The organism is Akkermansiaceae bacterium, assembly GCA_017798145.1.
In the GTDB taxonomy this organism is placed as follows: Bacteria; Verrucomicrobiota; Verrucomicrobiia; order Verrucomicrobiales; family Akkermansiaceae; genus Luteolibacter.
Map to the genome: position 1 here is coordinate 1843482 of CP059069.1, position 115343 is coordinate 1958824.

Below are 115343 nucleotides of genomic sequence, written 5' to 3' on the forward strand. Positions count from 1 at the left end.
GGGATGGGATGCCGATCGCCAGCATAGGCCAGCCCCGAGCCATCACCAGCGGAGTCCCGAATGCCACCGCGCCCGCGAGGAACACCGCGCCCAACGCCATCACCTGCCCGAAAGCCATCTCGCCGGTCCCCGTCAGCCGCTTCGGCCCGGTGCGGCGCTCGCCGTCGGCGCCCTTTTTCCCGTCCACCGCGTCGTTGAAGAAATTCGTCGCGATCTGGATGCACAGTGCGCCGAGCAGGGTGCAGGCCAGCAGCCACCAGTCGATGCTGCCGGAAAGCTTCCAGGCAAGCACGCCGCCGACCCATACCGGGACGACGCCCGCCGCGAGGGTTTTCGGTCTCGCGCCGGAGAGCACGGCTTTGAAAAGTGTTCCTGGATACATCGTTCGGAGGGAGTGAAGGAGGGAATGAGGGATAGGGCGAATGGAAAATCCGGCGCTCATGCCATAGAAGAACGCGGAAACCACCTCTCCCACTGATCACTGCTCACTCGGCACTGACCACTTCCTACGGCACCCTCGGGAACTTCGAGAAATCCGGTTTGCGTTTCTCGAGGAACGCTTCTTTCCCCTCACGTCCTTCTTCGGACATGTAATAGAGCAGGGTGGCGTTCCCGGCGAGGTCGAGCAGGCCCATCTGTCCGTCGCAATCGGCGTTGAGGGCGGATTTCAGGCAGCGCAGGGCAAGCGGCGAGTGGGCGAGCATTTCCCGGCACCACTGGAGCGTTTCCTTTTCGAGATCCGCGAGGGGGACGACAGTGTTCACCAGGCCCATGGCTAGCGCCTGCTGCGCATCATACTGGCGGCAGAGATACCAGATCTCCCGTGCCTTTTTCTGGCCGACGATACGTGCAAGATAACTGGAGCCGAGGCCGCCGTCAAAACTGCCGACCTTCGGGCCGGTCTGGCCGAAGCGGGCGTTGTCCGCCGCGATGGTGAGATCGCAGACGATGTGCAGAACGTGCCCGCCGCCGATCGCGTAGCCCGCGACCATCGCCACGACCGGTTTCGGAAGCGTGCGGATCTTTTTCTGCAGATCGAGAACATTGAGGCGCGGCACCCCGTCGCCGCCGATGTAGCCCGCGTGGCCGCGCACCTTCTGGTCGCCGCCGGAGCAGAAGGCGAGATCGCCCTCGCCCGTTAGTATGATCACCCCGACCTGTGGATCCTCGTGCGCCATGTCGAAGGCCTTGAGCATTTCAGCGACCGTCAGCGGGCGGAAGGCGTTGCGCACCTCGGGGCGGTTGATTGTCACCTTGGCGATGGCGCCGTCTTCGGTCGTTTCGTACCGGATATCCTCGAAGTCATGTTTTGAAACCCACATCATGCTGGGAAGCTGCCCCGCCCCGCCGCCGTTATCAACCGCGAAAAGCGCCCGGACATTCCCGGCTAGATCTTTCCAACGGATCACCTATGCTTGCCGGAGATGAAACCGGAAAACGAAGGATCCGACATCCTCGGCGAGGAGATCCACGACCTTGCCGACCATGAGGGGATACTCGGTGTCAGAGCGGATCCGGCGCATGGACGTTTGGAAATCGAGTTTGATCCGAGCCGCCTCAGCGAAGACGAACTGAGGGATGTTGCATCGGAGCACGCCTCCGGGCTTGCGATGGAACTGAAGAAGCTCAGCTTCCGGCTCGAAAGCTCCGGCTGCGAGGCGGGTGCGCTGAAGCTGGAGAAAAAGGTCGGCAAGATCCACGGAGTCCGCCGCGCCACCGCCACTTACCTCGGCAAGGTGCTCTGCCTCACTTTCGATTCATCGGTTGCCCCGGAGAAGGATGTCATAGCCGGACTGAAGGAGACGGGAGCAAACATCGGGCCGCTTGAGCTCGGGAAAAAGGAGGAGAAACCGCTCGCCGCAAAGATCCGCTCCGGCGAGCTGAACGAGGAGATTTCCTGCGGGCTCGGCCTGCTGTTCCTCATAGCTGCTTTCACGGTGGAGAAAATTTCCGGGGTGAACTGGTGGACGCATGGCCTCTACCTCGGAGCCTACGTTTTCGCCGGGCAGGAGGGGGTGAAATCCGCCATCGCATCGCTAAAGGAGAAAGTACTCGATGTGGACGTGCTGATGGTGCTCGCGGCCATTGGCGCCGCCATCGTGGGTGCGCCTTTCGAGGGTGCGTTGCTGCTGTTCCTCTTCGGCTTTTCCAACGTCCTCCAGCGCTACGCCATGGAGCGCACCCACCGCGCCATCGAGTCCCTGCTGACGCTGCGGCCGGACAATGCGTTTGTGAAACGCAATGGGACTGTCGTCCAGGTGCCGGTCGAGGAACTGGAGATCGGCGAGACGGTGGTGGTGAAACCCGGCGAGCAAATCCCGGTGGACGGCACGCTCTCGGAAGGCAGTACCCACGTCGATGAGTCCTCGCTCACCGGCGAGTCCATGCCGGTGACGAAGAACCCCGGCAGCACTCTTTTCGCGGGAACAATCAACCAAAGCGGCGGCATCGAGCTGACCGTCACGAAGCGCTCGGATGACTCAGCCTTGGCGCGGATGGTGAAGCTCGTCGCCGAGGCGCAGGCGGAAAAATCCCGCACCCAGCGCTTCCTGGAAAAGGCGGAGCAGTGGTATGCGATGGGGGTCATCCTTTTCACGATCGGCGTGTTCCTCGTGCCATGGCTGTTTTGGGGAGAAACCTTTGGTCCCGCGTTCTACCGGGCGATGACCATCATGGTGGTCGCCTCGCCGTGCGCGCTGATCATCAGCACCCCGGCCACCGTCCTTTCCGCCATCGGCGGCGCGGCGCGGCGCGGAATCCTGATCAAGGGCGGATCCCACCTGGAGCGCGCAGCTACGATAGACATCGTAGCAGTGGACAAGACAGGCACGCTCACCGTCGGCAAGCCCTCGCTCACAGAAATCGTTTCGCCAAAGGGGCGGCATGAGTTCGGCGACGACCTTCCGCCGGAGGCCATGGAAATCCTGCGCATCGCCGCCGGGCTGGAAGAGAGATCGGAGCACCCGCTCGCCCATGCCGTTGTTGTCGCGGCGAAGAAACTGAAAATCACCTCCCCACCTGCCACCGCCTTCCAATCCACCACCGGCAAGGGCGCCGAAGCCACAATCGAAGACAAGCGCTACGCCATCGGCAGCGAACGCTGGTTCCGTGAGATCAAGGCCGTGGGCTTCGATTCTTTCGCCGAGCTCTCCAAACCCCTCCAGGAAAAAGGCCGCACCTGCATCTGGCTCGGCCTGCGGGAAGGCGACAAGGTCACCGCCCTCGCCGTCCTCGCCATGGCCGATACGATACGCCCCGAAGCACGGGAGCTCACCGCACAGCTGCACAAGCTCGGGGTGAAAAAAGTCGTCATGCTCACCGGCGACCACAGGCTCGTGGCGAAGACCATCGCCGAGGAGGCGGGAGTCGATGAGATCCAGGCGGAGCTGCTGCCGGAGGACAAACTGAAGGTCATCGTCGAGCTCAAGAAGGAGGGCCGCGTGATGATGGTCGGCGACGGTGTGAACGACGCCCCCGCCCTCGCCACATCCGATCTCAGCGTAGCAATGGGAGCCGCAGGCACCGATGTCGCCATGGAAACCGCCGACGTGGTGCTGATGGGCGACCGCCTGGAAAACATCCCCCTCCTCCTCAGCCACTCGCGCCGCGCAAGGCGCGTCCTCGTCCAGAATCTCGTGTTTTCAGCCGCCGTGATCATCACACTGGTCATCGCCGCGCTCGGCTTCGCCCTGCCGCTGCCCATCGGCGTCGTCGGCCACGAGGGCAGCACCGTCATCGTCTGCCTCAACGGCCTGCGCCTGCTGATGATAGGGAGATCTGCAATCTGATCAGCGGCGCCCCAGGCCCTGCGATGGGAAAAACAGCCTCGCGATCCCATTGACCAGGCCAACGAACATCCGGAAGGCGACGAAGAGCACCACGGCAACCATCCCGACAGCCACGATGAGCACCAGCGCGATGGATCCCAGGACGATCCAGAGCGGCCACCACCTCGCGTCCAGCCTCTTCACCTGCCCCTGCCAGTTACCCCAGCGCGCCCAGGGGGCGCCCTTTGCGGATTCCTCCCGAACGGGTTTCGGCTCCACGGCGATTCCGTCGATCTCGACGACCTCCGCCTCGATGGTTGGTTCATTGCCGCTCATTCCGTGCCGAAGCTAACCCATCCAGCGGAAAATCAAACCTTGAAACCCGGGCACGGAAAAGCGGCCCGACGGATCAGCCACAGGGAAAACCCAATAACCCGAGGCGTCTCAGTCGGACCGCCAACGATAAGGAAAGCATGCATCGTGCCAAGATTCACGGCGCATCTCCGGAGTTCCAGCCGCCATGCACGGCGGGGATTGACAAAGGCACCGGCGGAACGTGGCATGTGCGGGTGCGTGTTACGAAAGTGCCGGAGGGCGGAGCCAAGAAAAAGTTGCTGGACGCTGCGGAAATCCTTGTGGCCGCGAAAGGCTTCGATTTCGTCTCGGTGAGAGATGTTACGGGTGCCGCCGGGGCGAACGTGGCAGCGGTGAACTACCACTTCGGCAGCCGCGAGGGGCTGATGGATATGGTCATCGCAAAACTCCTCGATCCCCTTTGCTCGGCACGCAGGAAAGCGCTGGAGAGCGCCGACAAACGCACCGCCACCGAATCCCTGGTGCGTTCCTACGTGACCGCCATTGCGGAAACCGCAGCCTCCCTCGGCATGCAGGCCCCGCTTTTCCCTCGTCTCGCGGGGCGCATCCTGGCGCTGCCTGATGAGGCGCTGCCTGGCGCGCTCGCGATGGAACGGCGGGACACAAGTGCCTTGTATCTCAGCGCGATGCCGCAAGTCCGGCCAGCCGACTGGGCGTTCTTCGAGGCGGGGTTGGCACAGTCCCTCATCGCCTGCGCGGACTCCTCGGATCTCTCCGCGTTGCAGGAGCATTGGATCGCCTTCGGGCTGCGCGGGCTTTGCGTGGCGGGAAATGCGAAAAAGCCGGAGGCCGAGCCCCAGCTGAAAGAGGCCAAAGAGGACGAGGCCCAGGGGATGCTCTTCGATTTCTAGGCAGGGGCAGGCAAGCCTTCTTTCGGGATGAGTGCGTAGATCACCGTGCCTTCGGGGGCTTTTGTCAGCTGGTTGGGAGCGGGGCGCAGGCCCTTGGAATCGCCGAGAAACATTACGATGGCAGCGGGGTAGGTTTCCCGGAATTTCGCGAAATCGAATTTCTCCGTCATCTGGGATTTTTTCATCTGCCCGCCTTCCGCGACGATCTTGGAGAGCAGGGCGTGATCCGGCCTGTCCATGAAAAGGTTCTGGCTGCGGATCTCGTCGGATATGGATTTCCTGTGGTGCCCCTCGCGGTCCAGCGGCGCGAGCTGCCACACACCGCCGCGCCCGAACTGGTGGATGAAACGCTGCGCGGCCATCGAGTTCACCTCGTCGTTGGTCGTCACCGCCGCGAGGGTGGCGATGCCATTGAGATCCAGCTCCTCCTCGGCGAACTCGGAGAGGATGTTCGCCCGCTGCGCCTCCAGGCCCATCATTTTTGCGGCGGATACGTTGGGGAAATTCGTATCCAGGAGGAGCACGCGGTGGCCATCGTCGTGGAGGGCCTTGGCGGCCATGCGCACCCATGGATCCGCCCCGGCGAAGAGGATCCCGCTGGCGTTCCTCGCCGCGAGTCCGAGGTGGCGGGCGAGCGGCGAGGCGGCCAAGCCATAGATCAGCACGGTGCCGACGATGATGAGGAACACCAGCGCCACGAGCTCATGGGATTGCCTGAGGATCACCGGCGAAAGCTCCCCGAAGCTTCCCGCCAGCGCGGCCTCCTCGAACTCCAGCGCGAAGATCGAGGTGACGGCGGCGGCAACGATGCCGCGCGGTGCCAGGAAGGCCAGGAAGGTGCGCTCCTTGGGGCTGGTCCTCTTCGAGAAAACCAGCGATGCGAAGACCGAGAGCGGCCTGCCGATGAGGACGAGGAAGCCGAGCAGGCAAACCCCCTTGAGCCACACGCCGCCGAGCTCCGCGGCCGAGATGCGCCCGGAGAGGACGATGAAAAGCGCGGAGATGATCAGGATGCGGAGGTTTTCCTTGAACTCCAGGATATGCCGCACGGAAACGGAGCGCTGGTTCGCGAGGGCGATGCCAAGGACAGTCACCGTCAGCAGACCCGCCTCCTTTTCAAGCATGTTCGATCCGGTGAAGGCCAGCGCCACCACGGCGAGCAGGAACACCGGCTGGAGGTAATCCGGGACCAGGTGACGGCGCAGCATCAGCTCCACCCCTTTCGCAAGCACCAGCGCACCGGCCACGCCGACGGCAAGCATGATGCCGAGCGATTTCAGGACGTCCGCCTGCGCGATCGCCATGTTCCCCGCGATGGCGATCTTGAAAACCAGCACGGCGAGGATGGCCCCGATGGGATCGACGACGATGCCCTCCCATTTCACGATCGCGGCCATCTTGCGGGTGGGGTTCACATGGCGCAGCAGCGGCGCGATCACCGTGGGCCCGGTGACGGTGAGGATGCTGCCGACGAGGGCGGCGAGGCGGATGTCATAGCCGAGCGCGAATACCATGAAGGCGGTGGTCAGCGACATGGAAAAGATCACTGCGAGCGTGCAGAGCCGCAGGATGGGCAGGCCGGAGACCCTGAGTTCGGAAAATTTCAGGGTCAGCCCACCCTCGAAGAGGATGATGGCCACGAACAGCCCGACGGCCGAAAGCAGCGGGCTGGTATGGCCGTCTCCGGGCGCGAGGAAATCATCGATGCGGACGCCGGAAAACTGCCCGAGAGCGAAGCCGAAGCCGAGCAGCAGGAGGATGGAGGGCAGCTTGAATTTCCATGCGATCCACTGCGCTGCAACGCCTAGGATCAGGATCAGGGTGAGGTATGCTAGGGGTGACATAATAAGAAAATCTACCACTCGATGCCGACACCTTCCTCGGGGATGAGGACGCGGTCGCTGATGCCGAGGCGGTCGGCCTCGGTGAGCAGGCGTTCGACGGGTTCCTGCAAGGCTTCATTTCCGAGCGGGAAGGTGCCGTAGTGCATGGGGATGAGGACTTTCGCGCCGAGATCCGCGAAGGCGCGCACTGCCTGCTCCGGGTTCATGTGCACATCGCGGCCGCTGGGCGAATCGTAGGCGCCGATGGGCATGAGCGCGACATCGATCCTGTGCCTTTTGCCGATTTCCGCGAAGCCATCGAAATAGGTGCTGTCGCCGCAGTGGAAGACGCTCTTGCCGCCGGCGTTGACGATGTAGCCTCCGTAATCGCGGTGGGTGTCATGCACATAGCGCGCGCCCCAATGGTGGCTGGGTGTGTGGACGACGCTCATCCCGGCGATCTCCAGCTCGTCCCAGACCTTGACCTCATGGATCGCGGGGAAACCGAGTTTTTTCACGAGCGATGCGCTGCCCATGGGGACGACGATCCCTTCCGTGGCACGCAGGATCTTCAGGCTGGGCTTGTGCAGGTGGTCGAAGTGGGCGTGGGTGACGAGCACCAGATCCACCTCCGGCACGCCATGCAGCGGAAGTCCCGGATGCCGCTGCCTCTTCACCGGGCCGTGCCATTTCGCCCAATTCGGATCGACGACGACCGAGTGCCCGGCGAACTGCAGGAAAAACGATGCATGCCCGATCCATGTGATGCGGACGCGGTCGGCATCCGGCGGGGTGAGCACCGGTTCAAGCACTCCGCCACCCATTTTACGGAACATGCCGGGAACGATGTGGTGCCGGAGGAACTTCGCGTTGCGCCCGGGCCAGCCCTTCTGAGGGGCGAGGCCGGAGTAGCGGTTTTCCGGGGAGCGTTTCATTTCTGCAGGCGCTCAGGCACCCGGGTAACCGAGCGCGATTTTTTCCACCCACTCCTCCGCCCGTGCACGGAAGCCTTTCTCGTCCTGTGCGTAGAGGATTCCGCGGGAGACATTGATGACATCCGGGGCGCTGCGTTTCGCGGCGGCGAGAGCGGCGAGATCCCCACCCTGCGCACCGAGGCCGGGGACGAGGAGCGGTGCGTCCGGCATTTTCGGGAGGACTGCCTCCGCATTCGTGAGCCCGACAACGTAGCCGACATCCGTAGCGCGGCCTTCGGATTTCGCGCGCTCGCCCAGGGCGGTGACGAGTTCGAACACCTGCCGCCCATCGGCGAGTCGCTGCTGCTGGAAATCGGCCGAGCCGGCGTTCGAGGTGACGGCGAGGAGATAGACCGCCTTGCCGGGGTGATCGAGGAAAGGCTCGATGGAATCATATCCGAGGAATGGGTTCAGTGTCACGGCATCGACGTTCCAGCCGTTGAAATATCCCTGTGCGTAGTATTTCTGGGTCTCGCCGATGTCGCTGCGCTTCGCGTCCAGGATCACGGGGATTTCCTCCGGGACTTCGGCAAGGATTTCCTCAAGCACCCGGATGCCATCGATCCCCATCGCCTCGAAGTAGGCCATGTTCGGCTTGAAGGCGGCGGCCCAGACGGAGGTTTCCCCGATCACGCGGATGAGGAAATCCTTGGCATAATCCGCGCCGTGTTCGCCGGGACGCGGGTCAAGGCCGACGCAGAGCCTCGATCCGGAGGACTTGATCCGTTGCTGCAGTTTTTCGGTGAAACGCATGGCCTATCCTTGGCCCGCATTTCCGGTTACGCAAAGCAAACTCCTACGGGGCGGGAAGAGTTTTTCGCCCCCGCGATCCGACCCATGCGATGAATGCGAGGGAGGAATAATACGCAAGGAACTCCACCGCCTTGGCCCAGTAGGTGATTTTTTCCTCCCCGCCGGTGCAGCCGCAGCGAATGTCCAGCCCGCGCCACCATGCGGAGCCGACGGCAAGGGCGAAGACCGTGACGAAGCCGAACATAGCCAGCCAGGAGCCCTTGCGCAGCACCCCGAGCATGAAGCAGATCCCCGCCACGATCTCCGCCCATGGCAGGATGTAGGCGACGGCCACCGACATACCCTCTCCGACAAGCTTGTAGTTCGCGATGTCCACCGCGAAGCGATCCAGCCCGCTGACGAAAAGTTTCTCGCCACCCGCGTAGGTGAAATACGCGCCCATCGCCACCCGCAGCGCCAGCGCGAGCATTTCGTCCTTCCGCATTTCCATGGCCGCAATATCTCGCACAAGGGTGGCGCTTGTCACGGATTTCCCAACATCGGCGGCATGTGCCATTCGCCGATCACACATCTTCACGGAATCCGGCTGCCAGGGCGGTTTCACATGTGGTTTGACAAACGGTACGGCGAGAACAGAATGGGTATGTGAACTTAAACCGGATCTTTTTGTTGGCGGTCGCATTTGTAACTTCCGCATCCGGTGCCGGAGCACCCCGCGGGTCCTTCACTGCCGGGGAATATGAAGCAGCAAAGGCGACGGCCAAGGAATCCGGCAAGCCCATCGCGATTGTCATCACGAACATCGTGTCCAGCTGCCCGAAATGCCTTGCGGGCAACGAGATGGTCTTCAAGCGGATGAAATCGGACTACGTTCTGGTCATCGACGATGACGCGGCCAAGCAGGGTGGGACGCTGCCCAAGAACATCAAGCAACTCACCTATCCGATCTACAAATCGAAGGGCAACATCATCCCCATCGTCGCCGTGCTCTCCCCGGAGAACGAAAAGCTGCTAGGTGGCCTGTGCTACAAACAGATCTCCGGGGATGGCGGCAAGGCCTTCAAGACCCTTGATGCGGAGGTGGCAAACGAAATCGCCAATCTCCCGCCCGCCGAGGAAACCAGCCCGGCACCAGGGACACATGTGGCGAACCATGGCATGCAGGATTGGACAAACTCCGAAGGGAAGACGATCCGTGCGGAGGCCGTTTCCCGCACAGGATCATCCGTGAAGCTCAGGCTGCAAAACGGGAAGACGGTCGATTACCCCTTGGACAAGCTATCGGAAGATAGCCGCAAGCTGGTTTCCGACACCCTGGGCGACAACTAGCGGCATTCAGTCCCCGCTCTTGAGCACCTTGATGAAGGCGTCCTGCGGGATGTTCACCTTGCCGAACATCTTCATCTTCTTCTTCCCCTCCTTCTGCTTCTCGAGCAGCTTGCGCTTCCGGGAAATGTCTCCGCCGTAGCACTTCGCGGTGACGTTTTTCCGCATCGCGGAGATCGATTCGCGGGCGACGATCTTGCCGCCGACGGCCGCCTGGATGGCGACGACGAAAAGGTGGGACGGGATCACCTCCTTCAGGCGCTCGGCGAGCTTGCGGCCGTATCCCTCCGCCTTGTCGCGGTGGACGATGGTCGAGAAGGCCTCCACCGGATCGCCGGCGATGAGCATGTCCATCTTCACCATCTTCGCGGCGCGGTAGCCCGCATGCTCGTAGTCCATGGAGCCGTAGCCCTTGGTCTGGGACTTCAGGCGGTCGTTGAAATCGACGAGGATTTCAGAAAGCGGCAGCACGCAGGAAAGCATGACGCGCATGTCGTCGATGGTCTCCGTGTTGGTGACCTCGCCGCGTTTCTCGAGGACGAGCTGCATCATGTCGCCGATGTATTCGCCGGGCACCATGATGTAGACGTTGACGATGGGCTCGCGGATTTCCTGGATCACCTGGGTCTCGGGGAAGAGCGTCGGGTTATCCACCACCACTTCCGTCCCATCGGTGAGATCGACGTGATAGATCACGGAGGGGTAGGTGGATATGACATCCATGTCGAACTCCCGCCGCAGCCTTTCCTGGATGATCTCCATGTGGAGCAGGCCGAGGAAGCCGCAGCGGAAACCGAAGCCCAGCGCGGTGGAGCTCTCCTGGGAGAATGTGAAGGCGGGGTCGTTGATCTGGAGCTTGCCCATCGCCGTTTTCAGCGCCTCGTAGTCCGAGGAATCGACCGGATAGATCCCGGAGAAAACCATGGGCTGGATCTCCTTGTAGCCGGGCAGCGCCTCGGCGCAGGGATGTGTGGAATCGGTCATCGTGTCGCCGATCTTCACCTCGGCGGCGGATTTCATGTTGGCGATGACGTAGCCAACATCCCCCGCGCCGAGAATGTCGCGGGCGCTCATTTTCGGGGTGAAGACGCCGACCTCCTTGATCTCGTAGGTCTTGTCGGTGGCGAAAAGTTTGACCCGCTGGCCGCGCTTGATCGTGCCGGAAAACACCCGGACGTAGGAGACCACGCCGCGGTAGGTGTCGTAGAGGGAGTCGAAAACGGTGGCGCGGAGCAGCTTGTCCGGGTTCTCAACCGGGGCGGGCACACGGGCGATGATGGCCTCCAGGATTTCCTCGATGCCGATGCCGGCCTTCGCCGAGGCGGGGATGCAGTCCTCCGCCGGGATGCAGAGGATGTCCTCAAGCTGCTTCTTGCACTTCGGCACGTCTGCGGCAGGCAGGTCAATCTTGTTGAGGACGGGGATGATCTTGAGGTTCTGCTGCTCGGCGAGGTGGAGGTTCGCGACGGTCTGCGCCTCGACCCCCTGCGCCGCATCAACCATCAGGATCGCGCCCTCGCAGGCGGCAAGCGCGCGCGAAACCTCATACGAGAAATCCACATGACCCGGCGTATCGAGCAGGTTGAGCTTGTAGGTTTTCCCGTCCTTCGCCTTGTATTCCATCGCGACGGGGTGGGACTTGATCGTGATCCCTTTCTCCCGCTCCAGATCCATCGAGTCGAGCTGCTGCGCGGAAGTCTCCCGCATCGTCACAGTGCTCGTCATCTCCATGAGCCGGTCGGAGAGCGTGGTTTTCCCGTGATCGATGTGGGCGATGATCGAGAAATTTCTGGTCAGTTCTGTGGACATGGGCGAAGCGGGCGCATGGATTGCACGAAATCGCCGGAATTGCAGCAAAAAATCGATTCTGCACAAGTCCTTGCTGAGCGGCTCGTTTCCTCAAAAATTGAGGCACGCCCCGAAGGGTCACACCGCCCTTAGGGGACTGCTATCTCCTTGATGCGCCAGAAGCGCGGCGAGGCATCCACAGTGAAGGGAAAAGTGACCGATGTTTCCGTAGTTGTGGCCGGTATCGCGCTACCGACATCCTCCCATGCCTCGGAATTGGTCAGGTCGGTGGTGGTCTGGAGCTGGTACGAGGTTCCGTCGGTGGAAGCCCAGGTGAGTGTTTTCTCTCCCGGCCCCGCATCAACAAATGCCACCAAAGGGATTTCGCGGGCCGGCTCACGGACGGCGAAGCGGTAATCCGTGCCCGAAGCACTCGTTATCGTGTAGGATGCGACGGGTTGGGAGGCGTTATCCAAGACGGAGGAAATCCCCTCCCAAGTCACCGTGTTCCCAAAGTCCACGGTCGCCGATCCGGTGCCTGCCCCCCCCGGCGGGCTGATGGAATTCCCGTTGGTGCCAAACGGGCTGCCGTCCGTTGTCGCGGAGCCGTCCACCCGCACGCCTATGTGGAAAGGCGTGCCGTAGGTGAAATTCACCGTGAAGGGGAGGATCTCCCCGGAGTACGAGGTGGTGGAACTTCCCGCGGCCGCCCCCAGCGAAGCAACGGAACGCCCGCCGCTCGCCCTGCCCGTATCCGTGGTCAGCGGGGTTTCGCTTTCAAAGCCATAAAACACACTGACCGCAGCGTTGGCCCCGTTGTAGAATCCCACGACGTTGTTTGTCACAATCGTACCCCCCCACCCTCACGGATCCGGTGAACGTCCCGGATTGCCCGGTGCGCCCCGGGGCATTGATCGTGACAAGATCCTGCCAGATGCTGAGTCCCGATACACTGGCATAAGAGCTTTCCTGGGGGCTGATCGTCCGGAAAGACTCCGCTTTTACGAACACCCGGCTGATGCCTGAGGAAGCCTTGAGCCGGATGATTGAAAAGTCGCTGAACCCGTTGAAACTGCGCTCTGACGGCCCGCCCGGTGTCACGGTGGCGGGAGGGGTGTTCCGGGAGATGCCATTGGGGTGCGTGATGTAGGAGGAATGATAAACCAGCGTTTCAGACCCGGCATATAACATCCGGGGAAGAACCAACATGGCGAGAACAACGCGGGACATCGGGAGATCGGAGGGAGTCATATACTTATGCAGCCTTCTATCAGGACGCATATATCATAAACGGCTTTCCCGCAAATAGTCAATTTGAAATCAAAGGGAGCCTCCCGGAAACCGATCTCAAAGCCGGCGCATGAACCATCCGGCGCGGAAAATCACCCCGCCCCCACCTCCGCAATTGCGTAGCTGAAATATACGGATTCGCGTAATTCATGCGGCAGCCCGGCTTTGGTAGAAATGTGGCATCCCCAGAGGGAATCCCCCGACAAACAACACCCCCGAAAATGAAAACGAACAACCGCACCCGCACCACATCCCGCGCCGGGATGACACTCCTCGAGCTCACCGTCGTGATCCTCGTCCTACTGTCCCTGATCTCCATCCTTTTCATAGGCGCCCGCGCCTGGAAAAAAGGCAGCGACCGGGCCGCCTGCATCCTCAACATCCGCAACTGCCAACAGGCGCTCCGCGGATATGCCAACAGCTATGGCATCACAGCCGGGAACAACATCCCGGGTGGGAGAACCCGCGAAGATGTGATCATCGGCCCCGGCCTTTTCATGGACAACCCTCCGGTGTGCCCATCCGGTTCCAGCTACACCGGCCTGGGCGTCACCACCATACCCCTCCACGGCGAGCTGCTCATGGAATGCGGCTTCATCGACGGCAGCCTGCACATCCCGGAAAACTACGGCGGCTGGTAAACAACCGGCTCACGCATTCAGCGGCGGGATGCCGAGCTGCTCGGGAAGTGCGAGGCGCGGCCGGTCGGTGAGGATCTCGGGATCGCCGTGGGTGATTAGGACGGTATGCTCGAAATGGGCGGAGGGCTTCCTGTCCTCCGTGATGACCGTCCAGCCATCATCCAGGATGCGAACACCGGGGACGCCGGCGTTGATCATCGGCTCGATAGCAAGCGTCATGCCGGGCATGAGTGTGGGAGATTTCCCGCGCGGACGGTAGTTCGGCACCTGCGGTTCCTCATGGAGCTTCCTGCCGACCCCGTGGCCGACGAACTCCCGGACGATGGTGAAGCCGAAGGGCTCGGCGTATTCGGCGACGGCACCGCAGAGATCCGCGAGCTTGCGGCCCGCGCGAGCCTTGGAAATGGCTTCGTAGAGGGATTGCTCGGTGACAGCGAGAAGGCGCTTCGTTTCCAATGGGATCTCGCCGCAGGCGACGGTCGTCGCGTTGTCCCCGATGAAGCCCCCCTTGGTGATGCCGACATCGATTTTCACGATATCCCCCGGCTGTATGCGGCGCGGGCCGCCTATGCCGTGGACGACCTCCTCGTTGACGGAAATGCAGATCTGGCCTGAGAAACCGCGGTAATTCAGGAACGCGCTCTTGCAGCCGTTTTTCTCCATGAGATCCGCAGCTAGGGAATCGATCTCCTTGGTGGTGACACCGGGGGCGACGGTGGCCGCGAGCTCCTGGAGTATGGAAGAGGCGATGCGCCCGGACTCGCGCATGCGTTCGATTTCCTTCGGGGACTTGATGGGGATACGGGTGCGCATTTGGATAAACTCTGAATGATAGCTGCCAAACCCTAAGCGAAGGAGCTGAGGATGGTGGCGGCGGTTTCGTCTTTTGTACCGGTGGCCGGGACGGGGACAAGCCTGCCTGTTTCACGGTAGAAGTCGATGACAGGGACGGTGAGGGAAAGGAACTCCGCGTGCCGATTGCGGAAATTGGCCTCGCTGTCGTCAGCGCGGGGCGCGGCGTCACCCCCGCATTTGGGGCATTTCCCGGGTTCCGGGAGATCGGCACCTTGGCCGGACCAGCGGCAATCGGGGCACTCCACCCGATCCTGGATGCGGCGGAGCAATTCAGCGAACGGAACCTCCAGGGCGACGGCGGCACCGAGCGTCACACCCTTTTCCAAGAGCCATGCATCAAGGAATTCCGCCTGGCGCAGGCTGCGGGGAAATCCGTCGAGCACCCAGCCGGAAACCGCGTCGTTCGCTACGAGCCAGTCCGCGACGATGGGACATATCAACCCATCCGGGAGGTATCCGCCGCGCGCGAGGATGGGTTCCGCAGCAAGCCCCAGTGCGGTGCCGTTCTCGATGTTCTCCCTCAGGAGCGCCCCGGTGCTCAGGTAACCGAGCCCGAGGCTTGCGGCGAGGCGGCGCCCCTGGGTGCCTTTACCTGAAGCGGGCGGGCCGAGGAGGACGATTCGCATCGGAGGGATTACCCGCAGGAAGGGATCAGGAATGGGTGCTGTTGTAGATGTAAGCCGTGATGCCGAGTATGATCAGCACGGCGATGACCAGCCATAGATACACGATGGCATTGCGGGGCGCGGCGTTGCTCTGGTTACCCAGGCGGTCGTAGCGACCCTTGAGCTTCCCTTTCCGCAGGAAGCCATCGTAGTGCTTCTGGAGGAGGTGGGTCTCCACCTGTTTCATGACGTCGAGCACAACCCCGACCATGATCAGCAAGGAAGTGCCGCCGAAGAAATGCAGGACGAGCGATCCCGGCGGCAAGCCGACGAGTTTCCCGATGAGAGCCGGGAGGAAAAACAGCGCCGCAAGGAAGATCGCACCGGCGAAAGTGAGGCGGGTCATCGTGAAATCGAGGAATTCCGCAGTGGGCTTGCCGGGGCGCTGGCCGGGTATGTAGCCGCCGTTGCGCTTGAGGTCTTCCGCGATCTGCGAGGGCTGGAACATCATGGCCACCCAGAAATAGGAGAACAGGAAGATGCCCACACCACCGAGGATGTAGTACCACATCCCGCCGCCGACGAGCTCGCCGTAAAGCTTGGTCGCCCAGGGGGTGCCAGCAGCACCGGGGATGTATTGGAGCATGATGGGAGGCAGGGAAAGGACGGCGGTCGCGAAAATGATGGGCATCACGCCCGCATAGTTGACCTTGAGCGGCAGGTATTGGGTCTGCCCGCCGAACTGCTTGCGGCCGACAACTCGCTTGGCATATTGCACCGCGATCTTACGCTGCGCCTGGGTGATGGCGATCGTGCCGGCGATGACGATGAGCAAGAGCGCGATCATCACGACCATCATGATGGCCTTGAAGGGGTCGCCGTCGGTGAAGTAGCCCCATGCCTGGATCAGTGCACCGGGAAGTGCGGAAATGATGTTCACCGTGATGATGATGGAAATCCCGTTGCCGATGCCCTTTTCCGTGATCTGGTCACCCAGCCACATGAGCAGGATGGTTCCGGCAACGATGGTGAGGACGGTAAGGGCAAACCACGACGCGGATGGGTCTGGCACGAGCTTGCCGAATTTTTCGACACCCGCCATATAGGGGATGTTGTCCGGCGTTATCAGTGATTTCGCGACGAAGAAACCCTGCACGAGCGCGATCACGATGGTGATGTAACGGGTGTATTGGGTGATCTTCTGGCGGCCGCCGTCCTCGCGGGCGAGCCGGGAGAACTTCGGCACGATGGCCGTCATCAGCTGCACCATGATGGATGCCGAGATGTAGGGCATGATGCCCAGCGCGAAGACCCCGCATTGGGTGAGGCCGCCGCCGGAGAAAACGGTGAGGAGCGCCGTGACTCCGCCGGTCTCGGTGGCGTCCTTCGAGACACTGTCCAGCCATGCCTTGATCACCGTCGCATCAACACCGGGGAGCGTGATGTGCACACCAAGGCGGACGATGACGATGAGGGCGAGGGTAAAGAGGATCCTGTCCCGCAACTCGGGGATTTTCCAGGTGTTCGCAAAGGCTGAGATCATGTTCGGGAAATGTGGAAGCGTGGTTTGAATGCACGGAGAGGAAGCATGCAAGTGCTTCCTCCCCTAAATCGGATGCTGTCTCGGCGGCTCCGCCGATCAAGCTTCTTCGGAGGGAGCGGCGTTGGGGGCGGGTTCGGTCACGGTGCCGCCCGCCTTCTCGATCTTGGCCTTGGCCGTTGCGCTGACCTTGTCGAAGGCAACCGTGAAGGACTTCTCGACCTCCCCGTCGCCGAGGAGCTTGATCTTGTCACAGGGCCCGTTGACCAGGCCGACCCTGCGGAGGGAGGCCTCGTCGATGGTCGCGCCAGCATCGAAGCGGTCGTCGAGATCGCCGACGTTGACGACGATGAACTTGTCGCGGAAGTCGTAGTTGTTGAAGCCGCGCTTCGGAAGGCGGCGGTGAAGGGGCATCTGGCCGCCTTCGAAACCGACGCGGGTTCCGGATCCGGAGCGTGCTTTCTGGCCCTTGTTGCCCTTGCCAGAGGTTTTGCCAAGGCCGGAGCTTTCACCTGCGCCGAGGCGCTTGGTGCGGTGCTTGGCGCCGGGGTTTGGCTTGAGATTGTGGAGTTCCATGGTTGTGTTAATGGGGATTAGATATTGGGAGATTAGATATTAGGTTTTTTGATTAATATCTAATATCAAATTTCAAATGGCCTTTTCCTTTTTCTTCTTGCCGCGGGATCCGAGGATCTGGTCGCGGGTGCGGACGGAGGAAAGCGCCTTGAGTGTCGCCTTGACGACGTTGGCGTGGTTGGAGGAGCCCATGGACTTGGCCAGGACATCGCGGATGCCCACGGCTTCGCAAACGGCGCGGACACCGCCACCGGCGATGATCCCCGTTCCGGGCGAAGCGGGCTTGAGGAGAACCTTGCCGCCGCCGTATTCCGCGTAGATCTCGTGGGGAATGGTCCCGTCCACGATGCTCATCGGCTTGAGGACCTTGCGGGCAGCCTCGCTGGCTTTCTTGATGCAGTCTGCAACCTCGTTGGCCTTGCCGAAGCCGAGGCCGACCTTGCCCTGTTTGTTTCCACAAACCACAAGGGCGGAGAAGCTGAAACGGCGTCCGCCTTTGACGACCTTGGCGCACCGGTTGATGAAAACGACCTTTTCGGATAGTTCGTTGCCCTCCTCATCGGTCGGCGCGGCGCGCTCTTCGCGGCGCGGGCCTCCACGGCCGCGGCCGCCGCCGAATCCGCCGCCTCCACCGCCACCACCAAAACCGCCGCGGCCTTGGCCGCCGCCACCTTGGTAGCCGCCGCTTTGCGGGGCTTGGGATTGTTCGCTTGCAGCGGGTGCCGCCGGGGAAACGTCTGGTGCGGTGGAAGGAGCCGGAGTCTCGGATGCTGCCGGAGCCGCCGCAGCGGTTTCATTTTCAGGAGTAGTAGCCATGTGATAGGGGAATTAGAATTTGAGTCCGGCTTCGCGGGCTGCGTCGGCAAGGGCTTTCACCTTGCCATGGTAGAGGTGGCCGCCGCGGTCGAAGACCACGTCGGAAATGTTGGCCGCCTTGGCGCGCTCGGCCATCAACTGGCCGACTTTCTGGGCGGATGCGATGTTCGAGGCGTTGCCCTCGAAGCTTTTGTCCATGGTGGAAGCGGATGCGAGCGTGCGTCCTGCGGTATCGTCGATCAGCTGCGCGTAAACGTGCTGGTTCGAGAAATAGACGGCGAGGCGCGGGCGCTCCGTGGTGCCGCGCACCTTGCGGCGGATGCGGCTGTGGATCCGCTGGCGGATGGATTTGCGTTGGATTGTGCTCATGTAACAGAGATGGATTGAGGTTATTTGCCGACGCTCTTGCCTTCCTTGCGGCGGACTTTCTCGCCGACATAGCGGACACCCTTGCCCTTGTAGGGCTCCGGTTTGTAGAAAGCGCGGACTTCGGCGGCGAACTGGCCGACGAGCTGCTTGTCGATGCCCTCGACCTTGATCTTGGTGTTGTCGTTCACCGTGACGGTAAGGCCGGACGGGATGGGGTGGAGCAAGGGGTGGGAGCGGCCGAGGGAGAGGTCGAGATCCGATCCCTTGACGGCTGCGCGGAGACCGACGCCGTGGATTTCAAGATCCTTGGCAAAGCCTGCGGAGACGCCGATGATCATGTTGTTGACGATGCTGCGGACCGTGCCGTGGAGGGCGCGGTGCTGGCGTTGCTCGGTCTCGCGGGATACGATGACGCTTCCGTCCTCGCTCTTGAGGGAGATCCCGGAAGGGACGGTGAAGTCGAGTTTCCCTTTCGGGCCTTCGACATTGACCGTATTGCCATCTACCTTGATGGCGACCTTTTCGGGAAGGGTGATTGGTTTGAGTCCTACTCGTGACATAATATCTGTGTGTTCGAGTTTCGGGGTTACCAGATGTTGGCGAGGATTTCGCCGCCAAGTTTCTGGCGCTTTGCGGATGCACCGGACATCACGCCCTTCGAGGTCGAAAGGATGGAAATGCCAAGGCCTGAGAGGACGCGCGGGATGTCATCGGAGCCGACGTAGTGGCGGCGGCCGGGTTTGGAGACGCGCTTGAGATCGGTGAGGACGGGGCGCCCATCAACGAACTTCGGGCTGACTTTCAGCTCGGTGCGCTCGCCGGTGACGACTTCGTATTTCCAGAGATATCCCTCTTGCTTGAGGATCTCGGCGATGTCCGCCTTGATCTTGGAGTAGGGAGCGGTGAATTCCTCGTTGCCGGCGCGTGCCGCGTTCTTGAAACGGGTGAGGAAGTCGGAGATCGGGTCTGTGAGAACTGCCATGGTGGTGGTTTCCTTGAATTTCTATGGGGTTATGCGTTGGCTGGTTCTGCAACCTCGGCCTTCTTGATGTCGCGGAAAGGCATCCCGAGCTCGATGAGGAGCTCGCGGCCTTCGTTGTCGGTCGGTGCGGAGGTGACGAAGATGAGGTCGAATCCGATCTGGCGTTTCACCTGGTCGAGCTCGATTTCCGGGAAGATCGTCTGGTCTGCGAAACCGCAGGCGTAATTGCCGCGTCCGTCGAAGGACTTGGCAGAAATGCCCCGGAAGTCGCGGATGTTCGGGGCTGTGACGTTGATGAAACGATGGAGGAACTCCCACATCCGGTCGCCGCGGAGGGTCACGCGGGCACCGAGGGGTTCACCTTCGCGGAGCTTGAAATTCGCGACGGCCTTCTTCGAGAAGGTGATGGAAGGTTTCTGGCCGGTGATCTTGGAGATCTCGACGACGGCGTCATCGACGGCTACCTTGCGGTCGGGGGCCTTGCCCATGCACGAGGTGACGACGATTTTCTCCAGGCGCGGGACCTGGTGCGGGTTGGTGTAGCCGAGCTTCTTGGTCAAAGCCGGCACGACCTTGTCTTTGTAGTGTTGCAGTAGTGCTGGTGTACTCATTTGTTTTAGCGGGTCAGCGCGGTTGGTTGTTAACGCTTAAGCGCGGGCGGCCTGGTGAGAGGCTTAGCCCAGTTTCTTCACATTGGAGATATGGACGGGGGCGTCTACGGTCTTGATGCCGCCGTCGGGATCGGCTTCGGAACGGCGGACGGCCTTCTGGACGGTGCGGCCGCCTTCGACGACAACCTGACCCTTGGCGGCGTTGACAGAGAGGACGGTGCCCTTCTTGCCCTTGTGGTTGCCGGCGATGATTTCGACCTGGTCGCCTTTCTTGACGTGTGTCTTGATGGTGCTCATTGGAAAATTATGGTTAGAGAACCTCGGGGGCGAGGGAAACGATTTTCATGAACTGCTTTTCGCGGAGTTCACGGGCGACAGGGCCGAAGATGCGGGTGCCGCGTGGGTTGTTGTCCTTGTCGATGATGACGATCGCGTTGGAATCGAAACGCAGGACAGAGCCGTCGGCGCGGCGGACGGGGAAGGAAGTGCGGACGACGACGGCCTTCACCACGCTGCCCTTCTTGACGGAGGCGGTGGGGATGGAGTCGCGGATGTGGGCGGTGATCACGTCGCCGATGCGGGCGGAGCGAGTGCGTTTTCCGAGAACGCCGATCATTTTTGCGGTGCGGGCGCCCGTGTTGTCTGCAACAGCGAGCTTGGTTTCCATTTGAATCATGACTTGTGGTGGTAAAGGCTGAAAAACTGAGATTCTTAGAAGCTGAAACCGGGTGGCGGATGAGAGGCAATCTTATTTCAGCATCTCAGCGTTTCGGAATATCAGCTTTTTTATTCGTTAGTGGGATAGGATCTCGGCGAGCGCCCAGCGCTTGAGCTTGGAAACGGGCTTGGTTTCGACAATGCGGACGCGGTCGCCGATGGCGGCCTCGCCCTGCTCGTCGTGCACGTAGTATTTCTTGGATCGCTTGACGATCTTGTTGAACTTGGGGTGCGGGACGCGGGCGACGTGCTCGACGACGATGGTCTTCTCCATCTTGTTGGAGACGACGACGCCGACGCGGCTCTTGCGCTTGTGGACTGCCTCTGTGGGGGCTTCCTGGGATGATTCGCTCATGGTGATGGTCTTTCGGGGCTTACGCCTGTTCGTTGGAAATGGTGAGGATTTGCGCGATCTCGCGACGCACCTGCTTGAAGCGAGCCGGGTTTTCGAGGGTTCCGGCCGAGCGCTGGAGGCGCAGGTTCATGGATTCCTGTTTGAGGTCGCGAAGGCGGCGGAGGCGCTCGTCTGCGGAGAGTTCGCGTATGTCTTTGGCTTTGGTAAGTGCCATGGTCGTGTCTTGGTGAATGTTATTGGTGCGGGTTGCGTGTCACGAGGCGGGTGCGGAAGCCGAGCTTGTAGGAGGCGAGGCGCATCGCTTCCTTGGCGGCGGATTCGGGAACTCCGGCGACTTCGAAAAGCATGTTGCCGGGGCGGATTACGGCCACCCAGGTGTCCACGGCGCCCTTGCCCTTGCCCATCCGGGTTTCCGGGGGGCGGCGGGTGATGGACTTGTGTGGGAAGATCCGGATGAAGACCTTGCCTTTCCGTTTGAGGGAGCGGTTGATCGCAACCCGGCAGGCTTCGATCTGGCGCGTGGTCATCCAGGCGCGCTCGAGGGTCTGGAGTCCGAAGTCACCGAAGGCGACGGTGGTTCCGCGCTGGGCGTTCCCGGAGCGGGATCCGCGGTGGCTCTTGCGGAACTTGGTTCGTTTGGGCATCAAAGGCATGGCAGTATTCTCCTTTTAAGGTGTTAGGTATTGGGCGTTTTAAGCTGTTGGGGCTGGTGCGGGTGCACCGCCACCTTGCGGGCGGTTGTCAGGACGGCGGTCTCCACCACCTTGGCGGCGATCGCCACCTCCGCGGTTGCCACGGTCTCCGCGATCTCCGCGATCTCCGCGGTTGCCGCGGTCTCCGCCAGGGCCGGGCTTGCCGTCGTCCTCTTTCTTGTTGATCCAGCACTTGACGCCGATGATGCCGTAAACTGTGCGGGCTTCCGCAAAGCCGTAGTCGAGAGGGACGCGGAGGGTCTGGAGAGGCACCTTGCCTTCGCGGTAGCTTTCGGCGCGGGCGATGTCCGCACCGCCGAGGCGGCCGCCGCAACGGACTCGGATGCCTTCGGCACCGAATTCCATGGCGGTCTGGATGGAGCGCTTCATGGCGCGGCGGAAGGCGATACGGCGCTCCAGCTGGATGGCGATCTGCTCGGCGACGAGCTGTGCGTCGAGCTCAGGCTTGCGGATCTCGAGGATATCGAGTTTCACCTGGGAGTCCTTGCAGATCTTCTGGACGTCTGCGGTCATGATCTCGATTTCCTTGCCCTGGCGGCCGATGATGAGGCCGGGACGGGAGGAGTGTAGGGTGACGCGGACGCTGTTCCATGCGCGCTCGATGACAACCCTGGCGAGGCCAGCGTTGACGAGCTTGTTCTTGAAGTAGGCGCGGATGGCGAGGTCTTCGTGAAGCTTGGTCGTGTAGTCCTTGCCGCTGGCATACCATTTGGAGCGCCAGTCTTTGTTTACGGCGAGGCGGAAGGCGATCGGATTTACTTTTTGTCCCATGGTGTTAGGTGGAGAATGTTCTGGATGGGGTTATGCGGTGGTTTCCTCTACGGCAGGCGCTTCGGCTTCCGGCGCCTTGCCCGCTTTCTTAGCTGCGGCTTTTTTCGGGGCGCGCTTTTTCGTTTCGGGGGCGGCTCCGACGAGGGTGATGGAGATGTGGGAGGTGCGCTTGATGATGGCACCTGCGGAGCCCTTTGCACGAGGCATGAAGCGGCGCATGGTCGGGCCGGCACCGATGACGGCCTCCTTGATGACGAGCGAGTTGGTGTCGAGCGAGAAGTTGTTCTCGGCATCCGCGATGGCGGTCTTGAGGGTCTTGCCGATGAGGAATGCGGCCTTCTTCGGGGTGAAGGTGAGGATATCGAGGGCGTTGGAAACAGGGAGACCCTGGATTTCGCGGGCTACGTCACGCGCTTTCTTGGGCGAGAGACGGACAAATTTCGTGGTGCTGGTGACTTCCATGGTCGTCGTTGGTTTGGGATATTCGGGAAACTTAGTTTTGTGTGAGTATCACGGCGGTGTCGCCGAGGCGGGGTGTCTGGTCTTTGGAGTCGATCTGTTCTACGAAGGCGCCGGAGACCGAGCGGCGGACATCTGCGAGGATTGCTTTTCCGTAAGGCTGCTTTCCGTGGAGGAGATGGAAGGTCATTCCGATCTTCGCTCCCTGTGTTTCGCCGAGGTTGAGGACAAGCATTCCGGTTGCCTGATCCATGCTGACGATTTTCGCCTGCTGGAGTGTGCCCGTCCGGACATCGGGGAGGGGTTTGTCGCGGAGACCGCTCACAGAGTCAAGCTCTCTCATGGCGGATTCCACGCGGAGCCGTGCATCGGGATCGGAAACAACCGCCTGGCGGAGGTAATCCTGGACTGTGGCGGAAAACTTCATCGCGGCGGCCTCGAGCTGTGCGTTGCGCTCGTTGGCGAGTTCGAGGTCGGCGGCAGCCTGGATCAGGCGGTCGTCGCCGCCATCAAGAAGGTTTTTGCCGAGGGCTTCGAGTCGCTCGCGCACTTGGTCGAGCTGCTCGGTGGATTTTCTCTCGGCCTTGTTTGCCTCGACCAGCGCCTGCCGGAGGTTGCGGTTCTGTTCCTGGAGGTCTGAGATCATTTCCTGCAACTTCTCGTTGGAGACCGCTTGCCCGTGGCACGGCACGGCCATGGCCAGCAGCCCGAGGGCGGCGGCGAATGATCGTGTGTGAATGAAAACGGACATTTGAGTATTGCGGGATGGTTTCACCAAAGAGGCAGGGAGGGAACAGAGCTTGGCTTGAAGGGAAATTCTTCCTCGGAGTTTGAAATTTGAGAGCTGAATCCTTACTTCTTGCCGATGCCGCCGTGGGCACGGAAGATGCGTGTCGGTGCGAATTCGCCGAGCTTGTGGCCGACCATGTTCTCGGTGACATAGACGGGGACGAAGGTCTTGCCGTTGTGGACGGAGAAGTTGTGGCCGACGAAGTCCGGTGTGATCATGGACTTGCGGGACCATGTCTTGATCGGCTTGCGGTCGGAGCCTGCTTCGGCGACAGCGTCGATCTTGGCGAGAAGCTTCTGATCGACGAACGGGCCTTTCTTGAGGGAGCGTGGCATAAGTAGTTGGAGTGAGGTTTCGGGAAAGGGTTACTTCTTGTTGTCGTGGCGCGACTCGACGATGAAAACACTGGTGGTCTTCTTCTTCTTGCGGGTCTTCTGTCCCTTGGCGTGGCCCCATGGGGAAAGGAGGTGCTGGCGACCACCGCCGGACTTGGATTTGCCTTCGCCACCGCCGTTCGGGTGGTCGACGGGGTTCATGCACATGCCGCGGACGGTGGGGCGGATGCCCTGCCAACGGGAGCGGCCGGCCTTGCCGGAGACTTCGTTCATGTGGTCGCGGTTCCCGACAACGCCGATGGTGCAGTAGCAGGCCTCGTGGAAGCGGCGGATCTCTCCGGAGCGCATCTTGACGAGTGCCCAGCCGCCGTCGCGGTTTGAAAGGACGGCGCTCTGGCCTGCCGAGCGGGCGACCTTGCCGCCGCCGCCGGGAAGCAGCTCGATGTTGTGGATCTCGGTTCCGAGGGGCACTTTGCCGAGCGGCATTGCGTTGCCGACCTTGGGTGCGACGTTTTCCCCGGAAACCACCTTGGCGCCATCGGTGAGTCCGGCGGGTGCGAGGATGTAGGATTTCACGCCGTCCTTGTATTGGAGGAGGGCGATGCGGCAGGTGCGGTTCGGATCGTATTCGATGCCGACCACGGTTGCCTCCACGTCACGCTTGTTGCGCTTGAAATCGACCAGGCGGTAGTGGCGTTTGTGGCCACCACCGATGTGGCGCGTGGTGATGCGTCCGGTGTTGTTCCGGCCACCCGAGCGCTTGAGCGGGGTGAGCAGGGATTTCTCCGGCTTGCTCTTGGTGATCTCGTCGAAGGACGGGAGCTCCTTATAGCGCTGGGATGGTGTGAGTGGCTTGAAAGTTTTAAGTGGCATGACTCGCGTTTCGTTAAAGGGTTCTTGCTTATAGCTGTGGGCTATCCGCTGGGTGCGGGCTTAGATGAGGTCGATGGATTCGCCGTCCGCAAGGCGGACGATGGCTTTCTTGTAGCTCGCGGTGCGGCCTTGGTCGGCGCGGCGCTTGCGGCGGAGTTTCCCGTCGTAGTTCGCGGTGCGGACCTTGACGACCTTCTTGTCGAAGATGGTTTCGACGGCTTGCTTGATCTCGATCTTGTTGGCGAAGCGGTCGACCTCGAGGACGACCTCGTTGTTCTGCTCCTGGAGCAGTGAGGCTTTTTCGCTGAGGCGGACGTTCTTGATGACCTGGTAGATGTCTTTCATGGTCGTGGTTTCTGGGAAATTATGCGGTGCGTTGGGCGAGGGTCCCGACGGCGTCGCCGACGAGGATGATGACCTTGGCGAGGAGCAGTTGCTCGACGTTGAGTTCCGATGGGGTGACGAGCTGTGTCCAGGCGACGTTGCGCGCGGCGAGCTTGGTGGAGTCGTCGAAGTTTCCGACGAGGAGCACCTTGCGGTCGGCTTCGGTGACGTTCTTGAGTTCTGCGAGGAAGGATTTGGTCTTGCCGTCGGAGATGGCGAAGGAGGGAACGGTGAAGAGTTTCTCTGCGCGGGTGAGGTCACCGAGGACGCGGCGCAGGGCGAGCTTGCGGACGGACTTGGGGACGCTTTTTGCGTAGGAACGCGGGCGGGGGCCGAAGACGACACCGCCACCGACGAAGATCGGGGCGCGCTTGTCGCCGTGGCGGGCGTTGCCGGTTCCCTTCTGTTTGTAGATCTTCTTGTTGTTGCCGCTGACTTCGCCGCGGGTCTTGGTGTTGGCGGTGCCGGAACGGCGGTTCGCACGGTATGCGGTGACAAGGTCGTGGACGGCTTGGCGGCCTTTTTCCTCACCTACGAGGACAAGGTTGGCGGCTTCGGCATCTGCTGCTGTGAAGGCTTTTGCGGACATGGCGGAAAATTGTTTAGGATTGGGGAAGGGGCGGGGCGCTGCTTATTTCTTCTTCGCGGCGCGTATCGTGAGGTAGGAGCCTTTGGCACCCGGTACGGAGCCGGAGACGAGGATGACACCATCGTCTTCGCGGACGGCGATGACCTTGAGGTTCTGCATTGTGGACTTGGTGGTGCCCATGTGGCCTGGCATCTTCTGGTTTTTCCAGACGCGGCCGGGGGTGGAGCCAGCGGCGATGGCGCCGGTCCGGCGGTGCATCATGTGGCCGTGTGCCATGGGTTGTCCGCCGAACTTGTGGCGCTTGACGGCACCCTGGAAGCCGCGGCCGATCGTATTGCCGATGACATCGACGTATTGACCCGCTTCGAAGAGGGCGAGGCCGGGATGTTCGGTAGGGAGTTCGGCGCCGTTTTCGAAGCGGAACTCAAGGACGTGGCGTTTTGGAGCGGAGCCGGCCTTTTTGAAGCGGGCGAGGTCAGGCTTGTTGACGCGGAATTCCTTCTGGTCGTCGAAGCCAACCTGGACGGCGGTGTAGCCGTCGGATTCGACGGTTTTCGATTGCAGGAGTGTGTTGCCCGATACGTCGATGACAGTGACGGGGATGCTGGAGCCCGCTTCCTTGTCGAAGATGCGGGTCATGCCGAGTTTTTTGCCGAGTAGTCCGAGTGACATAGCGAATTGGAGATTGAGGATTGGAAATTGGAAATTGGGGAAGGCACCTGTCAGATCTTGATGGTGATGTCGACACCGGCTGGGAGGTTGAGCTTCTTGAGCTCATCGACGGTGCGGGCGGTTGGATCGACGATGTCGAGGAGGCGCTTGTGGGTGCGGATCTCGAATTGCTCGGCGGACTTCTTGTTGACGTGGACGGAACGGTTGACGCTGAATTTCTCGATGCGGGTCGGAAGCGGGATCGGACCAGCAACACGTGCGCCAGTGCGCTTTGCGGTCTCCACAATTTCGAGGGCCGAGCGGTCGATGGCGCGGTGATCGAAGGCACGCAGGCGGATGCGGATTTTCTGTGACATGGGATGAGGTGGTTGTTGGTTCTGAGATTTGGTGGAAGACTTAGGCGACGCGGTCGATGGCGATGGCCTCGACGATGTTGTTGGGGACTTGTTCGAAATGGGAAGGAGTCATCGAGTAGGATGCGCGGCCGGAGGAGAGGGTGCGGACGGCGGTGGAGTAGCCGAACATTTCCTTGAGCGGAACCTTGGCGGAGACGACGGAGAAGGTGCCTTTGGACTCCATGTGCTGGATTTGGCCGCGGCGGCGGTTGAGATCGCCCATGACATCGCCCTGGTAATCGTCCGGGGTGGTGACCTCGACGGCCATGATGGGCTCAAGCAGGATGGGGCCGGCGTTCTTGAAGGCGTCGCGCATCGCGAAGATGGCGGCCATGGTGAAGGCGTTTTCGTTGGAATCGACGTCGTGATAGGAGCCGTCGAGGATATCGACGTGGGTGTCGATCACGGGGTAGCCTGCGATGACGCCGTTGGAGGTGGCCTCGCGGCAGCCCTTGATGACGGCGTTGATGTATTCCTTGGGGATCGAGCCGCCGATCGTCTTGTTCTCGACGGTGATTCCCTTGCCCGCCTCGTTGGGTGCGACGGAGAGGATGACGTGGCCGTATTGGCCGCGTCCGCCGGACTGCTTGATGAGCTTGCCTTCGCCCTTGGCGGCTTTGGTGATCGTCTCGCGGTAAGTGATCTGTGGTGCGCCGGTGTTGGCATCCACCTTGAACTCGCGCTTGATGCGGTCGACGATGATCTCGAGGTGGAGTTCGCCCATTCCGGAAATGATGGTCTGGCCGGTTTCCTCGTCGGTCTTGACCATGAAGGTCGGGTCTTCATCGGAAAGGCGCGCGAGGGCAAGGGCGAGTTTTTCCTGGTCGGCGACGGTGCGGGGCTCGACGGCCATGGAAATGACCGGCTCCGGGAAAGTGGGGGGTTCGAGGACCACATCATGGCCTTCTGCGGCGAGGGTGTCACCGGTGGTCGCGTTTTTCAGACCGACCATGGCGGCGATGTCGCCGGCGAAACAGGCATCGATGTCCTTGTGTTCGTCCGCCTGGATGCGGATGAGGCGGCCGACGCGCTCGGACTTGCGGGTGCGGGGGTTGTAGACCGTGTCGCCCTTGCGGATGACGCCGGAATAAACGCGGAAGAAAACGAGTTTCCCGACGAACTTGTCGGCCCAAAGCTTGAAGGCGAGGGCGGTGAACTTGGCGTTGTCGGTGGTGGGGATCTCGATTTTCACCTCTTCGTTTTCCGGATCCATGCCGGTGGTGAAGGGGATGTCGAGGGGGGAGGGAAGGTAGTCGATGACGGCGTCGAGGAGATATTGGACGCCCTTGTTCTTGAAAGCGGAGCCGCCTGCGATCGGGACGAGCTTGTTGGCGATGGTGGCGCGGCGGATGGCCTGCTTGAGATCGGTGAGGGTGATTTCCTCCTCCATGAGGAATTTCTCGCCGAGGATCTCGTCGCAATCGGCGGTGGTGGAAACCAGCTCGGCGTAAGCGGCCTTGGCGATCGCCTTCTGGTCTTCGTCAAGCTCGGTGACGGTGTAGGTGGAGCCGAATTTGTCGTCGTCGGAGTAGTAAACCGCTTTTTGGTTCACCACGTCGATCTGGCCCTTGAGGTTTTCCTCGGCACCGATGGGGATGAGGATGCGGACGGCGTTGGCTCCGAGCTTCTCCTTGATTCCGGAAACGACGTTTTCGAAGTCGGCTCCGGTGCGATCCATCTTGTTAACGAAGACGATGCGCGGGACCTTGTATTTGGTGGCCTGGCGCCAGACGGTCTCGGTCTGCGGCTGGACGCCGGCGACCCCGCAGAAGACGACGATGGCGCCGTCAAGCACGCGCAGGGAGCGCTCCACCTCAGCGGTGAAATCGACGTGTCCGGGGGTGTCGATGATGTTGATGCGCTGTTTCTCGTCGCTGAAGAGCTTGGTGACGCCTTCCTCGACATGCTGCCACCAGTCGGTGGTGACGGCGGCGGAGGTGATGGTGATTCCGCGTTCGCGCTCCTGCTCCATCCAGTCGGTGGTGGCCGCACCGTCGTGCACCTCGCCGATCTTGTGGATCATCCCGGTGTAGAAAAGGATCCGCTCGGTGAGAGTGGTCTTCCCTGCGTCGATATGCGCAGCGATCCCGATATTGCGGGTCCGCTCAAGCGTATAAGGACGGTCTGGATGGTTGTGGCTCAAATTTTGAATCTAGCGATTGATTAGAAGCGGAAGTGGGCGAAGGCGCGGTTGGCTTGGGCCATTTTGTGGACGTCGTCGCGCTTGCGGACGGTTGCGCCCTGGTTGTTGGCGGCGTCCTTGATCTCGTTGGCGAGGGCGACGTGCATCGGGGTGCCCTTGCGGTTGCGGGCGTATCCGACGAGCCAGCGCATGGCGAGGGACTCGGAGCGGTCGGGATCGACCTCAAGCGGCACTTGGTAAGTGGCACCACCGACGCGGCGGGACTTGACCTCGACGCGCGGTTTGGAGTTTTCCACCGCGCGGGTGATGACTTCCAATGGATCGACGGTGTCGGTGCCTTCGTTGGCGCGCTCGATGGCGGCGTAAACGATGCGCTGGGCGAGCGAGCGCTTGCCGTCCTGCATGACCTTGGTGATGAGGTGACCGACGACGGGGCTGTCGTAACGAGGGTCGCGACGGTCGGGCTTGGTGAAGATTCTCTTGCGGCGTGGCATGATTCTTTGGGGTAAAGGTTTCGGGAAAAATTACTTCTTCTTCGCAGGGGCGGCGGCTTGGCCGGGCTTCGGCTTCTTCGCACCATACTTGGAGCGAGCCTGGCGGCGCTTGTCGACCCCGAGGGTATCGAGCGAACCGCGGACGATGTGGTAACGGACACCCGGAAGGTCTTTCACCCGGCCGCCGCGAACGAGGACGATGGAGTGCTCCTGGAGGTTGTGGCCTTCACCACCGATGTAGGCGATGACTTCGAATCCGTTGGTGAGGCGAACCTTGGCGACCTTACGGAGCGCGGAGTTCGGCTTCTTGGGCGTCCGGGTCATAACCTGGAGGCAGACACCGCGGCGCTGCGGGCAGTTGACGAGAGCGGGCGATTTCGACTTCTCGACCGGGACCTGGCGTCCCTTGCGAACTAGCTGATTAATGGTCGGCATGATTTCCTTCGTGTTACTGGATTTGTCTTGAAAAGTTCTTGGGACAAACCGGCACGAAGACGGGGCTTTCAAAACCCGTGATCGCTTTTTTCCGGAGCTGCACCCGATAATTTCCCCTGTTTTGTGGGGGCCACCGTTGTTTTTCGGGGTGACCCAGCCTCGCTGTGGGGGGCGGGACTTTATCCATCGCCCCCGTCCTGACAAGACCTTTTTGGGCTTTTTTGAAAAAAGTTTCCTTTCCCTGTCAAGGCACCGGCTTTCCCCCATATTCCGGGCATTCCTGCCTTGTCCTGCCGGAAAATGGGTTCGTTTGGCAAAAATCCGTTTCATGGTGATTTCGTGTTTCTTAGAATTGTATGGCCAGCGGTGCGGGAACCGCTTCCCCGTTGCGTATGCGCTGCACCCGTTCGAGCTGCGCCATGGCGCGGTAGAGCTGCCGCTCCAGCTTCGTCTCGTAGCGCAGGATCTTGTCGAGCACCTCGGCGGAGCGCACCTCCCCCAGAAAATCCTCCAGGAAGGCACACCCCACAACGGATGCCTGCATGGCCCGGGTGCCTCACTGAACCCATGGCGCGGGAAACACGGTTGGTGCAGGGACGAAGACGCCGAGGGATTCTACATTTGCCATCGCCTCGCCGTTAGGACTACAAGCTGTCATGCGTATTTTGGTATTTTTCCTCGTCGCCTTCTCTTCCGCATCCGCACAGACGGATGCCGGCAAGCTTCTTGCGGATGGTTTGAAACAGGCCGTGGCTGGACTCGCCCCCGTCCCCGTAAAGGACAAGGCCGCCGTTCTCGCCGCCACCACCGAACTGCTTGCGAAACACATCACCTTGCGGGCCGATGGCAGCGCCTCGGCCTATTACACCATGTCTTCCACACGCCGCCCGATGGAGTGGCGGAAGTTCGTCGTCACCCGGATCGTCATCCAGCCTGTCAGCGAGGCCGACCGCCTCAACGGCATCACCCAACGCTACCTTGTCGCCTTCGGAAGCGAAGCCCACCGGACTTGGGACTTGAAAACCAACACCTGGGGAGAATGGCGGCCCAACGGATCGGTGCTTTTTCCGGCGGGGATCTCCTTCGAATGGAAGGGCGGCGCTTGGGTCGCCCGCGAATCCACCCAACTGAAATACTTCGTCCCCGGCCCCGGTGAATCCGTCATCCGCCCGGAACGCACCGGCAACGACGCGGGACTGCCGCCGGGGATGTCGCGCGGGAAGTGAAACGGCTGCATTTCATAAATTAAAAACAATACCTTTCCTAAAAATCCAAATATGGCATCTGAAAAGCAATTTCGTGGAGAGGCAATGGTTTACGCAACTATGAGCAAACTGCTCTTGAGAGGATACAACGCGGCAAAGCCAATTTTTGACGAAGGAGATGGAGATGACTTCTGGGTTGCCTTGAAGGGTTCATCAGACCGGATCAGAAAAATACAGGTGAAATCGGCTCGCCTAACCAAGTGGGATAAACGCATAAGCATGTCTGTAAAGATACAGATGCCCCAATCGATTTTGGACGGCACAGTAAATGTGGTTGTAGTCGCATTGTGGGATGAACAACAATCATTCATCGGATTATTCGATGCTAGTGACGTCAGAATGCTTCACGATAGCGGAATTGGAGGCTCGATTAATCGGAAAAAACTCACCCACACACCACACTTTGGTTTCCGTTTCAAAGTCGATCTGTCGCAGGCCTCTCCGAGGGTTACCTGCGGGACTGAAAGCCGAGATGTTACCCGTCACTTCAATTGGCGCGGAGGAAGATGGGACGAACTATTTCCTTTGGAGCGTTGGGCGAACCTCTGATTGCATGAAGTATCCTAGAATAGACATCGAAGAAACATTTGCAGAACTCGTTCGGGATTCCGGAGGAGTCGTCTTGGAAGACAAGTTGCCGAAGTCACCTTCGTTTGAGAACGCGGATTACGTGTTTCATCATGAGCGGCTGGTTGCTGAGCTCAAGTGCCTGACGGAAGACAATGTGAATAGCCCAAACATTGAGTCCAAAATCGATGCGTTGATTGCCGATTGGCACGATCAAGGAAAAATTCAAACCAAACAGCGCGATAAAGAAAGTTGGCGCAAGATGCCGCAGGAGCTCCAAACGAAAATCTATGAAATCAGCACGAAGTCCATCAAGCGGCGGATTCAGAAAGCCAACGCCCAAATTCGCGAGACGAAACGCGAGCTAGGTTTGGACAATTACCTAGGCATGGTGATTTTGGCAAACGACGGAATTTATTCGCACGGCCCTGCAGCCTTCATCAATGCAGCCATGGTAGCCCTCAAAAGGGATTTCAGCGAGATCGACTACGTTATCTTTTTCACTGCCAATCTTTTCACACGTCTCAAGGAAACTCCGGAGCCTGCGCTAATCTGGATAGGAATTGACCTGCAACGCGGTGCCAAAATCGATGGTCAATTCATCGATCGCCTAGGGCGCGATTGGCGGTTGCTCGTATGTAAAAAAACCGGACTTCCTGGTTTCGATCAGGAGTTGAACGATATGGAGGGGTTTTGGCATTCCACTCATATGCCACGGGAGTAGCTGGGATGATTTCCTATTATTCAAAACCGGATGCAATCCTCCGTCACAAACTCCCCATCCTCCTGCTCCTGATATCCGATCACACAGTATCCGGGCGGTCATCCAATGCCGCACCGCCCACATCGCATTATGCCGGTTTCGACATCAGCAGTTATGAGCTTAACGATCATGTCACTGCGATTCGGGAGGCGAACCAGCATGATACTTCAGTGGTATATCCGGGGCGTCTGCGGCCACCCTTCTGGTCACAAGGAATGATCTTAGTGGATCAGTGGGATGCGGCACATTTTCGACCTTCATACGTGTGGCGGGTGCCGCTCGGTCAATATTGCTCTTTCGGACGATGCTGCGCACCAGTGCTTCATCCCGCCCAATCAAGAAGCGTTCGGTCTCCCGAGCGACCGTGAGATTAAAATCACGAACCTGCGTGCGATTAAACCTAAAGTGACCGAAGCCCCCACCATATTTTCCGATCAGGAGTGCAACTTTCTGCGTCAGAGGGAAAAGTTTTGTGATCTTTTCTGATCCCAGTCCAATAACCGGCTCCCCGCTACGTATGAATTTCTCAGGAACTACATAGCCTATCGGTGAATCTGTTGTGATAAATGAACATCCTCTTGCCGCGTGTACTACGACCCAATCCATCAGGGCGATGTCCTTTGATGCTCTACTGGTTTGATCCAACATCAAGCTAATCGTGTTGTTCCTACTGCCCTTCATCGAGAATTGTTCTTCGTGGATAAATTTGTACATGCTCTCAGCAGTTACATCACCCTTCTTTTCTTTGCATTTGAAGACTATCTCCGCAGCTTCGACCGTGGGAACCATTTCTTTGAGAAGAATTTTATGAACTGCGTCAGCCATTTCATCGATCTCACGTTCAAATCGCGGAGTCCGTGTATGTTGGAAAGCCAAATAGTAGGCTAAATCGGCACGCTGCTCAGGGTTGATTTCTTGACCAGCTTCCAGTGTTTGAATCGCGGTTTTAGCCCGCCCCTCGAATTGCGAGAGCATTCTTTCGATGTCATAATCTCTTTCACCTGTTTCGCTCGTTATTGCGTAATAATGCCCGATGACAGCGGTGTTCTTTGGCTGCTGACGGCGATAAGAATCTTCCTTGCGATCATAGACCCATACGTAACCATCTCTTGCAAATTTATGGAGATAGAATTCAGGGAGGAAGTGGTGGCGCTTCGGATTCATGACGCTGACGATGATAGCACATGCGTTCTTTTTCCACACGCCAACGCGCAGGGGGAGCGGAGGGCGCACCAAACTTCTTCAAACCCTAATACAATCCCCCGTGACAAACGCCCCATGCTCGTCCACCGGCAGCGGCAAGCCGGGCGGGGTGATGGGTTCTCCGGCGGCTTCCTTGGCGGCGCAGGAGTGGTTGAGGGCGAGGAGGAAGGTGAGGATGTCCGCGCCCTTGGGCATGGCGTAGGCGGCGCGGACGGCGGCGTCGAGTTTCGCCTGGGCTTCGCGGAGAGGGTTCGCGCCGGGTTCATCGAGGGTGCGGTAGAGGTCGCGCAGGGACCAACCCATCTTCTCCATCACCTCGCGGCGGAGCCGGCGGAGGGCGACGGCTTCGATCTGTTTGCGGATCCAATATTGGACTTGCACTAAAGACGTCCTGACGTCAAATTCCAGAACATGAGTTACGAAGCCCGTCAACCCAACCGCCCAGGAGTAGTTCGCGACGCCATCATCGAAGTTCTTGCGGGTACGACTCAGCCGCTTTCTCCAAAAGAGATCCACGAAATGGTCTCCGAACGGATAGGAGAAACGCCCGCTTCCTCGATTCGATCCTATCTCCAAAACAACAGCGAAACCTTCTTCAAGAAGGTAGGCCGCGCCAAATACGAGATAGCAACTACTTCACTGGCTGAACCCGAAGCTGAATACAAGTGCCGTGACTTGTTCAAAGCCAAGGAACCAGTCCAATTTTTCACATCAGGACTTGCCCGTGTTTACCTTCAGGATTGTTTGGATTGGCTTGAAAAGGCCAATCCGAACAGCATCCACGCCGTGGTCACCGATCCACCCTATGGTTTAGTCGAATACACTAGAAAGGAGCAGGACAAGCTTCGCTCCAAACAAGGTGGAGTTTGGAGGATTCCGCCTTCATTTGATGGCCACACCCGCTCGCCCCTTCCGCGCTTTACCACTCTTACGAATGGGGATCTCAAGAACATCGGCGAGTTCTTCAAGCTTTGGGGACAACTAATTCTCCCGATTCTTGTCCCTGGCGCAAATGTCGTGGTGGCAACAAATCCCCTAGTTTCCCACATCATTTCAATGGCTCTTGCTGGTGCCGGATTGGAGAGGCGCGGTGAAATCGTCCGACTCGTAATGACAATGCGCGGAGGAGACCGCCCCAAGGCCGCCCACGATGAATTTCCAGATGTCAGCGTCTTGCCCCGCTCAATGTGGGAACCTTGGCTGGTATTCAGAAAGCCAGTCGAAGGAAGAATCCAAGACAACTTACGAAAATGGAAAACCGGCGGCTTCAGACGTCCAGATCAAGACCGCCCATTCGGCGATGTGATCCGCTCGAGTCCAACCCGTGCGAGCGAGCGGCAATTGGCTCCGCATCCAAGCCTAAAACCACAGGAGTTTTTGCGTCAATTGGTTCGTGGCGTCCTGCCCCTTGGTGAGGGCGTTGTATTGGACACGTTCTCAGGAGCCGGCTCTACTTTGGCCGCAGCGAATTATCTAGGCTACGAGTCGGTCGGACTGGAAATTGACCCGGAGTATTACTCTTTGAGCAGGAGGTCGATTCCCGCGCTCCAGGCGTTGAAGACATTCTGAAAAGCCATTTAGGCTCTGTAGATCCAGTTCTTTCGGAGTTTCTGAATGCCTTCCGCATGCAGCGTTGCTGTACGCGTGCCTAATTCGCCCCTCGCGTTCTTACGAAAGTCGCTTACATCCACTTCACCGAGATAAACCTCGGTGAAGTGCATCGGCTCCCTGTCAACTGCCGGTTCTCCAATGTTGTCCATGCGATAAACAAAGACGCACATCCACTGTTTCCGCGCTCCATGTGTATCCACAGCACCACCCGCCTTCTTTGTTGCCTTGATCTCCACGCCTTCGCTGCCTGATTTCACGGCGTTGCCGGGATAGACTCCGTTCACGATTAGGTCGGGATGGCCATTGAAATAGCTATTCTCGGTCAGCGACCTGGAATGAGTGGCTAAACTCGATGTCATCAAGTCCGACAGCAAACCTGACATCATCGCCGGGCGCAGCAAATCGTCCAGTCGCCGAATTCGTTTTTCGACAAGGTTCGAGTTCACATCGTGGAAGAAATCATAAACATCTTGCATTGCCATTTCAAAATCCGCGAGACGGAGCCCATAAGGTAGATGCGCTTCTTTGTTGAAATTTTCACGTATAACGACGGCTTTTTTAATCGGCATGGCTGTTCCCTGTTAGTGAGAATGCTACAGGACTTCAAGCCGAACCTCGACTACTGGGCTGCGGCAGGTCTATTGCTCTTTGAAGGAGGAAGGCGAGCGCCTCGGCGCGGGCGGGCAGATCCGCGAGGGCGATCTTCTCGACGGGATCGAAGAGCTGGTCGTAGTGGCGCTCCAGTTTCCTGCCGCGCGATTTCATCTCGATGAGGACGCGCTCGGGCCACATGAGATCGGCGAAGTTCTTGCCCTTGGCTCCGCCCTTTTTCGCGAGGCGCGTCTCGCGGGTGGCACCGGCTTCCTTGATCCCATCGTGCCCGAGGGCGCGGAAGAGATGGTCGAGGAAATCGGCGGACTCGCCTTTCTCATCCCCCGTGAGGTGGGTGCGGACGTAGGTGACGAAATCGGCAAGGGAGAAATCCGGCATAATTTCGCGAAAGGCTAACAGGAGGGTGCAGGAAGCCAAGCGCCATCGCCTTAGCTGGTCGTCCCCGGCATATCTGCGGGTTTGAGCTGAGATGTGGCTAAAAAAATCGTTCCGAGCGAGACCTAGCGTTTCTTCGCCTGGCCCATGGCCTGGGTGAACCAGTCGTTTCCGGCGGGTGCCGCCTGGGGACGGTTGTCGCGGCGCTGCGGGGGGCGGTTCTGGTTTCCTGCGGGAGTCCCCCTGTTCTGGCGGGGCTCGAAATCGGGCTTGGATTTCATGGAGAGGGCGATGCGGTTCCGCTGCAGATCCACTTCCATGACGGTGACCTGGACTTTCTGGCCGACCTTTACAACCTCCGAGGGATCGCGGACGAAGTTGTCGGAAAGGGCGCTGACGTGGACGAGGCCGTCCTGGTGGACTCCCACATCAACGAAGGCTCCGAAGGCGGTGACGTTGGTGACGATGCCGGGGAGTTTCATGCCGACGGTGAGATCGGCGGGTTTTTCGACGCCCTCTGCGAAGGTGAAAGCCTCAAAAGCCTTGCGAGGGTCGCGGCCGGGTTTTGAAAGCTCGGCGAGGATGTCCTGGAGAGTGGGGAGGCCGACTTCTTCGGATACGTATTTCTTGAGATCGATTTTCTTGCGGAGGGACTCCTCGCGCATGAGATCGGCGACCCCGCAGCCAATGTCCGCAGCCATTTTCTCAACGAGTGCGTAGCGCTCCGGGTGGACGGCGGAGGCATCGAGCGGGTGGGCGGCATCGCGGATGCGGAGGAAACCGGCGGCTTGTTCGAAGGCTTTTTCGCCGAGGCGGGGAACCTCTTTCAACTGCGCGCGGGAGGTGAAGCCACCGTTTTCCGTGCGGAAGGCGATGATGTTTTCCGCGAGGGAATTGCTGAGGCCGGACACGTAAGCGAGCAGGTGCTTCGAGGCGGTATTCAACTCGACGCCGACTCCGTTCACGCAACTTACGACCGTGTCATCCAGGGAGGTCTTGAGCGCACGCTGATCGACGTCATGCTGGTATTGCCCGACCCCGATGGCCTTGGGATCGATCTTCACAAGCTCGGCGAGCGGATCCATGAGACGACGGCCGATGGAGACCGCGCCGCGCACGGTGACATCCTCGTTGGGGAATTCTTCGCGGGCGGCTTCGGAAGCGGAGTAGATCGAGGCTCCGCTCTCATTGACCATGATCACCTGGATGGAGGCGGGGAGCTTGAGTTTTTTGATGAACGACTCGGTCTCGCGGGAGGCGGTGCCGTTGCCGATCGCGATGGCCTGGATGTCGTGCTTTTTGATGAGGCCGACGACTTCGGTGGCGGCTTCGTAAAGCTGGCTGTTCGATCCCGCGGTGCAGTAAAGCACGGTGTGGTGGAGGAGTTTTCCCTGGGCATCGAGCACGACGGTCTTGCAGCCGGTGCGGAAGCCGGGGTCGATGGCGAGGGTGCGCTTGCGGCCGAGGGGCGAGGCGAGCATGAGCTCGCGGAGGTTGTCGGCGAAGACCTGGATGGCCGTCTCATCGGCGCGCTTTTTGCCGAGCAGGCGCATTTCCGTTTCCATGGAAGGCATGAGCAGGCGCTTGCAGCCGTCCTCGGCGGCGAGGCGGACTTGCTCGGCGCAGGCGCCTTTTCCGGTGACCCAATCAGCGGTGGCGATGCGGGCTACTCTTTCTAACGGAACCTCGACGCGCATGAAAAGGAAGGCCTCCTTTTCGCCACGGCGTATGGCGAGCATGCGGTGGGAGGGGATGCTTTTGAAAGGCTCGGACCACTCGAAGTAGTCGCGGTATTTCGCGGCATCGGTTTCCTCTTCCTTGCCATACATGATCTTGGAGGAAACGGTTGCCTCCTCCTCGTAGATTTTCCGGACTTGGCCGCGCAGGTTCGCGTCGTCCGCCACGCGCTCGGCGATGATGTCGCGGGCACCGGCAAGGGCGTCTTCGGCGGTGGGGACTTCCTTTTCCTTATCCTCGCTGAGGTTGATGTATTTCGCGGCCTCCTCGGTGGGGTCGGCGTTCTGGTTTTCGAAAATGAAATCGGCCAGCGGGGTCAGGCCGCGCTCGACGGCCTTGGTGGCGCGGGTCTGGCGCTTCGGGCGGAACGGGGCGAAAATATCCTCCAGAGCGGTGAGTGTGAGGGCGGCGAGGATTTTTTTCTTCAGCTCATCGCTGAGGAGCTTCCTCTCATCGAGGGATTTCAGGATGGTGGCGCGGCGGGAATCGAGCTCCGCGAGCTGGAGCATGCGGTCGCGGATCGCCTGGATCTGCACCTCGTCGAGCATGCCGGTGGCCTCTTTCCGGTAACGGGAGATGAAGGGGATGGTCGCGCCCTCGGCGAGGAGCTTGGCGGTGGCGGCGACCGAGGAAAGGCTGATTCCGGTCTCGCGTGCGATGAGTTCGAGATGGGCTTGGGAGGAGGATTCGGGGGTGGATTCGGACATGGGTGTTGGGGCGGGGAAACTAGCTGCGGATCACGCAGCGAGGCAAGCGGCATGAGATGCTGGACTGCAATCCGATCAACCCAGCCATTTCCTGACCGTAACCAGGTCGTTTTTCATCGCCGCAACGGTATCTTTCACCACGTCCCCGCCTTTGACATATTCGATGTGGATGGAAACAGGGATTTCGGGCGGGAGCAGCTTCGTGACGAACTTGCCGGCCAGCGGATTCACCATCCCCTCGCCCAGCGGGCATGCCTGCTGTTGCTTCCCAGCGATCCGGTAATCCTTGAAATACACCGCACCGATGTGTGGCAAAGCCCGACGGAAGTTCATTTCCCAAGCGTTCGCCCCCTCCACCGTCGCATGCGCGAAATCGAAGGCCATGCCGAGGTCTTTCACATCGATCCCCTCCAACATCCCGACCATGTCCCAGATCGGGCCGCCGACGTAGTTGTTGCCTCGGTGGTTCTGGTAAAGCCCCTGGATGCCGATCTCCTTGTTCAGCGCGGCGAGATCGGTGAGCTGGGCCTTGAAATTCGCCACCTGCGGTTTGATCGGCTTGGAAAGGTCATACTTCAGGTGCTCGAGCCGGTAGCGCCTGATCCCCGATTTCGCGGCGGCGCGGAGCTGATTTTCGGCAAGGCCTGCCTTGTCCACCTGATTGATGCTGGAAGCCATGATCGTGACCTCGAGATCCTTCTTGGCCAATGCGGCGACGAGGGCCGGGAGCTTGCCCTCCATTTCCTCGGGCTCGATATGGCCGCCCTTGCGCAAGGGTGCCTCAAGCCCGGCAATCCCCAGCGGGGCGATGGTTTCCGCGAGTTCGTCGAAGCTGAGCTTCTCCAGATACTTCGTGAAAACCGCGATATCGCGCCCCGGTTTTTCCTCCGCAGCCGAGGCTTTCCCTCCCGCCAGCACCCCCAATCCAACCAGCGAAGCCTTTCCGACAAAAGATCTGCGATCCATGGATCCAGCCTATGGCACAGCTTCCGCATGTCAAAGCATCCCGAAAACACATCCGGGACAAAAAAGTGCCGCCAGGGAACCGCGGCAAATGTGGACAAACTACCGTTGCTCCGATCAAGGCCTGGCGGGGTTCGCTTGCCATACCTCCACGGCCCCTGACAGCGGGGGAAAGGAAAACCAACGCGGCACCGCCCGCAACAACAAACTCAGTTTTCCCAGCTGCGCACCCGCAGCGCCTCGGCGGCGGCGCGGGCTTCCGCCTCTTTCTTGCTCTTGCCCTTGCCGGTGGCGAGCAGCTTGTCCTGCCATGTGACCTCCGCCTGGAACACGCGGCGGTGGTCCGGCCCGCTTTCGCCGACGATCTGATAGACGGGGGCGACCGGATGGATGGCCTGCAGGCATTCCTGGAGCTCGCCCTTGGGGTTGCGCTCGTCGGGGCTTTCCACCATGCCGTCGATCTCAGACTCGAAGAGCCGCAGGATCAGATCCCTGGCCGCGACCAGGCCGGAATCGAGATAGACCGCGCCGATGAGCGATTCGAAGGCGTCCGCGAGGGTGGAGAGCCTGCGACGCCCACCCGTGGCCTCCTCGCCCTTGCCCAACAGGACATAATCGCCCAGGTGTATCATCATGGCGAAGCGGGCCAGCGCACGGCGCGAAACGACGCGGGAGCGGAGCTTGGTGAGATGTCCCTCGGTGGCGTCCGGAAAGAGCTTGAAGAGCGCCTCGGTCACGGCGAGCTGGAGGACGGCATCGCCGAGGAATTCCATCCGCTGGTTGTCGAAGTGCGGGCGCTGTGTCTCGTAGGCAAGGCTCGGATGGGTCAGCGCCTCGGCGAGCAGCAGCGAGTTGCGAAACTTGTATTGGATCCGGCTTTCGAGCGGTTGCATCAACAGGTTCTGTTTTCACCGCTTTCCGCGGGACCGGGCACCGTGCCGGACGCGGGGAAAAAGGTGGGGTGATCGACGGGACTCGAACCCGCGACAACCGGAATCACAATCCGGGGCTCTACCAACTGAGCTACGACCACCATTCAGGCGGGCGGGAGGCTTATCCCAGCCCTGCGGCATTGGAAAGGGAAAAATCGCCTGCTCGGCGGAAACTTCATCGGACGACCCTACCGCCCAGAGAGAGGATGCGTGAGTTCGCCTTGGCGGCCTCCGCGTTGGGGATGTCGCCAAGGCGGACATAGATCTGGGAAAGGGCGGTCCAGGCGAGGAGATCGTTGGGCTGGAGGGAGGTGGCCTGGAGGGATGCACCGAGAGCCTCCTTGAGCTTTTCGGTTTTGAGCAAGGCCATGGAGAGGGCGTGCCAGGAATCGAAATGGGTGGGATCGATCCCCACACATTTGCGGTAGAGCGCCGCGGCCTCCTCCAGCTCGCCGAGCGCCAGGTGACCGCTGGCGTCGTCGAAGGCTTGCTGGAGTTCGTCGGTCACGATACGGGGTTTCGGACGCCCATGCGCCCCTATTGGCGGTATAGGGCCTGGACTTCGGCGGCCTCGCTGCGGGCGTTGAGCCATGAGGTGAAGGCGGAGATCCTGTTGGACTCGGCGGCCTGGCCGACCTGTGCCTCCACGGTGGTTGCGTCGGTCTCGCTTTTGATGACATCGCGGCTTTCCACGAGGACGAGGAAGGCGCGGTCAGCCTCGATGACAGGCTCCGCGAGACTGCCGGGATCGGTGTAGGCAGCGTCCGAGAAGAGGGTGGCAGGCACCTTGGTGGTGTCGCCCTGGTAGCCGGAGGTGACGTCCGGGAGGCTGACGACCTCGTTGGTGATCCCGGCAGCGGTGGCCGCCTCCGCGAAGGTCTTGCCCTCGGCGAGCGATGCCTTGATTTTTTCCGCAGCCTCATCGGCGGCCTGCTTGAGGGCGGCGGCGGCTTTCTCTGCGATCAGGCGGGCGCGGGCATCTGCCCGGGCTTCCGCGTAGGTCTGGACGCGCGATGGCTCGGTCTCTTCAAGCCGGGCAATGATCCAATCGCTCTCGCCGATCGCGATGGCGGGCGAAATTTTCGAGAAAGGGTCCGAAGTTTCCTTCATGCGGAAAAGCTCGTCCGCCACGGTGCCGGGGGTGCTGTTGGAGCGGAGCTTGGCGCGGAGATCCTCGGGGGCTTCGGCGGCCGCGAAAAGTTCCGAGGTTTTCAGCTCGAAGCCGCGCTCCCTGGCGAGATCCGCGAAGCTGAGGTCTTTGCCGGACTCGAGGTCGTAGAGGAAATCATCGACCTTCGCATCGGTTTCGAGCTGTATCTTGCGGCGGCTCTCGGCGATGCCTGCGCTGCGCTCCGCCACCTTTTTGTCATACTCCGCCTTGGCCTCCGCCGTGGCATCGACGGGCGGGGCGGGAATTTCCGCCGGCTCATCGGGGAATGCGGGCTTGGCCACCAGGTAGGTGAACCTGCGTTTTTCCGGGGTGCGGAAGGCGTCCTTCACGGTTTCCCAATATCCCTTGATCTCCTCCTCGGTGGGATCGATTTTCTCCTCGATGGGATCCATATCGATGCGGGCGAGGCTGAGCCGGATGCGTTGGGAGTCGAGGGCATTGCGCTTCGCGACGAGGCCGCTGTCGGTCGTGAGGCCGGAGCCGATGATCTCCATGAGCTTGCGCTGGCCGATGACATCGGACGCGAGATCCCGGATGTCGGGCTCCGAGAGGCCGAGGCGGCCTATGCCCTTCTCGATGAAATTGCGGTATTGCTCCGGAGAGAAAGCGCCGTCCGGGCCGGTGAATGCACGGAGCTGGCGGATGAAGCTGTCAATCTCCTCATCCCCCGGATAGATGCCGAACTCCTGTTTTGCGGAGCGCAGCAGGATGCGGTTCGAGAAGAAATTTTCCTGGGCCTGTTCCTGCGTCTGTGCGTCCCCGGCGAGGGAGATGAGGAAGCCATAGAATTGAAAATCACCGGACTGCATCAGCGCCTGGGTGAGTTCGTAGCCGGAGGCCCCGAGTTTTGTGAACTCCTTGTCCGAGTAGGTGCGCCCCGCGATCTTCATGTAGGGGGCGCCGCCCTGCGATGCGCGCATGGTGCTGGTGTCCATGAACAGGAAGCCGATGAGGACGAGGACGAAGAGGACGATGATGAGTCCGGTGTATTTGCGAAGGTTTTCGATCATGGCTGGATGGCTGGGGGCGGGATTAAAGGGAGGGAAAGCGCGGGACGCAAGACAGTAAGCGGGGGAAGACGAGTGAACAGCCGTGGGACAAGAGGAGGCAGGGATGGGTAGCGAATCATTCTTCCCCACCCCCCTCCCCCGGCCTCCCCCTCGCCCGCTCCTCTTTGATCCCCTCCCAGATCAGATGCGGGCCGGGTGGGCTGTGTCCGGGGTCGTGCTTTTTCCCAAGGCGGGTAAGCGTATCGGCTATGGGCGAGGCTTCCTGATCTGCGGTGAGATTGAGGATGATGAGCGCCTCTCCCTCGCCATCGAGGATGACAGTGCCCTTCCCGTCATCGCGGACATCGGACTCGAAGGGGATGATCCATGCATGGGCTTGGATTTTTTCACCCGATAGCAGGATTTCCCGGCGGTTCCGGATCCTGGCGGGATGATCGGATCTGAAACGGGCGCGGAAGCAAACGGCACCCGGCTTGTCCGCAATGATGTGGATCAGGATGCAGTCCGCCGCAGCGCTTGCCAGGATGGTGCGGGTGAGGGTGGTTTTCCCAAGGCGGTGGGTGGAGGTGATGATGCCGTTTTCAGCGGTGGAAGACCCGAAGCCCGCCACCTTCTCCGTTCCCGTTTCCCAGCCGATCTCAAAAACAAGCTCCTCATCGGAGCCTTTGGCCTTTGTTGCCAGGGTGGTTGCCTCCGCCGTCTGCACCACCCGGCAAGACAGCCGCGGGGTGGAAATCGCCTGCGCCGGCGCAATGGCCGTAGCGAGCAGGAGTATCGTTGTTAGGCGCGGGATCACTCGTGGAATGTGGGGTATGTCCCATGGGCGATCAAGCAGTGCTTGCGGTGCCGCGCAATCGTGGGAATGCTGGGGGCATGAATTTGCGCTGGTTGAACGCTTTGTTGTGGGGGAACACCGTCGCGCTTGCGTGGATGTGGGGGCTGGGGCTGTTTTTCAGCGTCCAGATCTCATTCATGTTCGGCATGCAGGGGCTGCTCATGTTCGCCATCCCCAACGCCATCGGCCTCATGCTTTTCGGCACGCTCACCCAGATCGTGGCAAAGCGCCATCCCGGCGGGCACGAATCGCTGGCGCTGTTTTTCGACAAGTTCGCCAAACCTTTCCGCCTCATTTTCTACATCTACCAGATCGTCGCGCTCTCGCTGACGGTCTTCGCGCTGGTGAAATATCTCGTCGTCCCACTGCTCGGGACGATCGACAGCCTCTCCGGGAGCGCTGTCCTCGCGCTTTCGGTGACGATGTCCGTCTTCGTCCTGCTGGCGGTGGGCTGCCTGTTCGGCGAGGAGTTCGGCATCCGCAAAATCAAGGCCGGGCACGCGCTGCTCGGCGCACTGCTGGTCATCTGCATTGCGACGGTGCTGGTTTCGCTTGGCGGCTCTTCCCCGGGGACCGGCAGCCAAGGGCTTGGTGCAGATCACGGATATACATCGAGCCGGTTCTGGGGACTCGTCATACCGCTTATCGTCGGGCTGCTGGTCGGCCCGTGGATGGATTTGCAGCACTGGCAGCGCGCGATCCAGATCCACCGCGAGGAAACCTCAATCCGCCTGAGCTACATTTTCGGCGGGATCATCTTTTTCCTGCTGCTGCTTTTCCACGGTTACCTGGCCATGTGGGTGATGGGCAACGCGACAGAAATCACCCTCAACACCTCGAAACTCGATGATCTCGTCTATGGCCACAGCATCGTCGTGCAGTATTTTTCCGATGGATTTTCCGGAAACTCCCTGATCCCCGCGGCCTACTTCGGTTTCCTTGTCATCTGTGTCCTGACCACGCTCGACAGCGGTTATGTCGCTCTCAGGTGGTTCCTTGGGAAAAACGTCGAGAAGAGCGAGAACATGCTCATTTCGATCATCCCCAAGCAGATCATCTCCTCTCCCATCCCGACCTTCTTCATCGTCGCCGTGATCACCTTGGGGGGCTATTTCGCGAAGTTCGAGCTGGAGTATTTCATGGTCTTCTACGCCTCGTTCTTCGTCGGCTACGCCGCGCTAGCCATCGCCCGCTGCTTCGTCCCGAACTCACAGCAGCCTCTCCCGCAGATCCGCATGTTCTCGATGGCATGCCTATGCCTGGTGATCTTCGCCTTCGGCTACATGGTCGACCAGAACGTGCTGATGTACGTCGGTTCCCTGCTTCCGCTGGCTTATGTGGTATGGCTCGTCACCACCACCGACCTGCTGCGCCTTGTCACGGAAAAGGCCGACCAGGTGATGCACGCCGCCGCAGAGATCCCCGCGATCAAGGCGATTGCCAAAACCACGCAGCCCGCGCCCAGCGAGGTGGCCGCCCCCGTTTCCGGAGGCACCCACGACCTCATGGGCCACTTCGAGGGGAAATGGTTCGTCTATTCCATGGTCGCCACCTACGCGGACACGAACTCCGTTGGCAATGTCTATTTCGGGATGTATCCGATGTATGTCGGGAAAACCCGCGAGCTGTTCTTCAACGCCGCGATGCCGGACTTCGACCTGAAGACGACGAAGTTCTACATCCTCACCCGCTCCTTCGAGCACAAGTTCGTCCGCGAGACCCGCGAGTTCGATACGATCACGGTCAAGATCAAGGTGAAGGATGCGAACCGGAAATTCTGCACCCTGGAGCACCAGATATTCGGATCCGAAGGCCAACTGTTAGGAAAAGGCCAGCAGAGCCTGCTGTTCGTTTCCGCGAAGGACTACGGCCTGCTCGACATCCCGCCGGAAGTCTATTCCGCCTTCGTGAAATATCTCTGAGCCCGCGTGCCTCAGATCCTGCCTGGATCGAATCCGAACGGCTCCCGCCACTCCGGGGGCTCCCCCTCCCAGCCGACGAGGAAGTGACGGCCGCGGAAAACCTTGCCCTTCAGGCCGGAGAGTGCGGCTGCGAGGGGATCTTTCTCGGACAAGCCAACCGACAGCAGCCCCCCATTTCCTGAAAACAGGGCGGCTGAGAGAAGGCTCTTCAGGATGGACGGATCGTCGTCCGCACAGGCGAGCATGGACGCTTTCCGGATCGGAATCGTCCTGCCCCGTCGTGGCAGCTTCGCACCGCCGCGGATTAGCGCAGCGAGATTCCAAAACGGTCGGGCTACCGCCATCGCAGGGGAATAGCCATCGACCCGCAAACGCTGGAAACCGCCTTGATCCCACAGAGCAATCATCCCGCGAATCTCTCCCGCATCCTCAGCGACAAGGAAATCCCCGATCACCAAGCCGTTGAGGAAAGCCCCACCAAGTTTCCCTAGGTCGACCGCCGCACTGAAACTCCTGCGGCGGGAGGAATCATCGAGAAGGCATTGCATTGCAGGAAGATCGGCCTCACACGCTGTGCGGACGGGGAAGTAACGCGAAATCGCCTGTTGGGGCAGCAACCAGTTCACATACCGGCCTGCGGGTCGGTATTGCGGGAGCCGCATGCGTCCGCTGCGCAGGATTTCGAGAGCCGGCGCGTTTCCCTCCAGCACAAGCGTCTGCGCCCATTCGCCTTCGGCAAAAACCTTTTCCCTGAGACTCCGAAAACCACGCGCGAGCAGGGTGCCGCTCCTCCAATCCGGATGAATCCTCAGATCGGAAAGGTAACGCAGGGGGATTTTTTCTCCGCCGAGATGGACAAGGCGTTTGCCCGCTGAAAACACACCCGCCGCCCGCCCGTCCGCTGCGAAGGCTGCCCAGACACAGGGCGTGGCCGCCTGCACCCGCGAGGCCGCGAAGAAATCCGGTGAACGATCCGAACCGATCCGGATTGCTCCGGCCATGGAGGTTTCCGAAAAAAGCCGTTCTAGCGCGGCATGATCGGCGGCAACCGCCTCGCGGATCGTCACCCCATCCATTCCGCCACCTCCCCGGATGATTGCTGTTGGTATAGTACGGGCAGCTTCACATCGCCGATCCTGCAGCCGCGCTTGAGTGCGAGGGCTGCGGATAAATCCTGCACCCATCCCTCCTTCAAAGCCATGGGCTTGCATGGCGCGAGTTGCCCGAGGGCGAGAGCCTGTTTGAAATACGGATTCTCCAGCAGCTTTGAAATCACTCGGGCGGATTTTCTAGTGTCCTCCATCCAAACCTCGTAGCCCGGCACATCGGGATCCGCCGCAAGGAACCCGCAGACGCCCGCCTCCGAAAAAGCCGCCGCAACCGCTTCCTCCGCGAGCTTCTCCCCGACCAGATCCGAGACAATCCCTTTCCTGCCGAGAAACCTCATCTCCGGAACCCCACCCTCAGTGAAGCCCGTGATCCTCACAAGATCCCCGCTGCGGTAGCGCATCAGTCCGCCCGAAGTGGAAATCAACACCTCACAGACCATGCCGATCCGCAATTTCTCACAGGCGAGATGGTTGCCGTCCTCATCGAGGAATTCATGGTAGTGGCACTCATGCGCCAGTCTCGCGGAACCGACTGGAATCGAAGTCACCCCTTCCGTTGCAAGCAGGCCTTTCGGCTCGATGGGCACACCGCCGAGCCTATCGCGGAGTCGAGGAATCCACCTGGCGCTGGAGGCATCCGCCCAACAGCTCACGAGCGCGAGCTGCGGCCAGATTTCCCGCCATGTCTTGCCGGGCCGCCGCAACGCGACTTCCGCATCGATGCAGAGTAAAAATGTCGGGCTCCAGACAGAGACCAAACTCAGATCCGGAGTCCTCAGCAGTTCCTCCGCCGTTTCCGCGAAGACTTCCGAAGCACCTCCCGAAAGCCGCGGCACAACCAGCCAGTCGGACAGCCGCGCCCCTATCGCGTCTGGGAAATATGCGCCATCGCCATCCAGCCCGACCGGCAAACCGCCCGCTGTCCTCCCCCGCGCGATCCCCGGCGGTGAGATCGCCCAATACGCCCTTCCTCCGAACACCTCAGGATAACTTTCGTGCCAGCCGCCCAGCCATGCCGCCATCCCGTAGGCGAAATCCTCCCGCAGCCCCTCGGTCACAGGGATCAGTTTCGCACCGGAACTGGTGCCGGAGGTGCACTCGAAGGCGATGACCTCCCCGCAAGGCAGCACGCCTTTCTCCCCATTCGCAACGCGCGCGATCCAATTACCATAGTCCTCGTAGTTCCTCTCCGGGACACGCTCCCGAAAATCCGCCTCAGTCCGGATCTCCCCGAACCCATGAGCCTTTCCGAACACCGTGTCCTGATGCCGATGGATCGAGGCGAGCAACCGATCCCAGGGACTCCCCGCCCTTTCCGGCATGGACTCCAGAGCCCCCAGCAATGCCCGCGCCGCCGCATTCATCGCACGCCTTCCAGCCCTTCGCGGAACGCCGTGAGCGCGAACTTGCGGAGATTCCCCGCGGACATTTCCGCCATGCACACAAGCTCCTCGCCATCGGCATGACCCGGGTTTCTCTCCAGGAAAAAATCCACCCACATATTCCGCTCCGGCACTCCGGCCAACTCCCTCCTGAGTTGACCCGCGCTCCGGGGAAATCGGATCACGCCCTCATCCGCCTTCCACGCATCGCCGAACAGTCCGCCCGCAACCTTGCCCGCAAGGTCTTCCAGAATCTGCTCCTCCCGCTCCGGATGCGGATGGAAACGCTTCGCAAACAAAGGCAGGTAACGGTAGGTGCGGTGGCCTTTCGAGATCAGGAACCAATACAGCGGCCTCCCGCTCCGCGCCTTCCGCTCCCCTGCCCGGCGGCAGAAACCTTTCACCAGTTCCTGCGTCCCCCAGTGCTCGCGGGCGATCACGGTATCTCCGGAAAAGATCACATCGCCCTCCGGCATTTCACCGCAGGGGTTCCATGCGATCGTCGTAAATCCGCACAACCGCCCCTCACCATCACGGAGCATGACCACTTCGTCCTTCCTTTCCAAATCCGCCCGGAAAGCATCCGCCGCAACCGCCTCATAATGCCGCTCCATCAGGGCGAACATTTCCGCAATCTCCGCCTCGGGAAGATCGGAAACGCGCACCACCTCGCTCGCGAGGCCGGTCTTTGTCATTTCAGGCATGCCGCGATGAGGATGGAGATCATCAGGTATTGGGAAGGCATACGGATGAAATCGGTCAGCAGGTTCAGCCTCGCATGTTCCGGCCCGTCCGGCACGAAATAGATCCCCTCGGCAGGGCCTGCGGTTTGTTTTTTGAAACGGAAGACGAAATAGATCTCGGCCACAAGGGTGAGAGCCGTCAGCCACAGCCAGATCCGCGTGTCACCGCCCCGCAGCAGAAGGACAACCAATCCGAGGTGAATTACATCATGGAAAATCCCATACGAGGTTTTCCATTTCCCCCTCGCACAAAGCGGGAGCTCGATCACCGTCCGCAACCCCATGGAAACCGCCAGATAGAGGTAAGTGGGACTCTGCAAGCAAAGCAAAACCGGCAGCACCAGCCAGAGCGCGGAAACATGCACCAGCCACCCCGCCTTCGCCCGCGAGATGGGGCCACCCAGCCGCTGCGGCAGCCGGTTCTGCCACGCATGAAAGATCGGCGCGAGAAAATGGAACCCTAGCAGCACCCAAGCCGCCCAAACCGGCATCGCCTCCACCGCATCTTGCCACGCCTTCATACCCGCAGCCCCTTTCTCTCCGGCGCGCGGCCTTCCAGAGATTTCCCGGCGATCAGATCCCGTATCCCGCGCGCGATTGCATCGGTCTCATGGAAAAGGAATTTCGCTTCCCCCGTCCGCTCGATGTCCTCCGTCTGCTCGCGGAGGATATCGACATCCTGATCCAGGATGCGCCCGGCGAAGGGTTTGAAAACGAGATTCACCAGCGCGCCCAGCGGCTCGAAGCGGAACGCCAGCATCGTGAACACCCGCGTCCTGTTTTCCGAAACCGGGGTACATTGGCTCATGACGACATACTGGCGCTTTTCACTCATCCGGTAATTCACGCGCGTGACGAAAGGCAGTTGGAAACGGTCGGTGTGACGGATCTCGCTGCCCTCCGGGACAAGCAGTTTCCCTATCCATGAGTCCATTCGCTCCTCGCCGATGAATTCCGCCTCGATCCAATCCGCCCCACCCGTGATCTCCAGCTCGATCTCCTTGCTCTCCTCACCCCGGAAAAGCCCGCGGTGCACATGCGCCGTGTGGGGGACATCCAGAAAGTTTTCCACGCAATGGAACGCCGCCGCCTCGAACTCACGCTCCATCAGGAAATGCCGCCAGCCCTGCTCCCCCATCCCCGGAAACACCGGCGGGCCAAGCTCGGAGTCAGCGCCATCCTCCGCCGGCATCCACACCCAGACGTAGCCCTGTTGCTCCCAAGCGATGTATGATTTCACCCGTATCGCGGAACAATCCCCAGACCCGCAGGCCGCAGGAATTTTCGTGCAGCGCCCGTCCGCCGCCCAAGCCCAGCCGTGGTAGGCGCAGCGCAAGCCGTCGTCGGTCACCTTGCCACGTGAGAGCGCGAGATTCCGGTGCGGGCAGCGATCCGCCAGCACCCCGATCCGCCCCTCCGCATCCCTGAAAACCACCAAGGCTTCCCCAAGCACCGTCCTTGCCACAGGCCCCTTGACAACCTGCTCCGCACGACAAGCGATATACCAATGACCCCGCAGCACACCTGCACGTTAGATCGCCGCAACCCCACATGGCGAACGGATTCGTTGTTTCCAAATCCCCCGTCCTCCTTACGATGTTGCATATGAAAGCAGCACGGTTCCTGCCACTGCTCCGCGACCGCGCGGATCTGAGGACGCTGCTGTTCGTCGCGCTCGCGCTTCTCCTCGCTGCGGGGAATTGGACGGGGCTGTTCCGCAACTTCCTGAGCGTGCCGCTGGCGTGCCTGTTCGCCTTCGTCTCCTGCACCGCGACTCACAACCAGATGCACCTGCCGGTTTTCCGCAGCCGGTTCTGGAATTCCATCTACCAGATCGCGCTTTCCTTCGCCATCGGCCAGCCGCCCACCGGCATCATCACCGCACACAATGAGAGGCATCACAAGCACACGGAAAGCGATCTCGACTTCGTACGGACAAACCTCGTCCGCTTCCGCTGGAACGCGCTGAACATCCTCCTGTTCCCCTTCGCCTCCATCGCAGCGATGTATCGGGAAAAACCAGGCGACCTCGCCGATTGGAAAGCGAAGCGCCCCCGCCTTTTCCGGCAGGCGGTGCTTGAGCGGGCGATCTTCTATGTAGTGATCGTGACCCTCCTCATTGCGGACTGGCGAGCCACCATCCTTTTCCTGTTCCTACCGTGGATCAGCGCACAGATCGCGCTGGTGGGCATGAATCTCCTCCAGCATCAGGATTGCGACAGCAGCTCGGAACACGACCACTCCCGGAACCTCACCGGAAAAGTGGTGAACTATTTCCTCCTCAACAGCGGCTACCACACCGCACACCACATCCGTCCGGCGATGCACTGGAGCAGGCTCCCGGAGTTCCATGAAAGCGAGATCGCTCCCAAAATGAACCCCGCCCTCAACCACCGCTCCCTCACCGGCCTTCTCGCCGAACGGTTCCGCAGGCCTCCCATTTCCCATGCAAGCTGAACTACCGGACCGCGAATCTTCAGCTCGCCCCAGTGCCCCCGCCCGGGAGATCGACTTCACCCTGCCGTTTTTCCCCGCCCGTCTCACCGCGCTGCACCATATCCCCTCGTGGCATCTCCTTGAAGAGCGGCACCGCACCCGCTACACACAGCTCTACGCACTTTATCTGAACGAGCAGACGGCATTCTTCGAGGAGTTGCTGGCAACAACGCTCCTTCCCGCGCTCTACGCCCGACCGGATCTCATCGGCGCGGATCTCGCGGAAAACCTCCGATGCTTCGAGCAGGAGGAGAGACGACACTCGCGCTGGTTCCGGCAAATGAACCACCGCATCGATCCCAAACGGTTTTCCATGGAGCCGGGCGACTACGTTTTCATCCCCTCCAATCCACGCCTCAACGGCATCGGCAAATGGTTCGCCGGAAAGCCGTTTTCGTTTCCCTTCTGGATCTGGCTCATCCTTCTCCAGGAGGAGCGCTCGATTTACATAGCCCGGGAGTGCCTCAACGAAAGCGGCCTCGAACCGAATTTCCGCGAGCTCCACCGCAAACACATGGCCGATGAGGTCGACCATGTCCGCTGGGACACCCAACTCATCGAACGGCTCTGGCTGCCCATGCCCATGTGGAAACGAGAGTTTCAGGCCGCAATCTTCGGTTGGCTCATGCGCGAGTTCTTCACCGTCCCGAAACGGGCGGCAAGGTCTGTGCTCGACGCCCTGCTAGGCGAGTTTCCAGAGCTTTCAACCATTGCCGGGCAACTCCGCCGCGAGCTTGCGGAACTCAAGTCCTCCCTCCCCTATCACGCCAGCCTCTACAGCCGCAACGTCACCCCGAAAGCCTTCGCCCTATTCGATTCGCTGCCGGAGTTTGAAAACATAGGCCGCTCACTACCCGCCTATGGAGAAGGGCGCCTCCGGCCCCTTAGCACAACCCCAGCGATCCACTCTCACTATCCTCCGCAAAAGGGCGAGACGCCCCCTTCTCCATACCCGCTCCCATCACGGCTGAACCTCCTCATCGCCGCCGCCCAGGTCATCGGCCTCCTCGCTCTCCTTGCGGCCACCTCCATCACCTCCGGCTGGGCGCTGGCCGGCCTCGCCATCGCGTATGCCCTCCTGATGAATTCCGGCTACGCCATGCTCCATGAAGCCGAGCACGGCCTGCTTCACGAAAACCGCCGCCTCAACGATACGGTTGGAGCCATCCTCGCCCTGTTTTTCCCCGCGCCTTTCCACCTCCTCCGCCAGGGCCACATCGGCCACCACCTGCGCAACCGCTCCGACGAAGAGGCATTCGATTTTTACTTCGAGGGCGAGAGCCGCATTTGGAAAACCCTCCAGCTTTACGGCATCCTCACCGGATTCTTCTACCTCACCGTCGTCCTCTCGAACCTCCTCGCCCTCATCCATCCGAACCTCCTGAAAGCCCGCTGGGCCGACTTCGACCGCCCGACCCGCGCCCTCCTCGACTCGCTCAATCCGCGCTACTTCCGCCTCATCCGCATCGAGGCCATCGCCGTTTTCCTGCTCCACGGCACATGGATCTGGCTCTGGGGGACGCCGGTCTGGAAACACTTTTTACTCGTCGGCAGCTTCGGCGTCCTCTGGTCCGCCCTCCAATACGTCCACCACTTCGGCACCGAGCGCGACGTCCTCAAGGGCGCCCGCAACCTCCGCACATGGAAGTGGCTCGATGCCCTCTGGCTGAACCACAACTGGCACCGCAACCACCATTCCCAACCTACCGTCCCGTGGGTGAATCTCCCGGAAATCACCCCGGAAAACGACGGCGAGCGTGGCCGCGTCCTCGCCGCCTACCTCCGCATGTGGCGCGGCCCCAGGCTTACGGATGAACGAATCGAAAACCATCATGCCGGAAAAATCATTCGCTGAGCACAAAGGCACGCAAGTCGCCATGCTCCTGCTCAATCTCATTCCGCTTTGCCATGCAGCAGGCACCGTCGCGTGCCTTTTCCTCCCGCTCATGTGGCCGCTGAAAATTCTCTCCGCCCTAGCTTTCCTTTACATCCTCCCCCTCGTCCCCGCCCGCATCCTCCGCGAATCGCTCCGGAGATCCCCTCCGGAAATCCCCATCGGCTCCCCCGCTTTCCTAAAATGGTGGGCCTGCTTCCAGTGCCAGGTGCTCTTCCTCCGCTTTCCCTCGCTGGAAGAGATCATCCGCCTCATCCCCGGTTGCTATTCCCTCTGGCTGCGGCTTTGGGGATCCCGCATCGGCAGGTTCACCTACTGGGCTCCCCGTACTTCCATCCTCGACCGCGGCTTCCTGGAAATCGGAGACAACGTGGTCTTCGGTGCCGGCGTGAAGCTCAACCCGCATGTCATGGAGAAGGGGAAACTCCTCCTCGCCCCCGTGAAAATCGGCGACCGCTCGCTCATCGGCGGATACTCACTGCTCACCGCCGGAACCGAGATCGCGGATGACGAAGCCGTCCGTGCGTTTTTGATTTCCCCGCCCTTCTCAAAATGGAAGGATAACAGACGAATCCGCGAAAAATCATGAAACCCATCATCCTGTTCCTGCTGCTCACCGCCCTTCCCGCATTTTCGCAGGAAGCCGACAAACAAGCCCTCCGCGACCTCAAGGCGATCTACGAGCGAGCCATCGCCGAAAAGGATCTCGAACTCATCAAGCCGCACCTGGCCGCCGATTTCACCGCCGTGATGATCACCGCAGATGAAGTTAAGGACTACGACGGTATCAAGGCATATTGGGCGAAGGTGGAGGAGTTCATCGGCGAGGACGGAACCTACACCGTCTCCGTCGAGCCGGATGACACGATCTTCGACGGCAACATCGCCATAGCGAAAGGCATCGCAAAGGAACAGGTCGTGCGCGGAGGGAAGAATATTGACCTGACATCGAAATGGACCGCCATCGCCCGCAAGGAAGGCGAAACATGGAAACTCGTCCGCATCCAGGCCAGCATCGACCCGGTCAACAACCCCATCATCACCGCTCTGAACAAAGGCAAACTCTGGGTGACCGGTGGGGTGGCCGGAGTCGTAGGGCTCGTCATTGGACTTCTGTTAGGGCGTAGGAGTAGGCGCGTCTCCGCGCCTTGAGTTCGGGGTGGCGTCTCCGCCACCTGTGGAAAAGTCTTTTGTCACTGCGGGTGGGACACCCGCTTGAACCCAAGGCGCGGGACGCACCTACTCCCTAGCGAACCATTGCGGATGCAATCCGCTGCCACTCTCCTATCTGATGATAGCCTCCGGTGGAGAACGGCCCGTATTCGCCGCTAGTCCCGTCCGTCCATTTCACATTCACCCGCACGGGTGACTTGTCGTCGCCCAGCCCCACCACGATGCGCCTGTCGCCCTGGGCGGAGAATCCCGAGACATTGAGTACATCGACGTGCCATTTTTTCCCTCCCTGGGAAATCTCCAGCACGCTGCCAACCGCATCGCTGGGCACCGCTTTCCCGTTTCCCCGCACCTCGAGACCGATCCACGCAGCGGATGAACTACGGCGGTTCTCGTAGAATGAGACCGGATCGAACTGCCGGGTGAGGACGAGATCCGCATCCCCGTCGTTGTCGAAGTCAGCGAGCGCCACCCCGCGCGAGTTCCCGAGCCGGGAAAGCCCCGTGACATCCGATGCATCGTGGAAAGTCCCGCCCCGATTCATCAGCACCCGGCTTTTCTGCGAACCCCAGATCGTGTAGCCCCGAGTGTCACCCCATTTGTCTGCGTAGGAATGGACACCGGGATCGCTGCGCGCCACTTGGCCGTTCACATACCAGTAGTCGCGCGGCTTATCGAAGCGGCGATCCATACTGTCGTCCACCATCCCGTTCGCCTGCACCATGTCCGGCCAGCCATCGAGATCGAGGTCGGCGACGCCCGCGCCCCACCCAAAACTTTCGGGATTCAGTGCTCCACGTTTCGCTGCCTCGTTGTGGAATAGCACGCTGCCATCCGCCATCCGCTCCGTCATCCACAACAAGCTTCCCTCCGCCTGCATCGGCGCGTGCACATTGGAGACCTGGATGTCCGGCGTGCCGTTGCGGTCGAAATCCGCGATGCTCGCATTCATCCCCTTGTAGGTGTCTTTTCCGATGGATCCGAAATGCGACCCTTCGATCCTGCGGAAACCTTTTCCCTTCTCGTTCAGGTAAAGGTCATCGGGGCCGAAGTCGGACGCCGCGTAGATGTCCGGCCAGCCATCGCCATCAAAATCCGCGGAGTTCAGTGCCAGCGTCCAATGCGTCTCCGGCATCCCGAGCTTTTTGATATCCTCCTTCGCAAAAGTCCCGTCGCCCCGGTTGCGGTAGAATTGGTTCAGCCCGCCGTTCTCCGCCTTGTGCCAGCTCGCGTGCATGAAATGGAACATACGGCGGTCGCCCTCATATTCCGGCCGGGGCAGGCGGAAGGGATTGAGCGGGGTCGGCTTTTCATAATCCGGCAGGTAGGGCGTCATCGAGTTTCCCAGCAGCAGGTCGAGATCGCCGTCGCGGTCGGGATCGAAAAACATCGCCGCAAGGCAGGTGTGGTGGCCGGTGATCCCTGACCGCTCCGTGATGTCGGTGAAGGCGATTTCCCCGGCGACAGAATCGTTCCTGAAAAGCCTGCTGCCGCCGAAACCCATGCCGATGAAAAGATCCTGGTCGCCGTCGTTGTCGATGTCCGCGAAGACCGCGCAGGATGGAAGACCATACTCGGCCGGATCGGCGCGGATCACATCGAGCGCGGGCAGTTGGATTTTTTCAAATGTCAGATCCCCCGTATTCCGGAAAAGCGTGCAGCGATCTTCCGCCCGTTTCATCGGCCTCGTCAGGAAAAGATCCTGAAGCCCGTCGCCGTCCACATCCGCCACCGCCGCCGCATCGCCCACCGAGAGAATCCATTTCCCGACATGCTGGAGACGCGGATCGATATCGGTGAGGATGGTTCCCTGCTTGGACGGGAAAAGATCCTTCTCCACCCACGTGAAGCCGGGACTTTCCGTCAGCCCGCGCGGAGTCCGATCCAGCGCGAATGCCACGCCCACCAGAACCGATGCCAGCACCGCTTTCCTAACAAGCACCCGCGATTCGGGAAATCCTCGAGCTTTGATCCAACCCCAAAGAAACCGCACCGTTTGCACCGTGAACGCCGCGTAGAAGAGCGTGTAGTAGCCCTGCATGAAATGGAACCCGAGATCCGCCACGGTGATCGCCGCCGCGATTCCGATCTGCGCTCCCTTTTTCGCCGGGGAGGTCGCCGGATCGGTCAGCATATAGAACACGAAAAGGAAGAACGCGGGAGCTGTCAGCGTCCCCAGCCAGATCGCCTCCGCAGGCACATGGTGACGCATCACCCAAGCCCGCAGCGCAGTCTGGGCGCAGTAGAAAACGAGGAACGAACCCACCAGCCAGCCGCGTTGGATCTTGCGGATGAACACCACCATCGCCAGCCCGCCAAGGAACATCGCGATCGCCCACGTCCCGCCCCATTGGTAGGCTGGAGCGGGCGAGATCAGCCCACCACCCAGCAGCATCCCCGCGATCACACCGAACAGCGCCGGATTATAGACATGCTTCCCGTTGAGCGTGAAAAGGTGCTTCGACCCGATCGCCAGAAGCGGCGGCAGCAGCGGCAGCCAGACATTCGATCCATAGTCCAGCAACAGCGCCAGCCCGCACCCGGTGATCAGCCCGCTCCACGGGAACTCCGTCCGTTTCCTGAAAAACCGGTTCGCCAGGAAATCCGCCAGCGCCGCCGTCACAACCACCATCCCAGCCTGCAACGGCGTACGCGCGAAACCGAGGAACGCCAGCCCGCAAATTAAGTAGAGCCCCAGCAAGCCAGCGAACCACGGCCTGGGATCCACATCCTTTGTAATCTCCGGTCTCAACAGCCCCATCCTGCCCCGCCCTCTACCTTTAGGCAATCGGCGATGTGAAAGTGGGATCCTTCTCTCACCCCACAAACAGCCCCACGATCGCGGCACTCGTCAGGTTCGAGAAAGTCCCCGCAATCACCGCCAGGAAACCCAGCCTCGCGATCTCAGAGCGGCGGTTCGGAGCCATGCCGCCGAGACCGCCGAGGAGGATGCCGATCGAGGAAAGGTTGGCGAAGCCGCAGAGCGCAACGGCTCCGATCGCCTGTGCCTTGGGCGAGAGCATCTCCTGCCATTTGATGTATTGAACGTAGGCGACGAACTCGTTGAGGATGAGCTTTTGCCCGATCAGGCTGCCGCCTTTCACCGCATCCTCCCACGGCATCCCGATCAGCCAGGCGACGGGCGCGAAGCACCAGCCGAGTATCACCTGGAGGCTGAGGTCTCCGTTTCCGAACCAGCCGCCGATCCCGCCTATCATCACGTTGAGAAGTGCGATCAGGCCGATGAAGGCGAGCAGCATCGCCCCGACGTTCAGCGCGAGCATCAGACCGGTGGATGCCCCGACCGCAGCCGCATCCACCACATTCGCCGGCTTCTCATCGCCTTCCGCGAAACCTAGGTTCCCCTCGTGCGGGACATCAACCTCGGGCTTCATCAGCTTCGCGAAAAGCAAGCCGCCCGGAGCCGCCATGAACGAAGCGGCGATCAGATAATTGATATCCACACCCAGCGCCACATACCCGGCCAAAATGGATCCCGCCACGCTCGCCAGCCCGCCGACCATCACCGCGAAAAGCTCGGATCGTGTCATCCGGGCAATGTAGGGTTTCACCACCAGCGGAGCCTCCGTCTGTCCTACGAAAATGTTCGCCGCCGCCGAGAGCGATTCCGTCCGGCTCGTTCCCAGCAATTTTTTCAGAGCGCCTCCCAGCACCTTGATCACCACCGCCATCACCTTCAGGTGATAGAGCACCGCGATGAGCGAGGAGAAGAAAATGATCATCGGCAGAACACGGAACACAAAGATAAAACCGATCGAAGCGGGCCCGTCCGTGGTCAGCGGGCCGAAAAGGAAATCGACGCCCTCTTTCCCAGCTCCGATCGCGTTGGTGACGCCGTTGCTGAGCCATTGCAAGGTCTCCCGCCCGGCCGGCACCGCGAACACGACGAAGCCGATGGAAACCTGGATCGCCAGCGCCGCGCCGACCGTCCGCCAGCGGATCGCCTTGCGGTTGTCACAGAGAAGATAGGCCGCTCCGAGGAGCGCGGCGATTCCAAGGAGACCGGTCATGGGACTGACAAATATCCGTTCGCGAACCGGATAGGAAGGGGAATAAACGGCCGCTCGGCCTGCATTTCTCCCCCTCCCGCAGGGGCACTCCCACACGTTCCGCCGGGATCTCAGTACGTCTCGGACTTCGGATAGACGTTGGCCTCGTCCTCGGACGCAGACAGTCTGGAACCGCCCTCGAACCGGTGCGCCTTCGACGAGATTGACAGGGTAGCGGACCTGGAGCCGTAATGGCGGGACGATGAATCTCCGCCCCGCTTTTGTTCTCGCCTTGTCGGCCTCCGCCTGCCTCGCGGCGGAAATCACCCGCGGCCCATACCTCCAGGTGGCGCGGCAGGACGGGATCACCATCGTCTGGAGAACCGAAGGCGAGCTTGCCAACCCGAAAGTGAACTATTCGCAAGACGGGAAGGTCGAGAGCGGAACATGCTCCGGCCCTGCCATCCTGGAACGCTCCGGGCTCAGCGGGGCGCCGCAAGGCGCATTCCAATACGAGGCGACGATCTCCGGACTCCTGCCCGGCACCACCTACCGCTACGATATCCTCGACGGTGCCAAGGCTCTCACAGGAAGCGGCCCGGAATATCGTTTCACCACCCACCCGCCCACAGGCAAACCAACCCCCGCGCGGATCTGGGTGGTCGGGGACTCCGGCACCGGCGAGGCGCACCAGATGCTCGTCCACCGCGCCATGGTCGCCTACACGGAGGAAACGAAACGCCCGCTCGACCTCTACCTCCACGTCGGCGACATGGCGTACGGCCAGGGCACCGATGCGCAGTTCCAGACGAAATTTTTCAAACCCTACAAGGACACCCTCCGCAACACCGTCTGCTGGGCTTCGATGGGAAACCACGAAGGGCACAGCTCGAATGGCCTAAAGGGCGTGGGGCCGTTTTTCGACGCCTATGTCTGCCCGGTGAAAGGAGAGGCGGGCGGGGTGCCCTCCGGCAGCGAATCGTATTACTCCTTCGACCATGGCGACATCCATTTCATTTGCCTGAACTCGCACGATATCGACCGCTCCCCGCAAGGCGAAATGGCGAAATGGCTGGTGCGCGATCTGGCTGCAGCGGAATCGCGCTGGATCATCGGCTTCTGGCACCATCCGCCCTACACCAAGGGCACCCACAACAGCGACACCGAGACCCAGCTTGTGGAGATGCGGGAATCCATCATGCCCATCCTGGAAAACGGCGGGGTCGATCTCGTCCTGAGCGGACACTCGCACATCTACGAACGCTCGATGCTGATTGACGGCGCATACACAACCCCCACCACCGCGAAGGGCGTTGTCCTGGATGACGGAGACGGCAAACCGGATGGCGACGGGGCATACAAGAAAAGCGAAGCGACCACCCCCCACAACGGCACGGTGGCGCTTGTGACCGGCCACGGCGGTGCCCTGGGCCGCAACAACATGGGCATCTCCCCTGTCATGCGCAGCATCGTGCTCGACCACGGCTCCACCCTCATCGACATCGACGGCGACACGCTCACCGGCGTCATGCTCGACCTACGCGGCAAGGAGCGCGACCGCTTCGCCATCGTGAAGCGCGGGACGGTGAAGCAGAGCGTCGTGGAAAACCCTTGGACGCCCGACGATTCCACGGCGGAGCGCACCGGAGCGGGCGTCCTTGGCGCGCCGAAGACCGTCGCGGATGCCGAGGAGGCCCGGAAAGCCGGAAAGCGAAATGTCCCTGGACTGATGCCGAAGGAAACCAGGGAAATCATCCCGCGCCACGCACAGTGGGACTACCTCGCCGACGGCGACGAACCGGAGACCGAAATGTGGACCCAGCTCGGATTCGACCCGAGGCAGGAGGGCTGGAAACCGGGAACGGCAGGTTTCGGATACGGCGACGGCGACGACCGAACGGAGCTCAAGGACATGCAGGGGAATTTCACCACGATCTACATCCGCCGTGAGTTCGAGATCCCGCCGGGTACCGACCTGAAACGCCTCGGCCTGCTGATCAACTACGACGACGCTTTCGTCCTCCACATGAACGGGAAAGAACTTCTCTCCAAGGGCGTCGTCCGCGGAAAGGACGGGCGCACGAAAGTCGAGAAACACGAGGCGAGCGGGGCGGAATACTTCTCGCTCGCGGAATTCGCCGGTGCCTTCCGTGAAGGGAAAAACATCATCGCCCTCGAGGGCCACAACAGCGGCAAGGACAGCAGCGACCTGAGCCTTGATCCGGCCTTGTTGCTGGAGACGGGCGAATGATCCGCCTCACTCGTAAACAAGATGTGCGGTGGCGGTGCAGGGTTCCGATGACTTGAAGCGGATCCAATAGGCTTGGAATTCCACGGGAAAGGTGTGGTTGGTTTCCTCGCCGGGTTTCACCTCGAAGGTTTCGTAAACGGACCAGCGCCCCTCACCCGTGAGATCGATCTCGGCTGAGATGGTGGTCTTCCTGTCAGCCCGGAGGGTGAGGGTTTTCCTGTCGTAGGCGGTGAGGAGGTAGGGATCGGAGGGGATGTCCTTTTCCACCGCGCTGCCCTGCCATGGGCCGCCGTGGCCGCGGGGCTTGCCGAGTTTCCAGATGTCGTCGATGGCTCCGGCCCAGAGGGCAACCTCGCCGCCGGCGGAGCGGATGATGTGGGGGTTGTCGGCGGGCGCCTTTTCCACGATGCCGGAGACGACGAAGAGGCCGCGGTAGGAGCAATAGTCGTGGACGAGGCGGTTGTGGGTGGCGACGGGACGGGCCTTGGCGAAGCCGCCGGCGTTCTCGGCGGGGAGTTCGTAGAAGGTGCCGTGGGCGTTGAAGAGGTCGCGCTCGGTGGCGACCTCGCGGCACACGCGGTATTCGTGTTTGTCGAGGGCGGGGTCGCCTTTCGGGAGGCGCCAGCGCTTGCCATTGTCATCGACATAGAGGACGGAGGCGGCGTCCACGGTGAGGATGCCGGTGGGGATGTCCGGCATCTTCTCGGTTTTCCGCCAGATGGTGGGCTTGAGTTGCAGCTCCGAGTCGAGCTCGTAGGTGCCGATGCGTTCCCCGGCGGCGTTCACGGCGTGGAAGCCGAGGGTGCGGCGGTCGCCGAAGGCATGGACGGCTCCGCCGGTGTGTGCTTCGCCGGGCTTGGCGATTCCGCCGAAGATGGCATCGGCCTCGGAGTTGCGGGTGTCAGGATTGTGGAAGGTGAAAACGGCGGAGGCCTTTTCGAGATCGATGGTGGAGGTGATGCGCGCCCATGCGCCGGTTTGGCTTTCCGCGAAGGGAACGAAGAGGTAGCCGGATGCGGGCACATCGACCTCGGCGAGCGGGGTCCATTCGCCATCGCCCTTAATGTCGGTCTCGATGCGGAAGGTGACTTTTTCCCCGGCGCTATGGGCGAGGTGAACGGCGCGGCGCGCGTAACCGGAGAAGAGGAAGGCATCCGAGGGCGCATCCTTTTTCACCGCTTCATCGACCCACACCGCGCCGCGCCCGATGGCGGGGCCGAGCTTGTCGAGCTGCGGTTCATCGACGAACCAGAGGTTGGACTGGGACTGCGGCGCTGGGACGTGGCCCTTGGCCTTGCGCTTGTTGAGGAACTCCGATTTCGCGGTGTCGTCGCACCCGAGGACGATTTTCCCGTTCCACTCCGCGAAGTCGCCGATGACCTTGAGGTAGTTCGAGCGCGGCGCGATGCCGGAGGAGTTTTTCGGGGTGAAGGTGGGCGGGAAATTCCAGAAGGTGCCGTGCATTGTCATCAGGAAATCCTTTTTTCCGATCTCGCGGATGCGGGGCCACTCGGTGTTCCAGCCGTGGGCGCCGTCGTAGGAGTGCGAGCCTTTCGGGAGGCGGTAGAAAGTCCAGCCGCTGTCCGGCATGCGGACGCCGAGGAGGAGCGAGCGGTGATCCCAGCCCACCGTCCAAATCGGGTCGGTGGCGGGGTTTGGGTTTCCATAAATGCCGCCGGAACCGGTGACTTCGGTGAACTGGTTGCGGCGGATGATGGTCCATTTTTCGGCCTTGCCGTCCCACTCGGCGAGGACGCCGGAGGATGTTTCGGGCTTGGTCTTAGCGTCGTTGCCGCGTTCGCCGTTGTTCGAATACACGTAAACGCCTTGGCCGGAGTAAAAGCCCTTTCCGTGGTAGCCGGGCAGGCCGGACTTGCGGGAGCTGGCTGCGTTGTCCTCATCGCCCCAGAGTTCGGTGACCTTGAGGCCTTTCGCGCCGATCTCGTAGATCCCCTCCTCCATCGTGGCCGTAACCACTTTTCCCGCGGGGTCGGTCAGGTGGCGGGCGGTGCCTGTGGGGCGGCCGAACATTTCCGTGTAGGGGATGGCGCGCACCTTCGAGTCGGCACCCACCGCGTAGGGGCCGATGAAAAGCTGTTTGGATTCGTTGTGGATGAGGCGGTTCGCGGGGGTGCCGCCTATGCTTTCCGGATGGATCGCCTGGATGAGATCCGGGGAAACGGAGTAGAGCTTGTCATCCGAGCCTTTGGGCGAATGCGGGGCGTAGGTCACGATCCAGAGTTTTCCCTGCCACGGCACCACCGCGCCAGTGCCGCATTCCCCCGAGGAATTGAACATCGTCAGGTGCGGATAGATCCCGCTGAGGGAAACCGGATCCGCCGCACGGACGGCAGGATGCAGGGACAGGAAGACGAAGAGGAGGATGCCGGATCTCATGGTTTTGATGATTTTTGCGGGTTCGTGGATTACCTGGTCACATTGCAGCGTTCGGCCCAGGCTTGCCATAGGGCTTTGAGCTCCTCCGTGCGTTCGGCGTCCTTTGCCGCAAGGTTCTTGTTTTCCGTGGGGTCGCTCCTGAGATCATAAAGTTCCCATGGCGCTTTCCTCGAGCCGACGGCTTTCCAATCGCCGCGGCGGACGGCCTTTTTCCCGAGATGTTCCCAGAAAAGTTCGCGCTCCTGTCCCGGATCATCAGACCTGAATACTGGCGTTAGGCTTATCCCTTCCATCGGATTGATGGGTTCTCCGGACACCGTTTCCGGATAGCTTGCGCCGGAGATCTCGATCACGGTGGGCATGATGTCGATGACATGGCAGGCGGCATGGCGTAGCTCTCCCCTTGCGGCGATACCCGCCGGCCAATGGGCGATGAGAGGGGTCGCGATCCCGCCCTCGTGGGTGTGCATCTTGAATTTTCGGAACGGGGTGTCGGAGGCGTTCGCCCACTCCAGTCCAGCGCTTGCGTGGGAAAGGCCTGTGCCGATCGGTGCGCCCTTCTCGCCGTTGCTGAACCCTCCCGCGCCGCCCTCGGCGGAGCAGCCGTTGTCGGACAGGAAGAGGATGAGGGTGTTCTCGAACTGGCCGAGTGCCTTGAGCCTTGCGACGAGCTTGCCGGTGTTCTGATCGATGGAGTCGATCTGCGCAGCGTAGATCTCCATGCGGTGGGCGAGATCCCTGCGCTCGGCCTCCGGCGTCTCCCCCCAGGACTTTGCCTCCGGATCGCGTGCCGAGAGCGCGGCGTTTTCCGGCACGATGCCCATCCTTTTCTGTTTCGTGAAACGCGCCTCGCGCTCGGCATCCCAGCCCTTGTCGAAGCGGCCCTTGTATTTCGCGATGTCTTCCGGCTTTGCCTGCAGCGGCCAGTGCGGGGCGATGTGGGCTAGGTAGAGGAAGAAGGGCTTTTTCGTTTCCGTGACGGCCTCGTCGATGAAGCCGATCGCCTGGTCGGTGAAATCATCGGTGACATACAGGTCGTCGGGGGGATCGATCTTGTTGTCGTTGGAGAAAATCTCGCGTTTTTTCGAGAGCATGGAGTCCTTGAAATAGAATCCGCCCCCGCCGGGCGAGCCCCAGAAGCGGTCGAAGCCGCGATCCGTGGGATAGTGGCCTTTGCCTTCGCCGACATGCCATTTGCCCGCAACCAGCGTTGTGTAGCCTGCCGGCCTGAGGGCTTCGGCGATGGTCACGCAATTCCTGTTCAGTTTGCCGCGGTAGCCGGGCTTGCCTTCGTCAGCGGTCATCGCACCGACACCGGCCTGATGGGAATAGAGCCCGGTGAGCAGGGAGGCGCGCGTGGGACAGCAGCGGGAGGAGTTGTAGAAATTCGTGAAGCGAAGGCCTTCCGCGGCCAGCGCGTCGAGATGGGGGGTTTCGATTTCCGATCCGTAGCAGCCAAGATCGGAGTAGCCCATGTCATCGGTGAGGATGACGATGATGTTCGGCTTTTCCGCTGCGGCAAGATGGGCGACGGCGATCAGCAGTGCAATGGGGAGGCAGGCAGCGAATTTCATGATGCCAGCTGTACCGCATACGCGGGACGGATCAAGGGCCGTATCGCCTTGCCGCAGCACCGGCCTTCTGCCCACAATTCCCTTGAAATGATGAAGACAATCCACATCGCGGCAAGCATCGCGGCAAGCATCGCTGCGGCCGCCGGCATCGGCATTTGTGAAACACGGGCCGCTGAGAAACGCCAACCCAACGTGATCCTGATCATGACCGACGACCAGGGCTACGGCGAGATCTCCGCCCACGGCAACCCGGTTCTCAAAACCCCGAACCTCGACACCCTCCACGGCGAGAGCGTGCGACTGACGGATTTCCACGTCGATCCCACCTGCTCGCCGACTCGCGCCGCCCTCATGACGGGGCGCTACTCCACCCGCACCGGCGTATGGCACACGATTAACGGACGCTCCATGCTGCGCCCCGACGAGCTGACCCTCGCGGAACTTTTCAGGGCGAACGGCTACGACACCGCCATGATCGGCAAGTGGCACATGGGCGACAATTTCCCCTGCCGCCCCCAGGATCAGGGCTTCGCCCACACGGTCTGGCACCTCGGCGGCGGCATCGGCAACGGCCCCGACTTCTGGGGCAACGACTACTACGACGACACCTATCTTGTGAACGGGAAACGCGAGAAGTTCGAGGGCTACTGCACCGATGTCTGGTTCCGCGAGGCCGCGAGCTACGTGGAACGCAACAAGGACAAGCCCTTCTTCCTCTACCTCGCCCCGAACGCACCGCACGGCCCCTACTTCGTCCCGGACAGATACTCCGCCCCGTACATCGCCGCCGGACTGCCGGAGACCATGGCGAAATTCTACGGCATGATCGCGAACATCGATGAGAACATGGGCAGCTTCCGCGCCCACCTCGCCAAGCTCGGCCTCGCCGAGAACACCCTGCTCATCTTCATGACCGACAACGGCACCACCGCCGGCTGGATCGACCAGGGCGCGGGCTACGAATATTTCAACGCCGGGATGCGCGGCTGGAAAAGCTCCGCATGGGACGGCGGCCACCGCGTGCCATGCTTCTGGCACTGGCCCGCCGGGAAGCTGGAGGGCGGGCGCGATGTGCCGCAGCTCACCGCACACATCGACGTGCTCCCGACACTCGCTGACCTGTTAGGGCTGGAAAAGCCCGACGGCCCTGCAATCGACGGCGTTTCGCTCAAAGCCAACCTGCTGGGCGGAGACGCGGCGCTGCCGGAGCGCACGATCTTCGCCCACGTGCAGCGCGCCTTCCTGCCGCCGAAGTGGGAGAACTCCGTCGCGATGAACCGGAAATGGCGGCTGATCGACGGCAAGGAACTCTACGACATCGCCGCCGATCCCGGGCAGAAAAAGGACATCGCCGCCGCCCATCCGGAGGTCGCGCAACGCCTGCGTGCCGATTACGAGACATGGTGGGCCTCGCTGAAACCCGCGATGGATCACACCGTGCGCTACGTCCTCGGCGGCGAAGAGAACCCGATGACCCTCGCCAGCCACGATTGGCTGATGCCGGGTGTGGAGCAAGCAGCATGGCACCAGAACCAGATCAAGCGCGGCGACCCCATCAAGGGTCCATGGGCGGTGGATGTGAAACAGGCGGGCACCTATGCCATCACCCTACGCCTCTGGCCGGATTACCTGGAAAAGGCCATGCATGTCACCGAAGCCCGCCTGGCAGTCGCCGGGGTGGAGGAAACCATCGCCGTGAAGCCGGAAGCCACCGCCGCCAGCTTCCGCGTCACCCTCCCCGCCGGCCCGACCATGCTCGAAACGACGCTTATCCGTGCCGATGGCAAACAGTCAGGCGCCTATTTCGCCCGCATCGAGCTCACCGGGGACGCCGCGAAGGAGTGACGCGCCGAGCGGAACTGAAGCCAGCTTCAAAGGACACCGTTCAATCCCAGCCCTTCTCCTCCCACTCGCTCATCGGCTTGCCTATGCCGGTGACGATCTCCGCCGGGATGAAAATGACCTCCCTGTCCTTCTTGCTGGCGGGATCGAGCCGGAATTTCACGTTCCGCCTCGTCTGCGAGCCCTCTGCGACGACGATGATGTCCGCGAAGACATCGAGCGCACCGTCCACCGAGGGTTTCACATCCAGTTTCGCGGGAACCTCGAAGACCGCCCTCACCTCACCGGGCGCATAGGATTTTTTCCTGACGAAATCCCTCCTCTCGCCGAGCCATTGCTCCGGGAATTTCTCGTTGCGGCCTGTGATGGAGGTGACGGTGCGGATGCCCTGCACATACATCCTCTCGTGGACACCTTCCCTGCCAACCGCCTCGATGCGCCAGCTGAACGGGCCGTCCAGGTTCGCCACGCCCACGCCGACAACCATCGCGCTGAGCGCGTAGGAACCGCCGCTGGTGCCCTCCGGCCTGACTTGCATGGAAACGCGCGCACCGCCGATCTCCGCACCGCCACCCGCCTGTCCGTATGTACTACGGTTTCCGTAGAATCCCATGCAGGAGGGAAGCGCCAATGCCGCCACGCAGGCGATACCCATCGTTTTCATGCCCCTGCGATAACGCGGCGGCTCACCCGAAGAAAGCCAAATCCCCTCCCAGGGAAAATTCCGCCAGCTCCTCCACGGAAGCGACGGAATCCACCTGGCAGAGCCTCTGCCGCAGATCCTTCGCGCCGGGAAAGCCCTTGCAATAAGCCATCAGCCGCCCGCGCATCGCCGTCAGCGTCTGGCGCTCGTTGCCATACCTGCTGCTCTCCACCGCCATCCGGCAATGGCGCAGGATCATCTCCCATCTTTCGGTTAGAGGCACCGGAGCCATCACTTCGCCGGTCTGCAGGAAATGCTTCGCCTCGCGGAAGACCCAAGGGTTCTGCATCGCCGCCCGGCCTATCATGACCCCGCTGACCGCCGTTTCCCGCTTCCGTTTGGCGAGATCCTCACCGGTCGCGATATCGCCGTTGCCGATCACCGGCACGCCCACCGCCCGCGCCACCGCGTCGATCGTTTCCCAATCCGCCTCGCCGCCGTAGCCCTGCGCCCGTGTCCGCCCGTGCACCGCGATCGCCTGCATCCCACAGTCCTCCAAGGTCTTCGCCACCTCCACCGCGTTCACCGAATCCGCATCCCAGCCGATCCGGATCTTCGCAGTCACCGGCACATCCATCCCCACCGCCTTATGCACACCCTCCGCCACGCTCGCCAGCAGCGGGCAATCGCGCAGCAGCGAGGAGCCGCCGTTGCGCGAAACCACCTTGTTCACCGGGCAGCCGAAGTTGATATCGATGAAATCCGGAATCCTGCCCGCCAGACCCTTGTCGATGATCTTCCGCGCCGCCTCCCCCATCCTCTCCCCGTCCGCCCCAAAAAGCTGCACCCCCACCGGCCGCTGCCCCTCGTCGAACTCCGTGTATTTCCGCGTCCGCTCATCCGCCTGCATGATCCCCTCCGCGGAGACGAACTCCGTCACCATCACATCCGCCCCCATCTCCTTGCAGATCCTGCGGAAAATGAGATCCGTCACCCCCGCCATCGGCGCGAGATACAATGGGAATTTCCCGTCTGAGAACCAGTGAAGCACGACCGCAGGATAGCACCGCCGTCAATCCGCTCGGGCCTGTGTGTGCATTCCCGTATTTTTCACGGAACGCATATCATATCTTCACACAGCCCGCCCATGGTGCGGGCGTGATGAAAACGCTCCACAACACCTGCCTGGCCCTCGCGATCGCGGCGGCACCGCTCTTCGCCGCGAACGATGAATCCGCCTCACCCTATTTCCAGATCCACGGCGATCACCGGGCGGATGTTTTCCCGCTCAAGGAAACCCATGCGGAGGTGACGGTAGCGGGAACCATCGCGGAAGTGACGCTGACCCAGACCTACACGAACGACGGCGAGACACCCATCGACGCGACCTACCTTTTCCCCGCCTCCACCGGCGCGGCGGTGAACGGGATGACAATGACAATCGGCGAGCGGGTGCTGACGGCGAAGATCCGCGAGAAGGAACAGGCGAAGAGGGAGTTCGAGAAAGCGAAGGCGGAGAACAAATCCGCAAGCCTGCTCAGCCAGCAGCGCCCCAACCTGTTCCAGATGGAGGTGGCGCGCATCATGCCCGGCGATGTGGTCAAGCTGTCCCTACGCTACAGCGAGCTGATCAAGCCGGTGGGCGGCACCTATGAATTCGTCCTGCCGACCGCGATCGGCCCGCGTTTCACGGGGGAGGGGAAAACGGAAGGGTTCACAGCAAACCCGCATCTCGGCGATCACGGGAAAACACCGTCGCGCTTTTCCGTGGATTTGAAAATCGCGACACCGCTGCCGCTTCGCTCGCTCACCTGCACGCAGCACGAGGCCAAGATCACCTATCTTGACAAAAGCAGTGCGAGCCTCGAACTCGCGCCCACCGCGCCGGATCGGGATTTCATTGTTCGCTACCGCTTGGCCGATGAGAAGATCGCCTCCGGACTGATGTTGCACCAGGGCGATGGGGAAAAGTTTTTCCTACTCCAGGTCGAGCCCCCGGCAATCGTCGGTGAGCGCGACATCCCGGCCCGCGACTATGTGTTCCTGATCGATGTCTCCGGCTCGATGCATGGTTTCCCGATCAACCTCGCCAAATCGCTTTTCCGAGAGCTCATCGGCAATCTCCGACCCACCGACACGTTCAACGTGGTGCTATTCTCCGGGGGCAGCGAGGTGCTTTCATCCACACCGCTCGCCGCGAATCCCGCGAACATCGAGAAGGCCACCGGGCTGCTCTCGCGCCACAGCGGCAGCGGGGGCACGCAGCTCATCGAAGGGCTGCAGACGGCCATCGCGCTGCCCACGGGCAAGGACATCTCGCGCTCGCTCATCCTCATCACCGACGGATACATCAGTGCGGAGCCGGAGGCTTTCGAGCTGATCCGCAGCGGAGCGAACGGCACGAATGTTTTCCCACTCGGCGTGGGCAGCAGCGTGAACCGACACCTCATCGAAGGGCTGGCGCACATCGCCGGCAACGAGAGCTTCGTGGTGACGAATTCCTCGGAAACGCAGGATGCGGTGAAACGTTTCCGCGATGCGGTCTCCAGCCCGGTGCTGACCGGGATCACGGTGAAGAGCGAGGGCTTCCAAAGCTCGGATCTCCAGCCCGCGCAGCTCCCCGACCTTTTCGCGAACCGCCCGCTGACCTTGATCGGGAAATGGAATGGCGAGCCGGAAGGAACAATAGCCCTGAGCGGCATCACCGGAGACGGGAGAAGCTACACCCAGCGCTTCGAGGTGAGCGAGGCGGCCGCGAACCCCGAAAACCCCGCCCTCCGCACCCTCTGGGCGAGGGAAACCGTGCGCAGCCTCGCCGATTACGCGGAGCTGACCGGCAAACAAAGCATCATCGATGAGGTGACGGAAATCGGCCTAGAATACGAGCTGCTCACTCCCTACACCTCCTTCGTCGCCATCGACGAAAGGCCGCGCGAGGACACAAGCCCCGCCGTGCCGGTGGCACAGGCGCTGCCGCTGCCAAAAGGCGTTTGTTCAGGAGCCGGCGGCAGCGTGCCGGAGCCGAACACCTTCCTGATGATCGCCCTGGTGCTCGTCGCCACCGCATTGCTCCGCATCCGCTGAAACGGCGAAGGGGCATTGGGAACCCGTGATGGATACATCAGGGGATGGCCCGAACGCCACCACCACCCGGGCAAGCAGGAACGAATCTCGAATCTCCCAATCTCCAATTCCCTTCCGATGATGAAACGCCGGATCCCCGTCGCCGCCCTGCTGCTCGCCGCCGTCCCCGTGCTCCGCTGGTATGCGGCGAGGATGCAGGACGGCGGCGGCGAGGCGGCGGGATTGGTGCCGCTACTGTTTGCATCGTGCTTCTTGTTCCGCGCCCGCAGGGAAATCGCATCAAGCACCATGGGGCGCGGCTCCGGCATTGCGGTGCTGCTCGCCTATGCGGTGTCATTCCAGTTTTTGCCGCCGCTCATCCGGGCGGTGATGTTCATCGTCGCGGTGGCATTGGTCACGGGTGTCTGGAGGAAGCCGGGGATCGTGCTGCTGCTCATCCTTTCCCTGCCTCTCGCCGCTTCACTGGATTTTTTCTTCGGCTACCCGCTGCGGCTGGTGACCTCGGTAGCGGCGGAAAACCTGCTCGGCCTGGCCGGGCTGGATGTGGGGCGGGAGGGTGTCGTGCTGTTGCATGGTGAGAACGTGGTCGGGGTCGATCCGGCGTGCAGCGGGCTGAACATGCTGTGGACGGCGGGGCTCTTCACCGGGCTGCTTGCATCCGCCTTTTCCCTGGGCTGGAGGAAAATTTTCCCGCTCGGTCTCGCCGCCCTCGCCATTTCCCTCGCCGCAAACAGCATCCGCGCCAGCCTGCTTTTCTTCCCGGAATCCGGGCTGATCGAGATGCCGCACATCCTGCATCCTGTCATCGGCCTGGTCATCGCTGCGTTGGCGCTGGCCGGGCTTGCGAAGCTGGCGAGGGGTCTGGCGGACAGGGAAAAACCAAGCGCTGCGCCGCCATCCCCACACAGCCCGCTCGCCCTGACCATCGCCGCAGTTTGTGCCGCCGCCGCGCCTTTGTTCTCGATGGCAAAACCCCCGGATGAAATTTCCAGCGCCCCGCCGCTCCACCGGTTCGGGGGACAGCCGGTCACACAGGTTGCGCTGACTGCGGCGGAGGAAAATTTCTACGCGGACTTCCCCGGGTACATCGCGGTGTATGAGGGCGATGGCTTCAAGCTCACCGTCCGCCACGTCACCCGTGCAACCCGCAAGCTCCACCCCGCCTCCCACTGCCTGCGGGCCGAGGGATTTTCCATCGGGGAAAAAACCACCCGTACCGATGACGCGGGCGGGCACTGGCTCACCTACACCGCCACGCGCAACGGCATTCCCCGGACAGTCCGCGAGCGCATCCGCCGGGCTGAGGGCGGCGGACAGTGGGCGGAAATTTCCGCATGGTATTGGAGCGCGTTTCTCCGCCCGAGCGACGGCCCGTGGGTGGCGGAGACGGTGATTGGAGCGCAGTGATTCCTTTTTACATTTCCCGCACGGGACATAACCTCACCTGCAAATGGACAGCGGGATCAAGGAACGGCTCGATGAATTCATCCGGCGCAAAGGCCTGCGCCGCACCGTGCAGCGTGACCAGATCGTCGATGTGGTTTTCTCCAAGGACGAGCATTTCACAGCCGACGAGCTCTTCGACCGCGTCCGCAAGGTCGATGGCGAGACGTCCCGCGCCACCGTCTATCGCACGCTCGGCCTGCTGGTGGAGGCGGATCTGCTGCGCCAGATCGATCTCGGCGAGAGCCAGGTGACCTACGATCCGAATTTCCTGGAGAAACCTTCGCACAACCACCTGGTCTGCATCGACTGCGGGAATGTCGTGGAGTTCGAGGATGGCAACGTGGACATCCAGACGGATTGCGTGACGCGGCGGCTCGGTTTCAGGCCTGTCAGGCAATCGATCAAGATCGAGGCGAGCTGCGAGCAGCTGCGGCTCAAGGGGCGCTGCCCGAACCTGATCGCGACGCGCCTCTCCGGGAAACGCCTGCGCCGCAAACGATGATCAAGCCGCGCTTCGAGGCATCGCCGCTGGTGGCCACGGGGGATTTCCGCAAAGCCCTCGGTAAATGGTTTTCCACGGACGGTAAGGATTACCCATGGCGGCGGACGCGCGATCCTTACTCGATCCTGGTTTCCGAAATGATGCTCCAGCAGACCCGTGTGGCGACGGTGCTGGGAAAGGGTTATTACACGCGTTTCCTCGCGGAGTTTCCGGATGTCGCATCGCTCGCCGCTGCGGATGACACCCGCCTGCTGAAAGCATGGGAAGGCCTGGGCTACTACCGCCGGGCACGGATGCTGCGGAGTGCGGCGGCGGGGCTTCTGGAAATCCACGGCGGTGTTTTCCCATCGGAGGAAAAAGCACTCCTCGCCCTCCCCGGCATAGGCCCCTACACGGCGGCGGCACTGCTTTCGTTTTCCTTCGGGAAACCCTCCGCGCTGGTCGATGGCAATGTCTCCCGCGTCCTTGCCCGGTTGATGGACGACGCGGAGACCATCGAATCCTCGGCCGCCGTCAACAGGCACCGCGAATGGGCGCTCGCCCTCTGCGATCCGCAAAACCCCCGCATCCACCACTACGCCATGATGGAGCTGGGCCAGACAGTCTGCCGCCCCGGCGTTCCGCTTTGTGAAATGTGCCCGGTGTCCCGTTTCTGCAAAACCCGCGAGCCGGAGAAACTGCCGGAGAAAAAGAAAGCCCCGGCCATCACGGAAATCACCGAACATGCGATCTGGAGCCGCGACTCCCAAGGCCGCATCCTGCTCCACCGCGAAACCGGAAAACGCCGCAACGGGCTGTGGAAACTCCCGCTGAGGAACGCGGATTTCTGCGCACCGCTGGCACTCATTTACGAGGCCAGCTACCCGATCACCCGCTACAGGGTTTTGCTCAAGGTGCATGCAGCTCATCGTCCCGGAGTGGAACAGGGCGAAGAGTGGATCGACCCGCTGCGGCTGGAGTCCCTGCCCCTTGCCGCGCCGTTCCGCAAGGCGCTCGGGCGGATCTCGGCGGATTTTTGAAATCGGGTGTGACTCCCCTCCGTAGCTGTGGTTTCCTCTTCCGCGAATGGTCAGACTTTTCCTGAAAACGGGCGCAGCCCTCACCGGCTTTCTCATGCTGGCATGTTCACCGGTGCCGCCGCCCCAATCCGCGAATCCGGCCATCCCCGGCGAGACCGCGAGGCAAATCGTGCGCGAAAGGCTCTCGGCAGTCGTCGTCACATCGAAGGACGGGCTGGGCAGCTGGGTGGACAGGAAATTCTCCAGCTCCGAGGCTCCGAAGGATGCCGACGGAGGCTCCGCCGCCCCGATCACGGCAGACGGATATTTCCTCACCGCAGACCACGTGCTGGCGCGCTCCGATGGGAAAAACGTATTCATCATCTATGGCAGCGGCGGGAGGATCACCACCTCCAAGGCGCGCATCGTCTGGCGCTCGGGGTCGGACGATCTCGCGCTGCTCCACATCCCGCGCAAGACACCCTATTTCTACCAGTGGACGCCCGCCGACAAGTGGCTCACTCCCGGCCACGGCATCATCCACGGCGGCATGGCCACGGGCTTCCGCACCTCTCCCGGCCGCCTTCGCACCGCCCTCTCGCCGGAAGGCGCGTTCACCGGCAACAGGCCCTTCAAGATCGACATCCCACTCCAGCCCGGCGACAGCGGCGGCCCGGTCGTTGATGCGTTCGGAAACCTCGTCGGCATCAACTCCGCCGTGGAATTCATCATCCCGCTGGAGACCGCGATTTTCATCGACTCGGAGGGAAACCGCCCGAACACCAGGAAGCTCGCAGCCATCATCGGGAAAGACCGGGGCACACGCTGAGGGACGCAAGCATGAAGCACAAACCGACAGCCGCCCTCCTCGCCGCCATCGCCCTTGCATGCGGCTCCTGCATCCCCGTTTCGAATTCCACATACATCATGGGCACCACTGCGGCCGCGAACGACCACATCATGTTCGTCCGCCAAGCCCCCCCGACCTTCGGCTTCCGGCGGCTGGCCGCGCTGTCGATCCGCCACCCCGATCTCGCGGCCTTCACCCGCATCCACGGCATGCCGGACTTCCTCGCGGAGACCAACAAGGGGGACAACCGCTACCTCATCCTCTACTACCTCGGCCCGCGCAAGGCCTTCGCCTGCCGCACGGATTCCGGGAAGTCCTCTCGCGTCGAGTTTTCCGGCCCATACCCCGTTACGGAAAGCGAATACAAGACCCTCGCGGGGCTGCGCTAACAGGGCTGCGAATCCGGCTTGCCAAGGCCGCACGGCGAATCCATACATTTCCAACGGATGGCGAAACCTTTCTCACAGCTGGAATTCCGCTTCCCCGCATGGTTGCGGCCCGCCAAGCCGTCCCGGAAAAGCAAGCGCCAGCCAAGCGCCGCATCGGGCTGCGACCCGGGCATGACCGCATGGTGCCAGGAAACCGCCGCTTCCCTCGGGCTCCCGGAGCTCGCCCGCAAGGTGCGCGTCTCATGGAATCCCCGGATGCGCACCACCGCGGGCCGCGCCTGGTGGCCAGACCGCAGCATCGAGATGAACCCCAAGCTGCGCGAGATCGCCGATGCCCAGGTCTGGAGGACGCTCAAGCATGAGTTCGCCCACCTCATCGCCTACGAGCGCTGCGGGCGGCGGCGCATCGATCCGCACGGCGCGGAGTGGCGGGCGGCCTGTGCGGAGCTGGGCATCCCGGATGAAACGACCTACCACAACCTCCCGCTCAAAGGCCGCAAGATCACGCGCAACCATTTCTACTCCTGCCCATCCTGTATGGCCGTGATCGGCAGGGTGCGGCCTTTCCGCCGTGCCGTAGCCTGCTACTCCTGCTGCCGGAAATTCAGCGGCGGCCTCTACGACAACCGTTTCCGGCTCACCAAGACGATTGGCTGAATCCGAATTTTGGACAAGGCGAGCCGGATGTGCCGCTGTTCCGGTTGCAAGCCCGGTGCAACGGGCTAACATCATACCATGACCACCTCATACCTCTTCCAGAACACCGCCCTGATCTACGGCTTTTCGCCGACGATCATCATCATCTTCGTGGCCACCGCCATCGCCAGCTGGCTCGTGAGCAGCACGCTGAAGCGCCGCTTCAACGAGTATTCGCAGATCCCCATCCGCTTCACCGGCGCGCAAATCGCCGAAACCATGCTGCGCGAAAACGGCATCAACGATGTCCGCGTCATCAGCACCCCGGGCAAACTCACCGACCACTACGATCCCACCACCAAAACGGTGAACCTCAGCGAGGCGGTGTATGGGATGAACAACATCGCCGCCGCCGCTGTCGCCGCCCACGAGTGCGGCCACGCCGTCCAACACGCGAAGGCATATGCATGGCTCACGATGCGTTCGAAAATGGTGCCCGCCGTCCAGTTCGCAAGCAACGCCATGAACATGCTCCTGCTCGCCAGCATCTTCGCATCCGCGATGTTCGCCTCGCCCGCTTTCCTCTACGGCTGGGTCGCGCTGTTCGCCGTCACCACCCTGTTTTCCGTGGTCACGCTGCCCGTCGAGTTCGATGCCAGCAAACGCGCCCTCGCCTGGCTCGAAGGCTCCGGCGTCTCCTCGTCCATGGATCACGAGAAATCGAAAAACGCCCTTTTCTGGGCTGCCATGACATACGTGGTCGCAGCGCTCGGCTCCATCGCCATGCTCATCTACTACGCTTCGATGCTGCTCGGGCGCAGGGACTGAACGCAAACCACGTGCATCGCAACTAGCCGAAGTATCGCGGCTCGTTACCCGGCTTCCACTTGATGTTGCAGCCGCTGCTCGGGATGCCTTTCTTCGGCACCTCGCCGTCCAGCATCTTGGCAACCGCTGCGCGGAGATCGTCGCCGGTCGCGGTGCCGCGCCCCGGCCTGCTTTCATCGAACTGACCAGCATACATCAGCCTGCCCTCCGCATCGAACAGGAAGAAATCAGGGGTGCAGGCCGCGCCGTACTGCTTGGCGATGTCCTGGGAACGATCCAGCAGATAAGGGAAACCCCAGCCGCTCTCCCTCGCGAAATCCTTCATCGCCTCCGGTCCGTCCTGCGGGTATTTTTCCAGATCGTTCGAATTGATCGCGACCGTGCCCACCCCTTTTTCGGAAAGCTCTTTCGCAAGCTCGCCGAGCTTTTCGGCCAGATGAATCACGAAGGGGCAGTGGTTGCAGGCGAAAACCACGATCGTCCCGTTCTTGCCCGCCACATCCCTGATGGCGTGGGTTTTTTTCCAAGCATCCGGAAGCTCAAAGCCCGGCGCGTTGTCCCCATACCTCAACTCGAATGTCGATGTCACTTCAGCCATGCAACAGGATTAGACCTTTTCCTGGATACTGCAACCCGTGTCTTCCTCTCGATTAGGGTTTAAAATGTAAGATTTAGGGTTTACCCAAGTCCTGTGCTCACACCGGAGGAGAAAGCCCGCTACTCCCGCCACCTCATGATCCCCGGGATCGGCGAGGCAGGGCAGTTGCGGCTGAAAAACTCATCCGTACTCCTCATCGGCACCGGCGGGCTCGGCTCACCCGCCGCCCTATACCTCGCCGCCGCAGGCGTTGGCCGCCTCGGGTTGGTGGATCCCGACACCGTCGATCTCTCCAACCTCCAGCGCCAGCTCCTACATTCCGACTCCACCATCGGGAAGCCCAAACTCGATTCCGCCGCCGCCCGCCTCCGCGATACAAATCCCCACATCACCATCGATCTCCACCCCGTCCGCTTCGCACCGGAGAACGCCATCCCCATCGCGGAAAACTACGACATCATCCTCGACGGCTCCGACAACTTCCCCACCCGATTCCTCGCCAACGACACCGCATTTTTCCTCAAAAAGCCCCTCGTGTATGGCGCCATCCACCGCTTCGACGGCCAGATGACCGTCTTCGCCCCCCACCTTGGAGGCCCGTGCTACCGCTGCATGCTTCCGGAAATCCCGGCGCCCGGCGCCGTCCCCTCCTGCAACGAGGCAGGAGTCCTCGGCGTCCTGCCCGGCATCATCGGCTCCCTCCAGGCTATGGAGGCCATCAAGCTCATCCTCGGCACCGGCGAGCCGCCGCTCGGGAAAATCCTCATTTACGATGCTCTCCGCACTTCCTTCCGCTCCCTGAAACTGCCCCACGATCCCGCTTGCCGCCTCTGCGGGGAAAATCCCACCATCACTTCCGTCAGCAATGCTGAAACCACGGCAGATCCTTCCTGCCAAACCACCGATCCCAACATGCAAACCATCACCGCCGCCGAACTCAAAGCCCGCCTCGACTCCGGCGACCTCAACGCCCTCCTCATCGACGTCCGCGAACAAGAGGAATGGGACGTCGTGCACATCCCGCAGGCAAAGCTCGTCCCTCTCCAGACCATCCCCACCTACGCGCCCAACCTCCCCAAGGACACCCAGATCATCATCCACTGCAAGGCCGGCATGCGCTCCGCCAAAGCCTGCGAATACCTCACCTCCCTAGGCTTCGAAAACGTGGTCAACGTCACTGGCGGCATGGACGCGTTCCAGAAACTCTGATCTGTCCCTTCGAATCGAATTCTTCACCTAATCTGGCGGTTTCCTCTTCCATTCGCCACGGATCGCGTCCATTTGCGGCGGAGTTCTTATGTCCACTCTCCTCTCCGCGAACGAAATCCGCCTCGCCTATTCCTACCAGAATCTGCTCGACGGCGTCACGCTGGCGGTCGCAGCCGGTGAAAAGGTCGGCCTTGTCGGGCGCAACGGCTGCGGCAAAACCTCACTCCTGAAAATCCTCACCGGTGAATCGCAGCCGGATTCCGGGGACATTTCCCTCCGCCGCGGCATCCGCACGGGCTACCTCCCTCAGGAGTTCGAGCTCGATCCCGAGCTCTCCGTCCACGAAAATATCGCCCTCGGTGCCGCTGACATTGTCGAGGCGATCCGCCGCTACGAGAACGGCGACGGCACGGAAACCGAACTCCACGATTTCCTCGAATTCATCGACCACACCGATGGCTGGAACCTCGACGCCCGCATCCTTTCCCTCTCCAACGCCCTCGGCACACCTCCCCTCGAATCCCCCACCAGCCCGCTCTCCGGAGGGGAAAAACGCCGCGTCGCGCTATGCCGCGCCCTTGCCTGCCAGCCGGATCTTCTTCTGCTCGACGAGCCGACGAACCACCTCGACGCCGAATCGATCCGCTGGCTGGAGGACGTCCTGAAAAACTTCGCCGGAGCCGTCATTTTCGTCACCCACGACCGTTACTTCCTCGACGTCATCGCCACCCGCATCATCGAGATCGATAACGGCAAAGCCTACTCCCACCCCGGCAACTACACCGCCTTCCTCGAATCCAAAGCCATACGCCAACAGATCGCCGAGCAATCCGAGGCAAAGCGCCAGAAATTCCTGAAATCCGAGCTCGAATGGGTGCGCGCCGGAGTCAAGGCACGCGGCACCAAACAACAAAGCCGCCTCGACGCCTATTACGAAGTCGAAGGCCAGGAAGCCCCGCCCGAAGAGCGGGAGATGGATCTCCTCCTCCCGCCCGCCGCGGATCTCGGGAACGTCGTCATCGAGCTGGAGCAAGCGGGCGTGAACGTCGGCACGGAAAAGCACCCCCGCTGGCTCTTCCGCCACCTCGATCTCTCCATCCGCCCCGGCACCTGCACCGGCATTGTCGGGAAAAACGGGGTCGGCAAGACCACTTTGCTGAAGCTCTGCCTCGACCAGCTCCAGCCCACCGAAGGCACCGCCGTCCTCGGGAAACGCGTCAAGATCAACTACATCGACCAGACCCGCATGCAGCTCGACGGCACCGGCTCCCTGTTAGATGAAATTTCCGACGGCAACGAGAAAGTCCAGTTCGGCAACGAGATGCTCGGTGCCCGCGCTTATCTCCGCCGCTTCCTCTTCAACAACGAGCGCATCAACGAGCGCGTCGATCTCCTCTCCGGCGGCGAACGCGCCCGCCTCATGCTCGCAAAAGTCCTCAAAACCGGCGGCAACCTCATCGTGCTCGACGAGCCGACCAACGACCTCGACCTCCCCTCGCTGCGCATGTTGGAAGAGGCTCTCTCGGCCTTCGGAGGCAGCATCCTGGTCGTCTCCCACGATCGCTATTTCCTCGACCGCATCTGCGACCAGATCATCGCCTTCGAGGACGGCGGCATCCACGTCACCCCCGGAAACTATTCCTACTACCTGGAAAAGCGCCAGCAACGCGAAGCCGCCCTTAAGAACGAGGCGAAGGCCTACAAAGCCCTAAAGCCAACCGCGCAGAAGCCCACGGAAAAGCCCCGCAAGCTTTCCCAGAAGGAACGCGCCGAACTCGATACCATCGAGGACAAAATCTTCGCCGCCGAGGACGAGGTCACCACCATCGAGCACCGCATGAACGACCCCAAGTTCCAGCTCGAGCATTACGAAAAAATCCCCGCCGAAATGGAAAAACTCGAGTCCGCCCGCGCCGCCACCGCCGCCCTCTACGCGCGCTGGGAAGAACTCCAGGCCATCGCCGATGCGGAATGAGCAAGGAGGGGCTGCATTCTGCTGCCCGGCAACCCAAGCAATATGGAGAAGGGGTCGGTGTGCCCCCTTCTCCATATTTATCCTGCGGAAGAATTCCGCCGCTCCTTGCTGGAGAGCCGCGCTTTCAGCCGGCTTTTTCATAGCTTGAGCAAAAGCCTGCCAAAGGCGCGGCTCTCCATCACCTGAAAATCTCTCACTATCGAACCTTGACGCATGAAGCTCAGAAAACATTTTCAGAAAACACCTCCAGCACCGGATTCGACCTCCTCTTCACCCCGACTCCCGGTTGCAGCTACACCGTCCAGGCCAGTCCGGATCTTTCCCTTGGAAGTTGGAATCCCGTTCCCGCGACGATGACCGGCTCCCCGGTGACCACCGCCACCGTCCTGAAATCCGACCTCCCGGCCAACGCCACCCGCCACTTCTTCCGCCTCGTCCAAACGGCCTCCCCAGCCCCGTGACCTAATGGAGAGCCGCGCTTCCAGCCGGCTTGTTTCTTCTTTCGGCCAATCGATAGCCGGCCACAGGCGCGGCTCCCGATTCCCTGACAAGCCCTCCCAAGAACACTTGCGCGGAGTTTCTCAACCCAAATTGCAAGTTGCCTGAGGCAAAGAGTTCAGGCATGTTCATCCCATGACCATCACCCTGCCAGATGATCCCGCGTTGCAGGATTTCACCGAGGCGGACATTCGCCTTGACCTGGCTTGCGCACTTTTCGCAGCGGGTCGCATCTCCCGCCCCATTGCCGCCCGCATGGCTGGTATGGACTTGCACGACATGGACCGTGAATTGCAGCGCCGCAGGATATCCGGATTCACTGAGGAAACACTCGATGAGGATATGGCCGCACTGAAAACCCTTTTCCCCCGGTGATCGTCGTCACCGACACCTCGGTGATTCTGAACCTATGCCTTATACAACGGGCGGAGCTGCTACCTCAGCTTTTCGGAAAAATCATCTGCCCACCTTCGGTGCGCGCGGAGTTTGAAAGGCTTGCGAAGTACGACCCAAGGTTTGCGGGACTTTTCTTTCCCGAATTCATCGAAGTGAAACCAGTGGGAAAGATACAGCCCGAACTGGGTGCAAACCACAGGATTCACCCAGGAGAGATTGAAGCGATTTCCCTAGCACTCGAATCGAACGCGCAGGCTCTACTCATCGACGAACGCGCGGGGCGCCAAGCCGCAGCGGCCTTGGGACTGCAATGCATCGGAATCCTTGGCATTCTGCTCCAAGCCAAATCCAAGCGGCTCATCGAATCAGTCTCCCCGCTCATCGCGCAACTGGAATCACAGGGCCAATTCTGGATGGCTCCCGGATTGGTAAAAAGGATTCTGGAACTCGCAGGCGAAACCTGATCCATCGAGGAGCGGATGAACGACCCCGAGTTCCAGCTCAGCAACTACGGGCAGGTCGCCGCCGAAATGGAAAAACTCGAGTCCGCCCGCGCCGCCACCGCCGCCCTCTACGAGCGCTGGGAAGAGCTCCAGGCGATCGCGGATGCGGAATGATTTCATTTCCATTAGGCGAACAACACATTCGGCTTGTGGAAACCGGTGGATCGGATAGAGATGCGATTCATGAAAAAAGCCCTCATTGCTTGCGGTGCGGCCATTATCCTTTCCGTGCCTTTGGACGCGGAAACCTGACCCGCAACGGCGCTGCGGGAGATCCCGGGATTTCCGGTTCGGCACCCGGCCAGGCAGGCGGTTCCGGAAGTAATGGAGAGGGTTTCAACGAGTCCGTAAATTCACCGGACGACGCCAACAAGACCCTGACCATCAACTCAGGCCCGGGAGGCACAGGAGGCTCCGGAGGAAGCAACCCCCAAGGGACTGGCGGAGGCGGAGGGGCTGGAGGCAACGGAGGATCGGCGGTGGGAACTGCGGAAATTTCCCGCGATGCCGCAACCCAGGTTCTTTCCATGACACTCGTAGGCGGCGGCGGCGGACAAGGAGGCAACGGGTCAAACCGCGCAGGTGGCGGTGCACGGGGGGGAGACGCCGGAGATGCAAGGGGCACCGCAACTTTCACGGCCGGACCGTCCACAACCACCCAGAACGCGACCCTGAACATCAATGGCGGAGCTTCCAACAGCGCAGGCTCAGGACACATCGACACCCTAGGGAACACTGGTGGCACGGCGGGGCGAGCAAGGAGCGGAGGAAAAGCGATCACGAGCCTCACCATGCAGGGAAGCACGGCCACCACCACCCAGCAGGTGAGCATTTCATCGACTGCGGGTGCCAGCGGATCAAACGGGCTTGGGGCGGGCGTGCCCATCAGCCTTTCAAGCGACCCGAGCCATTCCATCGGATCCGAGCTTGAGTTGGATATTTCCACTCCGGCCAACAACGCCAGCATAGCTATCAACGCCACCTCACGCGGAGGAAACGGGGTGGGCCGTCCGGATTCGGTCATTGGCGGGCCGCTTCCTTCACGCGGGGTGCTGCGCCCGTCACGGGTCGAAGCAAGCGGACAGAACTCCTCGATCTCGGCCGGCTTCTCGGTGGCCGGAGGAAACTGTTTCGGATACACGGTGCCGAACCAAGGGATCAGCGTCGCACTTCCCGGCGATTTCCCAAGCATAGCCCGTGGCGCTTCGCCACTTGCCGAGCCGGTTGACCTCTCCGCCGGACCGGGCGGCAACATCACCTCAAGCATGAGCCTGACGGGCGGAAGCGGGGGCACGGTTTTGACAAGCACCGGATTACGTCCGGGGGATGGCGGGCGGGTCGAAGTTGGGGAAGCACTCCTTAGGGCCGTATCCGCAGGCGGGAACATCACCCAGACGGTCACCGGAAACGGCGGCACCGGGGGATCTGCCACCTCAAGAAACGGCACCGGCGGGCATGTGTCCCTGTTCAACACCATGAGTGCGGAAACCAGCACTGGGGAAATCACCCTCACCCAAAACGCGAACGGCGGAACACTCGGCGGAAGGGCCGTTTCCCATCTTGATTTCGATGGAACCAGCTCCGGCATCCTCACGGTCACCACGGCCGCGACCGGTGGCCAGGTATCGAGCAACAGCTCCCTGAACTCCTCGCTTGGCTCAGGGGAGGCCACCACCATCATCCGGGGCATCGGTTCCAATACCACCGCGAATGCAACCGCCAACGGAAACACTGCATCGAGCCAAATGTTCGGCGCATTTGCGAATGCGACCTCCGACGCAACCGGGCCGTCGAATGTGAATTCCATCGCCACTGCACGCGCAGGAAGAGGAGTCATCCACGGAAAGAGCAAAGCCACCAGCTTTGCCAAAGTGACACAACCGGGAACCGTCGCGAGCGCACGCGCATCCACCAACGGGGACTTCGGTGCGCAGATCTGCACCGCCGTTTCCGAAGGTCATCCGTCGCTCCCTGTTTCATGGATCACCTCCACCTACTCCGCAGACCGCATCAGCCGGGGTGGCTCGGATACGTCTAACTTCGCCGCCACAGGAGCGAATGTCCGAAATAGCGCCTTTGCCACGAACAGCACACGCGCCGCATCCTTCGATGACCAGGACGCCACACAGAAACAGGAGGCCGTTGTCGGCCCCTTCGGCACGAATCCTGTCCCCGCCGGACTTTTCAATACGCTCACTGACGAGAAGCATCTGATGTCAGTCCGATTCACCCAAGGCGCGAACACCCTCGTTTATCCGTCCGGGCTGACCACGACTCATCGCCACGGCGGAGCCTTCCGGCTGCGCGAGGGAGGCTCGGGAGGCAGTCTCATCATGTCAGGGCTTGGTTTCACGCACTCGGGAAGCGGATTTGATTCCGGCGTGTTCCGGTTCCGGAAAGACGGCGCAACGGTGATCGAAATGCCTTTTGCAAATCCATCCGAAGCCGCCGCGATTTTCTCCAACCAGACCCTTACACTCGCAGATCTCTCAAGCGCAAACGCCGGGACGGTTTTCTCCTGGGAAGTGGAAATCACCACCTCCGCCGCCGCGCAGGGATACGACGGAAATTTCCTCCTCTCCGCCACCTCGAACACCGGGCTGCCCATCGCCCCGCCGCCGGCGCCCACCGCAGGCCTCACGCTGCAGGGCCTCACTCTCGCCGCGGACTTCTCGGATGCCTTCGCCCTCGCGAACAGGTTCGGCGGAACCGTCACAGGCGGAGCGCCGTTCTCAAGGATCACCATCGAAGCCTCTTCAGACCTTGGTCAGATCGATCCGTGGACTCCAATCCGTACCGTCACAACCGACAGCCAAGGCATGGTCGCGCTCGACCCCCTAGCCGACCCCGCCGACCCTGGAGCCGACAAGATGTTCATCCGCGCCCGCGCAGATTGAACGGAAAGCGCGGAGACAAAAATGGTGAAAGCCTTCTGTTGTTCTCTGCTTTCCTTGCTAGCCGATTTCCAGCTCACCAACTACGGCAAATTCCCACGGAAATGGAAAAGCTCGAGTCCGCCCGCGCCGCCACCGCAGCACTCTACGCCCGCTGGGAAGAGCTCCAGGCGATCGCGGACGCAGGGGAATGATGCAATGCAGCGGGTTGGTTTCCCCAATCACACCCCGACCAAGAGCGGCGTCCCGTAGGTCGTGAATCCGGTGGATTCCTCCACCTGGATATCCAGGATCTCGCCGGTCAGGCGGTCGGCATCACCTTCGAAGATCACGATCTTGTTCTGCGGCGTGCGTCCGCTGAGGGTGGAGGGGTTGTGCTTCGACGGTCCCTCGCAGAGAACCTGCTGGACGGTGCCGACGATGGCCGCGTTCTTTTCCTTGGCAAGGCGATCCACGGTTTCGAGCAGGCGCTGGTTGCGCACTTCCTTCACGGCCTCATCGATCTGGCCTTCCATCTCCGCCGCCGGGGTGTCCTTGCGTTTCGAGTAGCGGAACACGAAGGCGTTGTCGAACTGCAGGCGCTCCACCGTATCCACCGTGGCTTGGAAATCCTCTTCCGTTTCACCCGGAAAGCCTACGATGATGTCGGTGGTGATTGCGATGTCCGGCCTGGCCGCGCGCATCTTCTCACAGATCTCGACGAACTTCGCGTTCTTGTACGGCCGCCGCATCAGTTTCAAAATCCGATCCGATCCGCTCTGCATCGGGAAATGGATGTGGGACATCAGCTTCGGCAGATAGGTGAACGCGGCGACGAGATCGTCCCGGTAGCCGATGGGATGCGGCGAGGTGAAGCGGATGCGCTGGATGCCATCCACCTCGTGCACCGCCTCCAGAAGCTGCACGAAAGGTGATTTCCCATCCACCTTTTCAAATTCCGTGCGCCCGTAGAGGTTCACGATCTGGCCTAACAGGGTAACCTCCTTCACACCCTGCCCGGCGAGGAATCCCACTTCCTTCACGATGTCCGCAATCGGCCTGCCGCGCTCCTTGCCGCGCGTGTCCGGGACGATGCAGAACGAGCAGCGCATGTTGCAGCCCTGCATGATGGAGACGAAGGCGGACGCGTTGCGCGCCTTGGGAAGATGGTCCCGGATTGTGTTCTGGGAATCGGCTTCCTCCGCGATGTCGCAAACGGAAGTCCCGGTGAGGGAAAGCGCCGGATCGTCCATCCTTGCCTCCATGCGGCGCTTCAGGATGCCGTCCACATACTCGAAGACCTTGTGATACTTCTGGGTGCCGACCACCACATCAAGGTGCGGGATGCGCTCGAAAAGCTCCTGTCCGCGCGATTGCGCCATGCAGCCCATGAAGCCATAGACGACGTGCGCGCGCTTCCTACGCTGCGCTCCCATGATGCCCATTTTCCCGAGCGCCTTCTGCTCCGCCTGATCGCGCACCGAGCAAGTGTTGATCAGCACCGCATCCGCATCCTTTTCGGTCTGCGTCAGGGTGTAGCCGCCCTCGGTGAACATCCGCGCCACCTGCTCGGTGTCGCGCTCGTTCATCTGGCAACCGTAGGTCTTGAGGTAAACTTTCGGCATCTGGGGAAAAGGGTCACGCCAGCTTCAGGCGCTCGTCGGATTCGATTTTCTCGGTGAGCGCGGGGTATCCGCCAACCACCTGCATGTTGAAGCAGTGCAGATAGACGGTGAAAATCTTCGGATCGAACACATCGACGAGCCTGTCCACGGTCGCGTCGAGCCGCTCCTTGTCGAGCGACCTCGGAAGATCGCCGACCACCGATCCCTTGCCATCGTGGGGGATGCCGAGGCCGTCACAGAACATGCCGAGCATGGATTGCTGGCCCGCCAGCAGGTAGGCCTGCAGGATCTGATCCCCGATAGCGTCGCAGGCCTTGATCTGGAGGGTCTTGTGGATCCACGCATATTGCTCTCCGAGCGACTTCTTCTGGACAAAGACAGGCCTGAGCTTGCGGTTTGCGGCCAGCGTGGAGACGGCGGATTTGTAAACGTTCTTGTCGTTGGCGCGGAACCAATCGAGGATGGCGGAGACTACGGCTGGATCGACGGCGGTAAAGATTTCGTGGGATTTCACTGTGCGGTGCTTTGGATGGGCGGGTAGTCAAATCGCTGCTCCCCCATTACGCAACACTCTTTCAACACCTGTCCATACCATCCCCAGGCACGGCGAAACTGGCGATCCCGGGAAATTTGCCGGATTTGATTACCGAAAATCGGAGAAACAAGCCAGTTTGGGCTTGCAACTCCGGCGGATCTCTGTTTTCAAACCCAGCCCGCCACCGTCCACCACCATTTGTTTTGAGCGAAAAAGCCCTGCCAGCCGTACCCGAGAACATCGTCTCCTTCGGCCAGGCAAAGCCAACCTCGCAACTTCCCGGCTCCACTATGAAAAGCGATCTTGTCGAACAGGCCTCTGAAATCGTCACCGACCCTCTGGTCCTCATCAACCTTGTTTCCCAAAGGGTTCGCCAGCTCAACAGCGGCCGCTCCCCTTTGATCCCGACCCGCCCGAGCATGGGCGCTGCTGACATCGCACTGACGGAAATCATCGAGGGCAAGATCAAGCTCATCGAGCGCCCGCTTCCCCAGTAAGGAGGGCTCACGCCTCCCATGAGCGCCGAGATCGCCACCAACCGCAAGGCCGCACGGGACTTCCATATCCTCGACAAATACGAGGCCGGGCTGGAACTGAAAGGCACTGAGGTCAAGTCGATCCGTGCCGGAAAAATCAACATTTCCGATGCCTTCGCCCGCGTCGAGGGCCACCAGGTTTTCCTTTATGGCTGCGATATCCAGCCATGGCAGACCGCCGGGGAATGGTTCAACCACCAGTCCAAGCGCCCGCGCCGCCTCTTGCTCAACAAAAAGGAGATCCTCAAGCTCTCCGCTGAGACCGCGATCAAGGGCTGCACCCTGCCGCTGCTTCGGATGTATTGGAAAGACCGCCGCGTGAAGGTCGAGATCGGTGTCGGCAAGGGCAAGACCCACTCCGACCAGCGCCAGGATCTGAAGAAAAAGGTCGAGATGCGCGAGGCGCAGCGCGAGATGTCCCGTTTCAACCAGCGGTGATTCCGGCGCCCAGCGTTGCAAAGCCCGTGACGGGCGAAGGGGCCATGGCTGAAGCTCCAATGCGCCATGGCGGGATAATGCTCCCGGGGCAATTTGAAATTTGAGCTTTGGATTTTCGCTGCGCACCATGCCCCGGTGATCGCCCGCGTCCTTATCGACGGCCCCTCGGAGCTTGTGTTCGACTATGCCATCCCCGACGGCCTGCCGGTCGCGGCGGGCTGCCGAGTGCGCGTGCCGATACGCCAGAAAACCAGCTCCGGGACGGTGCTTTCCGTAAACCCTCCGCCGGAGCAGAGCGAATTCGCCATGCGGGAGGTGAAATCGCTCGTCGAGCCGGAACCGCTCATCACGCCCACCCTCATCAGGGTGGCCCGCTGGATATCCGACTACTATGGCTCCAGCATCGAGAGCGTCATCCGCTCCATCCTGCCGGAAGCCGTCCGCACCGAGGACAACTCCGCCAAGACCCGCCGCATCGCCACAGCCTTTGATAAGCCGGATCCGGAAGAACTGGCAAAGCTGGAAAAACGCGCTCCCAAACAACACGCCATCCTCACACTCCTGCTCGCGGCGAAAGACCGCACCCTACCCACCACGGAGCTTGGCGAATCCTCCGCCCCCTCCTTGAAATCCCTCGCATCCAAGGGCTTCATCAAAATTTCCAGCGAGGAAATCCGCCGCGACCCCGAAGCCGCCGAGGAAATCATCCCCTCCAAACCCCTGACACTCAACGACCAGCAACAGGAAGCCTTCGAAAAAATCAAATCTTCCCTTGGCGGACTTGGCGACTTGGCGGCCCAACCCATTTTGCTGCTCGGCGTCACCGGCAGCGGCAAAACCGAAGTCTATCTCCAGGCCGCTCAGGCCGCCCTCGACATCGGAAAGACCGTCCTTGTCCTGGTCCCGGAAATCGCCCTCACCCCGCAGACCGTCCGCCGCTTCAAATCGCGCTTCTCCCACCTCACCGACCAGGTCGCCGTCCTCCACTCGAACCTCTCCCATGGCGAGCGTTACGACGAGTGGCACCGCATCCGCAAAGGTACGGCACGCATCGTAATTGGTGCGAGATCCGCCGTCTTCGCCCCGCTCCCGGATCTCGGCCTCATCATCATCGATGAGGAGCACGAATCCACCTACAAGCAGGAAAACGTCCCCCGCTACCAAGCCCGCGACGTCGCCGTCCTTCGCGCCGCCTTCGAGCAATGCGCCATCGTCCTCGGTTCCGCCACCCCTTCCCTGGAGAGCTGGCAAAACACCCTTTCGGGAAAATACCGGCTCCTCCGCCTCGACAAACGAGCCGACGCCCACTCCATGCCGCTCGTCCGCGTGATCGACATGCGCCTGGAAAAGCAGAAACAGAAAGGCCAGGTCGCCATCCTCTCGGACAGGCTCCGCAGCGCCCTTGAGCTGCGCCTCGAAAAAGGCGAGCAATCCATCCTCTTCCTCAACCGCCGCGGCTTCGCCCGCTCCCTCCAATGCCACTCCTGCGGCCACACCTGCGAGTGCCCGCACTGCGCCGTCGCCCTCACCTACCACCGCACCGATGAGCGCCTCGTCTGCCACGTCTGCGGCCACCAATCCATCGTCCCGAGGAAATGCCCGGAGTGCAAAAACCCCGGTATCGCCCTCCAGGGCTACGGCACCCAGAAGGTCGAGGAAGTGTTGCAAAAAGTCCTCCCCGCCGCCCGCTTCGCCCGCATCGATGCCGATGCCATGCGCCGCAAAAACACCCTCCGGGAAATCCTCCGCAAATTCAAATCCCAGAAAATCGACGTCCTCATCGGCACCCAGATGATCGCCAAGGGCCTGCATTTCCCCAATGTCACATTGGTAGGGATTTTGAACGCCGACCTCGGCCTGCACGTCCCCGACTTCCGCGCCGGCGAACGCACCTTCCAGCTCATCACCCAGGTGGCGGGAAGAGCCGGGCGCGGCGAGCTGGAGGGCGAGGTCATCGTCCAGACCTACACTCCTCATTCGCCTTCGATCCAGTTCGCCAGAAAGCACGACTTCCATGGTTACGCCGAGCAGGAGATGGAAATGCGCCGCCAGTTCAAATTCCCCCCTTTTGCCCACTGCGGAGTCCTGACCGCCCGCTCCAGCCATGAGCGCCGCGCCGAATTCACCCTCCAGACCCTGCACCTGCGCCTCAAGGAAAACCTCCCCCACGGCATCACGCTCGGGGAAGTCCTCCCCAGCCCCCTGATCCGCTCCCACGACCAGTTCCGCTTCCAAATCACCCTCCGCTCCCAAAAAGCCCGCCCCCTCACCAACCACATCCAGACCGTCCTCAAAAAAACCACCCTCCCCGAGGATGTCACCGTCGTCTTCGACATGGACGCCTACAATTTCTCCTAGCGGCGATGTGGGGGGCGATCTTCGGTCGCCTTTTCCCTATTTGACAGCAAGCCGGCAAACCAGCTGACATGGTACGTTGAAAACCACCATCGAGCTCCCACCGGATCCCATACGTGAAAGGAAGCTCCTGGCCGTCCGCGAAAACCGGAAGTTCATGGATGTCGTCGCTGACTTGCCGAAACGCGGCCTCGTGGCAGGGAAAACCAAGGCTCCAGGCGATTCGTTTTTTCCGCTCCGGAAGACGCCCCCGGAACGACCCAGGAGCCGGCCCAGCGACAGGCCTCCTTGGAGCAAGACCGGGCTTGCCCTGGGTGCGGAAACGCCTGCAAACCCCACGACCATTCGGCACAACGCAGTTGGAGGCATTCGCCATTTGTATCCTCCAGGCAATCAACGATCTGGAGGATCGTCACCGTCGTCTTCGACATGGACGCCGACAACTTCCCGAAGCGGAGATCACTCCGTGCGTAACGAAAAAGCCGGTGCCCTTGCGGACACCGGCTTGATGATTGTTTGGCATGGCGGCTAAAAACCGCCGCCGCCACCTCAGGCGAGCGGAGTCGTGACTTCCTCGACCGGGCCGTTGGCCTCGGCCTCGCGTGCCTTCTCCTCGCGGAGCCAGGCGCGGCGCGACATCTTCACGCGGCCTTTCTCGTCAACGCCGAGGCATTTCGCGGTGAGCAGGTCGCCCTTCTTGACGACGTCCTCCACCTTCTCGACGCGGCCTTCGGCCAGCTCGGAGACGTGGACGAGGCCGTCCTTGCCGGGAAGCACTTCCATGAAGGCGCCGAATGCGGTGATCGAGACGACGCGACCCGTGTAGGTCTGGCCGACTTCGATTTCCTGGAACATGCGGTCGATCATCTGCTTCGCGCGCTCCAGGCTTTCCTGCTTGGATGCGTAGATGTGCACGGTGCCGTCGTCCTCGATGTTCAGCTCTGCGCCGGACTCGGCCTGGATGGCCTTGATGTTCTTGCCGCCTGGCCCGATGAGCTCGCCGATGCGATCCTGCGGGATCTTTACGGAAACGATGCGTGGTGCATGCGGGCTGAGTTCCTTCGGATTGGTGATCGACTCGGCCATCTTGGCGATGACTTTCGTGCGGCCTGCCTTGGCGATGTGGATCGCTTCCTCAAGCATGGCGATGGGGAGGCCGGGGAGCTTGAGGTCAAGCTGGTAGCCGGTCACGCCTTCGTCGGTGCCGCAGAGCTTGAAGTCCATGTCGCCGTAGAAATCCTCGGAACCGATGATGTCCAGGAGCATCTTGTGGGCTTTCAGCGAGCCGTCTTCGTTCTGCTCGGTGACGAGGCCCACGGAGATGCCGCCGACAGGGCGGATCAGCGGGACACCGGCATCAAGCAGGGCCATGGTGCCTGCGCAAACGGAAGCCATCGAGGTGGAGCCGTTAGACTCCATGACCTCGGAGGAAACGCGCATCGCGTAGGGGAAATCCGCCTCGGCGGGGATCACCGGCTCGATCGAGCGCTCGGCAAGCGAGCCGTGGCCGATCTCGCGGCGGTTGATGCCACCCATGCGCCCGCATTCGCCGACGGAGAAGGGAGGGAAGTTGTAGTGGAGGATGAAACGCTTCTCATCGACACCACCTGCGTAGTTGTCGAAGTGCTGCTTTTCGTCGGCAGGTGCGAGCGTGACGATGCCGAGCGCCTGGGTCTCGCCGCGGGAGAAAATCGCGGAGCCGTGGACGCGCGGCAGGGTGCCGACCTCGCCGTAGAGCGGGCGGAGATCGCCGATCTGGCGGCCGTCCGCGCGCACGCCTTTTTCCATGATGGAGATGCGGAATGCCTTTTTCTGGAGGTATTCGAAGGCTTGCTCGACATCGAAGTCGGTCGCCTCAGGGGCGCGCTCCTTGATGGCTTTCTCAACCTCGTCGCGGAGTGCGCCGACTTTCTTGGCGCGCTCGGTTTTCGAAGCCGCGTAGATGGCTGCCTCGATGCGGTCGCCGGCGATTTCGTAGGCGATCTCAAGGAGGTTTTCCTTGGCGACGGTGAGTTCGTACTCGCGCTTGGCCTTGCCGCATTTCGCGACGAGTTCCTCCTGGGCTTCTACAAGTTTGGTTACCGCCGACTGGGCGAAGTGCAGGGCTTTGATGAATTCGTCCTCGGGCAGCTCGTTGGCCTGGCCCTCGATCATGATCACATCGGTCTTGTTGCCGACGTAGATCAGGTCGAGATCGCTTTCCTCGCGCTCATCGTGGGTCGGGTTGATGACGAAATTGCCATCGACGCGGCCGACACGCACCGCACCGATGGGCCCGGCGAAGGGGATGTCGGAGATCGCGAGGGCGGCGGAAGCGCCGTTCATCGAGAGGATGTCGGAATCGTTGATGCCGTCCGCGCTGAGGAGGATGGCGACGATTTGCGTCTCATAAAGGTATCCTTTCGGGAAGAGCGGGCGCAGCGGGCGGTCCGTCATGCGGCAGGTGAGGATTTCCTTTTCGGTGGGGCGTCCTTCGCGCTTGAAGTAGCCTCCGGGGAAGACACCGGCGGCGGTGGCCTTCTCCTTGTACTCAACGGAGAGCGGGAACCAGGTTTGGCCGGACTTGACCTTGGTGGCGGATACGGCGGTGACGAGGATGATCGTCTCCCCGCAGCGGACGGTGACGGCACCGTCGGCGAGTTTGGCAAGTTTGCCGGTTTCGATCGTGATCGGGTTGCTCCCGACATCGACCGTGGTGGAATGGATGTTCATTTTCTTGTGTGTTCTTCTTTTTGTTTGCGTCAAAGCCAAGCCGCCATGTGCGGCCGGGCTATCAGGGTTTCCGGGACTGTCCCGGGGATGCGGCAACGGTGCGCACACCCCTTTTGCAAATCAGCCACGGGATTCTCTCCCGTGGCTGCGTTTGCGAAATTCTGTGTTAGCGGCGGAGTCCGAGGTCTCCGATCAGCTTCTGGTAGCTCTCCTCGTTCTTGGCCTTGACGTAATCAAGGAGCTTGCGGCGTTGCGAAACCATTTTCAGGAGACCCCTGCGGGAGGAGAAATCCTTCTTGTGGATCAGGAGGTGCTCCGTGAGTTCGAGGATGCGCTTGGTGAGCAATGCCACCTGGTAAGGTGCGCTGCCGGTGTCATTCTCGTTGATTTTGTACGACGCGAGGTCGATTTCCTTCTGTTCTGCTTTTGTGCTCATTTTTGGTAAGGGATGGGGCCAGCGCTCATCGCCAGCCCGTCCTAGGTGGGCGGAATGAAGCGGGGAAACGCGCCGGATGCAAGGTTTTTCCCGAATTTGCACCGGCATCCCCCGAGATCCGAATCCTCCCCGTTTTTACTCACCGGCCTTTTTCCCGCGATAGACGATCCCGAAAGCCGCCCAGCACCCCACGATGATGGCCGCCAGCACTCCCCAAAACGTTTCCCAGCCCCGCCCGCTCCCGTCCACGCAGGCGGCGCGCAGCCATTTGCAGAAAAACGCCCCGGCCAGCGGGCCAATGCCAGCGGCCATGAGGGAGAGCAGCCCCTGAGCCTGCCCGCGCAGGGCTGGCTCCACCCGCCTGTCCAGATACACCTGGGCGGTGACGAAATAGATCGTGTAGCAGACTCCGTGCAAGGCCACCCCTGCGGTGTGCCAGCCGAGGATCCCGCTCCACCCTGCGTATCCACTCATCGCGAAGCGCAGCGCGGAAAGCCCCAGCCCCCACATCAGCAGGGTCTTGAGACGGTATCTGACCATCAGTGCACCGAGAAAAACCATGGCCGCGATCTCGCTCCACTGGGCGATGGTCATGCTGGCCGTCGGGGTCTCGTCGCCGAGCGCCTCGAAGAGCTCGGGCGCATACATGTAGAAGGCCACAAGCGGGATGGAAAACAGCCCGGTGACGGTGAAGAGCACGGCGTGGTCGCGGTTTTTGAAAAGCGAGAACGCACCTAGCCCGAGAGCGCTTTTCCATGATTTACCCAGACCCAGCGGCGGGGTGTGGGGAAGGCAGAGGGCGATGATCCCGCAGGCGATGCGGCCGGCTGCCCCTGCGTATCCGGAGGCCGGGCTGGCATCCGCATGGAGGGCATAGCTCGTCAGGAATCCCGCCGCGATCCAGCCGACCGTCGCGCCGACGCGCACCAGCGGGTAGCTGCGCCCGCCCGCGCCGAGGTGGGTCATGCTGATCGTGGCCAACAGCCCCCAGGCCGGGCCGGAGACGGTGGAATAGGCGGCAAGCAGCGCAAGGAACCAGATCGGCCCGAAACCGGCATCGAGTGCGCCGAAGGCGAGGAAGAGCAGGACGGCGCCGGCCAGCGAGCACCAGCCGAGCAGCTTTTGGGCGGGCACCCGCTCATCGGCCAGCGCACCGCCGATGAGCGGCGAGAACAGGGCGCAGACCGGCGGCACGGCGAAGGCCCAGCCGACCCATTCGCCCATGCCCTTTGCGTTGAGGATATTGGTGAGGGCGGGGAACCAGAAGCCGGTGGAGAGCCCCTGGAAAAAGGAGGTGAGCCAAAGTCCGGCGAACATCCTTTTCCCAACTGCCGCGTTTTCCACAGGCACCTGCTAGCGTGAAATGCCGGGGATGAGAAGTGCCATTCCATCCCTCTCCCTGCGAATACCCCGTTTACAGCCCAAGCATCCCGGGTAAACTAGCGGGAAAACCATGCGCCCATTCCTCCTCATCACCGCGATCCAGCTTCTCTGCATTTCAGCTTCCGCCGCGGAAACCTTCCCCGCCGCAAACGGGCTGGAACGCTCGCTCGTGGCGCGCGAGCCGCTTTTGAAAAACCCCGTCTCCGTCTCCCTCGATGTGGATGGCACGATCTACGTCACCGAGACGCAGCGCCGCAAGATCGCCGATCTCGATATCCGCGAGTACATGCAGCAGGGCTGGGCCACCCATGATGTGGCGCTCACATCCATCGGGGAGAAGCTGGCGTTTTTCCGCAGGGAACTCGACGGGACGAAGAAATTCCCCAGGTCATCGCTCAAGGATTGGAACAAGGACGGCAAGACCGATGTAAAGGACCTTAAGGAAATTTCCGAAAAAATCATCCGCCTAACAGATACGGACGGGGATGGGGTGATGGACAGCTCGAATGTCTTTGCCGAGGGCTTCAACACGGAAGTCACCGGCATCGCAGCAGGCACGCTCGCCTGGCGCGGCGATGTCTATGCCACCATCGCCCCGGATCTCTGGAAACTCCGGGACACCGATGGCGACGGCAAGGCCGACACCCGCGAATCCCTCGCCCATGGCTTTGGCATCCACATCGCCTACGCCGGGCACGATATGCACGGGCTGACACTCGGCCCGGATGGGCGGGTTTATTGGTCCATCGGCGATAAGGGAACCAATGTGACCTCCAAGGAGGGGAAAAACTGGTTCGCCCCCCACGAGGGCGCTGTGCTGCGCTGTTATCCCGACGGCTCCGGCTTCGAGATCTTCGCACGCGGCCTGCGCAACCCGCAGGAGATCGCCTTCGACAAATACGGAAACCTTTTCTCCGTGGACAACGACTCCGACCAGAAGGGCGAACGCGAGCGTTTCCTGCACATCACCGAGGGCTCGGACACAGGTTGGAGGAACTACTATCAATACCGTGGATCCGCCTACAATCCCTGGATGGCGGAAAGCATCTGGGAGCCCACCGGTGAGTTCCAGCCGGCCTATATCACTCCGACAAACCAGAACTACTCGGACGGCCCATCCGGTTTCGCCTACAACCCCGGCACCGCGCTCAACGCGAAATACGAGGGCGCGTTTTTCGTGACGGAGTTTCCCAAGGGAAACCTCCGCTCCTTCAAGGTGAAGCCCAAGGGCGCCACTTTCGAGATGACCGACGAGCATGTCGTCCTCTCCGGCCCGATGAACGTGGGGATCAACTTCGGCCCCGATGGCGCGCTCTACTCCGCAGACTGGTCAGGCGGGTATCCGCTCAATGAAAAAGGCGCAATCTGGAAGCTGGATGATCCCAACGAAGCGGGATCGGAAATCCGCAAGGAAGTCGCCGCCATGCTGAAAGCGGGCACCAAGGATGTATCTACCACGGATCTGGTAAATCTCCTCTCCCACCCCGACATGCGCATCCGCCTCGATGCGCAGTGGGAGCTGGCGGGGAGGAAAGCGATCGCTGAACTCAATGAGGTCGCCACATCCTGGGCCGCCCCCCAACTCGCCCGCATTCACGCCGTCTGGGCGCTCACCCAGATTGGCGGCTATTATGAGAAAGCCATGCATAGCTTCTGTTCATCCGACGACGACGAACTTCGCGCCCAAGCAGCCAAACACGCCGGCGAGACGATAAAGGGCCGCAACCACGCACTTACCACGTTGCTCGCCGACAGAAGCCCACGCGTCCGCTTCCATGCCGCTACGGCGATCTGGAAAACCGGCGACGCCACCGCCATCGACGCGGTGATCACGTTGCTAGCCGAAAACGACAACAAGGACGCCTACCTCCGCCACGCAGGGGTGCTGGCCTTGACCGCTTCAAGCCCGGAACAAATCGCCGCGAAAACCTTGGCGCACGAAAGCGCATCCGTCCGCCTCGCCGCCGCTGTGGCATTCCGTCGCCTGTCCTCGCCTCTCGCTGCGAAGCTGCTTGCCGATGCCGATCCCAAGGTCGCCGCCGAGGCCGCCCATGCGATCTACGACGACCCCGCGATCAAGGCAGCCTACCCCTCGCTCGCCGATCTGATCCGCACCAATCCCAAGGCCAGCGCCCCGACCGCCCGCCGGTCCATCGCCGCGAACCGCTACCTGGCCGGCAAGGAATCCGCGGTGCGGCTCGCGAATTACGCCGCCAGCGAGGATGTCCCGCAGGATCTCCGCATCGCCGCCCTCGAAGCCCTGGCCTCATGGGCGAAGGTTTCCAGGCTGAATCCCGTGGACGGCCGCTACGATCCCCTCGATCCCGCCGATGCGGAGATCGCGAAGGCCGCCTTCATGCCTGTCTCAGCGGTTCTCAGCCACCATCCGGAAAAGGGGATTTCCGCAGCCGCAGCGGCGGTATCGAAAAGCCTCGGCATCGTGGCCGATCTCGCGGATCTGGAAAAGACGATCCTTGATCCCAAGGCTGATCCTGCCTCCCGCATCGCCGCACTAGATGTAATGCTTCCGGCCAAGCCTGCGGATCACGCAAAGCTCCTCCGCGGCTTGCTGGAGGACAGATCCTCCTACGAGGTCCGCATCCGCTCAGCCGCCATCCTTGCGGAGTCGGATCCGCAGGCGGTGATCGATTACGCGGCGGCGGCGATCATGAAATCCGAACAAGTCGGCGAGCAGCAACAGGCAATCCTCCTCCTTGGGAAAATGAAAGCACCCGCAGCGAGGGAGCTTTTGGAAAACTATTCGGAGCGCTTCGCCGAAGATGGGAAAACCCGCAGCCACCTGCTGCTCGAATTCAGTGAAGCCCTCCCCGATTTCTCGGCGAAGATCCCCAAGCACTCCGCCTCCCTCGCAGGCGGCGATCCCGCCCTCGGCGAGAAGGTTTTCAACGAGCACCTCGCCGCCCAATGCACCGCCTGCCACCGCATTGGCAAGGAAGGCAGCGAGGTGGGGCCGCCTCTAACAGAGATCGGCAGGAAAGGCCGCGAATACATCCTCGAATCCCTCGTCGATCCCCAAGCCAAGCTCACCCCCGGCTATGGGATGATGTCCCTCACGAAAAAGGACAAGACCACATTGGCCGGAGCCCTGAAGGAAGAGGATGCGGAAAAGCTCACGCTCATCCTCCCGGACAAAACCGAAGCCACCGTGAAGCTCTCCGAGATCGAATCCCGCACCGCACCGATGAGCGTCATGCCGCCGATGGGTGACATCCTCAGCCCCCGCGAGCTGCGGGATCTCGTCGCCTGGCTGGCGGGACAGCAATAGGCCGCAGCCCCTCATGGGCGCCGAAAAGAACGAAACCCGTGCTTGGCTTTCCCCCCGCATCCGCATTGATTTCCTCCATGGATCAAAATACCCCGCCGCCCCTGCCCGCCGCCGATGACCTTTCCGCAAAGCTCTCGCACGTGCAGTATCCCCTCACCCTCAGCTTCAAGATCCTCGCCCTCGCCAGCCAGGCGACGGTGACGGATGCCGCCGGAAAAACCGTGCTCTACACCAAGCAGAAGATGTTCAAGTTCCGCGAGCACGTGGAGATTTTCACCGACAAATCCATGGCGACCAAGCTGGCGGACATCCGCGCAAGCAAGGTCATCGACTGGTCCGCCCGCTACAACTCCACCGACGCCGCCGGCCAGCCCATCGGCTCCGTGGGCCGCAAGGGCTGGGCCTCGATCTGGAAGGCCCATTACGAAACCTTCAATCCCGGCGATGAGGTGCCGGATTTCTCCATCCGCGAGGAGAACCCCGGCGCGAAGGTCATGGACTCGATCTTAGGTGGCATTCCTGTCGTCGGGCTGTTCAGCGGATTCCTTTTCCACCCGAGATATCTGGCGACGCGCTCAAACGGCCGGCCCACCATGCGTCTTGAGAAAAAAGCCGCGTTCTTCGAGGGGAAATTCGAGATCACCAAGCTCGGCGAGCTAAGCCCCCGCGAAGAGCTGAACCTCATGCTCTCCTTCCTGATGCTCGTCTTGCTGGAGCGGAAGAGGGGCTGAGTCGGTGGGCTGGCGCGTCCCCAAGCCCATCCTCCCTACGCATTCTTGACCTTATCCCACGCGGCGGCCCAGAGCGGGAGATTGTCGCCGAGGTAGGCGATGGGCTCGCATTTCGCGAACAGTTCGGCGGGCGGGAAGAGAATGGCGCTGCCCCGGAAATCATCGGAGACGATGGGGTAGGCTGCGGTGTTCGGGGCGCGGTATCCGATCCATTCCATGTTCTCTGCGGCGACCTCCGCTTCAGAGAGATGCCTGATGAAGGCGTGGGCGAGGTCGGGGTTTTTCGCGGATTTCGGGATGCAGAGGTCATCGCATGGGAACGATGCGCCCTCGCGCGGGATCACGATCTCGATGTCGCCGTTCTCCGCCTGCGCGGCGATGAGATCGCCGGCGTAGCCGTGGACGAGGTGGAACTCCCCGGAAGCGATGCCGGACTTGTATTGCTCGTTCTCGAACTTCGCGATGTTCGCCTTCCACCGGATCGCGAGGGCGGCGGCGGCCTCGAGTTCGGCGGGATCCGTGGAGTTGAGCGAGTGGCCGAGGCTCTTCAGGGCGGCTCCAAGGACTTCGCGCATGTCATCGAGCAGGGTGGCGCGACCCTTGATTTCCGGGCTGGAGTAAAGGTTCCATGTCGGCTCCGCCTCCGGCAGCTTGGATTTCAGGTAGGCCACACAGGTGGGCGCCATCATGTAAGGGACGGATGTTTTCATTTCCGGATCCAGGGAAGTGGCGAGATAGGCTTGGTCGATGTTGTCGAGGTTCGGGAGTTTCGAGTGATCAAGGGGTTGCAAGAGCCCCTTGGAATCGAGCTGCTTCACGGCATAGGACGATGGGACGAGTATGTCGTAGCCGGTGGCGCCGGATTCGATCTTGGCGATCATCGCCTCGTTGGAGTCGAACGTGTCGATCACGAGCTTGCAGTTGAGCGCCGCCTCGAAGGAGGCTGCGGCATTTTCGCTGAGGTAGTCCGCCCAGGTGAAGACTGTCAGGGTTTGCTTCGCTCCTTTTCCCGAGCAGGATGGCAGGGCGGCGGCGGCGAGGGCGGCGGATGAGGTGGCGATGAAATTGCGGCGTTTCATGGCTACCTGTTTACGGGACGGGCGAGGCGTTGGGAAGCGAATACGAGCAGGAAGGTGGAGAGCAGCATCAGGCTGGAGAGGGCGTTGATGACGGGCAGCTCCTTGCTTTTCTTGATCATCGAATAGACCAGCGTGGGCAGCGTGTCGGAGCCGGGGCCCTTGACGAAGAAAGTGACCACGTAGTCGTCGATGGACAGGGTGAAGGCGAGCAGCCCGCCCGCGAGGATGCCGGGAAAAAGGATGGGCAGGGTGATTTTGCGGAACGCCTGCAGGCGGCTTGCCCCAAGGTCTCGGGCGGCCTCGACGAGGTTCGGATCGAAGTCCTGCAGGCGCGCCAACACCACCAGCGCGACGTAGCTGAGACAGAAGGTGATGTGGGCGATGGTGACGGTGGCGAGCGAAAGGCTGACGCCCGCCGCGATGAAAAGCAGCAGCAGGGACATTCCCATGAGGATGTCCGGCAGGACGAGCGGGATGTTGACCATCATGCGGTGGGTGTCCTGCAGGCGCGACCTGTGGCGGTGCAGTGCGAAGGCCGCACAGGTGCCGAGCAGCATCGAGGCGGAGGATGCGATGAACGCGACCTTGAGGGAATTGAGCAGGGCGGCGAGGATGTCATCACGCTCAAAGAGGCGGCCGTACCATTTCAGCGTGAAGCCTTTCCACTCCGGGCTGTAGCGGGCGGAATTGAACGACCTCACGACGAGCGCGGCGATGGGAAGGTAGAAGAATGCAAGCACGACGCCCGTCGTAACCAGTGGGATGCGGGAAGGTTTCATGCGGGCTTCTCCTTTCTCCTGAGGAGCATCGGGGCGAGCACCAGCAGGGTCAGCGCACAGGAAAGGGCGGCGGCCTGCGGGAGGTTGCGGTCATTGAAATTCCGCTGCGCGATCTTGTTCCCCAGCATCTGGCTGTCCGTACCGCCGACCATGTCCGGGATCACGTAGGAGCCGAGCATGGGGATGAAGACGATGAGGATGGCGGTGACCATCCCTTGGCGTATGCCAGGCAGGAACACGGAGCGGAAGGCGCGGAACGGCTTCGCACCGAGATCGCGGGCGGCATCCAGCAGGTGGAAATCGAATTTCTCCGCCGCCGCGTAGAGCGGCAGGATGGCGAAGGGCAGGTAGGTGTAAACGCTGACGATGATGACAGCCGCGGAGTTACCCAACAGCCGGTCGGCTTCCCCCAGCAGGCCGATGGAGCGGAGGGTGTCGGCGATCGCACCCTCCGCGTGGAGGATCTGCTGCCATGCGAAGACGCGGATCACGAAGTTCGTCCAGAACGGGATGATGATCAGGATCAGGATGCGCGAGCGCCACTTCGGGTGGAGCTTGGCAAGGTGCCACGCCACCGGCAGCGCGAGCGCAAGGCACAGCGCGGTGGTGACCAGGCTGATGGTCACCGTGCGCAGCAGCAGGCTTGGGTAAATGGGATCCTTCAGCGAGCGGATCGCATCCAGGCTCCAGCCCTCGCCGATACCTCCGGCGGGCAGCGCCGGGCGGAAGGCGATGGCGAAAATGATCGCCACCGGAACGAACACGAACAGGGCGAGCCAGAGGAAGCTGGGCGCCGTAGCCAGGAGTTCCGGTTTGCGGGGTTTCATTCCTCGTCTGGCAGGGTGAGGAGGGATTCGTCCTCCTCGCGGTATTGCTCGAGGAGGTAGCCGTCGTTGGCGTGCCAGCGGAGGTGGATGGTGTCTCCCCACTTCAGCGGGGTGTCGTCGAGCTGGTAGGTGCGGTGCTGGGTTTCCGCGCAAATCCGCCACTCGCCGCAGCGCACCCAGCAACGGGTGTGCGAGCCGAAATAGATGATGTCCTCGATCACTCCGGGAACCACGTTTTCGTGCTCACCGGGCGCCGGCCTTTCGCGGGAGATGACGATCTTCTCCGGGCGCAGGGAGAGGTGCACGAGGTCGCCGGGGCTCGTGGGCTTGTCGTTGTCGATGATGATCTCGCCGATGCCTTCGATGGCGCATTTCGAGAAACGCGCATCGCTGCTGGCGGTGATTTTCCCGTCGAGGAAATTCGTATCCCCGATGAACGCCGCCACGAAGGAACTACGGGGAGCCTCGTAGATCTCGGCGGGCTTCCCGATCTGCTCCACCACGCCCCTGTTCATCACCGCGATGCGATCCGAGATCGACATGGCCTCGCCCTGGTCGTGGGTGACGTAGAGGAAGGTGATGCCGACCTCATCGTGGATCGCATCCAGCTCGATGAGCAGGCGCTGGCGGAGCTTCAGGTCGAGCGCGGCGAGCGGCTCGTCGAGCAGCAGCACCTTCGGCTTGTTGACCAGTGCGCGGGCGATGGCGACGCGCTGCTTCTGGCCGCCGGAGAGCTGGGCGGGCTTCTTGTCGGCATGGGCGGCGAGATCGACGAGTTCCAGCATGCGCCCGACCTCGCTGCGGATCTCGGCGGCGGGGCGGCCGGACAGCTTGGGGCCGAAGGCGATGTTCTCGCGGATGGAGAGGTGGGGGAAAAGGGCGTAGGACTGGAAGACGGTGTTGACCGGGCGCTGGTCGGGGGGCAGGCGGGTGATATCGACGCCATCGAGGAAGATGCGGCCCTCGTCCGGCACATCGAAGCCCGCCGCCATGCGCAGCAGCGTGGTTTTCCCGCAACCCGACGGCCCGAGAAGGGAGAAGACCTCGCCTTTCTCGATCTCCAGCGACACGCGATCCACCGCGGTGAAGGAACCGAAGCGGCGGGTGACGTTCTCGAAGCGGAGATGGCCGGGCATGGGCGTGGCCGATTCAAGCGGCGGGCGGCGGTGTTTGTCGATGTTGGAATGGGCGCTTCGATGAGGAGGTGCCTGCCTGCATTGTGCCTGGTGTGGCCTTGCTATCCACCAAGCGATGGCTTCTGGCCGTCCTCGCAGGTGCCTATTGCGGCAGAGCGTCGTTGAGGAAACGCTCGTGCTGCTTGCGGATCATCGTGTCGTAAGGGCTTTCGGTGAGCGGGTAGTGGAGGAGCGCCCGCTCGGACCACTCCACAGCGCCCTTGCGGTCGCCCATTGCGAAGCGGAGCTCGGCCATGGTATCGAGGTATGCGGCCTGTTCCGGATTTCTGGCGACGGCTTTTTTGAGAAGTTTTTCGGCCTCGGGAAGGCGTCTTCCGGCGCGGGATGCGAGCCATGCGGCGGTGTTCTGTGAGTTGTCGCAATCCGGGTATTTCCCGAGCGACGCGGAGACGCGCTCCCAGGATTGGCCGAACCAGCGATCAAGCTCTTTGTTCAGGCCGGCCTCTTTCACGAGGGGGAAAAAATCGTCCGCCAGGGTGCCGTCGGCCGCGAAGATGCGGCTGAGATCATCAAGCATGGCGATGGCACGAGGCCTGTCCTGAGGAAGGACGTCGAGAGCCTTGGCCAGATCCGCGGAAAGCCTCATCTTGGAGTAGCTGGTGATCCCCATGCCGGAATACCTCTCGCTGACATATACCTGAGCGAGCGCCTCGAAGCAGGAGGCGGCGATGTCGAACTCACCCTTGCCAAGCATGGCCTGGGCGTGGTTGCCAAGGACTGCGACGAACTCGCCGCCGCTTATGTCCGCCTGGACGGCGGCGCGGAGATACCATTTCGCGGCGCGCACGCTGTCCCCGCCATAGGTGTAGTGTTCGCCGATCCGGTTGCAGCTTGGGGCGTAGCCGAGGGTGAGCTTTTCCACCCATGCATCCGCTTCCGCCGCCTCCTTGGACAAACCCGCCTTGCGCAGCGTCGCAGCCATGAAGGCGTGGGTCTCCGGGGAGCTGCTGACCGTTTCCCGGCTCTTGGACAGGATATCCGCAGCGTCCTTCCAGCGCCCGGCCGCGCTGAGGTATTGGCTCTGTTGCGCGGTGGTCCAGGAAACCGAATTCCTATCTTCCGGTGAAATCAGATCACGCGCCCTGAGGGCGTTCTCCACATCGTTCATGGAGAGCGAAAGGCTGAGTATGCGCAGCGCAAGGCGGCTCTTCTCATCGTCCGGGCTTTTCTCCACTGCCTTCCAGAATTTGGCCATCCAAGAGGCGCGCAGGTGCTTGGGATCGGCACCGAGGCCTGTGATGGCCATCATTGCACGCATGACATCCGCATTGGGGATATCCGGCTCGATTTTCCTGATCCACGAGAGCCATTCCATCACACCACCCTCCTCACCGAAGGCGACGGATTCGAGCTTGCGCCAGCGCTGGCCCTGTGCGCCCGCCCATGCGGCACCCTGCGCGAAGGCGAACTCCGGCGCACCGAACGAGGAGACGAAGAGGGGCCTGAGGAATTCCATGAACTGGATCTCATCCGCCTCCGCGATTTCCTCCAGCGGCTTGGAGAAAGCGGCGTTGAACTCCTTGGCCATGCCCCTCTGCTCCATGAACGCGGCGAGCAAGTGGAGTTCCGTTTCCGGGGAGCCTAAACCGCCGTCCCTATCGCCCCCACCGGACAGCTTTGCGAAGCGCTCGGCGACCCAGGCGGCGTAATCGGGCTTCTGCGGATCGATCCCCATGACCTTAAGCGCATCGCCTGTCCTTTCCTGGGATAGGTAGTGGGCGAAGCCTAGCTCGGGCTGATCCTTGGCCTGCGCCTCTTCCACCTCGGCAAGCCGACCCAGGGCGGCGAGCGAGGAGGCCGCCTGCTCGCGATCCGAGTCCTCGGGGGATCCCAGCAGCCTGATGAGCTGCTCGAAATCCGATTCCTCGGGCTTCTCCCCGTTCCAGCGCCGGGTGGCGATGCCCACATATGCGTCGAGCGCCTGCATGTTCGAGTCTCCGAAGCCGTTGCCGGCGAGCCAGAGCGTCGGATCCCCCAGCAGCACATTCATGCCTGCGTGGAGCATTTTCTGCCCCGATCGCGCCGCCAAATCCGCCGCCTCCCGGATCTCGCCCTTGGCGCGGTGGATGGTGATTTTCCAGATGACAGGCGGGACGCCGTCCGGCGCGGGGGGTAGCTTAGCCCCATCGCCGAGCCTGCCCATGTTCCGGTAGGCGCAGGCCAGCGCCATCAGGTCGTTGGGCTCGTTGGCGGACATCCGTAGCAGTTCCAGCGCCTCCTCATCCGCACCGCGCGCGATGGCCTGCCGCGCGCCGGTGATGGCCACCCCGCGGATCGCCGGAGCCATCTGGATCCTGATCTCCGGGGGTTCCATCGAAAACAGCTTGAGCACCTGGAAATACGCCTTGCGCAATTTCAGCTCGTTGAGGGCGCCCACCTTCAGGTTCGTCGAGGAAACCCGGTATTTCCTGATCAGCCCCAGCACGTTGTCGGGCGTTTCCGGCGTGATTCTCAGCTCGATTTTCTCAAGCACCCCGGCAGCCCGCAGCGCCACCTCCGGATCCTCGGAGCGGCTCGCCTCCCTGAGCTCTGCCAAGGCGCCGGTGCCGGCCTCCCAGAGCGCCCGGGTCGCCTTTTCGCGCTCCTTGAAAGACTCCGAGGAAAGCTGCCGGATCAGCTCCGCATGGCCGGGAGCCGGCGCTTTCGGTGCATCGGCGGCGCATAGCGCGATCGCGCCGGCAAGGAACAGGGACAAGGTTGCCTTCATCGCTTTGAAAACGTGAGGCATGGGTGGGATTATTCAACCCCTCCGTGAAAAAAGTGGAACCGCTGTGCCGTCCTTGGGGCTATGAGCCACGTTCCGGAGACTCAACAGGTGGGATCGTCCGAAGGGTTGCATGTCTTCCTGGGAAGGCATGACAGTCGCCGGTCGGGTTGTGATCCCCATTATTAACATCGGTCCGGGCTAGCTTCCAAAATGGTCGGACACAGCAGTAGGCCGCCAACGTAACCGCACCCGCTCGGCTGGCAAAGGAAATTTGGAACCGCGCGGGAATTTCAAGGACTACTCCAGCTTGACATCCACATCCACGGGCGTCCGCAGCGTCACCGGCCCGATCAGGCCCGATGGGATGAGCGGGGATTTCGCGCTGAACTTGTTCCGCAGGTTGGTGCGGGTGATGTCCGCATCCGCATCGGACTGGAGGTCGCCGACGATGCGGTTGTTCCAGAGGTTGGTGACGGAAACCTCCAGGCTGTTAGACCCGGCTTTCAGGAATGGCGCGATGTCCGCGCTGTATGGCTGTTTCCAGAGTATCCCGGCATCCTTGCCGTTCACCTTGACCGTCGCCACCTCCCGCACTGTGCCGAGATCCAGGTAAAGGGTTTTCGGGATCCCGGCGGTGAGATCGAAGGCCTTGCGGTAGGTCGCGGTGCCGGAAAAGTACCTCACGCCGGGATCTGGATGTTCCGTCCAGTCGGTGAGTTCCCCCATGGTCACGGATGCTGGCGCACCCCGGTTTCCGGGAAAGAGCAGTTCCCAATTCCCGGTGATCTCGCGCACGGAAGCACCCTCCCCTTGCTGATGTTTCCCGGCCCTGCCCTTGGCAGTCCTGAAGGTGTAGTCCCCCGGAAGCCAGGCCCGGACACGCAGGCTCCCCCCATCCATGGAAAGGATTTCCACCGCAGGCCCGGAAAGGTCGCTGCCGTATGTCCTCCGCCCGATCTCCACGAGGTGATCCTTACCTTCCCCGGCGCCGAACACGACAAACACGGAGGATGCGGGCGGAAGGTCGAGCGAGAGGTGGACGCGCCCATCCGACTCCTCGTACAGATGGCATGGCGTGATGCTGCCATCCTCCGGATGCCAGAGACTCGGGACACGGCCGGGCACCGCACGGAAGCTGCAGTTCACCCGCAGCCGCTCCACCGAGCTGTTGGAGACGAAATAGATATCCTCTTCCTCCGTGGCTCGGTGAATGTAATCGATGTGCCTGTCGCCGTTTTCCATCCCCTCCACCGTGAAATCGGGAGCCACGCCCATACCTTCCAGGATCTCATCGAGCGGGACATTCCAGAACACCCTGCCCTTGCCGTAGGCGTGGGAACGAACTTTCTCCCCATCGCAATCCCCCCAGATTTCCGCCGCCAAAGCCCGCACCCTGTCATCGCATTCCGGGTAACCCCGCAGGCTGTTGGATCTCTCCGGCTTGCGCCCCACCACCGTCGCACCCGCTTTCACCAGCGCGCCGATCTTTTCCAGAACCTCAGGGGAAATCGCCTCCCGGTTCGGAAGCACCAGGATCCGGTAGCCCATGCCGTCCGGTAGCATGAGCTTGCCGCCGCGGAACTCCATCCGCCCTAACAGCACCTCCTCGTTGACGTAATCATGGTCATAGCCATTCCCCAGCGTGGAGAGGTCCACCGGCAGATCCCTGCCGCAATGCGCGCATTTGTCGTCCTCCCACTGGGATTCGATCGTCGGGGAAATCCGCCGCGCCGGCACCAGGTTCGGCGCGTCGTCGCCGTAGTAGGCCGCCACATCCGCCACGAATTTCCCCTGCTGGAGCAAGTGGCTGCTGCGAGACATGTCCGCGAGCATGGGCGCGGACTGATCCCACCAGGTCGAGTTCACATTGAAATGCTCGCCCGCGTGGTAGGCATATCCGGGCAGCCCGGCGGAGGGAGGGTTATGGGCGAAGGTGTGGAAGGTGATCTGGTTCAGCCCCGCGCAAAAGGCGATGTCCGTGAGCCGTTTGTAGGCCGCCGGGCCCTCCTGCCAGTTCTGCCAGCCGGTCAGGCTTTCCGAATTGACGAGCGTTTTCCCATAGATGTGAGCAGCGCTCGCCGCCTCCTTGGTCACCCAGTTCTTGCGGTTGTTCCAGAACTCCCCCATCGGGATGTCCGCCGCGCCCAGCGCCTTGAGCGGATCGACCCGGGCGTATCCACCATGCCCCGCCTCGGCCAGAAGCTTCAGGCCGCGCGCGTTGAGGATTTCCCGGGACTTCGCATAGTGATCCTTGATCATCAGGTCGCTGACCATCTTCGTGTAGTCATGCTTGAAACGCTTGCTGAGTTCCGGGCTAGCCACCGTCACCCCGGCCAGCACCGGCAGCCACGGCCGCGCATCGTATCCTTTCGCCGTTTGGAAACTTTCCAGGAAATCCGGCGTCCAGTCCACCGCCGGCCTGACTTCGTAGCTATCCAGCATCAGGTGAGTCAGTGGCCCGAAATCCTTACGTCCATCCAGCAAGCGGTCGAGGATGTGGTCAAGGTGAGCCTGCGTCGCCTTCGCGCTCAGGTGATCGATGACCGGGCCGCTTGAGTTCGGGCTGGGGCAGTTCAGCTCCTCATCCGTATTGCTCATGATGAAGCGCATGATCTTCCACGAACCGGCGGGCACCGACCATGCCAGCCGGCCATCGGCATCGGGCTTCGCATCGAGAACCATCGTTTCCCCCGCTTCCGGCACAGCGATCACTGCCATTTCCTGAAACACCGAACCAACTTTTTCCGGCAGCGGAAGGACACCGGAAAACTCGCGCGGCCCATCCACCTTCACCTCGCTCCAGAGCAGTTTCTTGCTCGCATCATCCGGCGTGATCCAGGGGCCGCCGGAATTCCAGCTGCTTGCCGCCACCATCCCCAGCTCCAGCCCCAGCCGCTCCGCCTCGTCCATCGCATGATGGATATGCCCCAGTGATTCCGGCCCGAGAAACGCCGGGCCGTGCGGGATGATTTTCTGCGGATCGGTGAGCGCACCCAGATCCCAGATGATGGCGCCGCGTATGCCCTTGGCCTTCATTTCCTCCAGCTCGCGGGTGATCTGCTTATCCTCCACATGGCCGTTGAGCCACGTCCACAGCACGGCGGGTCGCGCTTGGGCAGGAGGGTTGCGGAAATCCTCCTCGGAGAGTCCGGCACGGGCATGCGATAACCCGGCCAGGAAAGAGGCGAGGAGTGCGGTCAGCGTTTTGATTTTCATGTGCGCCGAAGTCAGAGGCTCAGTTCGATGAGGTCCGGCTTGTCGGTCAAGGCGCGGATTTCCTTGATCGCCTTGCGGACGGCCTCCGCCTTCTGCAGGCTCAGGGCTTTCGGGAAATCAGGCTCCTCGTTCTCGAAGTAGTGGATGGCTTTCTCAAGCTGCGGAATGGCGCGCTGCGCGTGGGCGCCATAGCGCTTCAGCATTTCCAGCAGCGTGAGGATGGTGTTCTGGCTGCCATGCGGCTTCTGCGTCCGCACGTAATCGGCGAGCAGCCCGATGCCTTCGCTGACATGGTGCTTGCTGAAAAGGTCGAGGCCGGCCGTCTGGATCTGGCCGTCGAACATTTCACCGCTGGGGGAGCGATCCAGGATCGCCTGATGAATGACCGGCATCAGCGGCCGCAGCTCCTCGAAGGAAAGGTTTGAATAGACGGAGGAAAACGCGCCCCTCGCATGGCCGTCCTCGTTTTGCAGCCCGGCGCGGACGACCCCATAAAGGAGCTCTCGATTCACCCCATCCAGCGACCTTCCGAGCAGTCCGCCGCGCGGGTTGAACAGCATCTTGACGAGATAGCGCTGTTCCATGCCGCGCGGATCGGATGCCGAGGGTTTCGCGGTCGCCATCCGCAACATTTCCGGCACGGCAACCATCGCCGGTGCTCCGATCGCGTTGAGAGTTTCCGCCGCCTTCACCCTGAGCCAGAGATCGTCCGCACGCAGGGCTTCCTGGAGTTTCGGCACGGCGGGGGCGGCGCGATCCCTGAAAGCGGCGAGCGCTTCACAGGCACCGAGGCGCGCTTCGACGGAAGGGGAGTCGAGCAGCTGGATCAGCGGTTCGACGGTCATGTCGCCCCGGCGTGCGATGGCGGCGCTGGCGCGGGTGCGCACGATCGGAGACCAGTTCGCCAGCAGATCGATGAGGACATCGGGAGGCAAGCCGTCATAGGCGGTGAATGGGCCGTAGCCGGTGAATCCGCGGCCATCGAGAACCACCTGCCGGGCGGCTCCGGCCTCCAGGGGCGGCATGGTGGACGGCTTGCTGCCGGTGAGCCGCAGCTTCTTGAGAGGCATGGCATAGGCGATGAGGTAAACGCCGGTGGCATCCCATTTGCCATAGGAGTCGTCGCGGGCTTGGGCCGGCCCCTGGTGGGGGAAACTCCCGTCCCAGCTGCGGGCGAGATCGAAATACCAGGCGCCGAATTCCTCCATCCATGCACCCGTCGCGTGGGAACCGGCGCGAGACACCCCCGGCATGGCCCAGGTCATGTTGAAAAAGTTTCCGGTATGCCCTTGGTCGCGCTCGTTGCCGTGGGCGGCGGTGCTCATTTTCGCGAAAAATTCCGTCCCTTCCTTTTCACCGAGTTGGTCGAACAGCACCGCCGCCATGCCGCATTTGCCATTGTCCTCATGGCCTAGCATGAACGGTGGATGATCGCCGTATGGAACGGATCCCTTGCCGACGAAGAAGCGCAACAGGTTGGTGCTGCGCTGGATCGCCATGGCCACCTCCGGATCATCGACCCCCGCCTCACGCGCCAACACCAGCCCGACGGTCAATGGAATCCCCGGCGAGTTCATCATGCCGTAGCCGAAAAGGCGGCCATCGGGCATGGCAAACCGGTGCCCCCAGGAACCGACGCGGCTCTGGCCCTTGGCGGATTCCAGCGCGATCCGCCGCAGGCCGGGCAGAACCGACTCGTCGCCGGTGGCCAGCGCGTATTCCGCGAGAAACACGGTGACATAGCCATACCACCACGCTTGGTATCCGCCCTCCGCATAGGCCGCCGCCCACTCCGCTTCCCTTTTGATCAGGGGAAGGTATTTCGGATCACCGGTGGCCAGCAGGCCGAGCGCATTGAGCGAGCGGGAAATCGCGTTCTCCTTGTAATCCGGCCGCTCCATACGTTTTGCGAGCGCCTCGCTGCTTTGCGCGAGGATGAGCTTCGATTTTGCGCAATCATAGGGGGCGGTGGGGCTGTAGCTGCCGAGCACCGGCAGATTGAGCGTCACCGCATCGGTCTTGCCGGCACGCCAGCGGGAGAGGGAAAATTTGCCATCGGCTCCCTCGGCGGCGGTCAGAGCCTTGCCCCATTCCTGGCGGGGATCGTGGGAAAACGGCTTGCCCGCGACGCCGAGGATCACATCGCCTGGAGCCAGCACGCCATCGGCCGGTGAACCCGGGGCCACCTTGGTGATCAGCACCTGACGGGCTTCGACAGTTCGGCCCCCTTGGGTGTGCATCCAGCCTCGCGCACCGGTCGCACCGAGATTCCAATCCTTCGTCGCGCCCTCGGGAACCGGTTCGCCCTTGGTGAAATCGGGGTTGGGTAGCGGTGCGGGAGCGGCTGCCAGCGAACCGCCGATGAGCAGCCCCAGCAATAGGATGCCGAGGGATGTTTTGTTGATTTTCATGCTTTCGTGTTTTGGATGCTGATTAGGTATTTTATTTGGAAGCCTCTTCACCGAGGAACTTCCGGATCGTGGGTTCCATCGCCTGAGCCCAGACGCGGTAGCCCTCGAGGTTGGGATGCAGGCCGTCCGGCATGAGGGCGCGGTTTAGCTTTCCCTCATCATCGAGAAATACGTGACCGATATCAAGCCAGTGGACCGTCTTCTTGTCCACGTAGGTCTGAATGATCTTGTTGATCTCGGCATTGCGGATGCGGCCTTGATCCTCGGGCGTATCACCACGGGGGAAAATCGGCATCAGCAGGATCTTTGATTCGGGGAGCTTTGCATGGATCTCCTTGAGCAGCGCGAGGATGCCGTAGGCCGTGTCCTCTCCGCGCTTTTCCGGCTCACCCCGGTTGTTGGTGCCGATCATCATCACCACGAGCTTCGGATTGCGGTCTTTCATGCCATCCAGCCCGCCGTTCTGGAAATGCCAGAGCATGTGCTGGGTCTGGTCGCCGCTGGAGCCGATGTTCACCGTGTTGCGCTTGCCGTAGAACTCCTCCCACACCTGCCTGCCGACGCGGCGCCACTCGAAGATGATGGAATCGCCGACCATCAGCAGATCGACATCCTTTTCCGTGCACCAGCGCTTGCGATCCTCATGGTGCCTGAGCCATTCGGTCCAGCTCTTGGGATCCTCGTTCTTGCCGGGTCGGGACTCCGCCATCGTGGCGGGGATGTCGGTCTCGTAGGCGGGATCTTCCCAGGGCATGGGCTGCGCCCCGGCAGGTGCCATCCATGCGAACAAGGCCAGTACAGCCGCGATGCGGATTGCGGGAAACTCGGGAAACTTGTGGTGTCTCATGAAATCAGGATAGTCAGGGAAATGAACCGGGTGCAGTCACATCATTGGATGACAGCTTTCACCTTGTTTTCCCGAAGGCCCAAGGCATCCAGGATGGCCGGGGTCACCACTTCCGCGCAGCCCTTTGCCGTGGGGTGGATGGCATCCGGCACATATTCAAGAAACAGAGTCCCGTCCTTGGCCTGCACATCCTTCCACTTCGGGTAATGATCGATGAGAAGCAGCCCTTTCTGTTCGGCGACGGATCGGTACATTTCGTAATGCGCCGCGATGTCCTTCCTGTAAGACCTGTGGCCTTCCGGATGCTTGTCGCCGGGAGTCATTGTCATGAGGATGATCTCGCAGTCGGGGTTTTCCCTGAGGATTCGCGCGATCATGGTCTCGAGGTTCGCCTTGGCGATCTCCACGGTTCCCTTGAAACGCTCGACGCTGTCGTTGATGGAGAACTCGATGAACACGGTGTCCGGCTTGTTTCGGATGACCTTCCCGTCGAGGTTTCTGACACCCCATTCCGACCATTGGCCTGAGCCTCCGCTGTTGATGACGGTTGCCAGACCGGGGAAACGCTTGTCCAAAACTTCCTTCATCTGTCCGACCCACGCACCGCCGGCCGTCAGGCTCGTTCCGTAAGCGACGACCACCTGCTTCCTGCCTGCTTCGAGGTTGGTGACGAGCCTGGAAGGTTCCCCGGCGCGGCAGAACACTGCGGAGAGGACGATGACCGTCGTTACAAATGCTTTGGGATTGAGCGCAATCATCTTCCTGGGTTCATCATTTTGTGAGGAGTTCCACCATGTTGTCCCCCAGGCCTTTGCCGACGCGGAAATAGCTGCGGGCATTGCCGTTCCAGTGGAAGCCCTGGTTTCTCGGGGAGGTTTCGGGTGGCTCGAAATATTTCCGCGTATCGTCGGACAGGACGTTCGCAGGCCTCTCGACGCCAGCGACCCAAAGCTGGGCTTTCTCCACCGCATGGTAATTCTCATACGGAGGGTCGCTGGATTCGCCACCGTAATCCATGCCCGTGGTGGCGATCACGAAAGGCAGCCCGGGCTTGCCGAATTCCGACCGCACGGAGCTGATGAAATCGGGGAGGTTGAGCTTGTATTCGTCCGCGACCTTGTCCGGGGCCTTGTCGCTGGTGCCTTGGTGCCATGCAAATCCGACGATCTGGTAGCCGCGGCCTTTCCATTCGGGAAACTCCTTATCAAGATTGAAGAGGACTTCCTGCACATCCTTGAACATCTCGATATAGGAGGGGCCGATCGCACCGCCGCGCTTCGCAACCGCATTCGGCGAGCGGAACTGGCTGACCAGGTTGTGGCCGCCCCACGAGGGCTTGATGAGGAGCACATCTTCGCCCTTGTAGTGGTCGCCGATGACCTGCCCGAATCCGAACTCGGGGCCGAACCATCTGCCGTTGCTGGTCAAGGGCCCGAGGTCGCCCTTGAAAATCGCGCCGCCGTATTGGGCATTCGCTCCATTTCTCCACCACAGTTTGACATTGCTGCGGGTCTTCCACCCGCTCGTGGCGGGCTCCTTGGGATCGACCAGCAGCGAGCTGTAATCGAATTCCGGATATTCGGAATCATGCATCGCGAGATATCTCAATGTGCCGACGCCACCGACCTCATTGTTCTGGCCTTCCTCCGTGTGCCCGTAGCCGACCATGTTCGACTGGCCCGACAGGATGAAGACCTTGATGCCTTTCGGATCATCGTCCCAGGTGCGCAGCGAGGCCTGCGGCTCCACAAGGGGATGGTTGGCGAGGTCGGTCAGGCTGCGGGTGGAAACGGTGTAAGCCGTGTCGGGCTTGAGCGCTTCCTTCGTGGTCAGCGTGACCGATCCGCTTTCCGGATCGAAGGCGGCGGATTCCACGGCCAGCTGCCGGCCGCCATCCTCAGTGACGGCATAGTTGGACGGAGATAGCGAGGTGGTCGGCATCATCGGCTCGCTGAAGATCAGGCTGACCTTCGTGCCGCTGCCCCAGACCCGCCCGATGGTCGGCGGGGTGGTGTCGGGAAAGCCGATCTCAAACCGCAGTTTGCCGTTGCCTTTGATGGGGTTGGCGAACGGGCCGAAGGTGGTGGTTCCCTTGTCCTTGGCCGCCTCGACGGCTGCGGCCACACATGGCTTGTATCCGTCCGTCTCTTCGACGACATAGATGCCGTAGGTTTCGCCGGGGTTCGACGACCACTCGAGGTAATAGCGGTCGGTCTTGGGGTCGTGGAGCTGCTTGGTGATCTTCACCTCCCGCCGGGCAGGTATGCTGCCGCTGATCACGCTTTTGAAATCGGTTCCGATGCGGATTTCGTCGATCGCATTCTGCGGGAGGATCGTGCAGATGGTGAGGACGTCGAGCGTGTTCTCGTCGATGTCCGAGCTGCACGAGGCGGCATTTTCGTCAAACGCAGACTCGGTCATTTCCTGATCCTCGGTGAAATACCAGGTGCTCACCTTGTCGGTTTCCCCGAACTCGAACTTGAGGATGACGATGTTGTCCTTCTTGCCATCGATGTTGCTGCCGGGGGCTCCTGCCACTTCCTCGCCCTCCTTCCAGATGACCGGATTCAGGCGCTTCCGTTCCCGGAAATTGCGGCCGTTGCCGGCGCCGATGGCATCCGCTTGTCCATCCATCGCAATCGCCCGGTCCTTGAAGCCGCTCTCATCCGAGGCCAGCGCGATGCCCACGGGTGGGAAGAAGGATTGGTTGGGCATGTGCCAAACGGCGCTCAGCCACAGCACCCCGCCATTGCCCTTCGCCATCTCCCCGGCGCTGCGGGCCAGCTTGCGGGTGGAATGGGGTGCACCTGTCCTGTCCCAATCCGAAATGCCGACGTAACCGCCCATCGTGGGCAGGTTGTCGACCACCCCGTCCCAAGCGGGCTCGCCTGCACCCCAGTCCCCGGCATAGAGATCTTCCGGGTTGCCGCGCTGATCGTAAACAAATGCAAAACCCTCAGCGCCGGTGGTGTCCTTCCAGCCTTCGCCGAAACCTAGGCCGCCATTGCGGCTTTCCAGGCGACCCGCAATTTCGTCGTTGTGCGGTTTGTAATCGAAAGGCTCGTAGACCAGGAGTTCACCGGGGCAAATGGCGATGGTGCCGATCAGGAGCAGGATGGTGTTTCGGGTTTTGTTCATAGTCGTGTGCAACATACAGCAATGAGATTCACCACCTTGCCATTCATCGGATCGTCTTATGATGCTACTGCGCTACCTGCGCTTTGTGCCGCAGAAGCCGCCAACGGAAATCCGATCACCGCGAGAGAAGCTTGACCATGTTTTCGCCAAGGGACTTTCCGACCATGAAGTAGCTGTAGCCGCTGTGGTTCCAGTGGTGGCCCATGGTGCTGACGGCGTTCTGCGGGTCGCGGCCGAAGGGACGGGTGTCGATGGAGAGCACGTTGGCGGGCTTGTCCACACCGGCTACCCAGAGCTGGGCCCTTTCCACCTCGCTGTAGCCGGTGAAGGGCGGCTGTTCCTGGGAACCCTCCTTGTTGCCCATGCCCGTGCTGGCGATCACGAAAGGCAGGTTGGGATTGGCGAACTCCTTGCGGACATCCGCGATGAAGTCGGGGAGGTTGTCCTTGTAGAGAGGGGCATCGGTCTTGCTGACGCGGTCATTGAAACCCTGATGCCAGCCGAAGCCGACGATCTGATAGCCCTTTCCCTTCCACTCGGGAAAATGCTCACCCAGGTTGTCGAGGCATTCGCGGGTGTATTCGATCATGGCCAGATAGGAGGCACCAATTTCGCTACCACGTTTTTCAACCATGGTGGGCGAGCGGAAGTTTCCATTGAGCGAGTGACCACCCCAGGCCGTCTTGATGAGGAGCACGTCGTCATTCCTGTAGAAGTCGCCGATCACTTGGCCGAATCCATACTCGGGGCCGAACCAACTGGGGCTGCCGCCTTGGAACGGGGGGCCGAGGTCGCCCTTGCGGATCTCACCACCCAACTTGCCGCTGTGGCCGTTTCGCCACCATACCTTCACATCGCTGCGGGTTTTCCACGGGCTGGTTTCGGGCTGGCTGGGATCGACCAAAAGCGAGGCGTAGTCGTATTCGGGATGCTTGTCCTTGTGGATCGCCATGTAGCGCAGGCATCCGACACCGCCCTTGATTTCCTTGGGCGTGGTCTTGTCGCCGGGCTTCCACTCCGGATTGCCGCCGTCTTCGGTCTTGCCGTAGCCGACCATGTTCGACTGC

109 protein-coding genes, 1 tRNA gene and 1 other RNA gene (2 of these 111 cut by a window edge) are annotated in these 115343 nt (G+C 61.5%); 35 read left to right on the forward strand and 76 right to left on the reverse strand.

All coding sequences use genetic code 11. The annotated features are described in order from the left end of the window. A protein-coding gene (gene menA / locus HZ994_07755) for a 1,4-dihydroxy-2-naphthoate octaprenyltransferase (GenBank protein QTN32228.1) crosses the window boundary here: on the reverse strand, nt 1–382 show its 5' portion. 509 nt of this gene lie to the left of the window's left edge; only the first 382 of its 891 coding nucleotides appear in the window; the start codon lies at nt 380–382; its stop codon lies off the left edge, out of view. A gap of 124 nt (nt 383–506) precedes the next feature. Next, complete coding sequence (menB, locus tag HZ994_07760) at nt 507–1322, reverse strand: 1,4-dihydroxy-2-naphthoyl-CoA synthase (GenBank protein ID QTN34342.1); 816 nt, start codon at nt 1320–1322, stop codon at nt 507–509. 102 nt (nt 1323–1424) lie between these two features. Between menB and cadA the strand changes: the two genes are divergently transcribed. After that, nucleotides 1425–3788, forward strand: coding sequence for a cadmium-translocating P-type ATPase (gene cadA, locus HZ994_07765; protein QTN32229.1), 2364 nt, complete (start codon nt 1425–1427; stop codon nt 3786–3788). Here cadA and HZ994_07770 read toward each other — a convergent pair whose 3' ends face one another. Continuing rightward, the gene (locus HZ994_07770; GenBank protein ID QTN32230.1) at nt 3789–4103 is read right to left on the reverse strand and encodes a hypothetical protein; all 315 of its coding nucleotides are present in this window, start codon (nt 4101–4103) and stop codon (nt 3789–3791) included. It abuts the gene before it with no gap. Between the two features lie 137 nt (nt 4104–4240). On the opposite strand from HZ994_07770, the gene HZ994_07775 reads away from it, so the two are divergent. After that, nucleotides 4241–4993, forward strand: coding sequence for a TetR family transcriptional regulator (locus HZ994_07775; protein ID QTN32231.1), 753 nt, complete (start codon nt 4241–4243; stop codon nt 4991–4993). Here the strand turns inward: HZ994_07775 and HZ994_07780 are convergent. The 4 genes from HZ994_07780 to HZ994_07795 are packed head-to-tail and all read right to left on the reverse strand — an operon-like array spanning nt 4990 to nt 9099. Then, complete coding sequence (locus HZ994_07780) at nt 4990–6837, reverse strand: cation:proton antiporter (GenBank protein ID QTN32232.1); 1848 nt, start codon at nt 6835–6837, stop codon at nt 4990–4992. The two genes, HZ994_07775 and HZ994_07780, sit on opposite strands and share 4 nt — an antisense overlap. Before the next feature lie 11 nt (nt 6838–6848). Continuing rightward, on the reverse strand, nt 6849–7751 hold the full coding sequence (locus HZ994_07785) for an MBL fold metallo-hydrolase (protein QTN32233.1): 903 nt from the start codon (nt 7749–7751) through the stop codon (nt 6849–6851). Nucleotides 7752–7763: 12 nt separating this feature from the next. Further along, nucleotides 7764–8543, reverse strand: a complete 780-nt coding sequence (pyrF, locus tag HZ994_07790) for an orotidine-5'-phosphate decarboxylase (protein ID QTN32234.1) — start codon at nt 8541–8543, stop codon at nt 7764–7766. A 43-nt stretch (nt 8544–8586) separates the two neighbouring features. After that, on the reverse strand, nt 8587–9099 hold the full coding sequence (locus HZ994_07795; GenBank protein QTN32235.1) for a DoxX family membrane protein: 513 nt from the start codon (nt 9097–9099) through the stop codon (nt 8587–8589). 248 nt (nt 9100–9347) lie between these two features. Between HZ994_07795 and HZ994_07800 the strand changes: the two genes are divergently transcribed. Further along, the gene (locus HZ994_07800; protein ID QTN32236.1) at nt 9348–9872 is read left to right on the forward strand and encodes a hypothetical protein; all 525 of its coding nucleotides are present in this window, start codon (nt 9348–9350) and stop codon (nt 9870–9872) included. Nucleotides 9873–9878: 6 nt separating this feature from the next. Here HZ994_07800 and lepA read toward each other — a convergent pair whose 3' ends face one another. Beyond that, nucleotides 9879–11678, reverse strand: coding sequence for an elongation factor 4 (gene lepA / locus HZ994_07805; GenBank protein QTN32237.1), 1800 nt, complete (start codon nt 11676–11678; stop codon nt 9879–9881). Between the two features lie 128 nt (nt 11679–11806). Then, entirely contained in the window at nt 11807–12502 is a 696-nt protein-coding gene (locus HZ994_07810; protein ID QTN32238.1) for a hypothetical protein, read from the reverse strand. A 666-nt stretch (nt 12503–13168) separates the two neighbouring features. On the opposite strand from HZ994_07810, the gene HZ994_07815 reads away from it, so the two are divergent. Further along, the gene (locus HZ994_07815) at nt 13169–13588 is read left to right on the forward strand and encodes a hypothetical protein (GenBank protein QTN32239.1); all 420 of its coding nucleotides are present in this window, start codon (nt 13169–13171) and stop codon (nt 13586–13588) included. Between the two features lie 9 nt (nt 13589–13597). Here HZ994_07815 and map read toward each other — a convergent pair whose 3' ends face one another. The 27 genes from map to HZ994_07950 form a co-directional block, all read right to left on the reverse strand. Beyond that, complete coding sequence (map, locus tag HZ994_07820) at nt 13598–14401, reverse strand: type I methionyl aminopeptidase (protein QTN32240.1); 804 nt, start codon at nt 14399–14401, stop codon at nt 13598–13600. A 32-nt stretch (nt 14402–14433) separates the two neighbouring features. Next, nucleotides 14434–15069: a nucleoside monophosphate kinase gene (locus tag HZ994_07825; GenBank protein ID QTN32241.1), complete on the reverse strand. Its 636-nt coding sequence runs from the start codon at nt 15067–15069 to the stop codon at nt 14434–14436. A 25-nt stretch (nt 15070–15094) separates the two neighbouring features. Continuing rightward, nucleotides 15095–16591: a preprotein translocase subunit SecY gene (gene secY, locus HZ994_07830; GenBank protein QTN32242.1), complete on the reverse strand. Its 1497-nt coding sequence runs from the start codon at nt 16589–16591 to the stop codon at nt 15095–15097. A gap of 96 nt (nt 16592–16687) precedes the next feature. Beyond that, nucleotides 16688–17164 carry a 50S ribosomal protein L15 gene (gene rplO / locus HZ994_07835; GenBank protein QTN32243.1) on the reverse strand — a complete coding sequence of 159 codons (477 nt, stop codon included), beginning with the start codon at nt 17162–17164 and terminating at the stop codon, nt 16688–16690. A gap of 72 nt (nt 17165–17236) precedes the next feature. After that, complete coding sequence (gene rpsE, locus HZ994_07840; protein QTN32244.1) at nt 17237–17980, reverse strand: 30S ribosomal protein S5; 744 nt, start codon at nt 17978–17980, stop codon at nt 17237–17239. A gap of 12 nt (nt 17981–17992) precedes the next feature. Further along, a complete protein-coding gene (gene rplR / locus HZ994_07845) occupies nt 17993–18349 on the reverse strand; it encodes a 50S ribosomal protein L18 (GenBank protein QTN32245.1) in 357 nt (118 codons plus the stop codon). Nucleotides 18350–18369: 20 nt separating this feature from the next. Continuing rightward, nucleotides 18370–18909, reverse strand: a complete 540-nt coding sequence (gene rplF, locus HZ994_07850; GenBank protein QTN32246.1) for a 50S ribosomal protein L6 — start codon at nt 18907–18909, stop codon at nt 18370–18372. Between the two features lie 26 nt (nt 18910–18935). Next, nucleotides 18936–19331, reverse strand: a complete 396-nt coding sequence (gene rpsH / locus HZ994_07855; GenBank protein QTN32247.1) for a 30S ribosomal protein S8 — start codon at nt 19329–19331, stop codon at nt 18936–18938. A gap of 29 nt (nt 19332–19360) precedes the next feature. Beyond that, entirely contained in the window at nt 19361–19942 is a 582-nt protein-coding gene (gene rplE, locus HZ994_07860; protein QTN32248.1) for a 50S ribosomal protein L5, read from the reverse strand. Between the two features lie 63 nt (nt 19943–20005). Beyond that, nucleotides 20006–20239 carry a 50S ribosomal protein L24 gene (gene rplX / locus HZ994_07865; protein QTN32249.1) on the reverse strand — a complete coding sequence of 78 codons (234 nt, stop codon included), beginning with the start codon at nt 20237–20239 and terminating at the stop codon, nt 20006–20008. A gap of 13 nt (nt 20240–20252) precedes the next feature. Next, nucleotides 20253–20618: a 50S ribosomal protein L14 gene (gene rplN, locus HZ994_07870; protein QTN32250.1), complete on the reverse strand. Its 366-nt coding sequence runs from the start codon at nt 20616–20618 to the stop codon at nt 20253–20255. 117 nt (nt 20619–20735) lie between these two features. Further along, nucleotides 20736–21014 carry a 30S ribosomal protein S17 gene (gene rpsQ / locus HZ994_07875; GenBank protein QTN32251.1) on the reverse strand — a complete coding sequence of 93 codons (279 nt, stop codon included), beginning with the start codon at nt 21012–21014 and terminating at the stop codon, nt 20736–20738. Nucleotides 21015–21033: 19 nt separating this feature from the next. Continuing rightward, entirely contained in the window at nt 21034–21228 is a 195-nt protein-coding gene (rpmC, locus tag HZ994_07880) for a 50S ribosomal protein L29 (protein ID QTN32252.1), read from the reverse strand. Nucleotides 21229–21247: 19 nt separating this feature from the next. Further along, nucleotides 21248–21667 (reverse strand): 50S ribosomal protein L16, encoded by a 420-nt coding sequence (rplP, locus tag HZ994_07885; protein ID QTN32253.1) that lies wholly within the window; start codon nt 21665–21667, stop codon nt 21248–21250. Between the two features lie 39 nt (nt 21668–21706). Then, entirely contained in the window at nt 21707–22498 is a 792-nt protein-coding gene (gene rpsC / locus HZ994_07890) for a 30S ribosomal protein S3 (protein QTN32254.1), read from the reverse strand. Between the two features lie 30 nt (nt 22499–22528). Continuing rightward, nucleotides 22529–22960 carry a 50S ribosomal protein L22 gene (rplV, locus tag HZ994_07895; protein ID QTN32255.1) on the reverse strand — a complete coding sequence of 144 codons (432 nt, stop codon included), beginning with the start codon at nt 22958–22960 and terminating at the stop codon, nt 22529–22531. A gap of 31 nt (nt 22961–22991) precedes the next feature. After that, nucleotides 22992–23708 carry a hypothetical protein gene (locus HZ994_07900; GenBank protein QTN32256.1) on the reverse strand — a complete coding sequence of 239 codons (717 nt, stop codon included), beginning with the start codon at nt 23706–23708 and terminating at the stop codon, nt 22992–22994. Between the two features lie 101 nt (nt 23709–23809). Next, the gene (rpsS, locus tag HZ994_07905) at nt 23810–24082 is read right to left on the reverse strand and encodes a 30S ribosomal protein S19 (protein QTN32257.1); all 273 of its coding nucleotides are present in this window, start codon (nt 24080–24082) and stop codon (nt 23810–23812) included. Between the two features lie 30 nt (nt 24083–24112). Further along, nucleotides 24113–24955 carry a 50S ribosomal protein L2 gene (rplB, locus tag HZ994_07910; GenBank protein QTN32258.1) on the reverse strand — a complete coding sequence of 281 codons (843 nt, stop codon included), beginning with the start codon at nt 24953–24955 and terminating at the stop codon, nt 24113–24115. 60 nt (nt 24956–25015) lie between these two features. Further along, nucleotides 25016–25300 (reverse strand): 50S ribosomal protein L23, encoded by a 285-nt coding sequence (gene rplW / locus HZ994_07915; GenBank protein QTN32259.1) that lies wholly within the window; start codon nt 25298–25300, stop codon nt 25016–25018. 19 nt (nt 25301–25319) lie between these two features. Beyond that, entirely contained in the window at nt 25320–25928 is a 609-nt protein-coding gene (gene rplD, locus HZ994_07920) for a 50S ribosomal protein L4 (protein ID QTN32260.1), read from the reverse strand. Nucleotides 25929–25970: 42 nt separating this feature from the next. Then, nucleotides 25971–26600, reverse strand: a complete 630-nt coding sequence (rplC, locus tag HZ994_07925) for a 50S ribosomal protein L3 (GenBank protein QTN32261.1) — start codon at nt 26598–26600, stop codon at nt 25971–25973. 50 nt (nt 26601–26650) lie between these two features. Then, nucleotides 26651–26956 (reverse strand): 30S ribosomal protein S10, encoded by a 306-nt coding sequence (rpsJ, locus tag HZ994_07930; protein QTN32262.1) that lies wholly within the window; start codon nt 26954–26956, stop codon nt 26651–26653. A gap of 40 nt (nt 26957–26996) precedes the next feature. After that, nucleotides 26997–29147 (reverse strand): elongation factor G, encoded by a 2151-nt coding sequence (gene fusA / locus HZ994_07935; protein QTN34343.1) that lies wholly within the window; start codon nt 29145–29147, stop codon nt 26997–26999. 11 nt (nt 29148–29158) lie between these two features. After that, the gene (gene rpsG / locus HZ994_07940; protein QTN32263.1) at nt 29159–29632 is read right to left on the reverse strand and encodes a 30S ribosomal protein S7; all 474 of its coding nucleotides are present in this window, start codon (nt 29630–29632) and stop codon (nt 29159–29161) included. A 30-nt stretch (nt 29633–29662) separates the two neighbouring features. After that, entirely contained in the window at nt 29663–30067 is a 405-nt protein-coding gene (locus tag HZ994_07945) for a 30S ribosomal protein S12 (GenBank protein QTN32264.1), read from the reverse strand. Nucleotides 30068–30413: 346 nt separating this feature from the next. Further along, complete coding sequence (locus HZ994_07950) at nt 30414–30611, reverse strand: hypothetical protein (GenBank protein ID QTN32265.1); 198 nt, start codon at nt 30609–30611, stop codon at nt 30414–30416. Between the two features lie 112 nt (nt 30612–30723). Between HZ994_07950 and HZ994_07955 the strand changes: the two genes are divergently transcribed. The 3 genes from HZ994_07955 to HZ994_07965 all read left to right on the forward strand — a co-directional run bounded on the left by HZ994_07955 (nt 30724) and on the right by HZ994_07965 (nt 32623). Then, nucleotides 30724–31293 carry a hypothetical protein gene (locus HZ994_07955; GenBank protein ID QTN32266.1) on the forward strand — a complete coding sequence of 190 codons (570 nt, stop codon included), beginning with the start codon at nt 30724–30726 and terminating at the stop codon, nt 31291–31293. 99 nt (nt 31294–31392) lie between these two features. Further along, on the forward strand, nt 31393–31881 hold the full coding sequence (locus tag HZ994_07960) for a hypothetical protein (GenBank protein QTN32267.1): 489 nt from the start codon (nt 31393–31395) through the stop codon (nt 31879–31881). A 4-nt stretch (nt 31882–31885) separates the two neighbouring features. Continuing rightward, on the forward strand, nt 31886–32623 hold the full coding sequence (locus HZ994_07965; GenBank protein QTN32268.1) for a hypothetical protein: 738 nt from the start codon (nt 31886–31888) through the stop codon (nt 32621–32623). 171 nt (nt 32624–32794) lie between these two features. Here the strand turns inward: HZ994_07965 and HZ994_07970 are convergent, their stop codons facing one another. Both HZ994_07970 and HZ994_07975 read right to left on the reverse strand, forming a co-directional pair. Further along, on the reverse strand, nt 32795–33826 hold the full coding sequence (locus HZ994_07970; protein QTN32269.1) for a DUF4238 domain-containing protein: 1032 nt from the start codon (nt 33824–33826) through the stop codon (nt 32795–32797). A gap of 78 nt (nt 33827–33904) precedes the next feature. Further along, a complete protein-coding gene (locus HZ994_07975; GenBank protein QTN32270.1) occupies nt 33905–34246 on the reverse strand; it encodes a hypothetical protein in 342 nt (113 codons plus the stop codon). A 30-nt stretch (nt 34247–34276) separates the two neighbouring features. Here HZ994_07975 and HZ994_07980 point away from each other — a divergent pair, with 30 nt between their 5' ends. Then, a complete protein-coding gene (locus HZ994_07980; GenBank protein ID QTN32271.1) occupies nt 34277–35434 on the forward strand; it encodes a site-specific DNA-methyltransferase in 1158 nt (385 codons plus the stop codon). Nucleotides 35435–35442: 8 nt separating this feature from the next. On the opposite strand, the gene HZ994_07985 is transcribed toward HZ994_07980, so the two are convergent. The 10 genes from HZ994_07985 to HZ994_08030 form a co-directional block, all read right to left on the reverse strand. After that, nucleotides 35443–36045, reverse strand: coding sequence for a hypothetical protein (locus HZ994_07985; GenBank protein QTN32272.1), 603 nt, complete (start codon nt 36043–36045; stop codon nt 35443–35445). A gap of 34 nt (nt 36046–36079) precedes the next feature. Beyond that, a complete protein-coding gene (locus HZ994_07990) occupies nt 36080–36466 on the reverse strand; it encodes a hypothetical protein (protein QTN32273.1) in 387 nt (128 codons plus the stop codon). A gap of 122 nt (nt 36467–36588) precedes the next feature. Continuing rightward, nucleotides 36589–38907, reverse strand: a complete 2319-nt coding sequence (locus HZ994_07995) for an RNA-binding transcriptional accessory protein (GenBank protein QTN32274.1) — start codon at nt 38905–38907, stop codon at nt 36589–36591. Between the two features lie 75 nt (nt 38908–38982). Then, nucleotides 38983–39873 (reverse strand): TIM barrel protein, encoded by an 891-nt coding sequence (locus tag HZ994_08000; protein ID QTN32275.1) that lies wholly within the window; start codon nt 39871–39873, stop codon nt 38983–38985. A gap of 66 nt (nt 39874–39939) precedes the next feature. Then, an RNA gene (ffs, locus tag HZ994_08005) (signal recognition particle sRNA small type) lies at nt 39940–40034 on the reverse strand. A 45-nt stretch (nt 40035–40079) separates the two neighbouring features. After that, complete coding sequence (gene rnc, locus HZ994_08010) at nt 40080–40763, reverse strand: ribonuclease III (protein ID QTN32276.1); 684 nt, start codon at nt 40761–40763, stop codon at nt 40080–40082. A 64-nt stretch (nt 40764–40827) separates the two neighbouring features. Then, nucleotides 40828–40903: transfer RNA gene (locus HZ994_08015), tRNA-His, on the reverse strand. 74 nt (nt 40904–40977) lie between these two features. After that, the gene (locus HZ994_08020) at nt 40978–41394 is read right to left on the reverse strand and encodes a hypothetical protein (protein ID QTN32277.1); all 417 of its coding nucleotides are present in this window, start codon (nt 41392–41394) and stop codon (nt 40978–40980) included. Next, nucleotides 41340–42983, reverse strand: coding sequence for a SurA N-terminal domain-containing protein (locus HZ994_08025; GenBank protein ID QTN32278.1), 1644 nt, complete (start codon nt 42981–42983; stop codon nt 41340–41342). The genes HZ994_08020 and HZ994_08025 overlap by 55 nt, the downstream gene beginning before the upstream one ends. Before the next feature lie 115 nt (nt 42984–43098). After that, nucleotides 43099–43779 (reverse strand): hypothetical protein, encoded by a 681-nt coding sequence (locus tag HZ994_08030; protein ID QTN32279.1) that lies wholly within the window; start codon nt 43777–43779, stop codon nt 43099–43101. 77 nt (nt 43780–43856) lie between these two features. On the opposite strand from HZ994_08030, the gene HZ994_08035 reads away from it, so the two are divergent. Continuing rightward, nucleotides 43857–45740 carry a hypothetical protein gene (locus tag HZ994_08035; protein ID QTN32280.1) on the forward strand — a complete coding sequence of 628 codons (1884 nt, stop codon included), beginning with the start codon at nt 43857–43859 and terminating at the stop codon, nt 45738–45740. Nucleotides 45741–45751: 11 nt separating this feature from the next. On the opposite strand, the gene HZ994_08040 is transcribed toward HZ994_08035, so the two are convergent. The 5 genes from HZ994_08040 to HZ994_08060 all read right to left on the reverse strand — a co-directional run bounded on the left by HZ994_08040 (nt 45752) and on the right by HZ994_08060 (nt 50496). Then, nucleotides 45752–46816, reverse strand: a complete 1065-nt coding sequence (locus HZ994_08040) for a hypothetical protein (protein ID QTN32281.1) — start codon at nt 46814–46816, stop codon at nt 45752–45754. After that, a complete protein-coding gene (locus tag HZ994_08045) occupies nt 46804–48105 on the reverse strand; it encodes a GH3 auxin-responsive promoter family protein (GenBank protein ID QTN32282.1) in 1302 nt (433 codons plus the stop codon). Before HZ994_08045 ends, HZ994_08040 begins: the two co-directional genes overlap by 13 nt. A gap of 104 nt (nt 48106–48209) precedes the next feature. After that, nucleotides 48210–48935: a hypothetical protein gene (locus tag HZ994_08050; GenBank protein ID QTN32283.1), complete on the reverse strand. Its 726-nt coding sequence runs from the start codon at nt 48933–48935 to the stop codon at nt 48210–48212. Then, nucleotides 48923–49495: a hypothetical protein gene (locus HZ994_08055; GenBank protein QTN32284.1), complete on the reverse strand. Its 573-nt coding sequence runs from the start codon at nt 49493–49495 to the stop codon at nt 48923–48925. The genes HZ994_08050 and HZ994_08055 overlap by 13 nt, the downstream gene beginning before the upstream one ends. Next, nucleotides 49492–50496, reverse strand: coding sequence for an aromatic ring-hydroxylating dioxygenase subunit alpha (locus HZ994_08060; GenBank protein QTN32285.1), 1005 nt, complete (start codon nt 50494–50496; stop codon nt 49492–49494). The genes HZ994_08055 and HZ994_08060 overlap by 4 nt, the downstream gene beginning before the upstream one ends. Nucleotides 50497–50579: 83 nt before the next feature. Here HZ994_08060 and HZ994_08065 point away from each other — a divergent pair, with 83 nt between their 5' ends. The 4 genes from HZ994_08065 to HZ994_08080 are packed head-to-tail and all read left to right on the forward strand — an operon-like array spanning nt 50580 to nt 54516. Further along, a complete protein-coding gene (locus HZ994_08065) occupies nt 50580–51431 on the forward strand; it encodes a fatty acid desaturase (protein ID QTN32286.1) in 852 nt (283 codons plus the stop codon). Beyond that, entirely contained in the window at nt 51421–53325 is a 1905-nt protein-coding gene (locus HZ994_08070; protein QTN32287.1) for a fatty acid desaturase, read from the forward strand. Before HZ994_08065 ends, HZ994_08070 begins: the two co-directional genes overlap by 11 nt. Then, nucleotides 53303–53953: a hypothetical protein gene (locus HZ994_08075; GenBank protein ID QTN32288.1), complete on the forward strand. Its 651-nt coding sequence runs from the start codon at nt 53303–53305 to the stop codon at nt 53951–53953. The genes HZ994_08070 and HZ994_08075 overlap by 23 nt, the downstream gene beginning before the upstream one ends. Beyond that, nucleotides 53950–54516 carry a nuclear transport factor 2 family protein gene (locus HZ994_08080; GenBank protein QTN32289.1) on the forward strand — a complete coding sequence of 189 codons (567 nt, stop codon included), beginning with the start codon at nt 53950–53952 and terminating at the stop codon, nt 54514–54516. Before HZ994_08075 ends, HZ994_08080 begins: the two co-directional genes overlap by 4 nt. Before the next feature lie 94 nt (nt 54517–54610). Here HZ994_08080 and HZ994_08085 read toward each other — a convergent pair whose 3' ends face one another. Then, on the reverse strand, nt 54611–57289 hold the full coding sequence (locus HZ994_08085; protein ID QTN32290.1) for a VCBS repeat-containing protein: 2679 nt from the start codon (nt 57287–57289) through the stop codon (nt 54611–54613). Nucleotides 57290–57353: 64 nt separating this feature from the next. Continuing rightward, nucleotides 57354–58568, reverse strand: coding sequence for a NupC/NupG family nucleoside CNT transporter (locus HZ994_08090; protein QTN32291.1), 1215 nt, complete (start codon nt 58566–58568; stop codon nt 57354–57356). A 241-nt stretch (nt 58569–58809) separates the two neighbouring features. Between HZ994_08090 and HZ994_08095 the strand changes: the two genes are divergently transcribed. Then, nucleotides 58810–60798 carry a metallophosphoesterase family protein gene (locus HZ994_08095; GenBank protein QTN32292.1) on the forward strand — a complete coding sequence of 663 codons (1989 nt, stop codon included), beginning with the start codon at nt 58810–58812 and terminating at the stop codon, nt 60796–60798. Between the two features lie 6 nt (nt 60799–60804). Here the strand turns inward: HZ994_08095 and HZ994_08100 are convergent, their stop codons facing one another. Together HZ994_08100 and HZ994_08105 are read right to left on the reverse strand one after the other, a co-directional pair. Next, a complete protein-coding gene (locus HZ994_08100) occupies nt 60805–63195 on the reverse strand; it encodes a hypothetical protein (GenBank protein ID QTN32293.1) in 2391 nt (796 codons plus the stop codon). A 29-nt stretch (nt 63196–63224) separates the two neighbouring features. After that, nucleotides 63225–64769, reverse strand: a complete 1545-nt coding sequence (locus tag HZ994_08105) for an arylsulfatase (GenBank protein QTN32294.1) — start codon at nt 64767–64769, stop codon at nt 63225–63227. Nucleotides 64770–64856: 87 nt separating this feature from the next. Here HZ994_08105 and HZ994_08110 point away from each other — a divergent pair, with 87 nt between their 5' ends. Next, nucleotides 64857–66614, forward strand: coding sequence for an arylsulfatase (locus HZ994_08110; protein ID QTN32295.1), 1758 nt, complete (start codon nt 64857–64859; stop codon nt 66612–66614). A gap of 40 nt (nt 66615–66654) precedes the next feature. Here the strand turns inward: HZ994_08110 and HZ994_08115 are convergent, their stop codons facing one another. Then, complete coding sequence (locus tag HZ994_08115) at nt 66655–67275, reverse strand: hypothetical protein (GenBank protein ID QTN32296.1); 621 nt, start codon at nt 67273–67275, stop codon at nt 66655–66657. A 22-nt stretch (nt 67276–67297) separates the two neighbouring features. Further along, nucleotides 67298–68305 carry a tRNA dihydrouridine synthase DusB gene (gene dusB, locus HZ994_08120; GenBank protein ID QTN32297.1) on the reverse strand — a complete coding sequence of 336 codons (1008 nt, stop codon included), beginning with the start codon at nt 68303–68305 and terminating at the stop codon, nt 67298–67300. A gap of 110 nt (nt 68306–68415) precedes the next feature. On the opposite strand from dusB, the gene HZ994_08125 reads away from it, so the two are divergent. The 8 genes from HZ994_08125 to HZ994_08160 all read left to right on the forward strand — a co-directional run bounded on the left by HZ994_08125 (nt 68416) and on the right by HZ994_08160 (nt 75987). Beyond that, nucleotides 68416–70338 (forward strand): VWA domain-containing protein, encoded by a 1923-nt coding sequence (locus HZ994_08125; protein QTN32298.1) that lies wholly within the window; start codon nt 68416–68418, stop codon nt 70336–70338. 120 nt (nt 70339–70458) lie between these two features. Beyond that, nucleotides 70459–71745, forward strand: coding sequence for an archaeosortase/exosortase family protein (locus HZ994_08130; protein ID QTN32299.1), 1287 nt, complete (start codon nt 70459–70461; stop codon nt 71743–71745). 43 nt (nt 71746–71788) lie between these two features. Continuing rightward, complete coding sequence (locus tag HZ994_08135) at nt 71789–72286, forward strand: transcriptional repressor (GenBank protein ID QTN32300.1); 498 nt, start codon at nt 71789–71791, stop codon at nt 72284–72286. Beyond that, nucleotides 72283–73305 (forward strand): A/G-specific adenine glycosylase, encoded by a 1023-nt coding sequence (locus HZ994_08140; GenBank protein ID QTN32301.1) that lies wholly within the window; start codon nt 72283–72285, stop codon nt 73303–73305. The genes HZ994_08135 and HZ994_08140 overlap by 4 nt, the downstream gene beginning before the upstream one ends. Nucleotides 73306–73351: 46 nt before the next feature. Next, entirely contained in the window at nt 73352–74113 is a 762-nt protein-coding gene (locus tag HZ994_08145; protein ID QTN32302.1) for a serine protease, read from the forward strand. An 11-nt stretch (nt 74114–74124) separates the two neighbouring features. After that, complete coding sequence (locus HZ994_08150) at nt 74125–74523, forward strand: hypothetical protein (GenBank protein QTN32303.1); 399 nt, start codon at nt 74125–74127, stop codon at nt 74521–74523. A 57-nt stretch (nt 74524–74580) separates the two neighbouring features. Next, nucleotides 74581–75180: a SprT-like domain-containing protein gene (locus HZ994_08155; GenBank protein QTN32304.1), complete on the forward strand. Its 600-nt coding sequence runs from the start codon at nt 74581–74583 to the stop codon at nt 75178–75180. A gap of 78 nt (nt 75181–75258) precedes the next feature. Next, on the forward strand, nt 75259–75987 hold the full coding sequence (locus tag HZ994_08160; GenBank protein ID QTN32305.1) for a zinc metallopeptidase: 729 nt from the start codon (nt 75259–75261) through the stop codon (nt 75985–75987). Nucleotides 75988–76009: 22 nt separating this feature from the next. On the opposite strand, the gene HZ994_08165 is transcribed toward HZ994_08160, so the two are convergent. After that, a complete protein-coding gene (locus HZ994_08165; GenBank protein QTN32306.1) occupies nt 76010–76585 on the reverse strand; it encodes a thioredoxin family protein in 576 nt (191 codons plus the stop codon). Between the two features lie 135 nt (nt 76586–76720). Here HZ994_08165 and moeB point away from each other — a divergent pair, with 135 nt between their 5' ends. The 7 genes from moeB to HZ994_08200 all read left to right on the forward strand — a co-directional run bounded on the left by moeB (nt 76721) and on the right by HZ994_08200 (nt 84063). Beyond that, nucleotides 76721–77794: a molybdopterin-synthase adenylyltransferase MoeB gene (gene moeB / locus HZ994_08170; GenBank protein QTN34344.1), complete on the forward strand. Its 1074-nt coding sequence runs from the start codon at nt 76721–76723 to the stop codon at nt 77792–77794. 88 nt (nt 77795–77882) lie between these two features. Next, complete coding sequence (locus tag HZ994_08175; protein ID QTN32307.1) at nt 77883–79769, forward strand: ABC-F family ATP-binding cassette domain-containing protein; 1887 nt, start codon at nt 77883–77885, stop codon at nt 79767–79769. Nucleotides 79770–79975: 206 nt separating this feature from the next. Beyond that, on the forward strand, nt 79976–80230 hold the full coding sequence (locus HZ994_08180; GenBank protein ID QTN32308.1) for a hypothetical protein: 255 nt from the start codon (nt 79976–79978) through the stop codon (nt 80228–80230). Between the two features lie 172 nt (nt 80231–80402). Beyond that, on the forward strand, nt 80403–80642 hold the full coding sequence (locus HZ994_08185) for a UPF0175 family protein (protein QTN32309.1): 240 nt from the start codon (nt 80403–80405) through the stop codon (nt 80640–80642). Next, nucleotides 80639–81127, forward strand: coding sequence for a DUF3368 domain-containing protein (locus tag HZ994_08190; GenBank protein ID QTN32310.1), 489 nt, complete (start codon nt 80639–80641; stop codon nt 81125–81127). The genes HZ994_08185 and HZ994_08190 overlap by 4 nt, the downstream gene beginning before the upstream one ends. Before the next feature lie 15 nt (nt 81128–81142). After that, nucleotides 81143–81280, forward strand: a complete 138-nt coding sequence (locus HZ994_08195; GenBank protein QTN32311.1) for a hypothetical protein — start codon at nt 81143–81145, stop codon at nt 81278–81280. Between the two features lie 413 nt (nt 81281–81693). Then, nucleotides 81694–84063 carry a hypothetical protein gene (locus tag HZ994_08200; protein ID QTN32312.1) on the forward strand — a complete coding sequence of 790 codons (2370 nt, stop codon included), beginning with the start codon at nt 81694–81696 and terminating at the stop codon, nt 84061–84063. A 218-nt stretch (nt 84064–84281) separates the two neighbouring features. Here the strand turns inward: HZ994_08200 and miaB are convergent, their stop codons facing one another. Next, the gene (gene miaB / locus HZ994_08205; GenBank protein ID QTN32313.1) at nt 84282–85664 is read right to left on the reverse strand and encodes a tRNA (N6-isopentenyl adenosine(37)-C2)-methylthiotransferase MiaB; all 1383 of its coding nucleotides are present in this window, start codon (nt 85662–85664) and stop codon (nt 84282–84284) included. Nucleotides 85665–85677: 13 nt separating this feature from the next. Beyond that, nucleotides 85678–86178: a hypothetical protein gene (locus tag HZ994_08210; protein ID QTN32314.1), complete on the reverse strand. Its 501-nt coding sequence runs from the start codon at nt 86176–86178 to the stop codon at nt 85678–85680. Between the two features lie 311 nt (nt 86179–86489). On the opposite strand from HZ994_08210, the gene HZ994_08215 reads away from it, so the two are divergent. From HZ994_08215 to priA, 3 genes are all read left to right on the forward strand, one after another. Then, entirely contained in the window at nt 86490–86696 is a 207-nt protein-coding gene (locus HZ994_08215) for a DNA-directed RNA polymerase subunit omega (GenBank protein QTN34345.1), read from the forward strand. A gap of 18 nt (nt 86697–86714) precedes the next feature. Further along, nucleotides 86715–87173 carry an SsrA-binding protein SmpB gene (gene smpB / locus HZ994_08220; GenBank protein ID QTN32315.1) on the forward strand — a complete coding sequence of 153 codons (459 nt, stop codon included), beginning with the start codon at nt 86715–86717 and terminating at the stop codon, nt 87171–87173. Nucleotides 87174–87308: 135 nt separating this feature from the next. Further along, nucleotides 87309–89531 carry a primosomal protein N' gene (gene priA / locus HZ994_08225; protein QTN34346.1) on the forward strand — a complete coding sequence of 741 codons (2223 nt, stop codon included), beginning with the start codon at nt 87309–87311 and terminating at the stop codon, nt 89529–89531. Between the two features lie 546 nt (nt 89532–90077). Here the strand turns inward: priA and HZ994_08230 are convergent. The 3 genes from HZ994_08230 to HZ994_08240 form a co-directional block, all read right to left on the reverse strand. Further along, on the reverse strand, nt 90078–92240 hold the full coding sequence (locus HZ994_08230; protein ID QTN32316.1) for a polyribonucleotide nucleotidyltransferase: 2163 nt from the start codon (nt 92238–92240) through the stop codon (nt 90078–90080). A gap of 166 nt (nt 92241–92406) precedes the next feature. Further along, complete coding sequence (gene rpsO, locus HZ994_08235; GenBank protein QTN32317.1) at nt 92407–92676, reverse strand: 30S ribosomal protein S15; 270 nt, start codon at nt 92674–92676, stop codon at nt 92407–92409. Nucleotides 92677–92811: 135 nt separating this feature from the next. Then, the gene (locus tag HZ994_08240; GenBank protein QTN32318.1) at nt 92812–93993 is read right to left on the reverse strand and encodes an MFS transporter; all 1182 of its coding nucleotides are present in this window, start codon (nt 93991–93993) and stop codon (nt 92812–92814) included. Nucleotides 93994–94129: 136 nt separating this feature from the next. On the opposite strand from HZ994_08240, the gene HZ994_08245 reads away from it, so the two are divergent. After that, nucleotides 94130–97345: a c-type cytochrome gene (locus tag HZ994_08245; protein QTN32319.1), complete on the forward strand. Its 3216-nt coding sequence runs from the start codon at nt 94130–94132 to the stop codon at nt 97343–97345. Between the two features lie 77 nt (nt 97346–97422). Continuing rightward, nucleotides 97423–98076 carry a hypothetical protein gene (locus HZ994_08250; protein QTN32320.1) on the forward strand — a complete coding sequence of 218 codons (654 nt, stop codon included), beginning with the start codon at nt 97423–97425 and terminating at the stop codon, nt 98074–98076. A gap of 35 nt (nt 98077–98111) precedes the next feature. Here HZ994_08250 and HZ994_08255 read toward each other — a convergent pair whose 3' ends face one another. The 11 genes from HZ994_08255 to HZ994_08305 form a co-directional block, all read right to left on the reverse strand. Then, the gene (locus HZ994_08255; protein ID QTN32321.1) at nt 98112–99155 is read right to left on the reverse strand and encodes a spermidine/putrescine ABC transporter substrate-binding protein; all 1044 of its coding nucleotides are present in this window, start codon (nt 99153–99155) and stop codon (nt 98112–98114) included. Between the two features lie 2 nt (nt 99156–99157). Continuing rightward, nucleotides 99158–99934, reverse strand: a complete 777-nt coding sequence (locus HZ994_08260) for an ABC transporter permease (GenBank protein ID QTN32322.1) — start codon at nt 99932–99934, stop codon at nt 99158–99160. Then, a complete protein-coding gene (locus tag HZ994_08265) occupies nt 99931–100761 on the reverse strand; it encodes an ABC transporter permease (GenBank protein QTN32323.1) in 831 nt (276 codons plus the stop codon). The genes HZ994_08260 and HZ994_08265 overlap by 4 nt, the downstream gene beginning before the upstream one ends. Beyond that, the gene (locus HZ994_08270; protein QTN32324.1) at nt 100758–101897 is read right to left on the reverse strand and encodes an ABC transporter ATP-binding protein; all 1140 of its coding nucleotides are present in this window, start codon (nt 101895–101897) and stop codon (nt 100758–100760) included. The genes HZ994_08265 and HZ994_08270 overlap by 4 nt, the downstream gene beginning before the upstream one ends. A 142-nt stretch (nt 101898–102039) precedes the next feature. Next, nucleotides 102040–104685: a hypothetical protein gene (locus tag HZ994_08275; GenBank protein ID QTN32325.1), complete on the reverse strand. Its 2646-nt coding sequence runs from the start codon at nt 104683–104685 to the stop codon at nt 102040–102042. Nucleotides 104686–104961: 276 nt separating this feature from the next. Beyond that, complete coding sequence (locus HZ994_08280) at nt 104962–107880, reverse strand: hypothetical protein (protein ID QTN32326.1); 2919 nt, start codon at nt 107878–107880, stop codon at nt 104962–104964. A gap of 11 nt (nt 107881–107891) precedes the next feature. Then, complete coding sequence (locus tag HZ994_08285; protein ID QTN32327.1) at nt 107892–110291, reverse strand: HEAT repeat domain-containing protein; 2400 nt, start codon at nt 110289–110291, stop codon at nt 107892–107894. Nucleotides 110292–110322: 31 nt separating this feature from the next. After that, nucleotides 110323–111138 (reverse strand): hypothetical protein, encoded by an 816-nt coding sequence (locus HZ994_08290; protein QTN32328.1) that lies wholly within the window; start codon nt 111136–111138, stop codon nt 110323–110325. 41 nt (nt 111139–111179) lie between these two features. After that, on the reverse strand, nt 111180–111896 hold the full coding sequence (locus tag HZ994_08295; protein QTN32329.1) for an SGNH/GDSL hydrolase family protein: 717 nt from the start codon (nt 111894–111896) through the stop codon (nt 111180–111182). A gap of 13 nt (nt 111897–111909) precedes the next feature. Next, nucleotides 111910–114276 carry an Ig-like domain-containing protein gene (locus HZ994_08300; protein ID QTN32330.1) on the reverse strand — a complete coding sequence of 789 codons (2367 nt, stop codon included), beginning with the start codon at nt 114274–114276 and terminating at the stop codon, nt 111910–111912. Between the two features lie 115 nt (nt 114277–114391). Further along, nucleotides 114392–115343: the 3' portion of a hypothetical protein gene (locus HZ994_08305; GenBank protein QTN32331.1), read on the reverse strand. The gene runs 125 nt beyond the window's last position; only the last 952 of its 1077 coding nucleotides appear in the window; the start codon falls outside the window, past its right edge — the gene reads right to left on this strand; it ends in the stop codon at nt 114392–114394.

Bases quoted from the DNA above. Each gene is read 5' to 3' on its own strand.
- HZ994_08150 (QTN32303.1), top strand. From the start codon at position 74,125: ATGAAGCACAAACCGACAGCCGCCCTCCTCGCCGCCATCGCCCTTGCA.
- HZ994_08055 (QTN32284.1), bottom strand. From the start codon at position 49,495: ATGAAGGCGTGGCAAGATGCGGTGGAGGCGATGCCGGTTTGGGCGGCT.
- lepA (QTN32237.1), bottom strand. From the start codon at position 11,678: ATGTCCACAGAACTGACCAGAAATTTCTCGATCATCGCCCACATCGAT.
- rplD (QTN32260.1), bottom strand. From the start codon at position 25,928: ATGTCCGCAAAAGCCTTCACAGCAGCAGATGCCGAAGCCGCCAACCTT.
- HZ994_08135 (QTN32300.1), top strand. From the start codon at position 71,789: ATGGACAGCGGGATCAAGGAACGGCTCGATGAATTCATCCGGCGCAAA.
- rplV (QTN32255.1), bottom strand. From the start codon at position 22,960: ATGGAAGTCACCAGCACCACGAAATTTGTCCGTCTCTCGCCCAAGAAA.
- rpsO (QTN32317.1), bottom strand. From the start codon at position 92,676: ATGAGCACAAAAGCAGAACAGAAGGAAATCGACCTCGCGTCGTACAAA.
- secY (QTN32242.1), bottom strand. From the start codon at position 16,591: ATGATCTCAGCCTTTGCGAACACCTGGAAAATCCCCGAGTTGCGGGAC.
- HZ994_08095 (QTN32292.1), top strand. From the start codon at position 58,810: ATGAATCTCCGCCCCGCTTTTGTTCTCGCCTTGTCGGCCTCCGCCTGC.
- HZ994_07955 (QTN32266.1), top strand. From the start codon at position 30,724: ATGCGTATTTTGGTATTTTTCCTCGTCGCCTTCTCTTCCGCATCCGCA.
- HZ994_07795 (QTN32235.1), bottom strand. From the start codon at position 9,099: ATGGCACATGCCGCCGATGTTGGGAAATCCGTGACAAGCGCCACCCTT.
- rplB (QTN32258.1), bottom strand. From the start codon at position 24,955: ATGCCACTTAAAACTTTCAAGCCACTCACACCATCCCAGCGCTATAAG.
- HZ994_07815 (QTN32239.1), top strand. From the start codon at position 13,169: ATGAAAACGAACAACCGCACCCGCACCACATCCCGCGCCGGGATGACA.
- HZ994_07770 (QTN32230.1), bottom strand. From the start codon at position 4,103: ATGAGCGGCAATGAACCAACCATCGAGGCGGAGGTCGTCGAGATCGAC.
- miaB (QTN32313.1), bottom strand. From the start codon at position 85,664: ATGCCGAAAGTTTACCTCAAGACCTACGGTTGCCAGATGAACGAGCGC.
- smpB (QTN32315.1), top strand. From the start codon at position 86,715: ATGAGCGCCGAGATCGCCACCAACCGCAAGGCCGCACGGGACTTCCAT.
- HZ994_07785 (QTN32233.1), bottom strand. From the start codon at position 7,751: ATGAAACGCTCCCCGGAAAACCGCTACTCCGGCCTCGCCCCTCAGAAG.
- HZ994_08195 (QTN32311.1), top strand. From the start codon at position 81,143: ATGAACGACCCCGAGTTCCAGCTCAGCAACTACGGGCAGGTCGCCGCC.
- rpsQ (QTN32251.1), bottom strand. From the start codon at position 21,014: ATGAGCGAATCATCCCAGGAAGCCCCCACAGAGGCAGTCCACAAGCGC.
- HZ994_08260 (QTN32322.1), bottom strand. From the start codon at position 99,934: ATGAAACCTTCCCGCATCCCACTGGTTACGACGGGCGTCGTGCTTGCA.
- rplF (QTN32246.1), bottom strand. From the start codon at position 18,909: ATGTCACGAGTAGGACTCAAACCAATCACCCTTCCCGAAAAGGTCGCC.
- rplW (QTN32259.1), bottom strand. From the start codon at position 25,300: ATGAAAGACATCTACCAGGTCATCAAGAACGTCCGCCTCAGCGAAAAA.
- HZ994_07990 (QTN32273.1), bottom strand. From the start codon at position 36,466: ATGCCGGATTTCTCCCTTGCCGATTTCGTCACCTACGTCCGCACCCAC.
- HZ994_08090 (QTN32291.1), bottom strand. From the start codon at position 58,568: ATGACCGGTCTCCTTGGAATCGCCGCGCTCCTCGGAGCGGCCTATCTT.
- HZ994_08070 (QTN32287.1), top strand. From the start codon at position 51,421: ATGCAAGCTGAACTACCGGACCGCGAATCTTCAGCTCGCCCCAGTGCC.
- HZ994_07950 (QTN32265.1), bottom strand. From the start codon at position 30,611: ATGCAGGCATCCGTTGTGGGGTGTGCCTTCCTGGAGGATTTTCTGGGG.
- HZ994_08290 (QTN32328.1), bottom strand. From the start codon at position 111,138: ATGAGACACCACAAGTTTCCCGAGTTTCCCGCAATCCGCATCGCGGCT.
- HZ994_08255 (QTN32321.1), bottom strand. From the start codon at position 99,155: ATGAAACGCCGCAATTTCATCGCCACCTCATCCGCCGCCCTCGCCGCC.
- HZ994_08100 (QTN32293.1), bottom strand. From the start codon at position 63,195: ATGAGATCCGGCATCCTCCTCTTCGTCTTCCTGTCCCTGCATCCTGCC.
- HZ994_08160 (QTN32305.1), top strand. From the start codon at position 75,259: ATGACCACCTCATACCTCTTCCAGAACACCGCCCTGATCTACGGCTTT.
- HZ994_07780 (QTN32232.1), bottom strand. From the start codon at position 6,837: ATGTCACCCCTAGCATACCTCACCCTGATCCTGATCCTAGGCGTTGCA.
- HZ994_08240 (QTN32318.1), bottom strand. From the start codon at position 93,993: ATGTTCGCCGGACTTTGGCTCACCTCCTTTTTCCAGGGGCTCTCCACC.
- HZ994_08265 (QTN32323.1), bottom strand. From the start codon at position 100,761: ATGAAACCCCGCAAACCGGAACTCCTGGCTACGGCGCCCAGCTTCCTC.
- HZ994_07945 (QTN32264.1), bottom strand. From the start codon at position 30,067: ATGCCGACCATTAATCAGCTAGTTCGCAAGGGACGCCAGGTCCCGGTC.
- rpmC (QTN32252.1), bottom strand. From the start codon at position 21,228: ATGGCACTTACCAAAGCCAAAGACATACGCGAACTCTCCGCAGACGAG.
- rplX (QTN32249.1), bottom strand. From the start codon at position 20,239: ATGAGCACCATCAAGACACACGTCAAGAAAGGCGACCAGGTCGAAATC.
- HZ994_08140 (QTN32301.1), top strand. From the start codon at position 72,283: ATGATCAAGCCGCGCTTCGAGGCATCGCCGCTGGTGGCCACGGGGGAT.
- HZ994_07900 (QTN32256.1), bottom strand. From the start codon at position 23,708: ATGTCCGTTTTCATTCACACACGATCATTCGCCGCCGCCCTCGGGCTG.
- rpsJ (QTN32262.1), bottom strand. From the start codon at position 26,956: ATGTCACAGAAAATCCGCATCCGCCTGCGTGCCTTCGATCACCGCGCC.
- rplN (QTN32250.1), bottom strand. From the start codon at position 20,618: ATGATTCAAATGGAAACCAAGCTCGCTGTTGCAGACAACACGGGCGCC.
- HZ994_08295 (QTN32329.1), bottom strand. From the start codon at position 111,896: ATGATTGCGCTCAATCCCAAAGCATTTGTAACGACGGTCATCGTCCTC.
- HZ994_08110 (QTN32295.1), top strand. From the start codon at position 64,857: ATGATGAAGACAATCCACATCGCGGCAAGCATCGCGGCAAGCATCGCT.
- HZ994_07985 (QTN32272.1), bottom strand. From the start codon at position 36,045: ATGCCGATTAAAAAAGCCGTCGTTATACGTGAAAATTTCAACAAAGAA.
- HZ994_07980 (QTN32271.1), top strand. From the start codon at position 34,277: ATGAGTTACGAAGCCCGTCAACCCAACCGCCCAGGAGTAGTTCGCGAC.
- HZ994_08300 (QTN32330.1), bottom strand. From the start codon at position 114,276: ATGAACAAAACCCGAAACACCATCCTGCTCCTGATCGGCACCATCGCC.
- HZ994_08245 (QTN32319.1), top strand. From the start codon at position 94,130: ATGCGCCCATTCCTCCTCATCACCGCGATCCAGCTTCTCTGCATTTCA.
- rplE (QTN32248.1), bottom strand. From the start codon at position 19,942: ATGAGTACACCAGCACTACTGCAACACTACAAAGACAAGGTCGTGCCG.
- HZ994_08130 (QTN32299.1), top strand. From the start codon at position 70,459: ATGAAACGCCGGATCCCCGTCGCCGCCCTGCTGCTCGCCGCCGTCCCC.
- HZ994_07775 (QTN32231.1), top strand. From the start codon at position 4,241: ATGCATCGTGCCAAGATTCACGGCGCATCTCCGGAGTTCCAGCCGCCA.
- rnc (QTN32276.1), bottom strand. From the start codon at position 40,763: ATGCAACCGCTCGAAAGCCGGATCCAATACAAGTTTCGCAACTCGCTG.
- rpsH (QTN32247.1), bottom strand. From the start codon at position 19,331: ATGGCAGTTCTCACAGACCCGATCTCCGACTTCCTCACCCGTTTCAAG.
- HZ994_08035 (QTN32280.1), top strand. From the start codon at position 43,857: ATGAATTTGCGCTGGTTGAACGCTTTGTTGTGGGGGAACACCGTCGCG.
- HZ994_08270 (QTN32324.1), bottom strand. From the start codon at position 101,897: ATGCCCGGCCATCTCCGCTTCGAGAACGTCACCCGCCGCTTCGGTTCC.
- HZ994_08145 (QTN32302.1), top strand. From the start codon at position 73,352: ATGGTCAGACTTTTCCTGAAAACGGGCGCAGCCCTCACCGGCTTTCTC.
- HZ994_08175 (QTN32307.1), top strand. From the start codon at position 77,883: ATGTCCACTCTCCTCTCCGCGAACGAAATCCGCCTCGCCTATTCCTAC.
- menB (QTN34342.1), bottom strand. From the start codon at position 1,322: ATGTGGGTTTCAAAACATGACTTCGAGGATATCCGGTACGAAACGACC.
- HZ994_07995 (QTN32274.1), bottom strand. From the start codon at position 38,907: ATGTCCGAATCCACCCCCGAATCCTCCTCCCAAGCCCATCTCGAACTC.
- rpsE (QTN32244.1), bottom strand. From the start codon at position 17,980: ATGGCTACTACTCCTGAAAATGAAACCGCTGCGGCGGCTCCGGCAGCA.
- rpsG (QTN32263.1), bottom strand. From the start codon at position 29,632: ATGCCACGCCGCAAGAGAATCTTCACCAAGCCCGACCGTCGCGACCCT.
- HZ994_08050 (QTN32283.1), bottom strand. From the start codon at position 48,935: ATGCCTGAAATGACAAAGACCGGCCTCGCGAGCGAGGTGGTGCGCGTT.
- HZ994_08000 (QTN32275.1), bottom strand. From the start codon at position 39,873: ATGGATCGCAGATCTTTTGTCGGAAAGGCTTCGCTGGTTGGATTGGGG.
- HZ994_08075 (QTN32288.1), top strand. From the start codon at position 53,303: ATGCCGGAAAAATCATTCGCTGAGCACAAAGGCACGCAAGTCGCCATG.
- rplC (QTN32261.1), bottom strand. From the start codon at position 26,600: ATGTCACTCGGACTACTCGGCAAAAAACTCGGCATGACCCGCATCTTC.
- HZ994_08275 (QTN32325.1), bottom strand. From the start codon at position 104,685: ATGCCTCACGTTTTCAAAGCGATGAAGGCAACCTTGTCCCTGTTCCTT.
- moeB (QTN34344.1), top strand. From the start codon at position 76,721: ATGATCCCCGGGATCGGCGAGGCAGGGCAGTTGCGGCTGAAAAACTCA.
- rpsS (QTN32257.1), bottom strand. From the start codon at position 24,082: ATGCCACGCTCCCTCAAGAAAGGCCCGTTCGTCGATCAGAAGCTTCTC.
- HZ994_08080 (QTN32289.1), top strand. From the start codon at position 53,950: ATGAAACCCATCATCCTGTTCCTGCTGCTCACCGCCCTTCCCGCATTT.
- rplP (QTN32253.1), bottom strand. From the start codon at position 21,667: ATGCCTTTGATGCCCAAACGAACCAAGTTCCGCAAGAGCCACCGCGGA.
- HZ994_08040 (QTN32281.1), bottom strand. From the start codon at position 46,816: ATGGATGGGGTGACGATCCGCGAGGCGGTTGCCGCCGATCATGCCGCG.
- HZ994_07965 (QTN32268.1), top strand. From the start codon at position 31,886: ATGAAGTATCCTAGAATAGACATCGAAGAAACATTTGCAGAACTCGTT.
- HZ994_08230 (QTN32316.1), bottom strand. From the start codon at position 92,240: ATGAACATCCATTCCACCACGGTCGATGTCGGGAGCAACCCGATCACG.
- HZ994_08155 (QTN32304.1), top strand. From the start codon at position 74,581: ATGGCGAAACCTTTCTCACAGCTGGAATTCCGCTTCCCCGCATGGTTG.
- HZ994_08065 (QTN32286.1), top strand. From the start codon at position 50,580: ATGAAAGCAGCACGGTTCCTGCCACTGCTCCGCGACCGCGCGGATCTG.
- HZ994_08165 (QTN32306.1), bottom strand. From the start codon at position 76,585: ATGGCTGAAGTGACATCGACATTCGAGTTGAGGTATGGGGACAACGCG.
- HZ994_07825 (QTN32241.1), bottom strand. From the start codon at position 15,069: ATGCGAATCGTCCTCCTCGGCCCGCCCGCTTCAGGTAAAGGCACCCAG.
- HZ994_08215 (QTN34345.1), top strand. From the start codon at position 86,490: ATGAAAAGCGATCTTGTCGAACAGGCCTCTGAAATCGTCACCGACCCT.
- rpsC (QTN32254.1), bottom strand. From the start codon at position 22,498: ATGGGACAAAAAGTAAATCCGATCGCCTTCCGCCTCGCCGTAAACAAA.
- HZ994_08020 (QTN32277.1), bottom strand. From the start codon at position 41,394: ATGGCTCAACGCCCGCAGCGAGGCCGCCGAAGTCCAGGCCCTATACCG.
- rplO (QTN32243.1), bottom strand. From the start codon at position 17,164: ATGGAACTCCACAATCTCAAGCCAAACCCCGGCGCCAAGCACCGCACC.
- HZ994_08025 (QTN32278.1), bottom strand. From the start codon at position 42,983: ATGATCGAAAACCTTCGCAAATACACCGGACTCATCATCGTCCTCTTC.
- HZ994_08115 (QTN32296.1), bottom strand. From the start codon at position 67,275: ATGAAAACGATGGGTATCGCCTGCGTGGCGGCATTGGCGCTTCCCTCC.
- HZ994_08285 (QTN32327.1), bottom strand. From the start codon at position 110,291: ATGAAAATCAACAAAACATCCCTCGGCATCCTATTGCTGGGGCTGCTC.
- HZ994_08250 (QTN32320.1), top strand. From the start codon at position 97,423: ATGGATCAAAATACCCCGCCGCCCCTGCCCGCCGCCGATGACCTTTCC.
- HZ994_08200 (QTN32312.1), top strand. From the start codon at position 81,694: ATGACACTCGTAGGCGGCGGCGGCGGACAAGGAGGCAACGGGTCAAAC.
- pyrF (QTN32234.1), bottom strand. From the start codon at position 8,543: ATGCGTTTCACCGAAAAACTGCAGCAACGGATCAAGTCCTCCGGATCG.
- HZ994_08185 (QTN32309.1), top strand. From the start codon at position 80,403: ATGACCATCACCCTGCCAGATGATCCCGCGTTGCAGGATTTCACCGAG.
- HZ994_07970 (QTN32269.1), bottom strand. From the start codon at position 33,826: ATGAATCCGAAGCGCCACCACTTCCTCCCTGAATTCTATCTCCATAAA.
- map (QTN32240.1), bottom strand. From the start codon at position 14,401: ATGCGCACCCGTATCCCCATCAAGTCCCCGAAGGAAATCGAACGCATG.
- HZ994_08125 (QTN32298.1), top strand. From the start codon at position 68,416: ATGAAAACGCTCCACAACACCTGCCTGGCCCTCGCGATCGCGGCGGCA.
- HZ994_07960 (QTN32267.1), top strand. From the start codon at position 31,393: ATGAGCAAACTGCTCTTGAGAGGATACAACGCGGCAAAGCCAATTTTT.
- cadA (QTN32229.1), top strand. From the start codon at position 1,425: ATGAAACCGGAAAACGAAGGATCCGACATCCTCGGCGAGGAGATCCAC.
- rplR (QTN32245.1), bottom strand. From the start codon at position 18,349: ATGAGCACAATCCAACGCAAATCCATCCGCCAGCGGATCCACAGCCGC.
- HZ994_08105 (QTN32294.1), bottom strand. From the start codon at position 64,769: ATGAAATTCGCTGCCTGCCTCCCCATTGCACTGCTGATCGCCGTCGCC.
- HZ994_08280 (QTN32326.1), bottom strand. From the start codon at position 107,880: ATGAAAATCAAAACGCTGACCGCACTCCTCGCCTCTTTCCTGGCCGGG.